Source organism: Bradyrhizobium sp. NBAIM03 (assembly GCF_020194055.1).
In the GTDB taxonomy this organism is placed as follows: domain Bacteria; phylum Pseudomonadota; class Alphaproteobacteria; order Rhizobiales; family Xanthobacteraceae; genus Bradyrhizobium; species Bradyrhizobium yuanmingense.
Genome location: NZ_JADYVS010000028.1, coordinates 1 through 110,396 on the forward strand (window position 1 = coordinate 1; position 110,396 = coordinate 110,396).

The window sequence follows — 110,396 nt, forward strand, 5'->3', positions numbered from 1 at the left end:
GGGTTGGGGAGGGGGTCTCTCCTCGATCGAGGACCCCAGAGAGCCCCCACCCGCCGCGCTCTGGCGCGCAATTGCGCTGCCGAGCGCGTCGCCCTCCCCGCAAGTGGGAGAGGTGCAGCGAGTCCTTGGCGACACTCGATCCGATAAGACTAAACATTCGATCCGTGGATCGCATCGATCACGGCGTCCGTGACCTCCTTCGTGGTCGCCTTGCCTCCGACATCCGGCGTCAGCACGCCCGCGGCGCAGACACGCTCGACGGCGGCCATCAGCCGTAAGGCGGCATCCTTCTCGCCGAGATGCTCGAGCATCTGCGCGCCGGTCCAGAACGTCGCGACAGGGTTGGCGATGCCCTTGCCGGTGATGTCGAACGCCGAGCCGTGGATCGGCTCGAACATCGAGGGGAAGCGGCGCTGCGGATCGATGTTTCCGGTCGGGGCGACGCCGAGGCTTCCAGCCAGCGCGCCGGCGAGATCGGAGAGGATGTCGGCGTGGAGATTGGTTGCGACGATGGTGTCGAGGCTCTTCGGATGCAGCGTCATGCGCACCGTCATGGCGTCGACCAGCATCTTGTCCCAGGTCACGTCAGGGAATTCGCCGGCGACCTCGGCCGCGATCTCGTCCCACATCACCATGCCGTGGCGCTGCGCGTTCGACTTGGTCACGACGGTCAGCAGCTTGCGCGGGCGCGACCGCGCGAGCTGGAACGCATAGCGCATGATCCGCGTGACGCCGACGCGGGTGAAGACGGCGACTTCAGTGCCGACCTCTTCCGGCAGGCCCTTGTGGGCGCGGCCGCCCATGCCGGCATATTCGCCTTCCGAGTTCTCGCGCACGATCACCCAGTCGAGATCGCCGACGCCGACATTGCGCAGCGGCGAGGCGACGCCCGGCAGGATCTTGGTCGGCCGCACATTGGCGTATTGGTCAAAACCCTGGCAGATCGGCAGGCGCAGGCCCCACAGCGTGATGTGGTCGGGCACGTCGGGGGCGCCGACCGCGCCGAAATAGATCGCGTCGAACTTCTTCAGCTCGCTGAGGCCGTCCGCCGGCATCATCACGCCGTGCTTCTTGTAATAATCCGAGCCCCAGTCGAACGTCTTGACGTTGAAGGCGAGATCGCCACTGCGTTTTGCGAGAGCCTCCAGCACGCGGACGCCGGCCGAGATCACCTCGGGGCCGATGCCGTCGGCGGGGATGGCTGCGATCGAATGGGTGCGCATGGGAAGGCTCCGTTTGAGAGACCGCGCCGGCATATCCGGCCGTCGGCGTCGCTGGCGAATCTAGACGAGAGTGCCGGGCAAACTCAATCGGCGCTGGTTTATACAAAAAAATGATATAATCATCGGGAGGTCGCCACGGCGTCATGGCCGGGCTTGACCCGGCCATCCACGCCTTTCCCCGCGGCCCAAGAACGTGGATGCCCAGGACAAGCCCGGGCATGACGACCTCGCGCAAGTCTCAAGCGCGGTCGGGCGAGGCGAGAGGACGGCGAATGGAATTGCATCAGCTCCGATGCTTCGTGGCGACGGCCGAGCAGCTGCATTTCGGCCGCGCGGCGCAGCAGCTTCAGATGCTGCCCTCCGCGCTCGGCCGGCAGATCCAGCTGCTGGAGGAAGACCTGGGCACTCGGCTGTTCGCGCGGACCACGCGCGCGGTGTCGCTCACCGAGGACGGCACGACGCTGCTGCGCGATGCCCGCACCATCCTCGCCAAGGTCGAGGCGGTCGAGAGCAACCTGCGCAATCGCTCGCGCGCGGGGACCGCGCGGCGGCTGCGGGTCGGTGCTATCGACAGCGCGGCGGCCGGACTGTTGCCGCCGCTCCTGCGCGATTTCCGCGTCAGGCATCCTGACATCGCGGTGCAGCTCCTCGAAGACAAGACTGTCCGGCTGCTGCCGAAGATTTTGACCGGCGCGCTCGATCTCGCCTTCGTCCGTCCGCCTGACCGGCCGGACAAGCGGCTCGAATTCCGCGGCCTGCTCCAGGAGAGCGCGATCGTTGCGTTCCCGCGGCGGCACGCGCTGGCCGGGCGCAAAGCGATCACGCTGGCGGATATCGCCGACGAGGCGATGCTGGTGCCGGACCGGCGCTCGCGGCCGCACAGCCACGACCTCACCATAAAGCTGTTCGAACAGGCCGGCCTGACGCCGCGCATCGTTCAGGTCGCCGACGAGAAGCAGACCATCATCAACCTCGAGGCAAGGAAGCTCGGGGTCGCGATCGTGCCGCGCTGGACCGCACGGATGGCGGTGACCGGTGTGCGCTTCGTGCCGCTTCGACTGAGGCAGAGCGGGCCGGTGGGCCGGTTGCCGCTTGCCGCCGCCTGGCTGCGCGGCTCGCGCGATCCGGCCCGCGATGCCATGCTGGCGGTTCTGGAAGCCCGCCTGCGCAGCTATGCGCGGGAGGCGTGAGCGGCTATGACATCGGCCAAGACAGAGGCCAGGACAGAGGGATGGTGATGACGGATCAGACGGCTTCAGGCGAATTGCGGGTGGCCATTGCCGGGCTGGGCTCGATCGGCACCAAGATCGCGACCGCGCTCGATCAGGGCATCGAGGGCCTGTCGCTCGCGGCCGTGGCCGTGCGGGATCCCGCCAAGCATCAAGCCTTCATCGACGGCTTGCGTCGCCCACCGACAATCCTGCCGCTCGACCAACTCGGCAAGGCCGCCGACATCGTCGTCGAATGCGCGCCGAGCAGCCAGCTGCGTGCGATCGTCGAGCCTGCGGTGAAGCGCGGCAAGGCCGCGGTCGTAGTCAGCGTCGGCGGCTTGCTCGACAATTTCGATCTGGTCGATCTCGCCCGCGCCAATGGCGGCCGTATCCTGGTGCCGACCGGCGCGCTGATCGGACTCGATGCCGTCAACGCCGCCGCAATCGGCACCATCCATTCCGTGAAGATGGTGACCCGCAAGCCGATCGACGGCTTGAAGGGCGCGCCGTTCATCGTTCAGAACAACATCGACATCGACAATCTGCGCGAACCGCTGAAGCTGTTCGAGGGCAGCGCGCGCGAAGCGGCAAAGGGCTTTCCGGCCAACGTCAATGTCGCCGTTGCGTTGTCGCTCGCGGGCATCGGGCCCGATCGCACCGAGATCCAGGTTTGGGCCGACCCGACCGTGACGCGCAACGTTCACCGCATCGAGGTCGAGGCGGACTCAGCGCGCTTCTCGATGGGCATTGAGAACATCCCGTCCGAGAATCCCAAGACCGGCCTGATCACCGCGTTGTCGGTGATCGCGCTGCTCCGCAAGCAGCGCGCCACGCTCTGCGTCGGGACGTGAGCTCCTAAGCCCCCGTGACGCGCCAGATCACGTTGCCGACGTCGTCGGCCATCAGCAGCGACGTCTTGTCGGGACCGATCGCGACGCCGACCGGACGGCCGTAGGATTCCTTCTCGTCCGGCGACAGGAAGCCCGACAGGATGTCGCGCGACGGGCCGGAGGGCTTGCCGTTCACGAACGGGATGAACACCAGCTTGTAGCCGGACAGCTTGCTGCGATTCCACGAGCCGTGCTGACCGATCACCATGCCGTCGCCGAAACCGGGCAGGGTGCCTGCGGGCATCCAGCACAGGCCGAGCGAGGCGGTATGGCCACCGAGCGCGTAGTCCGGTTGAATCGCCTTGGCGACCATCGCCGGATCCTGCGGAACGCGGTCGTCCACCGTCTTGCCCCAGTAGCAATAGGGCCAGCCGTAGAAGCCGCCGTCGCGCACGGAGGTGAGATAGTCGGGCGGCGTCTCGTCGCCGAGGCCGTCGCGCTCGTTGACGACGGTCCAGAGCACGCCGGTCGTCGGCTCCCAGGCAAGGCCCACGGGATTGCGCAGGCCGGCCGCAAAGATGCGATGCGTGCCGGCAACGAGATCGAGCTCGTAGACCGCGGCGCGGCCTTGCTCGACCTCCATGCCCATCTCGGCGATGTTGCTGAGCGAACCGACGCCGGCATAGAGCTTCTTGCCGTCGGGACTGGCGAGCAGGCTGCGCGTCCAGTGGCCGGCGGGCTTGAACGTCGTCAGCCGCTTGCCCGGCGCGGTGATGCGGTCGGCGTTGGAGACGTAAGGGAAGGCCATCACACCGTCGGTGTTGCCGACATAGAAAGTGTCGCCGACCAGCGCCATGCCGAACGGCTGGTTGAGGTTCTCCATGAACGCGCCGCGAACTTCGGCGACGCCATCGCCATCCTTGTCGCGCAACAGCGTGATGCGGTTGGCGGAGACGCCGAGCGCGGCGGCGCGCCGCATCGTCGCCTGCATCGCATAGTGGAACACGCTGCGCGGGGCGCCCGCGATCTGCGTTGCCTCCGCGATCAGCACGTCGCCATTGGGCAGCACCTCGATCCAGCGCGGATGGTCGAGACCGGTCGCGAACGCATCGACCTTGAGCCCGGGTGCGGCGATCGGCTTCTGTCCGTCGCGCCAGCCGCGTGCGGTCGGCATCTTCAAGGTCGGAATCGCGCCTTGCGGCTTGGCTTCGGGAATGGCGGGCTTCTCGCCCCAGGCCGGCGCGGGCTCGGTGCCCGTCATCTTGCGCCATTGCAGCGCGATGCCGCCGATGAACGCGACGAACTGCGCGAAGATGCTGGAAAACGTCATGACAAGCCCCGGGTTGCGCGCGCATCCAACTGGCTGACGAGGCCGACGTCAACCTATGCGGCGCACCGCAGGGGCCGATTCCCGTGGAATGGCAGCCGATCGAATTTGCATGGGACAGGTCGCGGCGTCGGCCCGGAGATCAACGACCGATCTGCCGCTCCAGCCGTCGTGCTGCGCGAAAATCGTCCAGGTGACGGATGTTCGGCGCCAGCGCCGCTTCCCGGGACAGCAGATGATAGACCCGCGCCACCGTGCGCTGTTTCTGCTTCGTACGCCCGGGCGGCAGCGCCCGCGCCTTGCGAACGGCGGCGATCGCGTGTGCGCGAAAATAATCGTAGGCGTCCGACATGGCTCGATGCTCTGCGGCCGTTGACAGATGTCGGGGCTAACGGACGAGCGGAGGGGTGGTTCCTTGGGGGGGCAGATCGTGCGCTCGTGCCTCGGACGCAACGCAGCGCGCCCGGGATACGAGCGTGACGCCCTTACCGCGGCGACGTGAACGGAATGATCATCGGAACGCGGCGGCAATAGGCGCCATAGGCGTCCTCGCCGAGCTCCTTCGAGAGGAACACCTCTTCCATCCGCCCCTTCTGCCACATGCCGAGCGAGATCAGGATCGCGCCGAGGATCGTCGTCACCAAGCCGATCGCAACGCCGGTCACCAGCATGCCGAAGATTAGGCCGGTGTAGATCGGGTGGCGGACGATACCGTAAGGGCCGGTGTCAATGACGCGGTGGTCTTCCTTCTGGGTGATGGTGTTGGACCAGAATTTTCCGAGATGCAGCCGGCCCCACCATGCGAAAGCGATGCCGGCGACTGAGAGGACCGCAGCGATGATGATACCGGTGTTGCCGAGCACCCAAAGCGGCTTCCAGCCCATGGCTTCCGCAATGAACGGCGTGTACAGGATGCCGCCGACCAGGATCGGCAGGCGATAGCGCTGCGACTCCAGCGTCATCACCTGCTTCTTGGTCTGCCCCTGCCAGAACGAGGCGCCGACCCAGCTGACCAGAAAAGCGAGCCAGATCAGGGCGAGCAGTTGCGTCGGCCAGGTCGTGGTCCAGCCACCCCAGGCGACAGAGAGAAGCTTGCTGAAATCGAAAGACATGAAGATTCTTTGCGTTTGAAGCGGCGTCAGCTCGCACGCGAGGACAGCGCGTGATGCTTGAGGGCGCCGGAGGGCTGCTGGCCGTTGCGGGCGAGCAGGTGGGTGATGGTTTCGCGCAAGACGGGCTCGATCGGACGCGGCGAATAGCCGAGTTCGGTACGGGCTTTGCCGATCGAAAGATCGCTCGCGGCGAGCGCGATCCGCACGCCCTCGGCGGTGCCGTTGGGCGGCCGGCGCGTGATGTGGTCGGCGATGTATTCGAGCATGATCGCGGAGAGCTCGGCGATCTTGCCGGGTACGACGACGGGAAATTGCCGGCGTCCGCTCATCGTCGACATCATGCGCAGGATGTCGCCGAGCGGGACGCAGTCGCCGCCGAGGATGTAGCGCTGCCCGAGGCGGCCGCGTTCCATGGTCAGGACCAGGCCCATGGCGACGTCGCGGACGTCGACCAGATTGACCAGGAAGTTGAGGTGCGGCTGCACCTTCTTCTGCAGGAAGTACCAGAGCATCGCGGTCGGCGGTGTCAGATGTTGGTCGGCGGCGCCGATCGGCATGGTCGGCGTGCCGATCACCAGCGGGAAGCCCGCTTCTGCCGCTTTGGCGGCATGATGCTCGGCGAGCGATTTCGACCGGGTGTAGGCGCCGGGCATTGCCTCGGCCGGCTGCAGCGCCTCTTCGGCGGGAACGCCCTTGAGGTCGGAATAGGGGAACAGGATCGATTCGGTCGAGCAATGCAGGAAGCGCGAGACGCCGCGCTTCATCGCCGCCGCCAGCACGATCTCGGTGCCGCGGCAATTGACCTCGTGAAAGTCCTGCTTGTTGGCGACCCACATGCCGGGCAGGCCGGCGAGGTGATAGACCTGATCGCAGCCGGCGATCGCCGCATCGACCGCGGCACAGTCCAGCACCGAGCCGTGGACGTGCTCGACATCCGCGTTCGCCGCGCTCGGCACACGGACATCGAGAACGCGGACCCGCTGCCCACGGGCGCGGAGCGCTTCTACGAGGTGATGTCCGATGAAGCCACTGCCACCGGTAACCAGGACGAGAGCCATGCAGTAGGTTGCTGTTTCGCTTCGAGCGTTATCGGGTTGAAAGGGAATTGGCCGGAAGAGGCGCCAGAATCGCGGCAAGGTCGCGACGGAAACCCAGTGCAATGAATAATTTTGCCATGACGAACATCGGTCCAAGCAAAAGATGCGAGGGGAACGTGAACAACGAGGCCTCGCGCCCCTCAAAAACCTTGTGGCCGATGGCCTGTGCGGCGAGGCCGAGCACCACTAGCGTGGCGAAAATCGCCCACATCGTCGCGGTGCCGACTTGCGCCGCGATGGTCGTCGCAACCGAAAACAGCACGACGGAGACGGCCAGAATGCCGAGCCCGAGCGCCGCGTCGAGCAGCAGCCAATAAATCAAGACCGGAACAGCCAGGACCACCGCCAGGCTGACGTTGAATCCGAACAGCGGAAGCTTGACCAGCGTCAGCGGCAGCACGGCGCCGGTGAACAGCAGCAGGATGCCGACCACATGCATCGCCGTGTTGCGGGGATCGCGATGGTACTCGACATAAACGGCAAGTTGGCGCTGGAAAAAGCCACCCATTTCGGTCTCATGCAGCACGGGGTCGGGAAGGGCGAATAGAGGCTATAGCACTGGACCGAGCGGTGCACAAACCGGCACTTTTGTCGCGTGAAACCGTGCGCGCGCGCCCGGGACAGGCTGCAAAATAATCCGCACTTCAAGGGGTTCCGTCAGCCGCGGAGCCGCCTTCGCTTAGCGCTTCTTGGCGGGCTTTTTCGCCGCAGGCGCTGGCGTCGCAGCCGGACGCGTCTCTTCCGGCAGCTTGGCATAAGTCAGGATCTGCAACTGGCCGTTGACGGCGGAGGTCGGCTTGGCCCGATCGAGAAACTGCTCCTCGCCGAGGCCGATCGGATGCAGCCGCTTGGTCGAGATCTTGAAGGTGTTCACCAGGACGTCACGGATCGCATCGGCCCGGCGCTGACTCAGGATCGCATTGGCCTCGCGCGTCTTCGAATTGGATTCGACGTGGCCGACGATCAGGAAAGTGTAGGGCAGCAGCGAGGAATGAACCAGCGCGTCCGCAATGCGGCCAACGGTCTGGTAGGACGCCGGCTGGATGATCGGCGTGTCGGCGTCGAACTGGATCTGCGCATTGAAGGCGGGCAGCTTGGCGAGCTCCGGCGCGATCAGCGGCCGGTTCACCGGCCCCGGATCGTTCTTGATCCTGGTCTTGGCGCGCTCCATCACCTGCTGCTTCAGCGCGGGCAGGTCAACCTCGGCGGCCTCTTCGAAATGGTTCAGCTTCGCGACAATGTCGTCGCGGGTCGGCGCCGCCGTCTGCGCGCCGGCGGGGCCCGCGAGCAAAGCGAGCCCCAGCGCCAAGCCCAGTCCTGCGGTAGCGAGCCCGGTCGCGCGCATCAGCGATACCCCGCGTCGTCAACGGCCTTCAGGCAGTTGTTGCTGATGCCCTTGGGCGTCGAGACCAGGCACGGGATCGACTTGCTGGTCTCCTTGGTCGAGCCGCCGCAGACCTTGACGATCTCGCGCTGGCAGGCGTTCGCTATCGTCACGCGCGCGGCGACGCGCTTCTGGATGGCGTCGAACACGCCGAGATAGTCGCTCGTGCATTGCGGCGAGAGCACGTCGCGATTGCGCGACAGGCATTCCTTCAGCCGGTTCGAATCCGGGTTGACGCCGCGGCAATTGGCGACGATTTCCGCCCCGCAGCTCGCCGCCAGCTTGCCGATCGAATCGCCAAAGCTCATGGTCTCCGCCGCCGCAAGCGACGGCATCCCCAATGCAAGCACGATCAATGTGACGGAGCCCCGGACCATGGGTTGCATCTGATACGGGGAAGTTCGCGGCGGTCAAGGGGCGTTCGGGCGAGAACTGTCGAGAGTTGCGCAGTGCGGCGAACAGTCCTCACTCGGCCTCAGCGAGGGGCGGCCAGTCGACCAGGGCGACGGTATGGTTCCTGAGGTCCTCGGCAACCTCGGGATCGGCCTTGAGCTCATCCAGCGTCCGCGGCGGGGGCAGCTGGCGCCCGTCCGCGGTCAGCTCCTGCGCAAAGAACGCCAGCGCCTCGGGCCCATTCTCCAGCGCCTCCTCGACGTCGTCGCCGCCGGAGATGCAGCCGGGCAGATCCGGAAACCACAAGCTCACGGTTTCGTCCGGGTCGGCATCCTCGATGATGGCAACGTACTGAGCCATATCGGGTCTCACGCCCGCTGCACGAAACTGTCCACGACCTTCTTCTCGCCGGCCTTGTCGAAGGCGATGGTGAGCTTGTTGCCGTCGATCTTGGTGACGCGGCCATAGCCGAATTTCTGGTGGAAGACGCGGTCTTCCAGCGAGAATTCGGACGTCGTGCCGGTCGATTTGGCGACCAGCTCGCCTTCGATCGTCAAGGGCCCGCGCCGGCGCGAGGCGAAGCTGCCGAAATCGGGACCGGATGACGAGGAGGTCGAGAACGTCGCGGCCTCTTCCTCGAAGCCGCCGCTTCGGCCGCGATTCCGGTTGGCCTGCGCGCGCTGCCAGCCTGGGGTCGAATAGCTGGAGCCGAACGCCTCCATGTCGTCGAAGCGCGAGGCGCCGTAGCCGCCGCTGCCGCCCCATCCAGAGCCGCCCTTGGACTCCGTGATCTCGACATTGGCCGCCGGCAATTCGTCGAGGAAGCGCGACGGGATCGTGGTCGACCAGGTGCCATGGATCCGGCGATTGGTCGCGAAATAGATCTTTGCGCGGCGGCGGGCGCGGGTCAGACCGACATGGCCGAGCCGGCGCTCTTCTTCCAGGCCGGCGCGGCCCTGTTCGTCCAAGGTGCGCTGGCTCGGGAACAGGCCTTCCTCCCAGCCGGGCAGGAACACGTTGTCGAATTCGAGCCCCTTGGCCGAATGCAGCGTCATCAGCGACACCGCGTCGTCCTCGGCGCCACCCTCGCGGTCCATCACCAGCGAGATGTGCTCCAGGAACCCTTGCAGGTTCTCGAACTCCTCCATCGAGCGCACCAGCTCTTTCAGGTTCTCCAGCCGGCCCGCGGCGTCCGCCGAGCGGTCCTTCTGCCACATCTCGGTATAGCCGCTCTCGTCGAGCACGATCTGGGCGAGATCGGTGTGCGCGGTGACCTCGCGCTGCGCGCGCCAGCGCTCGAATTGGGCGATGAGATCGCGAAGCGAGCCGCGCGCCTTCGGCTTCAGCTCGTCGGTCTCGACCACCGCGCGCGCCGCCTCGAACAGGGGAATGCGGCGCTTGCGGGCGTGATCGTGCAGCATCTGCACGGTGGCATCGCCAAGCCCGCGCTTCGGCGTATTGACGATACGCTCGAAGGCGAGATCGTCGGCCGGCGAATTGATGACGCGCAAATAGGCCAGCGCGTCGCGGATTTCGGCGCGCTCGTAGAAGCGCGGGCCGCCGATGACGCGATAGGGCAGGCCCAGCGTGACGAAACGGTCCTCGAATTCGCGCATCTGGTAGGAGGCGCGCACGAGAATGGCGATCTCGTTGAGCTTCTCGCCCTGGCGCTGCAGCTGCTCGATCTCCTCGCCGATGCCGCGGGCTTCCTCTTCCGAATCCCATGAGCCCGTGACGGTGACCTTCTCGCCGTCCTGGTCCTCGGTGCGCAGCGTCTTGCCGAGCCGGCCTTCATTGTGCGCGATCAGGTGCGAGGCGGCGGCGAGGATGTGACCCGTCGAGCGATAGTTGCGCTCCAGGCGAATGACCTTGGCGCCGGGGAAATCGTGCTCGAAACGCAGGATGTTGTCGACCTCGGCGCCGCGCCAGCCATAGATCGACTGGTCGTCGTCACCGACGCAGCAGATGTTTTTGGTCTTCTCCTTCTCCCCGTTTGCGGGGAGAAGGCCGGGATGAGGGGGAGTCTCCACGAGCTCGGTGCTTGGAGAGGCCCCCTCACCCGCATCGCTTCGCGATGCCACCTCTCCCCGCAAGCGGGGAGAGGTGGAAGAAGGCGCCTGCGACAGCAGCCGCAGCCACAGATATTGTGCGACGTTCGTATCCTGGTACTCGTCGACCAGGATGAACTTGAAGCGCTGCTGGTACTGCCTGAGGATATCCGGGTGCTCGCGGAAGATGCGGATGTTCTCCAGCAGGAGATCGCCGAAGTCGGCCGCATTCAAAATCTTCAGCCGCTCCTGGTAGCTCGCATAGAGCTTGCCGCCCTTGCCGTTGGCGAACATCGCGGCCTCGCCCGACGGTACCTGTGAAGGCATCAAGCCGCGGTTCTTCCAGCCGTCGATCAGGCCGGCCAGCATCCGCGCCGGCCAGCGCTTCTCGTCAATGTTCTCGGCCTGCAGCAGCTGCTTGAGCAGCCGTACCTGGTCGTCGACGTCGAGCACGGTGAAGTTCGACTTGAGCTGCGCCAGCTCGGCATGGATGCGCAGGATACGGCCGCCGATGGAGTGGAAGGTGCCGAGCCATGGCATGCCTTCGACGGCGTGGCCGAGCATTTGGCCGAGCCGGTGCTTCATCTCGCGCGCGGCCTTATTGGTGAAGGTCACCGACAGGATCTCGGCCGGGCGGGCGCGGCCCTGGCTCAAGATGTGCGCGATGCGCGTGGTCAGGACGCGGGTCTTGCCGGTGCCGGCGCCGGCCAGCACCAGGACCGGGCCATCCAGCGTCTCCACTGCCTCGCGCTGCTCCGGATTGAGCCCGGCGAGGTATTTCGGGCCCACCGAGGCGCGCGCACGCGCGGCGATGCCGCCGGCTGCGGGCTGGTGGTCGGGTACGGCTGTGATCTTGCTCGGCTCGGTCATGCGAATCATCGGCCCCACGATGGCACCGCGGGGTGGTGGAAGGGAGCCTTCTTAACAGGGATTGGTGCCTATATGGGGCGCCGGGCCGGGTTTTCCACGTGCGCGGCAGGCCGATTTGTTCCAGCTGAGCCAGCGAATTTCGCTCCCGCCGGGACCGGAACTATCGTTCCCGCGTCGAGATTGTCAGGACAGGTGGCGCGGCCAGCCGCGTCGATCGCAGACAACATCAAGACGAGGGTTTGACCATGCTAGGCTGGGTTGTGACGTTTCTGGTTATCGCACTGATCGCCGGCATCCTGGGCTTCGGCGGCGTCGCCGGCGCTTCGATCGAGATCGCCAAGATCATCTTCTTCATCGCAGTCGTTCTGTTCCTGGTCTCGGCCGTCGTCGGCCTCGCCCGCGGCCGCAACAGAATATAGCTGCGATGTCACCTCTCTCCGACGGGGAGAGGTGAACCACAGGCGGCAGACGGCGCCTGAGCCACTAACGCTTCGAGGGCATCGCCACGCTCCGGCCGATGCCCTCGGGTCGCGTCAAGGCGCTGTGGGACTTGGCAACTCCAGCAATGCGCTGCTGGATGTCGGTCGGAAAAGGCGCGACGCGCCGCGCATTCATGTCCATGTGCAGTGACATGTTCTCGGACGTCGCCGACAGCCAGCCCTCGGTGCCGTGCCGCATCTCCTCGAATGTGTGCAGCCGCTTGTCATCGGCGTCGAGCAGCCAGACTAAGATCTGCACGGGATCGCCGAGATGGATCTCCCGCAAATAGCGCACGTGGCATTCGGCGGTGAAGGTCGAGCCGTGGCGCTCTGTCTTGTAGACCGGGCCAATCCCGAGCTCGAGCCAGAACTCGTCGATCGCCCGATCGAACATCACGTTGTAATAGGCCATGTTGAGATGGCCGTTATAGTCGATCCATTGCGGCTCGACCTGCATGATCGAGGAGCGAAACGGCTCTGCATTCGGCGCTGTGGCGGCGGTCTCCGGCATGTGTCCTTCCCAAGCTATGCGTCCGGTCCCTTGACTTGACCGGTTATATGTCCTTTGCCACGGTCTCTTCTCGTCGGGAGGAATTCCGTGGGTACGACCATCACCAATAATCCGCCGCGGCCGGAGCCGAAAGCCCTCGCAAGCGCGCTGGAGCAGCTTGCCGCGCGCTTCGGCAACCGCCTCATCACCTCGCAGGCCGTGCGCGAGCAGCACGGCCATACCACCACCTGGATCCCCAACCAGCCGCCTGATGGCGTGGTGATGGCGCAGGAGACCGCCGACATCCAGGACGTGGTGCGGATCTGCGCCAAACATCGCGTGCCCGTCATTCCCTTCGGCACCGGCACCTCGCTCGAAGGCCAGGTCAACGCGCCCGCCGGCGGCATCTCGATCGACCTGCGCGACATGAACAAGGTGCTCGCGGTGCATGCCGAGGACCTCGACTGCGTGATCCAGCCCGGCGTCACCCGCAAGGCACTGAACGAACATCTGCGCGACCAGGGCCTGTTCTTCCCGATCGATCCCGGCGCGGATGCCTCGCTCGGCGGCATGGCCTCGACCCGCGCCTCCGGCACCAATGCGGTGCGCTACGGCACCATGCGCGACAGCGTGCTGGCGCTGAAAGTGGTGCGCGGCGACGGCGAGATCATCACCACGGGCACGCGCGCCAAGAAATCGTCCGCCGGCTACGACCTGACGCATCTGTTCGTCGGCGCCGAAGGCACGCTCGGCATCATCTCCGAGCTGACCATTCGCCTGCGCGGCATCCCCGAGACGATCGCGGCCGGTGCGGTGTCGTTCGAGACCGTCCACGGCGCCTGCCAGGCCGTGATCCTGGCGATCCAGACCGGCATTCCCGTCGCGCGCATCGAGCTGCTCAATGCCGCGCAGGTCAAGGCCTGCAACGCCTATTCCAAGCTGACGCTGCCGGAGACGCCGCTGCTGCTGATGGAATTCCACGGCAGCGAGATCGAGGTCGCCGAGCAATCCAAGGCGTTCGGCGAGATCGCGAGGGACTGCGGCGGGGGCGATTTCTCCTGGACCACCAAGCCGGAGGACCGCACCAAGCTGTGGCAGGCGCGGCACGATGCTTATTGGTCGGTGAAGGCGCTGCGGCCCGGCGACAGCATCGGCGTGGTCGCGACCGACGTCTGCGTGCCGATCTCGCGGCTCGCCGACTGCGTCAGCGAGACCGAGGAGGATCTCAAGCGCCTCAATTTGCTGTCGCCGATCGTCGGCCATGTCGGTGACGGCAATTTCCACTGCTCGCTGGTGTGCGACACCAACGACGCCGACGAGATGGCGCGCGGCGAGGAGTTCATGCATCGTCTGGTCGAGCGTGCGCAGGCCATGGACGGCACCTGCACCGGCGAACACGGCATCGGCCAAGGCAAGCAGAAATATCTCGAGGCCGAGCTCGGCCCCGAGGCGCTCGATGCGATGCGGGCGCTGAAGCAGGCACTCGATCCGCTCAACATTTTCAACCCCGGCAAGATCGTGCCGGAGGCATAAGGCGGCGCCCTCCGGAACCGGGAACTTTCGGCAATCCTGCCGGTTCCAATTCCCGCCAATTTCCGATGCTCAATGGCAGGGCTTTGCGCGGGAGGGTGCGATGGTGCGACCGGTCATGGGAATTGCCGCGGTGGCCTTTGCCTGCATGCTTGCGGGGGCCGCGTTCGCGAAGGGCGGACACGGCGGCGGCCATGGAGGTGGCCATGGAGGTGGGCATGGCGGCGGGCGCGGCGGCGGTCACCACGGCGGCCATGTCCGCGGCCACGGCGGCGGGCATGCGCATGGCGGGCATCATCGCGGGATGCGGTTCACAACCGGCGCCCGGCGTGGCGGCCCGAACTTCGGTCAGATCCGCAATGCCGCGATACGGCCGGCGAACTTCCGCAACGCCTGGAACGCCAGCGCCTTCCGCAACGGCCGGCTGATCAGCAATCCGGCGGCCCGCGCGCAGATTGCCGCGGCGGCGGCACTCGCCGGCTGGAGCGGTGCAAGCAGCGGATGGTGGCAACATCCCGGCGGCGGCTACGGCTGGGTCGGGCCGCTGTTCTGGCCGTTCGCCTATAACGATCTCTACGATTACACAATCTGGGGCGACGGGCTCGGCTTCTGGGGCTACGGGTATCCGGACATCTATGCCGGCATTTTCGGCCCCTATGGCCATGATCGGCTGTCGGCTTATCTGCCGCAGCAGCCGCAGGGACGGCGGCGGGCGCGCAGCGCGCCGCTCGATCAGCTCTGCGGCAGCGATCGGCGCGCCATCGTCGGCCTGCCGATCGATCAGATCGCAGCCGCGGTGCAGCCGACGAACGCGCAAGGCGCTGCTCTCGATGCGCTCGGCAACGCCTCGATCGACGCGGCTGCGCTGATCCGCACCTCCTGTCCGACGCAGGCCGCAGCGACGGCGCCCGGCCGGCTCGCCGCCATGCAGCAGCGGGTCGAGGCGATGCAGAAGGCCGTCGATTTGGTTCAGCCTGCGCTGGACCAGTTCTATGGTTCGCTCAACGACGAGCAGAAGGCGCGCTTCAATGCGCTTGCCGACGATCAACGTCGTGCCGCGGCATCGAACAATGCGGGCGGATCGTCGGTGCAGACTTGCAGCCCGTCCGCCGCGTTCGATTGGCCCGGCGCAACGATCGAAGAACGGCTTCGTCCCACCGACACCCAGCGCGGGGCACTCCAGGTGCTCCAGGACACCAGCGCCAAGGTCAGCGCATCGCTCAAGGCGTCCTGCGAGCCCAATGAGGTGATGACGCCTCCGGCCCGCATGGCCGCGATCCGCAAGCGTCTCGATGTCATGCTGGACGGAATCAAGTCGGTGCGGGCGGCGCTCGATGATTTCTACGCCACGCTCAACGACGAGCAGAAGGCGCAGTTCGAGGCGATCGGCCCGCGCCGCATGTCCTGAACGCCGTGAGCAATTGAAGACCATTGGTGGGGCAATGAAGTGGTTCGCGAGGCGAGAGCCGGCAGACGTCTGGGACGAGCCGATCGGGGGGCCGCTCGGCGACATCGACGCAGCCGACCGGATTCGCAACATCTGCCAGGCTGCGCGGGCGATCGCCGAAGCCGCCGGCGCTTCGGCGCCGACCAGCACGCGCGAGCGCTATGAGCGCGCAGCCCGCGCTGCCATGGAGATCGCGATGAAGATCTCCGACGATCTGATGCGCGACGACGCCGTGCGCCGCATCGTGGATCTCTGCATGAAGGCTGAGGACATCAAGACGGCGCAGATCTTGTCGCGTGCGATCCAGGCAGGCTGGATTCGAGAAGCCGTGCTCCGGGACCATCCGGCCCTGTCGCAATGAGTTCGGCTCGCGCGATTGGCGCGAGCCGAATGCTGCTGGTGCCGGACCGGCTCAGTATCTGCGGTAGCCACCGCTGTTATGGTCGCCGCCGCGGCCGCCCATTCCCATGCCGAGGCCGATCCCCACACCGATGCCGATGCCCTGCATCACGGCCTCGGGCGGCGGGCCGCGATCCGGCGGCGGTGCGCGCTCGTAGACCACTTGCTCGGACGGCGGCCGTCGCTTGGGCGGCGTCTCGACCACCTTGCGCTTCGGCGGGGTCTCCTCGACGCGCTTCTTGATCACGGGCGGGACCGGCGTTGCCGGGGTCGCGGGCGTCGAGCACGGGCAGGTCGGCGCCATCGCGACCGCGACGGGCGTCGCCGCGGCGGCCACGGGCACGGTGTAGTTGCGGTTCTGCACGCGCAGCAGCAGCCGGCGCGCGGTTGCCGCGAGATCGCTGTTGTCCCAGTTCGCGAGGTATGCCTCGAACGAGGCGCGGGTGTTGATCGCGGTGGCACGCTCCCACGCCAGCATCTGGCGACGCCGCTCCAGCACGGTGCGAAGGCGCGGCGTGCGGGTGTCCTGGGCATACAGCTCGATATAGGCCTGATACGCCTCCACGGTGTCCTCGGTGATCACGAGCTCATAGGCGACCATGGCCGGCTTGCCCTGCAATGTCTTGCGCCAGTCCGCGACGTTGCGCGTGCCGCCGGCGAGCGCCATGGCGGATGCGCCGGGAAGAGCGGGCGTGCTGCCGCCGCTCTCGCCGAAGAACCTGAAATCGGTGGTCAGCGAGGAGCTTTCCCAGGGGATCTGCCGGCCGTCGGTCGACTGCGCCACCGCGACGCGGATGCGCTTGAACATCTCCTCGATCGGCAGGTTCGGCTGCTTGGCGACCGTCAGCACGGCTGTCGTATAGGGGCTGTCGAGGCCGTTGCCGTCCTCGGCCTCGGCGCCGGGCGAGGTCGAATAGGAGATGAACGAGCCGGGCGCGCCGGCCTTGGTATCGACGATCGCAAGGCCGTGGCCGGCGCCGCTGAGCGCGGGGAACGGGTTGTTGCGGCAGGCATCGAGCATGAAGATGCGCGCCCGCGTCGGCAGCGCGCCGAGCGTGTTGAGCATGTCGTTCAGCCGCACGCCCTGCAGCGGGATGTCGGCCTCGCGCTTGGGGTCGAGATCGACAGGCACCAGATAGTTCTCGCCGTCGATCTGAAGGCCGTGGCCGGCATAGAACACCAGCGCGACGGTGTCGGGGCCGCTGGCACTGACCTTGCCGGCGAAGTCCGAGATCGCCGCGCGCATCTCGGTCTGCGCCAGATTGGCCGCCGTGGTGACGGTGAAGCCGGCACTGCCGAGCAGCTCCGTCATGCCCTTGGCGTCGTTGGCGGCGTTCGGCAGCTCCGGCACGGTGCGATAGGACGATTGGCCGATCACCAGCGCAAGCCGCGCCTCAGCGGCCGCGTCCGTGGGCGTCATCAATTGGGAAAGTGCGAGAAGACCGGACGCAAGAAGCAAATTCGAAAAGACTGGACGGCGCATGATGTCACCTCCAACGGCAATGCGCACGATGATGGCACCTTTTCTAAGTCCGCGCCATGAGGGCGTCTGTGCGCTGGATCACGCAGGGGCCGCGGCAAAATGGGGCAGGGTATCTGCCGGAGCCGTCCTTGTGCTAGACCTTTCGACCGCGCTGTCGGGGGCATTCGGCTAGTGAAGGAGGCTTGTCGTGAAGGTCCTGCTCGCGCACACCCCGGAGATGCGGCGCAACTATTATGGCGATCGCAGCCTGAACGGCCTGCGGGCGGCCGCCGAGGTGATCCTGCACGAGAAGGATGAGCCGCTGGACGCCGCCGGCCTGGTGCGCGCAGCCAAAGACGCCGACATCATCGTCGCCGACCGCATGACTGAAGGGCGCGGCGAGATCTTTGCGCAATTGCCGCGTCTGCGGGCCTTCGTCCGCTGCGCCGTCGACATCCGCAACGTCGACGTGGATGCGGCGTCGCAAGCCGGCGTGCTCGTGACCCGCGCCGGGCCCGGCTTCGTGCAGGCCGTGGCCGAGCTCGCGCTCGGCTTCATGGTCGATCTCTCCCGCGGCGTGTCGCGGACCACCGCAGATTACCAGGCAGGCCGCAAGCCGGAAGCACGGATGGGCCGCCAACTCGCCGGCAGCCGGATCGGCATCATCGGCTACGGCAGCATCGGGCGCTACCTCGCCGAGATCGCAAAAGTGCTGCGCATGGAGGTATTGGTCTCCGATCCCTTCGTAACCGTCAGCGATGCCGCGATCCGGCAGGTCGATCTCGACGAGCTCCTCGCCGCATCGGACTATGTCGTCTGCCTCGCCATCGCCAACGAGCAGACCGAAAACCTGATCGGGGAGGCGGCGCTGGCGCGCATGCAGAAGCACGCCGTCTTCATCAATCTCTCGCGCGGCAATCTGGTCGACGAGGCCGCATTGGCAGGCGCGCTGCGTGAGGGCCGCATCGCCGGCGCCGCCATGGATGTCGGCCGCGCGCCGGACCAGATGCCGACGCCCGATCTTGCCAAGCTGCCGAATGTCATCGCGACGCCCCATGTCGGCGGGCTGACGCCGCAGGCCATCGAATACCAGTCGCTGGAGACCGTGCGACAGGTCGAGGCCATCGCGAGGGGAGAAATCCCGCAAGGCGCCGTCAACGCCGATCGCTGGACGCGGCGGCCGTGAAGGGTCTTAGAGCCGGTCCACCGCCTTGAACGTCCCGTCCTTCTGGATCACGGTCAGGAACACCTTCGGCGGCGTGTCGAGCATGCGTGTGCCGACGGTGACGATGCTGCCGCTGATGTCGAAACGGCCGGTATCGTTGATGGCGCGCAGCAGGCTGGCGCGGGTCGGATTGGGGCCGGCCTTTTCCAGCGCCGCGGCCGCAAGCCGGCCGGACAGATAGCCTTCCAGCGACACGAAATCCGGTGTCAGCGTCGGGTCGAACGCCTTCTGGGCCGCCTGGTAGTCGGCGACGAGCTTGAGCGAGCGGTCCCAGGGAAATGGCACCACCTGCGAGACGATGACGCCGTCGCCCTCAGGGCCGAGTTCCGCGGCGAGCGCAACGGCGCCGACGAAGGAGATGTTGACGAAGGTTGGACGAGCGCCGCCGCGGCGGGCGAGCTTGATGAACTCCGCGCACGGACCATAGGTCCCGACCATGACGATGGCTTCTGGGTCGGCGCGCTTGATCATGCGCCAGGCCTGGCCGACCGCGCGGGTGTTGCGCTCGTAAGTGCCCTCGGCGGCGAGCTCGAGCCCGCGCTTGGCGAGCGCCCGCTTCACGCCGACAAGCCCGTCGCGGCCGAAGGAATCGTCCTGGTAGAAGATGCCGATGCGGGTGAACTTGCGATCCTCGGTGAGATGCTTGATCCAGGCTTCCGCCTCCGCGCCGTAGCTGGCGCGGATGTTGACGACGTTCGGAAGCTCGAGATCGCGCAGGAACTCGGCGCCGGTGAACGGGCCGATGAAGGGCACGTTCCTGGAGCTGGTGATCGGTATCGTCGCCATCGCGGTCGGCGTGCCGACCGCACCGATCAGCGCGAACACCTTGTCGTCGTTGATCAAATGCAGCGTCTGCGCCACCGAACGGTCGGGGTCGTAGCCGTCGTCGCGGCTGATGAGCTGGAGCTTGCGGCCGTGAATGCCGCCCTTGGCATTGACCTCGGTGAATGCGGCGACGATGCCTTGCCGCATGCGCTGTCCCAGCGCGGAGGACGGGCCTTCCAGCGCCGCGGCCTGGCCGAACAGGATTGCATCCTCGCTGATGCCGGCCTCGTTGCCCCTCGCAACCAGCGTGGTCGCGGCCAGAAGCGCGATGGTCAGAACGACGGATCTCGCTGATCGAATTCGATGCATCGGGAGGCTTGCCGGATCCTTGAAAGAAACCTTGCGCAACATAGCCTTGCGAGGCTGAATAGCTCGCTAAGCGCCACGGCGCAGAGAGGCCGTATTACACCGGGGAAAACCGGCAACTTATGTCGAGAAAGCCGGGATCGCTCGTGCACTTCGTTAACTAATTTCCGCATTGCGGTACGACTGGTTTCCGAAATTGTGCACTTCTTAACCGCCGTCTTGTTCCGATAGCGGCACCGGCACCTCAACCAGAGGTTCGGTTCGTCGCGGACAGGGGACGGCGGCTTCAAGATGGGCGGTCGCGATCAGAACGATCAGGATCGGAGACGTAGAGGCGGATGGTGGCGTGCCGCGCCGCTGCTCGGGCTCTATCGTCCTGCGCTCGTCGCGGTCGGCGTTGGCCTGCTGTTCTCGATCGTGGGCGCTGCCGCCGTCGCGCGGTGGAAAGATCGCGTCAACAGGATCGAGTTCGAGAACGCAGCCGAGACCCAGGCGATCGTCCTGCAGAACGGCATGAACGAGTACATATCGAGACTTCTCGCGCTGCGCACGTTGTTCGAATCGACCAACGAAGAAGTCACCCGCAGCGAATTCGAGACCTTCAGCGCCCGCCTGTTCGAGCGTCACCCCGGCATGCTGCGCATCTCCTGGTTGCCGCGGATCAACCGCAAGGAGCGCGCGGATTACGAGGCCGCGGCGATCCGGGACGGTGTGTCGAGCTATCACATCAAGGCGCTGCAGGGCGAGAGCTTCGTCATCGCGCCGCAGAGTGACGAATATTTTCCGGTGTTCTACTCGACGCAGCCGAAGACCTCGTCGGTTTACGGCATGGACTACACGACCGTTCCGGAGCGACGGGCAGTGCTGGAGCGCGCGCGCGACAACGATCGCGTCGCAGCCATGCGCACGCGCCTGTTCGGGCCGAAGGACAGCGACCGGCCGTCCTATGTCCTCGTCGTCGTTCCCGTCTACGCCAAGGGAACCTCGCGCGAGGAGATCGCGGACCGGCGCCGCAATATCGCCGGCGTCGTGGTCGGCGTCTTCGACCTGCCGCTGCTGATCCAGTCTATCCGCGTGACCACCGGAGCCAGCCCCGCGGTCAGCATGACGGTCTTCCCGCCGTACACGGCGCAGATCGTCAGCCTCGAGCAGATGCTGCCGGATTATGCGTCGGCCGCCTCGGCGCTGCGGTCGATGCGGGACATCGCGCGGACCCTGCACTGGTCGGGCAGTCTCAAGATCGGCGACACCGATTGGCAGGTGCGGGCGGTTCCGACCGCCGGCGGTCCGCTGGCGACGACTTACGACCGCGCGGTTGCGGTCCTCGTCGTCGGCATGCTGCTGACGCTGTCGCTGTCGACCTATCTGATGCTCGCCAGCCGCAATTCGCGGCGGCTGTCGCTGGCGAACCGGCGCGTGCTCGAGCTTGCCCAGACCGACATCCTCACGGGATTGCCGAACCGCGCCTTTTTCCTCACCCGGCTCGACGAGATGAACGGCAAGTTGAGCGTGAGGGGCGAGCCCTTCGCGATCCTGATGCTCGACCTCGATCGCTTCAAGAACGTCAACGATTCCCTCGGCCACGCGGCCGGCGATGCGCTGCTGCGCCAGGTGGCGCAGCGGCTGAAATCCGCGCTGCGCGCCAACGACGTGCTGGCGCGGCTCGGCGGCGACGAATTTGCCATCATCCAGCAAGCCGGCGAGCACCAGCGCGCCTGCTCGACCGATCTGGCGGCGCGGATCGCCAAGCTCGTGAGCGAGCCGTTCCTGCTGCCCGGACACCGCGTCGAGATCGGCACCAGCATCGGCATCGCAATTGCGCCGGATCATGGCAGCGATCAGGAGCAGCTCCTGAAGAAAGCGGATCTCGCGCTCTATCGCTCGAAATCGGCCGGCCGCAACTGCTTCACTGTTTATGATGAGGCGATGTCGGCCGAGCTGGAGGCCCGCAACACGCTGGAAGGAGATCTGCGCGACGCCATCGCGCGCTGCCAGCTGGAGGTGCACTATCAGCCGTTCGTCGATGCCCTCAGCGGCGAACGACGCGGCTTCGAGGCGCTGGTGCGCTGGCGGCATCCGACGCGCGGCCTGATCCCTCCGGACCAGTTCATTGCGCTTGCGGAGGAGACCGGGCTGATCGTGCCGCTCGGCGAATTCGTGCTGCGGCGCGCCTGCGCGGACGCAGCCGGCTGGCCTGCCGATCTCATGATCGCCGTCAATCTTTCGCCCATCCAGTTCAAGGAAGCCGAGCTGTTCGACATGATCTGCGCGGCGCTCGCCGATTCCGGCCTGCCGCCGCAGCGGCTCGAGATCGAGATCACGGAATCCGTGCTGCTGGAGCGCGGCAGCGAGAATCATGCCTTCATGGAGCGGCTGAAGCAGCTCGGGGTCGAGCTCGCGCTCGATGATTTCGGCACCGGCTATTCCTCGCTCAGCTACCTGACCGCGTTCCCGTTCGACAAGATCAAGATCGACAAGTCGTTCATTCGCAATCTGACGCAGCAGCCGCGCTCTTCCGCCATCATCTCCTCGATCGTGACGCTGGCGCGCGGACTGGACATGTCGGTCACGGCCGAAGGCGTCGAGACGCGCGAGGAGTTCGACCGGCTGAAGGCGCTCGGCGTCAATTTCGCGCAAGGCTATCTGTTCGGCCGGCCGCATCCGATCGAGCGGATCCTGTTCGACGCGCCGGTCAAATCCTCACGGCTCGACGCCGCCTGAGCGCGCCCGAGGCATGCGCGAAAAGCGCTTGACCCGGACATCCCCGGATGGTCCGAAGAACCGTCTAGGGATGAAACAAGCATACAACATGCGGCTTCCGTTCTTCTACGGCTGGATCGTGGTCGCCGTGACCTTCGTCACCATGGCGATCGGCGTCAACGCGCGCACCGCCTTTTCGCTGTTCTTTCCACCCATCATCTCCGAGTTCGGCTGGGAGCGCGGCGTCACGGCGGGCGCCTTCTCCTTCGGCTTCGTTGTGTCGGGCGTGGTCAGCCCGCTGATCGGCCGCCTGATGGACCGCGCGGGTCCGCGGGCGGTGATGGAGCTCGGGGTCGTGCTGATGGGCGGCGGCCTTTTGCTGGCGCCGCTGACCAGCGCGCCGTGGCACCTCTATGTCACCATCGGCGTCATGGTCGGTGCCGGCAGCGTCTGTCTCGGCTATTCCGGCCAGTCGCTGTTCCTGCCGAACTGGTTCATCCGCAAGCGCGGCTTCGCCATCGGCATCGCTTTCGCCGGCGTCGGTATCGGCTCGGTGACGCTGCTGCCATGGGTGCAGCACATGATCGAGCAGACCGGCTGGCGCACCGCCTGCACCGCGATGGGCCTGCTCGTCCTGATCGCGCTGGCGCCGATCAACCTGCTGCTGCACAAGCGCCCGGAGGACATCGGGCTCCAGCCGGACGGCGATGCCGCCCCCGCCGCAGGCGCGGCAAGCCCGGTCTCCAACGTCGTCGATCACGTCTGGGTCAACACCGACTGGACGCTGCGGCGCGCCGTCGCGACCGCGCGGTTCTGGTGGATCGGGCTCGGCTATTTCTGCGGCCTGTACATCTGGTATGCGGTGCAGGTGCACCAGACCAAATTCCTGCTCGATGTCGGCTTCAGCCCCGGCGTTGCGGTGTGGGCGCTCGGAATGGTCAGCCTGCTCGGCATTCCCGGCCAGATCGTGCTGGGGCACGTCTCCGACCGCATCGGCAGGGAGTGGGTGTGGGCGATCAGCTGTGCGGGTTTCGTCGTCTGCTTCGCCGCGCTGATCGCGCTGAAATATCAGGCTTCGCTCTGGCTGGTTTATCTGATGGTGTTCACGCAAGGCGCGCTCGGCTACGGCCTCACCTCGATCATGGGCGCGGTGGTGTTCGAGATATTCCAAGGCAGGCACCAGGGCAGCATCTTCGGCACGATCATGCTCGCGGCGCTGGCGGGCGGTGCGGCCGGACCGTGGCTGACCGGCGTTCTCTATGATCGCGCCGGCGACTACACGCTGGCTTTCGCCCTCGCCATGGCCGTGAGCGGGGTGTCGGCGCTCGCGATCTGGCGCGCGGCGCCGGGCAAGGTGCGGGCCGTGGCCGGCCGGCTGCACAAGCTCAAAACGGCATCCGAATAGGTCCAGAGCGCTTCAAGATACCTTCGGCGTTTTCGCGAAGCGTTAATCATGCCGTCTCTTGGCGCGGCGCGACGGAACTGCAAAAACGTCTTGGACACCATCGGAGCATTAACCTCTCGCCGATTGCCGCATTTCCCGATGCCGCTGGTCCCGACGATGTCCGCCTCCGATCACCTTGCGACAGAAACTCCTGACGTGCTGCGCGCCGCGCTCGAGCGCGCCGACGACGGCATCGTCATCGTCGATGAGGCGCATCGCGTCATCCATTTCAACCCCGCCGCGGACCGGATCTGGAAATTCGCCGCCGCCGAGGTGCTCGGCCGCGATGCCGCCGTCCTCACCCTCAAATGCCTAAGCGCCGGTGCGACCGCAGATTTCCGCGAGGAGATCAGCCTCGTGCGGCACGACGGCAGCCGTATCAAGGCGCAGATCGCGATATCTTCGGCGACGGCCGACGGCGCGACCCATCACATCGTGTTCGCGCGCGACGTCACCCTCGATGCCGAACGCCGCGCCAGGATCGCACTTCTCCACGCGGTCTCTGACCAGACCAACCGCGTGGTGATCATCACCGACGTCGAGCAGAACATCGTCTACGTCAATTCCGCGTTCACGGCGCTGTTCGGCTATACCAGCGAGGAGGCCGAAGGCCGCCGCGCGGGCGAGCTCATTGCCGGCCGCCACACCGATCGCAAGGCGATTGCGAAGCTCGTCAAGCGGCTGATGCATGGCGGCCAGCGCGACGAGGCCGAGGTGCTCGTCTACGACAGGGATGGTGAGGAGATCTGGGTCTCTGCCCGGATCGACGCCTTCCGCGACAAGAAAGGCCGGGTCAAGCACATCTTTGCGCTGCTCGAGGACATCACCGAATCCCGGCAGCTGCGCTCGTTGCAGCAACTAATCATGGCGGCGCTCGCCGACGAGGCGCCGATCACCGAGATTGCCGATCGGCTGTGCCGCCGCGTCGAGCAGATCGCGCCCGGCGTCGTCTGCTCGCTGCTGCACGTCGATGCCGCCGGCTTGCTCCATCCGCTGGGCGGCCCGAGCTTGCCCGAGGACTATTCCCGTTCGCTCGACGGCATCGCGATCGGTCCCGAGGTCGGCACGTGCGGAACCGGAGCCTTCTACGGCATTCCGGTTCTGGTCGCCGACATCGATGCCGATCCGCGCTGGCAGCCCTACAAGGCGCGGCCGCTCGAAGTGGGCTTGCGCGCCTGCTGGTCGACGCCGATCAAGGCCAAGGACGGCCGGGTCATCGGCACCTTCGGTTTCTATTATCGCGAACCGCGGGCGCCGAGCCGATGGCACCGCCAGATCGTCGATGCCTGCGTCAACCTCGGCGCGTTCGCGATCGAGCGCAAGGAGGCGCGCGCCGAAATCGCGCGGCTCGCCTATCACGACATGCTCACCGGCCTGCCGAACCGCGCGCAGCTGCGCCACCTGATCACGACCGCGATCAATGCCTGTCCGACCGGAGGCCATGTCGCGCTCGCCTTCCTTGACGTCGATCATTTCAAGGACGTCAACGACACGCTCGGCCACGCCGCCGGCGACGAGCTCTTGATCCTGCTCGCGCAGCGCCTGCGCGAGCAGATCGGTCCCGACGACATGCTGGGACGGCTCGGCGGCGACGAGTTCGTCATCCTGCTGCCGCAACGCAATGCCGAGGCCGCTGAGCGCATCGCGGCCGGGATCACCGAGGCCCTGTCCGCACCGTTGCGGCTCGGATCGAAGCTGATGCCGATGTCCGCCAGCATCGGAATCAGCCTCTATCCGGATCACGCCACCGACATCGACACATTGATGCAGCAGGCGGACGCCGCCATGTACATGGCCAAGCAGGCCGGACGCTCGACGCATCGCCTCTTCAGTGCCGAGATGAACGTGCTCGCGGAGCAGCGGCTGGCGCTGATCGCGGCGTTGCGCCGCGCCGTCGCGGAAGGTGTGCTGAGCCTCAGCTATCAGCCGCAGATTCGCAGCTGCGACGGTGCGATCCACGGCGTCGAGGCGCTCGCGCGCTGGCGCGATGCCGTGCTCGGCGACGTCTCGCCGGCAAAGTTCATCCCGCTCGCCGAGGAATGCGGGCTGATCGAGCAGATCGGTATGTGGTCCGTGCGCGAGGCCTGCCGTCAGATGGCGAGCTGGCGCCGCGCCGGGCTCAACATCCCCTGCGTCTCGGTCAATCTGTCGCCGATCAATTTCCGCAACGTCACGCTGGCCGCGCGGCTCAAGGACATCCTGGCCGAGCACGATCTGCCGCCGGATGCGCTGATGCTGGAGATCACCGAAGGCGCGTTCATGCAGGACGGCGCCGCGGCGCTGGAGACGATGAACGCGATCCGCGAGCTCGGCGTCGGCCTCTCGGTGGACGATTTCGGCACCGGCTATTCCAGCCTCAGCCGGCTAGCGCATCTGCCGATCCGCGAGCTCAAGATCGACCGCAGTTTCATGCGCGACATCGAGCAGGACGCGGGCGCGCTCGCGATCGCCACCGCCGTGGTCCGCGTCGGCCAGGGCCTCGGCATGAGCGTGGTCGCCGAGGGGGTCGAGACCGAGGGGCAGCGCAAGACGCTGGCCGAGCTAGGCTGCGACATCGTCCAGGGCTTCCTCTACGCGCCGCCCCTGCCGCCGGTCGCCTTCGAGCGCTGGCTGATCGAGCATTGCGCCGAGCAGGCGAGGGCGATGCTGGGGCGGCTGGACCTTGTAGCGGACAGGGCTGCTGTGAAGCAGTCGGCGTAGCCGCCTTTGGGCAATATTGCCGGACGGTAGGAACGCATTCGCGGCCTGCGGCTTGGTGCTCCGCCGGCGGGCAGGCGCCACGTCCTGTTTGCAAACTGCACGGGCCCAATGAAAAGACCGGAAAAGCAGCGCCACCGCAGTAGTGTCTCAGACGCAGCAAGCCGATCCCGGAATAGGACGAGCAACAAAGCCGCCGGCACCGGCGGACTTCGAATCACCAGCGACAGGAGGACGAGCAATGCGAAGGCATTCCCAATCGCGTGCAACGACCGAGGCGAACAAGCTCTTCAAGCAGACCGCGACGAAGCCCGCGACCGACTATGAGAAGGCAGAACGGGTCTTCCACGACAATCGAGAGCGACTGAAGGCTGAACGGTTGGCAAGGGAGGCTGAACGGCGAGACCGGTCCGAGAGGACGGGTTAGTGTCGCAGTTCTACTTTGATATTTGGGATGGTGAAGCGCTCGTTGTCGACGAGGAAGGTCTCGATCTGGCCAGCCGGCGGGCCGCGGAGATCGAGGCGGCGCTGTCTCTTGCCGACATTGTCAAGCAGCGCGACCCGCTCGCCAGCAGCGACGGCCTCGCCATCAATGTTCGGAATGCGGATGGCCCTGTTCTGACAGCGACATTCGTCTACGAGAAAGTCAGGCTGGTCAATTGAGATCGCCATGAGATCGCCGATGAAATCGCAATGTGTGCTCGCGCTCATCACGTGTAACGCTAGAGCATCGAAAGCACGACAATGCCTTCCTCGAGCTCTCCTGAAGCCAGGCGCGCCCGCGCCATGCGCTCGAACTCCGTGCGATGCTTCTGTAGATAGCTGAAGGCCTGCTTCTGCGTGTTGAATGTCGTTGCAAGCCGGCACATCTGCCGATTTGCGCCGGACGCGAGAAAGAATGTGATGGTTCCGTGATCTGGCTTTATGCGAGGCACGATCTGCACTCTCCGGCATGGGATCGGCACTTCAGATTTCGCAGGCGGCGTTGAAGACGGCTATCGCGCCAACTTCCTTGTCCGCTTCTTGAGCTTGGGCGCCGGCAAAGTCGATCGAAGAGCTTCATCGGCCGCTTCCCTCGCCTGGCGCGCCTCTCGAAGTCGCGCCATGTTCTTGCGAACCTCGATGGCTTGCCTTTCCACGTCCGCCAATGCCCGCGCGCCCTCTTCGGCGGCCAGGCGCTTGCGATCGGAACGTGTGATGCTTTCGGGTGACGGCTCTGCCGGCTTCTTGCTGCTCATCGTTCACCCGGATCCGCAAAGACTAAACCCGCTCAATCCAGGGATTGAGCGGGCAAAGCGACCGTTTCAGTACATCCGTGAAACGGCGCAACGATCTCAAGCCAGCGAGAGGTTCTCGGCGCTGACTTTGCCTCGCATCTTGTCGGTCTTGATCTCGAAGTTGACCTGTTGGCCTTCGCCGAGACCGGCAAGCCCAGCCCTTTCAACGGCGCTGATGTGAACGAACACGTCGTTGCCACCGTCGTTTGGCTGGATGAAACCGAAGCCCTTTTGGCCGTTAAACCACTTGACCGTACCTGTCGTCATTTTCTTCTCCAAAGCGCGCGAGCGCATCCCGCGCGACAATCGCGCGGTTACCTTCAACTTCGTCGATGTCTTTGGAAAAGGAGCCCGCGGGCGCATTCAACAAGGCACAGCGGCTAATCGAACAACTTCAATATATACAACTTTCGCGCATTTGCAAGGAGCGAAGCCAGTTTGTTTGCTGCGATGCGCTTCTTCTGTTCCGCGGCGCTTGTCCATCGATCTGCGAGCAAGGCGTTATCGATTGACAGCGCAGCACGACAATGGTCACGTGACGCCACCAAGCTGCTCGCCGTGACAAGCAGATCGGCTCGTCCGAAGCCGCGACCAATGTCGCGGCTCACTATCTCACACATCGCAATGAAGCTCCTGCGCAATTGGCTGCGCTGCAGGACGTGTCGCATTCGCAGCCCGAGCCAGGAGGATCAATTGCACGTACTCGTCAGAGAAAACAATGTTGAGCAGGCACTTCGCGTTCTCAAGAAGAAGATGCAGCGCGAGGGCGTCTTCCGGGAGATGAAGCAGCGACGGTCCTACGAAAAGCCGTCGGAGAGAAAGACCCGCGAGAAGTCCGAGGCCATTCGCCGCGCTCGCAAGCTGGCTCGCAAGCAGGCGATCAGGGAGGGATTGCTGCCCGCGCCACCGAAAAAGAAGCCTTTCGAACGCAAGCCGCCCTTGCCGGAGATCAAGGCAAGGCCGGAGTAGCAACGATCTGCTTTCCGGTCGCAGGCTATTTTGCTTGGGGCCGAGATCCTATCGCCTGAAATCGATGCCTCGCAGCACGATGCCCGGCGGGGTACCTTCGAATTCTGTGGCGCGATACTTGTTCGCAGCGCATGCTTCGATGCGATCCCGTAGACGAGCGAATTGGGCTTCCCGCTGCTCGGGCCTGACTTGCGGGCCCTGCTCGAGACCGTCCATCGCGGAGGTCGAAATCGCGCAAGGAATCTCCCGGGCGCCGTCATGCATCGAGAACCGCACGATCATCCGCTCGTATTCATGGCCGATAAAGCGGCCGCTCGTCAGTGTCATGGCCTACTCCATATCAGGTCGGCTTCCTGGCTCGCGCCAGCATGCGCGTAGAATGCAGCCGGCCGTCGCTCCGCTCAGCCGTCCCCGGACAGGCGTGCGAAATCGTCGAACAGCGCCGACACGAGCGCGCGGTGGCGCGTGTCCTCTGCCGGAAGACTCGCAGCATAGAGGTTGAGCAGATGACGCGCCTTCACCGCGGCCTCCGGCCATGACGCCGCAGGTACGGTCATCATGCGGTGTTCGAGATCGGCCTCGCGCTCGCGCAGCTCCCTGAGATGGGCCTCGACCTCGGCCAGCGCGCGGCGCAGGTCGGTGGCCTTCTGCGCGGCCATGCCACGGTGCTTGTCGAGATCGACCGGCCGGTCATTCATTGACGATGCTCGCGTCCGCTGCTTGCGCATCAGCAAGATCGACAGAACCGATCGACAGTACCTCCATGGTCCCGCGTGCGCCCTCGGCGGGCACAGTGATCATCGTGGCAATTCGGCGATAGGCGGCGAAAGTCAAGCCGTCGATCGTCTCCTCATCCGTGACGACCTCGTAGGTGCCCGCCGGCAAGATGCGCGCGACGCCGCGGATTTGGAACGGATGTCTGAAGACGACGGTCTCTCGCCGCGAACGGATGGTCATGCACGCCTGCCTTTCGCAAGTGAAGCCCCAACCGGTGCCGGCTGTTGCGACCATGCGCCTTTGGCGGGCCAATAGCCAGCACTATCGTCTGCACGCTGGCGAACGCTAGTTGCCACGGAGCGAGGCTAGCCCGCGACGCATTTACTGCTCGCTATTGGTTCGGCGTGAGCGTAGGCTCGTTGCCATCACCGCGCTTCTCAACGGCATCGACCGGTGACTGAGGGTCACGTGTGCTCCCGCCAAAGGTTCGCAGGAGCGTTCGATGTCGCGTGTTCGCATCTCGGAATGGATCGTGCCGCCGGTGATCGTTCCGCTGTTTCTGCTGCTTCTCGTGTGCGCCGCTGCGGTGCTCAATGGCTAGGACAACACGCGTGCCGTATCTGGTCAGCGGCACCAACGAATACGGCAGTTCCAATCTCGGTCATGGAACTGCGACGGTCGCGCTGCGTCTCGCGGAAAAGCTGCTGCGCGAAGGCTACATGGATGTCAGGGTCTGCACCCCGCGCGGCCGTGTCCTGCAGCCGAATGAATTCGACGAACTCAAACCAGCAAGGGAGAGCGACATGGCCAAGGGCCAGCAACGTGGCAACCGCGAAGCCAAGAAGCCGAAGAAGGAAAAGGCCAAGGTGATCGCCGCGGCCCCGTCCCGCAAGGAAGCCGCTTGGCAACCGGATTTCGGACCTGGAAAGAAGAAGTAAGAAGGAGCTGCCACCGAGCAGGCGGCGAAACAGCTCAGATCCGTCTCGGAAAGCGGCGAGAAGGGCTGGCGCCTATCGGCGCAGCTGCGCCGCCCGCGGGAGGCACCCGTTAGGCCGAGGCTAGTCCCGTCCTGCGCCGGAGATCCGTGATCGCGCGCAAAAAACTGTCGGCCGGCGTCGTCTCGGGGTCGATCAGCCGGTGCAGGCGAAAGCCGTCTTCCAGCGCGAGCACGACGGAGGCGATCCAGGGCGGGTTCAGATTGACGTTGCGCCCGTTGCTCTTCGATGTCGCTTCGATGATGTCGGCGACCAGCTTGCGCCGCGCGCGCAGGCGCTTGGCAAGCTCCGGGCGGCGCTTTTCGGCGCGCGCGACGAACAGGATCATCTCCATGTGCAGCAGCGGCGAGCGGCCGAGCGGATCCTGGCGGCTGCGATCCATCGTCTTCAGCGCCGCGATGAAATCGTCGAGATTGTCGTGCTGCGCCAGGATGTCCATGTTGCGCCGGATCGACTGCGCGACATGGTCCTCGAGCATGGCGATGATCAATTCGTCCTTGCTCTTGAAGTTCGAATAGAACGCGCCGCGGGTGAAGCCCGCCGCCGCCGCGATTGCCTCGATGCTGGCGCCGCCGATGCCGTCCTCCTCGAACACGCGCGCGGCCGCCTCGAACAGCGCCTCGCGCGTGTCGTCCCTGGTCGGCCTGGTTCTCAACCTTGACATCGGCGCAGCTTAGGGCAGAATGCAACTCGATACAACAATGTATCGAGTTGATAATTTACAGGGATGGTTACGCCGGGCGGTGGGCAGCCTTGCGTATGCGTGTCATGCGGCAACCGATCCGAGGTCACCATGAACGAGCAAGTGCAACCCGCTGGCGGACCGCTGTTCAACCCGCTCTCGCCGGATTTCATCCGCGATCCCTATCCGCATTATGAACGGCTGCGCACCGTCGATCCGATCCACGTGACGCCTTTCGGCCAGTACGTCGCCAGCCGGCACGCCGAGGTCAGTCTCGTGCTGCGTGACAAGCGCTTCGGCAAGGATTTCGTCGAGCGCACCACGCGCCGCTACGGCCCGGAGATCATGAAGGAGCCGGTGTTTCGCAGCATGAGCTACTGGATGCTGCAAGCCGATCCGCCGGACCACACCCGCCTGCGCGGCCTCGTCGTGAAGGCCTTCACCGCCCGTCGCGTCGAGGACATGCGGCCGCGGATCCAGGAGATCGTCGACCAGGCGATCGATGCCGTGATCGAGCGCGGCCACATGGACCTGATCGAGGATTTCGCCTTCCGCCTGCCCGTCACCATCATCTGCGACATGCTCGGCATCCCCGAGGAGCATCGCGAAGTGTTCTACAAGAGCTCGCGCGACGGCGGACGGCTGCTCGACCCCGTGCCGCTCTCGCCGGAGGAGATCCGCCAGGGCAACGCCGCCAACCTGATGGCGCAGATGTATTTCCAGCAGCTGTTCGAGCTGCGCCGCAAGAATCCCGGCGACGACCTCATCACCCAGCTGGTGCAGGCCGAGGAGGACGGCAACAAGCTCACCAACGAGGAGCTGACCGCCAACATCATCCTGCTGTTCGGCGCAGGCCACGAGACCACGGTCAACCTGATCGGCAACGGCCTGCTCGCGCTCCACCGCAACCCGGATCAGCTTGCGCTCCTGAAAGCGAAACCGGAGCTGATGACGAACGCGATCGAGGAGTTCCTGCGCTATGATTCCTCGGTGCAGATGACCGGGCGCGTCACGCTGGAGGAGATCGAGGACCTCGGCGGCGTGACGATCCCCAAGGGCGAGACCGTGCTGTGCCTGCTCGGCTCGGCCAACCGCGATGGCGCGGTCTACCCCGACAGGCCCGACCGGCTGGACGTCACCCGGGCGAACGTCAAGCCGCTGTCGTTCGGCGGCGGCATCCATTTCTGCCTTGGGGCCCAATTGGCGCGGATCGAGGCCGAGATCGCCATCGCCACGCTGCTGCGGCGGCTGCCGGATTTGCGCATCGACGACATCGAGACCCCGGAATGGCGGCCGACCTTCGTGCTGCGCGGGCTGAGGCGGCTGCCGGCGAGCTGGTGAGGGGGCGCTCAGCGTTAACCTCCGCGCGCAACAGTCGCTGTGACTTCGCCATACTTCCCCCTATATAAGGGGCTGTTCCGGCGCGCCTGAGGCTCTCAGCTTCGGCCCAGGCCGGTTTGGCCGAGGGGAGACCCGTGCAGACGACGCTGCTCGGATTGGCGATTGCCTTCATCATTGCGCTGCTGGCCGCGCTGATCGGGCCTTACTACATCGACTGGAACCAGTTCAGGCCCCAGTTCGAGGCGGAGGCCGGCAAGATCATCGGCGTGCCGGTGCGGGTGGCGGGCGAGCTCGATGCGCGGCTGTTGCCGGCGCCGACGCTGCGGCTGCGCGGCGTCACCTTCGGCGGCAACAACGATCTCGGCCGCCTGCGCGCCGACAAGCTCGATGTCGAGTTCAGCCTCGGCTCCCTGATGCGCGGCGAATGGCGCGCCACCGAGCTTTCGGTCGGCGGCATGGCGGTCGATCTTGGTCTGGACGCGCGCGGACGGGTCGATTTGCCCTCCACCGCGAGCGGCACCTTCAACCTGGCCTCCCTCGCCATCGAGCGGCTGAACCTCACCGGCCGCATCGCCTTGCACGATGCCGCCAGCCGCTCGACGCTGGAATTGAACGATATCGCCTTCTCCGGCGATGTGCGCTCGCTCGCAGGCTCGGTGCGGGGCGATGGCAGCTTCACCGCGCGCGGCGTGCGCTACCCGTTCCGCGTCTCCTCCGGCCCCAGCGCCGACGGCAGCGCCACCCGTCTCCACCTCAACATCGATCCCGGCGAGCGCGCCATCCTCGCCGATCTCGAGGGCGTGCTCGCCTTCGACAATCGCCAGCCGAAATTCGAGGGCGCGCTGACTCTCGCCGTGCCCGCGGCCAGGAAGGCGGCCGAGGCGGGGCCGACGCCCTGGAAGCTGGCGACCAGGCTCAAGGCCGATCCGGCCGGCGCCAAATTCGACCAGATCGACGCGAGCTTCGGCCCGGAGGACACCGCGCTGAAGCTCGGCGGCGTCGGCGATCTCAGGTTTGGCGCATCGCCCTTGCTGCGCGCGGTGCTGTCGGCGCGGCAGGTCGATGCCGACAGGCTGACCGCCAAGGATGATGCCGATCCGCAGCGCGTCCTGCCGGCGCTGCGCGCAGGGCTGGCGGCGATCCCGCAGGTGCCGATCCCTGCCCAGATCGAGTTCAATGCCGATCAGATCATGCTCGGCGGCCGTCCGCTCCAGAACATCGCGACCGAGCTTGCGACCGACGGCCGGTCCTGGACCTTCCGGCGGCTGGAGCTGCGCGCGCCGGGCATGACGCAGGTCTCGCTCAATGGCGCGGCTCCCGGCGCCGACAGTTTCAGCGGCCGGCTCAGCGTTGAATCCCCGGATCCCGACACGCTGGTTGCCTGGCTGCAGGGCCGCAGCGAGATCACCCGCCGCAGCACGCGGCCGCTGCGTCTCGCGGGCGACGTCACCATCGCAGCCAATCATCTCGCCATCGACAGGCTGAAGGCCGACATCGATGGCGGCGCGATCGAAGGCCGCATCGTCTTCGTGCAGACAGGCGCGAGCAACGGCTCGCGGATCGATGCGGACCTCAGGGCCGACCGGCTCGACCTCGATGCCGCCACGAGCTTCGTGCGCGCGCTGGCGGGGCCGCAAGGCGAATGGCCGGAAGAGGCAAAGCTCTCGCTCGATATTGGCCGCGCGATCTCCGCCGGCCAGGAGCTGCGGCCGTTCGCAGCCAGGCTCGCCTACAGCCCGGCGTCGCTGTCGCTGGAGCAGCTGCGCTTCGGCCAGGGCGGCGGCGTGACCTCGGAGGCGAGCGGCAGCTTCGACCGCACCAAGACGACCGGCAAGCTCGCGCTGAAATCCTCGGCCAATTCGCTGCGCGAGCTCACCGCGCTGGTCGAGCCGTTCGCGCCCGCGCTGCGCGCGCGCCTCGATGCGCTCCCGTCCTTGCCCGGCGCGACCCGTCTCAAGCTCGATCTCAGCCTCGACAAGAACGCCGAGCATGCCGATCGCAGCAATGCCCGCTTCGTGCTCGACCTCGACGCACCGCAGCTCAAGACCACGGCGACCCTGGCCGCGCAGACGCCGGCGGCCGCCATCGGCGGTATCGACCTCGAACGCCTGCGCAACAGCGACTTCACGCTGGACGCGAAAGTGGCGGCGCCGCAAGCCGGCGCCTTGTTGGCACTGCTGGGGCTCGACCGCATCGTGGCCGCGGGCGAGGGCGCCTCGCAATTCGAAGGACGGTTGAGCGGAGCCTGGCGCCGTCCCTCGCAATTGAACGCAAAGCTCAGCGGCGGCGGGCTCGATGCCGACGCGCAAGGCAGCGTCGAATGGTCGGAGTCCAAACCGTCCGAACCCAAATCGTTCGAACCCAAATCGCTCGAACCGAAGGCGAGCGTGAACCTGCGCGTGCGCAACGCCAATCTGGCGCCGCTGCTCGGGACCAGCCCGGCCGGCAAGTCGGCGCAGAACGTCAGCCTGTCCTCCCGCCTCACGCTCTCCGGCAATCGCCTGACCTTCGGCGATCTCGACGGCAATGCCGCGGGCTCGCATCTGCGCGGCCATGTTTCGGTGACGCTCGATCAGGACAAGAGCATCGACGGCGAGGTCGGTCTCGACTCGCTCGATCTGGCGCCGGCGCTCGCAATCGCCGTCGGCGCAGCCGGTCGTGAGTCCGGCGAGCCGCTCAGCGCAGGATTGGTCAGCGGCTGGCGCGGCCGCATCGCCTTCCAGGCCTTACGCGGAACATTGCCCGGCGGCATCGAGCTGCGCCCCTTCGGCGGCACGATCCGGAGCGACGGCCAGTCGCTCGCATTCGATGCGCTCAAGGGCGGCGTCGGCGGCGGCGACATGTCCGCAAGCCTGGACGCGCGCAATGGCGCGGGTGGGCTTGCCCTGAACGCGCGCATCGAGCTCAGCAACGTCGATGCGGCGGCGCTGCGCTATCGCGACCTTGCCCTGCCCAAGGGGCGCGCCTCGGTGCAGATGGCGCTGACCAGCCAGGGCCGCAGCGTCGCGGCCTTGACCGGTGCGCTCGCCGGCAACGGCACGGTGACGCTCGAATCCGCCGAGATCGCCGGCCTCAATCCGCGTGCGTTCGAGATCGCCATCCGCGCCAGCGACGGCGGCCAGGTCAATGACGACAACCGGCTGCGGCAGCTCGTCGAGCCCGCGCTGTCGGCGGGGCGCATCGCGGTGCCCTCGGCGCAGATTCCGTTCACGATCCGCGACGGCCGCCTGCGCATCGGCGCAACGCCGCTGGAAGCGAAGAACGCCCGCGCCATCGTCTCCGGCGGCTACGACATTCCGGCGGACCAGGCCGACATCCGCGCCAGCCTGACGCCGATCATGACCGGGCTTTCCGGCGCCCCGCCCGAGATCCAGCTGTTTGCGGCAGGCCCGCCCGACAGGCTGAGCCGTACCATCGACCTCGCACCGCTGTCGTCATGGCTTGCGGTGCGCACGATCGATCGCGAGACGCGGCGGCTCGACGCCATCGAGCGCGGCGAGCCGCCGCCGGCCACCGCTGCGCTGCCGACGCTGGTGTCCCCGGAGATAGCGACCGAGCAGGCGCCACCCAACGTGCCGCTGCCGGGCCAGGACCCGCGCCGCGCGCCGGCAAAGCCCAGGGTGGCGCCGACCCCGAAAGCTCCGCAGGCCGCGCCCGCCGCGCCCAGCCCCTCACTGACAAGCCCTTCACTGACGAGCCCGCCGCTCGCGAGCCAGCAGCTCGCGCCGCTCCCTCCGGCCATCGACGTGAAGCCCGCCCCGGGCCCGCCGCCCGCCAAGCCCAGGCCGAAGCCGCCGCTTGTGCTGACGCCGCAGAATCCGTAGACGGCGCTATCTAAAGTGCTCCGTTGCCGATGCTCGTCATGCCCGGGCTTGTCCCGGGCATCCACGTTCTTTGTGCCATGCGGCAAGGCGTGGATGGCCGGAACAAGCCCGGCCATGACGCGGAGAGGTTTCAGTGCCCAAAGCTTCTCGGCTCTTGCACAACAGTAAATCCATTCCCTCGCATTTGACGGAATTTTCGTCGGCAAAACTGATTTGCCGACTTTACTGAATTCTCGCGTTTCATCTCTAGCGTGGGTTCCCAGAGGAATTCGGCGTCGCGCCGCGAGCGGCGGGACGGCTCGCCAAGGGCTGCCAAGAACTGGGGTGATCGAGATGAACGGGGCGAAATCGCTTCTGCAGGATCTGGACGACGCGATCGCGCGCGGCACCGACGAAAGCCGGGCGCGTGCATTGTGGCATGCGACCGACATCCTGATCACCGGCCGCTACAGCGACGACGAGATCAGCATGTTCGGCGAGGTGATCGGCCGGCTCGCCGACGAGATCGAGGTGGCTGCGCGCGCGCAGCTCTCCGAAGTGATGTCGGCCTGCGATCACGCCCCGCTCAACGTCATCGAAAGGCTCGCCCTCGACGACGAGATCGCGGTTGCCGGTCCCGTGCTACGCGATTCCAACCGCATCGACGAGAAGATGCTGGTCCAGAGCGCCATGACCAAGGGCCAGGCGCATCTGCTGGCGATCTCGCAGCGCCAGTCGATCGGCGAAGCCGTGACCGACGTGCTGGTCAAGCGCGGCAACCAGGAGGTCGTGACTTCGGTCGCCAAGAACGAGGGCGCGCGCTTCTCCGGCTCGGGTCTCTTGCACATGGTCCGCCGCGCCGAGGGCGATTCGATCCTTGCCGAGCAGCTCGGCCTGCGCAAGGACGTGCCGCGCCACATCTTCCAGCAGCTGATCGCGAAAGCCTCCGAAGACGTCCGCCGCCGCCTCGAGACCGAGCGGCCCGAGATGATGTCGCAGATCCAGAGCTCGGTCACCGAGGTCACCGGCGATCTCCAGTCCAAGTTCGGCCCGTCCTCGCGCAGCTATTTCGTCGCCAAGCGCGTGGTCACGACGCAGTATCGCCAGGGCAATCTCAACCAGGACTCGATCTCGAACTATGCCCGCCAGCATCGCTTCGACGAGGTGCAGATCGGCCTGTCGCTGCTGTCGGCGCTGCCGGTCGACGTGATCGAGCGCGCGCTGATGGACCGCAACCGCGAGATGATCCTGGTGCTGTGCAAGGCGCTCGACTTCTCCTGGGACACGACGATGTCGCTGTTGTTCCTCGGCGCCAAGGATCATCTGATCACGGCGCGCGAGCTCCAGGACAACGAGCGCGAGTACGGCCGGCTCAAGATCGAGACGTCGCGCAGCATTCTGAAGTTCTACCAGTCGCGCAAGACCGGCGCGGGTGCCGATGCGGGCCGTCAGCCCGAACTTCAAGTCCACTGACAGGTCCACTGAGGAGAGGGGAGTACCTGCAATGTTACCTCAATTCGGCACCGCCGTTCGCAAGAAGAATCTCGCCAATGTCGGCGCCACCGATCTCGGCGGCGCAGCTTCGGACAAGGCCTCGGTGGACGCCGCCTGGCTCGTGCTGGAAGCCGCCAACGACCTCGGTGATCACGCCGCGGTGGACGCCTGCCGCCGCGTCATCGACGCCGAGCTGAACGGCACGGCGGCCCGCAGCGCCGATATCGATCTCGTGCTGGGATATTTCCGGTAAGGCTCCTGAGATCGCGCTCGGAGTTGAGCGCAGCGAAGTCCGGAGGGACTCTCAGCACGAGTTGGAGCGTTTGGCGCCTGCATCGCGCCGAAGACCTGACTTCGCCGCGGCCAGGGCTGCGGCGAGCTCGTCGATGTGATAGGGCTTGGGCAGGATCTCGATACCCGCGCTCTCCGCTTCATGGACCGAGGCTTCGGCATATCCGCTGGTCAGCAATATCGGTATGTCGCTTCGTCTCTTCCTGACCTCGCGCGCAAGCTCGACCCCGTTCATGCCGCCCGGCATCATGATGTCGGAGAAGATCAGATCGATGGGACGGCCGTCCGCCAGGGCACCGAGCGCTGCTGCGGCACTGGAAGCGCGTGTGACCTCGTAGCCGAGCTGACCGAGCATCTCGCTGACCAGCGCGGCAACCTCGTTATCGTCCTCCACCAGCAGGATCTGGCCCTGATTGCTCTTTTTCGGGCGCACCCTGGTGAGGTCGATGAGGTGTCGCTCGTCGGAGGGAGTCTCGAAGGATCGCGGCAGGTACAGCTCGATGCTCGTGCCTCGGCCGACCTTCGATTGAATTCGCACCGTGCCCCGCGACTGCGTCGCAAATCCATGGACCTGTGCGAGCCCCAGTCCAGACCCCTTGCCGACGTCTTTGGTCGTGAAGAACGGCTCGAACACCCGCGACATGATCTCCGGGGGCATGCCGACACCGGTGTCGACGACGGACAAGCGGACATAGTCGCCGGCGATCTCCCCATCGTTCAGGTCGGGTAGATTTTCGCCGCGCACGATGATCGTGCCGCCATTGGGCATGGCGTCGCGGGCGTTGACGGCCAGGTTGAGAATGACCAGCTCGAGCTCGCCGGGATCGACCTCCACCGGCCAAAGCTGCTCCGGAAAGTCGAATTCGACATGGACGTCGCCCCTGAGACTGCGATCGAGCAGTTCACGCATGCCGCCGATCTGCGCGGCGACGTCGACAGGCTCCGGCCGGAGTTTCTGCCGCCGTGAGAATGCCAGAAGCTGCTTGGTCAGGCTCGCTCCGCGCTGCGCCGCCTGGATCATCCCGTCCATCAGGCGGCGGCGCCGGGTCGGATCGGTCTGGCGTTCGAGCATGTCGAGGCCGCCGGAAATCACCATCAAGAGATTGTTGAAGTCATGCGCGACGCCGCCGGTGAGCTGGCCGATGGCCTCGATTTTCTGAGCCTGCCGAAGCGTTTCCTCCACGCGTGCTCGCTCTTCGATCTCGAGGCGAAGCTGCGTGTTGGCTTCCTCCAGCGCCTTCGTCCGCTCGATCACCAGCTTCTCGAGCTCCTGGGCCGTCTGCTCGCGCGCCTCGAGCAGAGCCCGGATCTCGTATTGACGCCGCCGAGCCCGCAGTGCGGATTGGATGGTGCTGGTCAGCGTGATCGGTTGAACCGGCCGTTCGAGCAGCGAAACGTTGCGCAGAAGCTCGACGATACTGCGTCGCCAGGCGATGACCGAGGGCTGCTCCCGGTGGCTGGTGAGAACGACGAAAGGCAGATCGGACCACGGCGGCTGACCGGCGATCCATTGTGCCAGCGCCGCGGTGTCCTTGCCGAACAATCCTTCCTCGGCAAGAAATACGGTGCCAACGCCTGCCGCCATTTCGGTGACGAGTTCGGCCAAGTCCCGGCAACTGATCGCCTCGAGGTTCGCGTTGCGCAAAAGTTCGGCCGATGCCGGTCCGTCGCGGCCCACCGGGGCGAAGACGAGAACGCGGTGATCGCGCTGCGCGCTCATTCGAGCGGCCCTTCCGGGAGGGCCGTGCCGGTATAGCGGGGATTGCCGGAAAAGATGCCGCTGAACTCATGAAGTGGCGGGCCGAGCTTGATTCCGTTGCTACCGAGTCGGAATTCGCGGATGCCATGCTCGTGGCCGCCGCTTCGCTTCTTGACGACCGACAAGGCGCGCCGAACCGTTCCGGCGAACTCGAAATAACGCAGCATCACCACTGCATCGCTCAAATAGCTGAGGTCGAGCGGCGTATCCATGGGACCGACAAGCCCATGCTGGGCGAGAATGAGGATGGTGAGCACGCCCTGCTGGGCCAGATAGCTGAGCAGTTCATGCATCTGCAGAACGAGGAAGCGTTCATCCGGCATCGCGTTCAGATAGCCGTTCAGGCTGTCGATGACGATGATGCGGGCATTGTCGACCTCGACGCTCCGGCGGAGCGTTGCCGCGAACTCACCCGGCGACAATTCGGCGGGATCGATCTGCTGAAAGCGGATATTTCCGGACGCGAGATGTTTGTCCAGCGGCAGCCCGAGCGCTTTGGCGCGTGCCTCAACCGTTCCGCGTCCTTCATCGAAGGCGAAGAATACGGCGTGCTCGCCGCGTTCCGCCGCCGCGATGGCGTAGGTTAGCGCAACTGACGACTTGCCGACGCCGGCCGCGCCGAGGAGAAGAGCGTTGGTGCCGCGCTCGAGCCCCCCTCCCAGGAGCTGGTCGAGCTCGGGGTTGCCGCTGGTCACCATCTCACCATCGAATAATCTGTGATGTTCGGCTGCGACGAGCCGGGGAAAGATCCGCAGCCCCCCTTGCGTGATGGTAAAGTCGTGGAAGCCGCCCCGGAAACGGATGCCGCGCATCTTGATCACGCGAAGCCGCCGCCGCTCGGCACCGTAATCGATGGCGAGTTGCTCCAGCATCACCACGCCGTGCGCGATCGAATGCAGTTGCAGATCATCCTGGGAGGATGACAGATCGTCGAGCAGAACCACGGTGCAGTTGCGATTGGTGAAGAAGTGCTTCAGGGCCAGAACCTGGCGCCTGTAGCGAAGCGGGTTCTGCGCCAGCAGGCGCAATTCGGACAGGCTGTCGAGCACCACGCGGGTGGGATTGATCCTTTCGACTTCCTTGAAGATCAGACCTGTGGTCTCGCTCAGCTCCATCTCGGCGGGATGAAAAACCGTCAGCTCCCGCTCGGGATCAAGCGTCGTTTCCGGTGGAACGAGCTCGAAGATATCGACGCCGTCCAGCGACCAGCCGTGCCGCTGTGCCACCACTGTGAGCTCGCTCTTGGTCTCGGAGAGCGAAACGTAGAGAACGCGTTCGCCGTCGCGCACGCCCCGAAGAAGGAATTGGAGCGCAATCGTAGTCTTGCCTGTGCCCGGCCGGCCTTCGTAGAGATACATCCGGTTGGCATCGAGGCCGCCGCCAAGGATGTCGTCCAGCCCTTCGCTGCCGGTTGACACCCGCGGCAAATCCTTGAAGTCGCTGCCTGGGGCAGCGGAGGATTGACCGGTCATGAACCCCCCTTACGCGTATCTTCCCAAAGCTCCATGCGCTCCAGGCGCATGCCGGAGCCGGATGACTGAAAAGGTCCGTCTAAGGAACTCCGATGCCGGGCCTGAGTTCCCGTCCCGAGGCGCTTCGGGCGGTCAGGCGACCGCTTCGTTGCCGCTCAGACTGTGCCGACGCGTGGATGGTGTCGGTTCAAAAATGAACACAAACGGTCCGCTCGCGGTCCATCCCGCTGCTGCCCTCACTGCCGGATGCGGTAGATCACGACGTCCTCGCCGTGACGGTTCGTGCTTCGCTCGAGCTGGTAGTTCGACTTCTCCAGCACGCGCCGCGATGCACCGTTCCCGACATACACAATGCCGATGAGAGACGGCAGTGCGAGCTGTGACAGCCCGATGTCCGTCAGCGCGGTCGCGATCTCGCTGGCAAATCCTTGGCCCCAGAATTCGCGCTTGAACGCGTAGGCGATTTCGACCTCGTCGACATCGTCCACGAGAATGTGCCGAATGCCCGCCCGTCCGGCGAAGGCCCCCGTCCTTCGTTCGCAGCGTCCAGAGTCCGAAGCCGTGCTGGTCCCAATGGGCCATGTTGGTTGCGAGATAAGCCCTCGTGACCTCGGGCGTCCGCACCCCGCCGAGATAGCGGGAGACCTCGGCGTCGCGATGCAGCGCGACGAGGTCGGCGAGGTGATCCTCGCGCAACCGTTCGGCGGTCAGGCGGTCGGTGGTGAAATGGTCCACGGCGACAGATCGCCGCTTCCGAGGCGTGTCGTCGTTCATGCTGCTATCGCTGCGGGCTGATCGTGACGTCATGCCCCTGTTTTGCCCGACGGGTCAACGGGCGACGGCCGGATCGTTGCCTTGCGCGTAACTCATTGATTTCACGACCCCCGGTCTACTGTGCATGGGGTTGTTTTCGCAGTTTCGTTTTGGAAGGGCTACCCCGCCCCCAGCGCGACGGCGACGTTGTACGTCACGAGGCTCGCCGCATAGGCCAGCACAAGCATGTAGGCGAAGGTGGCGCCCATCCAGGCCCAGCTGCCGGTCTCGCGCCGGATCACGGCGAGCGTGGAGGCGCATTGCGGGGCGAAGATGTACCAGGCCAGCATCGACAGCGCGGTGGCGAGCGACCATTTTGTCGCCAGCACCTGGCCGATCTGCTCGACCGCTTCGTTGCCGCCCTCGATCGCATAGACGGTGCCGAGCGCCGCGACCGCGACCTCGCGCGCCGCCATGCCCGGGATCAACGCCACCGCGATCTGCCAGTTGAAGCCGACGGGGGCGAGCAGGGGCTCGAGCGCCTTGCCGATCATCGCCGCCAGGCTGAACTCGATGGCCGGCCCGGTCGCGCCCGCGGGCGGCTGCGGGAAGGAGGCCAGGAACCAGATCAGCACCATCATCGAGAAGATCGTGGTGCCGGCGCGCTGCAAGAACATCTTGGCGCGGGTGTAGATGCCGATCACGATGGATTTCAGCCGCGGCATCTTGTAGTCCGGCAGCTCCAACATGAACGGCGCCGGCACAAAGTCGCGCAGCATGAAGAACTTGATCACGAACGAGACCAACAGCGCGCTGATGATGCCGGCGGCATAGAGGCCGAACATCACGAGGCCCTGCAGGTTGATGAAGCCCCAGACGTCTCTGGCCGGGATGAAGGCGGAGATGATCAGCGTATAGACCGGAATGCGCGCCGAGCAGGTCATCAGCGGCGCGATCAGGATCGTGGTCAGCCGGTCGCGCTTGTTGTCGATGACGCGCGTCGCCATGATGCCGGGAATGGCGCAGGCAAAGCTCGACAACAGCGGAATGAAGGCGCGGCCGTGCAGGCCGGCGCCGCCCATGATGCGGTCCATCAGGAACGCCGCGCGCGCCATGTAGCCGAAATCTTCCAGGAGCAGGATGAACAGGAAGATGAGGATGATCTGCGGCAGGAACACGATGACGCTGCCGACGCCGGAGATCACGCCGTTCTGCAGGAAGCTTTGCAGCAAGCCGTCGGGCAGGGTGGCCTGCACCAGTTCGCCGAGCGAGTCGAACCCGGACTTCAGCAGCTCCATCGCCGGCTGCGCCCAGGCGAACACCGCCTGGAACATCACGAACAGGATCAGCGCGAGCACGATCAGCCCGCCGACCGGATGCAGCACGATCGCGTCGATCCGTGCGGTCCAGGTGTCGGGGCGAGCAGGCAGGCTGACGCAGTCGGCGATGATGCGATCGGCCTCGCGTTGGGTGGCGCGCAGCTCGGAGACGCCGAGCGCGCGCCAGCTGTTCTCCACCGGCTCGGCGGCGAGCTCCGCGGAAATCTCGTCGGTCAGCTTGAGCAGGTCGGCCGTGCCGCCCTTGCGCACCGCGATCGAGGTGACCACGGGCACGCCGAGCTCCTTGGCGAGCCGCGCGACGTCGACAGTGATGCCGCGGCGGCTTGCAATGTCGAACATGTTGAGCACGAGGATCATCGGCCGCCCGGTGCGCTTCAGCTCCAGCAGCAGGCGGATGGTCAGGCGCAGATTGGTGGAATCGGCGACGCACAGCACGAGATCGGGCAGGGTCTCGCCGGAGGCCTTGCCGAGCACGAAGTCGCGGGTGATCTCTTCGTCCGGGCTGCGGCCGCGCAGCGAATAGGTGCCGGGCAGGTCGACCACGGAGACCTGGCGGCCGAGCGGGGTGACGAAGAAGCCTTCCTTGCGCTCGACCGTGACGCCGGGATAGTTCGCGACCTTCTGCCGGCTGCCGGTCAGCGCGTTGAACAGCGAGGTCTTGCCGCTGTTGGGCGTGCCGACCAGGGCGAGATGCAGCAGCGGTGCTTCCATGGGATCAAGGGCCTGCGGGGCAGATTGCGGTCGCGCGTCAGGCGACGATGATGGCCATGGCTTCGCGACGGCGGACCGCGATCGTGGTGCTATCGACCCGCACCGCGATCGGATCACGCCCGACCAACCCCTCATGCAGGATCTCGACCCGGGCGCCCTCGACGAAGCCGAGTTCGATCAGGCGGCTCTCGAGCTCGACGTCCGAAAGCGCCGAGCCAGCCTCTTTGGCGGCAAGGTGTTGGATGACGCCGGTATAGCCGCGCTGGGCCAGACCCAGCGGCATGTGCGAACGCGTATCAGTGGTATCGGTCATGCCCTGTATTTTCAACGTCGGGCATTGAGGTCAAGCGTGCCCGCCCGCCGAAGCTGCACCTTAGAGCGATTTTAAATGTGCAGAGGCCGGGGCGCCGTCGTGGGCGCCCCTCGACGGCTACTGGGCCGGGACCTTATCCGGCTGGGCGGCCATGGCGCGGCTCTTGAAGTAGTCCAGGACGAAGAGACGGATCGCCGACGACAGATTGCCCTGCTGGCGGTTGTTGTCGATCTCGCCGACCAGCTCGGACAACGTCATGTTGCGCAGGCCGGAGATCTCTTTCATGCCGTTCCAGAACGCCTCTTCCAGGCTGACGCTGGTCTTGTGGCCGGCGACGACGATCGATCGTTTCACCACCGGCGACTTCATGGCTGCTCCTCGCGATCGATCCGGTGCTGGTCCAGATTCTCCTTGGCCTGGTCCGCCAGCTTCGCCTCGGACGACCGTTCCGCCTTCGTGCGCCCGAACTTCGCCCGGTTGGCGTCCGCCTGCTTCGCCGAGGCTTCCCGCTCGACGCGCTTCCTGAAACGATTCAGGTTGATGACGTTCCCCATGCCGCGTCTCCATCATCCGCTCCTCTTCAGGCAGGATGAAACATTCAGAAACAGGGCGCCACATTGCGCCGCAGAAGACTTGATCGCCATTCGCTCGTCCTCGTCAATCGGCCCTTGGGCCATCAAACGATGAATTTCGCCCCGTCGAGGGCAGTGGAGCTGCGTAACACGCCGCCCCGCCGCAACATTGACGGTAATCAAATCCCGCCCCCAAAACCGCATATTTTTGGGCGCCGAGCGTCCGTATCATTACGGATGGCTATCGGAATTCGGAATCATCCCGGGCTGATCATCTTCTCAGCGCGCACCAGGCGGTCGAACTCGTCGGCCGAGACGAAGCCGAGCCGCAGCGCCTCCTCCTTCAGCGTGGTGCCGTTGGCGTGCGCCGTCTTGGCCACCTTGGCGGCGTTGTCGTAGCCGATCTTCGGAGCCAGCGCCGTCACCAGCATCAGCGAGCGCTGCATCAGCTCCTTGATGCGCTTCTCGTCGGCGCGGATGCCGCTGACGCAATGCTCGGTGAAGGAGCGCGCGGCATCCGCCATCAGGCGGATCGAATGCAGCATGTTGTAGGCCAGCACCGGCTTGTAGACGTTGAGCTCGAAATGACCCTGGCTGCCGGCGACCGTGATCGCGGTGTGATTGCCGAACACCTGGCAGCACACCATGGTCATCGCCTCGCACTGGGTCGGGTTGACCTTGCCCGGCATGATCGAGGAGCCGGGCTCGTTCTCCGGCAGGATCAATTCGCCGAGGCCCGAGCGCGGGCCGGAGCCGAGCAGGCGGATGTCATTGGCGATCTTGAACAGGCCGGTCGCGACCGAATTGATGGCGCCGTGCGCCAGCACATAGGCATCGTTCGAGGCCAGCGCCTCGAATTTGTTGGCGGCGCTGGTGAAGGGGAGCTTCGTAATCCCGGCAACGTGCTTTGCGAACAGCTTGGCAAAGCGCGGCTTCGAGTTGAGACCGGTGCCGACGGCTGTGCCGCCCTGCGCCAGCGGATAGAGGTCCTTCACCGCGATCTTGAGCCGGGCGATGCCGCTTTCGACCTGCGCGGCATAGCCGGAGAATTCCTGACCGAGCGTCAGCGGCGTCGCATCCTGGGTATGGGTGCGGCCGATCTTCACGATCTTCGAAAACTCCCTCTCCTTCTTGCGCAGAGCGCGCAGCAGCTCGCCGAGGGCAGGGACGAGATCGGCATTGATGCGGCTTGCCGCCGCGATGTGCATCGCGGTCGGGAAGGAGTCGTTCGACGACTGGCTCATGTTGACGTGATCGTTGGGATGCACCGGCTTCTTGGCGCCGAGCTCGCCGCCGAGCAGCTCGTTGGCGCGGTTGGCGATCACCTCGTTGAGGTTCATGTTGCTCTGGGTGCCCGAGCCGGTCTGCCAGACGACAAGCGGAAAATGGTCGTCCAGTCTGCCTTCGATCACCTCGCGCGCGGCGCGGATGATGGCGTTGGCACGGCGCCGGTCGAGCAGGCCGAGCTCGAGATTGGACTGCGCGGCGGCGAGCTTGACCATGCCGAGTGCATGCACGAGTGAGATCGGCATGCGGTCGGTGCCGATGCGGAAATTCTGGCGCGAGCGCTCGGTCTGCGCCCCCCAATAGCGGTCGGCGGCGACCTCGATGGGACCGAAGCTGTCGGTCTCGGTGCGGGTTGCGGGGCGGGCAGTCTTCGAGTGGGACGCTTTGGCCATGAGCACATCCATTCTGCCGCGCGAAACGCCGCGCGGCCTGTTCATGTGCTCTTCTATATAGACAGTTGGCCGGGCGCGATGGCTCTGCGCCCAACCTAGATCATTTCTTGCGGAAACGATCGAGCCGCACGACCTCGGCGCCGCCCTGACTCGGCGGCGGCGGCTCGTCGGCAGCTTCCGGCTTCTCCGCGGCAGGTGTCGGGACCGATACGGCCGATGGCGCCGGCGCTGCCGGCAGATTGTCCGGCGCGACCTCGGCGACGTCGGAGGTGTCGAACTGGAGGCCGAACTTCACGGACGGATCGAGGAAGCTCTTGATGGCACTGAACGGCACCACGAGCCGCTCCGGAATGCCGCCAAAGGACAGGCCGACCTCGAAACGGTCCTCGAGCACGGTCAGGTCCCAGAACTGGTGCTGGAGGATGATCGTCATCTCCTCCGGATATTGTGCGAGCAGCCGCGGCGACAGCTTCACGCCTTCGGCCTTGGACACGAAGGTGATGAAGAAATGATGCTCGCCCGGCAGGCCATGGGCTGCGGCATCGGTCAGCACCTTCCGCAGCACGCCGCGCAGCGCATCGCGGGCCAGCACATCGTATCGGATATGATCGGTCGCCATGGTGGTCCTGTTGCATCCAAGCAGCCGAACCCTGCCGATCCGACTCGCCAAGTCGCAATAGTACCGCGCCTGACGGGCGAGCAGGAGTCCCCGCCGGGGAAGAATCAAAGAGTAAAGTGGAGGCTTCTGTTGCCAGGTGCCTCCGAACCCCGCCTAGCGGAGCTTAACCCGCTAGGACTTTAGAGTGGTCTTTCAAACTGCGTTACGCAGCCTGAGCAACCGGAGCAAAGTTGTCGTTGGCAACTATTGCAGTAGCCCGATAACGGCGGAACAATACCGGGAAAAAGTACGCCCTTTACGCCCTCGTCGATCCTATTTCGCCCCCGCCAAAGCCCAGCTTCGGGCACGCCCGATGGTGGGCTTTGGTGGAGGCGCCGGGTACCGCCCCCGGGTCCGAATGGTTTATTGCGACGACCGTTTATTTCCATAGCCGGCGAACCGGCACCCCCAATATAGGGGGCAAAGCTTTCGAAAAACAGAGGGTTGGAGGCGCGATCCCGCGGTTCCCTTTGGATAGGCTTCGGAGTGCCGGGCCTATCGCGGCTCTGGCCTTTGCCAGAGGTCGCCAGCCCGATGTGCCGAATCCTTGCGCATAATGAAACGCTGCTGCTCCAGCGAACGGACAATGTCAGTCTCAGCGACGTTCAATTTCCTGCGGCGGAAAGTAGCAGCGTGACGAGCCGCAAGCCGACTAGGCGCTGATCTCCACTTCGGCCCGATCTCGCTCTTCGCCGTCGCCGCTGCGCCGGCAGTGCGCGAGACCCACTGCACCGCGGTTGAGGCGAAGCACCAGAGGCCGACCAGGACACCGGTCCGACCTCGCAGGACTTGCCAGGTCCGAACGCTTATCGTGACGTTAATCGGGCCGATCCAGCAATTGCTACACTGCGTCTGACCGCGATGGTTGCAGTGGTCGCGTCCATCTCGCGCATCAATCCCCTCTGGCTTTTGCTTACCGCGGCGTGTTGGGTTTTGCTGGCATTGTCTGATGAAAATCGCTAGGCAGTGATCCGGGCGGGTATCCAGTTCCAGCCGATTTAGAACAACCGTGCTCGTGACTTACAGGTCGCGGAGGAGACAGGCATGGCCGACACGATGGGCCACTCAGCGACGGCCACCCGAAACACCCGGGTGGCGCTCGGCTTTTGTCTGCTGGCGATTGCGCCGCAGATTTTCGAATTGATCTGGTCGATCGGGACGATTTTCGGCTGGGGGACCGGCCGCGGTCCGGCGGCGGTCGTCACCGGTCATGCGACGGCGCTGCTGGCCGGCGCGCCGAGCGCCCTCTTCGGATCATTCGGCGGCGGCGCCAAGAAGATGTCGTCCGAGGTGCTGCTGGCGCTGATCTATTCCTATCCGCTGTTTGCGGTGGCGATCCTCACGCTGTTTATGACCATCCGCTCGGCGCAAGATTATGTCGGCGGCGTCGTGCTGATGGCCGTTGCCCTGTTTGCGCTGTGGGCATCGAGCGATTTGCAGGGCATGCGTGGCTTCTCCTTCGGTGCGGGCACTGCGCCACGTATGTTCGGCGGGCTGCTGGTTGCCCTGTCTGCCGGCATCGCCTTGACCGGCCTGATCACGGCGGGACCGGCGCTTGCGCATTATTCCTGGCGCGGGCCGCTGTTCGTGGTGGCGGCGATCCTGTTCTTCGCCCTGTCGATCCGGTCCCTCGGTCTCGTTGTCACGGCCTTCTCGAGCTTCATGATCGCGGCGACGGGCTCGCACGAGACGCGCTGGCTGGAAGCGGTGATCGTCGGCGCCTGCCTGACGGTCGGCTGCGCAATCCTGTTTCCCTATGTGCTCGGGCTGCCGATGCCGATGTATCCGCGTTTCCTGATCCAGTGAGGGCGTGATGGATATCTTTGCCAATCTTGCTCACGGCTTCGCCGTCGCGTTCACCCCGATCAACCTGTTGATGTGCCTGATCGGCGCCCTGGTCGGAACGCTGGTCGGCGTTCTCCCTGGCATCGGCACCATCGCCACCGTCGCGATGCTGCTGCCGATCACTTTCGGGCTGCCGCCGGTCGGCGCGCTGATCATGCTCGCCGGCATCTATTACGGCGCGCAATATGGCGGCTCGACCACGTCGATCCTGGTCAACATACCCGGTGAGGCGACATCGGTCGTGACCGCCATCGACGGTCACCAGATGGCCAAGCAGGGCCGCGCCGGTCCGGCGCTCGCGATCGCCGCGATCGGCTCGTTCTTCGCCGGCTGCGTTGCGACCATCCTGATCGCACTACTCGGCGCACCGCTGACGAAACTCGCGCTGGCGTTCGGTCCGGCCGAATATTTCTCGCTGATGGTGCTCGGCCTGATCTTCGCGGTGGTGCTGGCCAAGGGCTCGGTGCTGAAGGCGATTGCGATGATCGTGTTCGGACTGCTGCTCTCAATGGTCGGTTCGGACATCGAGACCGGCGCCTCGCGCATGGCCTTTAACATTCCCGAGCTCGCCGACGGTCTCGGCTTTGCGACCGTGGCGATGGGCGTGTTCGGCTTTGCCGAGATCATCCGCAACCTCGACCACGGCGCCGAAATGAACCGCGATCTGGTGCAGCAGAAGATCACCGGACTGATGCCCACCAGGAAGGACCTCGGCGATGCGACGCCGCCGATCCTGCGCGGCACCGTGCTCGGCTCGATCCTCGGCATCCTGCCCGGCGGCGGCGCGGTGATCGCGTCCTTCGCGGCCTACACGCTCGAGAAGAAGCTCTCAAAGACCCCGTCCCGGTTCGGCCGCGGCGCGATCGAGGGCGTGGCGGGGCCAGAGAGTGCCAACAATGCCGCGGCACAGACCTCGTTCATTCCGCTGCTCACCCTCGGCATCCCGCCGAACGCGGTGATGGCACTGATGGTGGGCGCGATGACCATCCACGGCATCGTGCCCGGTCCGCAGGTGATGCAGAAGCAGCCGGATCTGGTCTGGGGCATGATCGCTTCGATGTGGATCGGCAATCTGATGCTGATCATCATCAACCTGCCGCTGGTCGGAATCTGGGTGCGGCTGTTGCGCGTGCCCTATCGGCTGATGTTCCCCTCGATCGTGATCTTCTGCGCGATCGGCATCTATTCGGTGAACAACGCGCCGGTCGACGTCATCCTCGCGGGCGTCTTCGGTCTCGTCGGCTATTGGCTGATCAAGCACGATTTCGAGCCGGCGCCGTTGCTGCTCGGCATGGTGCTAGGACCGCTGATGGAGGAGAACCTGCGCCGGGCGCTGCTGATCTCGCGTGGCGACTGGAGCGTGTTCCTGACGCGCCCGTTGTCGGCGGTGCTGCTTGCGGTCGCGGCAAGCCTGCTCGTCCTTACGGTGCTACCTGTATTGCGCGCCAAGCGCGACGAGGTGTTCACCGAGTCCGAGAACTGAGGTCGTGCGCGCCGAGTCGGCTCGGTCCTGCGTCGGCGCGCCGCATTCGGAAGTCGAATCGACTTGTGTTACGGCTTTGTGAAATGGAAATGCCGGCCTTTGGGCCGGCATTTTATTGTGTCCAAAGGGAGGATCGCCATGACGTTCATTCGCGCGCTTACAGGCGCATGTGCAGCAGCGATAGCATCGCTGGGCGCCTTCATCGCAACGGCTGAGGCGCAGACCTATCCGACGCGCAACATTACCGTGATCGTCCCGTTCGCAGCCGGCGGGCCGACTGACGTGATCTCACGCATCGTCACCGGGCACATGGCGCAAACGCTGGGGCAGAGCATCATCATCGAGAACGTGGTCGGTGCCGGCGGCACCACCGCCACGACGCGTGCCGCGCGTGCGGCCAACGATGGCTATACGCTGATCACCGGGCATATGGGCACGCATGCCGCCTCCGTGCCGCTCTATCCGAAGCTGGCCTATCACCCCGAGAAGGACTTCGAGCCGATCGCATTGCTGGCCGGCACGCCGATCCTGATCCTGGCGCGCAAGGACTTTCCGCCGAAGGATCTCAAGGAGTTCGTCACCTATGTGAAGGCGAATGCCGAGAAGGTGAATGCCGCGCATGCAGGCGTCGGTTCGGTTTCGCACGTCTCGTGCGAACTCCTCCACTCCATCCTCGACATCAAGCCCGTCGGCGTGCCGTTCAACGGCACGGGACCTGCGATGAACGCGCTGGTGGCGGGTCAGGTCGACTACATGTGCGACCAGATCGTCAACGCCGTCCCGCAGATCAATGCCGGCACCATCAAGGCCTATGCGATCGCCACGGCCGAACGAAACCCGTCGCTGCCGAACGTGCCGACCACGGCGGAAGCCGGCCTGCCGGCATTCCAGGCTCAGGCCTGGAACGCGATGTTCGCGCCCAAGGGAACCTCGCCCGCGATCGTGGCAAGCGTGAACGCCGCCGCCGTCAAGGCGCTCGACGACGAGACGGTGAAGAAGCGCCTGCTCGAGCTCGGCAGCGTCATCCCCGCGCCGAAGGACCGAACCCAGGAGGCGCTGGCGACCCTCGTCAAGAGCGAGATCGCGAAGTGGAGCCCGGTGCTCAAGCCGGCGAATTAAGCGAAGGCGATCAAGGCGCTAGGCGAGGGGGCGGAACGCTGAGTTCCGCCCCTTGCCGTTTGTGCCGGGAACACTCACTTTTCCGGGTATAATCGACGGCGACAGCGAATCGCCGCTGTCGTAACGCCGGGGGTGTCGTTAAGTTCGCCGCCTCCCCAAAGGCTCAGTCGCAACATGCACCAGTATCAGGACCTGCTCGAGCGGATTCTTTCCGACGGCGCCGAGAAGACCGACCGGACCGGCACCGGCACGCTCTCGGTGTTCGGCCACCAGATGCGCTTCAATTTGTCGGCCGGCTTCCCGATGCTGACGACCAAGCGGCTGCCGCTGAAGGCGATCGTGCATGAACTGCTCTGGTTCCTGAAGGGCGACACCAACATCAAATATCTGCGCGACAACGGCGTCACCATTTGGGACGAGTGGGCGGACGCCAATGGCGATCTCGGCCCGGTCTACGGCCATCAATGGCGCTCCTGGCCCACGGCCGACGGGCGCAGCATCGACCAGATCGCCAATGTCATCGACATGATCAAGCGCACGCCTGATTCCCGCCGCCTGATCGTCACCGCCTGGAATCCGGCCGACGTCGAGAAGATGGCGCTGCCGCCCTGCCACCTGCTGTTCCAGTTCTATGTCGCGAACGGCAAGCTGTCCTGCCAGCTCTATCAGCGCTCGGCCGACGTGTTTCTCGGCGTGCCCTTCAACATCGCCTCTTACGCGCTGCTCACCATGATGGTCGCGCAGGTCACAGGCCTGAAGCCCGGCGACTTCGTGCACTCGCTCGGCGACACTCATCTCTATTCCAACCATCTGGAGCAGGCGAGGCTGCAGCTCAGCCGTGCGCCGCGCACGCTCCCGGTGATGCGGATCAATCCTGAGGTAAAGGACATCTTCTCCTTCCGCTACGAAGACTTCGAGCTCGTCGGCTACGATCCGCATCCGCACATCAAGGCGGAAGTGGCGGTCTAGCGCCCTATGTCGCTCACCATCCGCCGTGCACGGCCCGAGGAAGCCGGGCTCGTTCTCTCCTTCATCCGCGAGCTCGCCGAGTACGAAAAGCTGTCGCACGAGGTCGAAGCGACCGAGGCTGACATCGCCGACGCGCTGTTCGGCGAGAGGCCGCAGCTCTATTGCGCGATCGCGGAGTGGAACCGTGAGCCGGTCGGCTTCGCGGTGTGGTTTCTCAATTTCTCCACCTTCAGCGGCCGTCACGGCATCTATCTCGAAGATCTCTATGTGCGGCCGTCGCATCGGGGCAAGGGCCTCGGCAAGGCGCTGCTGGCCTATCTCGCCAGGGAATGCGTCGACAACGGCTGGTCGCGCCTGCAATGGGCGGTCCTCGACTGGAACGCACCCTCGATCGCGTTCTACAAATCGATCGGCGCGGTCATGATGGACGACTGGACGCTGTGCCGGGTCACCGGGCCTGCGCTGACCCAGCTTGCCGGGAGCTCGGCCTGATGGAGATCGTCTTCGTCGTCGCCATCGCAGAGAATGGCGTCATCGGCGCGGGTAATGCGATGCCGTGGCGATTGAAGTCCGATATGGCGCGCTTCAAGGCGCTGACGATCGGCAAGCCTGTGATAATGGGCCGCAAGACCTTCGAGACCCTGCGCCGGCCGCTGCCGGGCCGCACCAACATCGTGGTCACGCGCGATCCGGCCTATCGCGCCAATGGGGCCATCGTCACGACATCGCCAGCGGATGCGGAGGCAGTCGCGCGCGGCGACGCTCTGCGGCGTTCGGTCACTGAGATCGCGGTGATCGGCGGCGCCGAGATCTACCGGCAATGGCTCGGTCGTGCCGATCGTCTCGAGATCACCGAAGTGCACGCGCGCCCAGAAGGGGACACGCATTTTGAAATCGACAAGGCGGAATGGGACGAGGTCGAACGCATCCGCCATCCGGCCGGCCCCGACGACAGCGCCGACCTGTCCTATGTGACATATCGTCGGCGGCGCGGCCATTAACCGCTTTTGCCAATGTTTACATTGACTTTTTCGTGCCCGAGCATAGCTCGGAAGACGGTCAGGGCTGCGTTGTAAGGGACTTGCCTGTCCCCTATAAAGCCGGACCGGACAAAGCGGGCGGTGGCAATTCCACCCTGCCGAGGAGAACGTCGAATGCCGTGGAAGAATCAGGGCGGTGGCCCGTGGGGCTCGGGTCCAAAGGGACCGTGGGGCTCAGGCCCGCAACCGGTCGGGCCGAGGCCGCCGGATCTGGAAGACCTTCTGCGGCGCGGCCAGGACCGCCTCCAGCAGATCATGCCGGGCGGTTATTTCTCCGGCGTCGGCATCACGCTGATCATTCTGCTGATCGTCGCATTCTGGCTGCTGTCGGGCTTCTTCCGCGTGCAGTCCGAAGAGCTCGGCGTGGTGATGCGTTTCGGCAAGCACGTCCGCACCGTGCAGCCGGGCCTGAACTATCATCTGCCTTATCCGATCGAGACCGTGCTGCTGCCGAAGGCGCTGCGCGTCAACACCACCTCGATCGGCATGACGGTGATCGAGGATCCGGCGCGGCGCGGCCGCTCCATTCGGGACGTGCCGGAAGAGAGCCTGATGCTGACCGGCGACGAGAACATCGTCGACGTCGATTTCACCGTGCTCTGGCGCATCAAGCCGGACGGTGTCGGTGATTTCCTCTTCAACATCCAAAACCCCGAGGGTACCGTGAAGGCGGTCGCCGAGAGTGCGATGCGCGAGGTGATCGGCCGGTCTCAGATCCAGCCGATCCTAACCGGAGCGCGCAACGTCACAGAGCAGAACGTGCACGAGCTGATCCAGAGGACTTTGGACAGCTATGGTGCCGGCATTCAGATCACCCAGGTGCAGATGCAGAAGGTCGATCCGCCCGCGCAGGTGATCGACGCCTTCCGCGACGTCCAGGCGGCCCGCGCCAATCAGGAGCAGCTGCAGAACGAAGCGCAGACCTATGCCAACCAGGTTGTCCCCCAGGCGCGTGGGCGCGCGGCCAAGATCCAGCAGGATGCCGAAGGTTACAGGGAACAGGCTGTCGCCGAGGCCAAGGGCCAGAGTGCACGCTTCCTGAAAGTTTACGAGGAATACAAGAAGGCGCCCGACGTGACGCGTGAACGGATCTACCTGGAGACGATGGAGCGCGTGCTCGGCGGGGCTGACAAGCTCGTCTATGACGGTGGCCCCTCGGGCCAGGGCGTCGTGCCCTATCTGCCGCTTCCCGAACTGGCGCCAAAGCGGACACCTACGACTGGTCCGCAGTCGAGCGGAGGCACCCGATGAAGTCTCCGGTCACAGGTTTTGTCACGCTGCTCGCCATCCTGTTCGTCGTGATCGTCGGCTATATGTCGTTGTTTACCGTGCAGCAGACCGAGCAGACGATCGTGCTCCAGTTCGGCAGGCCGGTCGACGTCGTCACCGCGCCCGGCCTGCACTTCAAGGCGCCCTGGAACTCGGTGATCAACATCGACAAGCGGATTCTCGATCTGGAGAACCCGTCGCAGGAGGCGATCGCCTCCGACCAGAAGCGGCTCGTGGTCGACGCCTTCGCGCGCTACCGCATCAAGGACGCACTGCGCTTCTATCAGAGCGTCGGCTCGATCCAGGCCGCCAATATCCAGCTCACAACGCTCCTGAACGCGGCGCTGCGCCGCGTGCTCGGCGAGGTGACCTTCATCAACGTGGTGCGCGACGACCGCGAGAAGCTGATGCTGCGCATTCGCGACCAGCTCGACCGCGAGGCCGATGGCTACGGCATTCAGGTCGTCGACGTCCGGATCCGCCGCGCCGACCTGCCGGAGCAGAACAGCCAGGCGGTCTACCTGCGCATGAAGACCGAGCGTGAGCGCGAGGCCGCCGAGTTCCGGGCACAGGGTGGGCAGAAGGCCCAGGAGATCAGGTCCAGGGCCGACCGCGAGGCGACCGTCATCATCGCTGAGGCCAATTCGCAGGCTGAGCAGACCCGTGGTGCGGGCGATGCCGAACGCAACCGCCTGTTTGCAGAAGCCTACGGCAAGGACGCCGACTTCTTCGCCTTCTACCGGTCGATGACGGCCTATGAGAACGGGTTGCGTGCGAACGATACCCGCTTCCTGCTCCGGCCGGAGTCGGATTTCTTCCGGTACTTCGGTAGCCCCTCCGGCAGGACGCCAACCGAGACGCAGGCGAAGCCGTAAGCCAGACAAAGGGCGGCGGATTTCGCCGCCCTTCGTCCAGACAAGAACAGCATAGCGGGAGGTTCCATTCCGATGAGGTCCATTGCGTTCGCCGACTTCCTCATCGGCCTAGGCATCCTGTTCGTCCTCGAAGGCTTGATGTTCGCGGCCAGTCCAAACTGGATGCGCAAAGCCATGAAAAGCGCCATCGCCACGCCGGACAACATCCTGCGGGCGGTCGGGATCGGCTCGGCCGTGGCCGGCCTGGTCCTGATCTGGGTTATGCGGCGCCCGATTTAGGCCTTCGGCTCAACGCCAAAGTGAAGGCGCCAGACTGGTTTTCGCCGTATTATCGGGCTCTTGAGGCCCGTTAAGCTCCGCGCTTGCGCCGTGCCCCCGTTCGAGCGCAGTCTGGCGCCGAATCCCTTTTGCCTGGAGATCACAATGACTGCTGCCACCATTGCCCCGTCCCGCTCGCGCCGCCGCGCGCGATTTGGTGTTCGACTTGGGCTGGTTGCGCTCGCCATCGGTGCTTGCGGCGCGTTTGGCGCGCCGGCTCATGCGCGTGGACCGGATGGCATCGCCGACGTCGCCGAGAAGGTGATCGACGCGGTCGTCAACATCTCGACCTCGCAGAACGTCGAAGCCAAGGGCGGGGGCAGCAACTCGATGCCGCAGCTGCCGCCCGGTTCACCCTTCGAAGAGTTCTTCGACGATTTCTTCAAGAACCGCCGAGGGCCCGGCGGCGGCAGCAAGGGCGGCGAGAACAGCGCGCCGCGCAAGACCAATTCGCTCGGAAGCGGTTTCATCATCGACACCGCGGGCGTCGTCGTCACCAACAACCACGTCATTGCGGACGCCGACGAGATCCACGTCATCCTCAACGACGGCACCAAGATCAAGGCCGAGCTGGTCGGCGTCGACAAGAAGACCGATCTCGCTGTGCTCAGGATCAAGCCGACGAAGCCGTTGGTCGCGGTCAAGTTCGGCGATAGCGACAAGCTGCGCCTCGGCGACTGGGTGGTCGCAATCGGCAATCCCTTCAGCCTGGGAGGCACGGTGACTGCCGGCATCGTCTCGGCCAAGAACCGTGACATCTCCTCCGGGCCGTACGACAGCTACATCCAGACCGACGCATCCATCAACCGCGGCAATTCCGGCGGCCCGCTGTTCAATCTCGACGGCGACGTCATCGGCGTCAACACGCTGATCATCTCGCCGTCCGGCGGCTCCATTGGCATCGGCTTTGCCGTGCCGTCGAAGACGGTGGTGGGCGTCGTCGACCAGCTCCGCCAGTTCGGCGAGCTGCGCCGCGGCTGGCTCGGCGTGCGCATCCAGAGCGTCACCGACGAGATCGCCGAAAGCCTCAACATCAAGCCCGCGCGGGGCGCGCTGGTCGCCGGTGTCGACGACAAGGGCCCGGCCAAGCCCGCCGGCATCGAGCCCGGCGACGTCGTCGTCAAGTTCGACGGCAAGGACGTCAAGGACCCGAAGGATCTGTCCCGCGTCGTCGCCGACACCGCGGTCGGCAAGGAGGTCGACGTCGTCATCATCCGCAAGGGCAAGGAAGAGATCAAGAAGGTCACGCTCGGCCGCCTCCAGGATCCCGACAAGGTGCAGGCCGCGGTGAAGACCGACGAGCCGGCGCCGGAGAAGCCGGTGACGCAGAAAGCGCTGGGCCTCGATCTTGCTACACTGAGCAAGGATCTGCGCACGCGCTACAAGATCAAGGACAGCGTCAAGGGCGTGGTCGTCACCAATGTCGACACCAATTCGGACGCCGCCGATAAGCGTCTGTCCGCCGGCGACGTCATCGTCGAGGTGGCGCAGGAGGCGGTGTCGAGCGGCGCCGACATCCAGAAGCGGGTCGATCAGCTCAAGAAGGACGGCAAGAAATCGGTGCTGCTGCTGGTCTCGAACGGCGAGGGCGAGCTGCGGTTCGTCGCGCTGAGCGTGCAGTAGTGGGCGCTGTTCGCGCCACATTCAACTGTCATGCCCCGCGAAGGCGGGGCATCCAGTACGCCGCGGCTTCTCGGTTCTAGCTTCGCTGTCTCTGGAATACTGGATCGCCCGCCTTCGCGGGCGATGACAGAGAGAGGGGAGGCTTTACCCCTCCACGAACTCGTCCCGCCGATACCCCTGCGCATACAGCAGCGCAGTGAGATCGCCGTGATCGATCCGCGCGGCCGCGGCGGCCGCCACCGCCGGCTTGGCGTGATAGGCGACACCCAGACCCGCGGCCTGGATCATCGCAAGGTCGTTGGCGCCGTCGCCGACCACGACCGAGTCGATGTCGTCGAGATCGAACGATTCCATCAGGTCCACCAAGGTGGCGAGCTTCGCCGCGCGGCCCAGGATCGGCTCCTTCACTTCGCCGGTGAACTTGCCGTCGCGCACGACGAGCTCGTTGGCGCGGTTCTCCTGGAAACCGATCTTGGCGGCGACCGCGCGCGTGAACAATGTAAAGCCGCCGGAGACGAGGCAGGTATAGGCGCCGTTCGCGCGCATGGTGGCGACCAGCTCGCGGCCGCCCGGCGTCAGCGTGATGCGCTTGGCCAGGACCTCGTCGACCGCGCTGGCGGGCAGGTCCTTGAGCAGCGCGACGCGCTCGCGCAGCGCCGGCTCGAACTCGATCTCGCCGCGCATCGCACGCTCGGTGATGGCAGCGACATGCGCCTTGACCCCGACAAAATCGGCGAGCTCGTCGATGCATTCCTGGCCGATCATGGTGGAGTCCATGTCGGCGAGAAAAAGCTTCTTGCGCCGGAAGCCGACAGGCTGCACGACGATGTCGATGGGCAAATCGCCGCGGAGCTCGCGGAGCCGCTGCTCGATGGCGTTGCGGTCGCCTTCGAGGTTACTGTCCGCGCCGAAGGGGATGTCGACCGCAACCCTGTCGAACAGCCAGTGCGCGGGCGCCGCCTGCGGCAGCACGGCGCGGGCGCCATCGACGATGGTCGAGTCGAGCGCGGGATTGTCAGGGTTGCAGATCAGCGTGGCGACGAGGGACATTTGAGGTTTTCGTGAGCGAGGGGTATTCCAGCAAGGCCGTGCTTATCGCAGGCCCGACCGCCAGCGGCAAGTCGGCGCTGGCGCTGGAGCTTGCGCGTGCCGCCGGCGGCGTCGTCATCAATGCCGATTCCATGCAGGTCTATCGTGACCTCCGCATCATCACGGCGCGGCCGACCGCGGCGGACGAGGCGCTCGCGCCGCATCGTCTCTATGGCCACGTCGATGCCGCCGTGAATTTCTCGGCCGGTGCCTGGGTAAGCGATGCGGCGAAGGCGCTCGACGAGGCGAGGGCGCAGCGACAGCTGCCGATCATCATTGGCGGCACCGGGCTCTATTTCAAGGCGCTGACCACAGGTCTCTCCGCGGTGCCGCCGATCCCCGCCGAGCTGCGCGAGGATGTGCGCGCGCGGCTGGAACGGAACGGCGTCGAAGCGCTGCACGCGGAACTCGCAGTCCGCGATCCGCGCGCGGCCGAGCGATTGAACCTGCGCGACCGCACCCGCATTGCCCGCGCGCTCGAGGTGATCGAGGCAACCGGCCGTTCGCTGCTCGATTGGCAGCGGGAGGGACAGCCACCGCTGCTGCCCAAGGACAGATTTCGCGCGGTCTTCCTCGCACCCGAGCGTGACGAGCTCTATGCCCGCATCGATGCCCGTTTCGATGCCATGCTGGGCGCCGGCGCGCTCGAGGAGGTCGAGCGGCTCGCCGCCAGGCATCTCGATCCGCTGCTGCCGGCCATGAAGGCCCATGGCGTGCCATCCTTGATCCGGCACCTGCGCGGCGAGCTCAGCCTGGAGGAGGCCGCCAGCATTGGCCGCGCCGATACGCGCCATTACGCCAAGCGGCAATTCACCTGGTTCCGGCACCAGCTGCCGGACTTCGAATGGGTGAGGCCGGAGCAAGCGAGCGGATGGCTCGCCGCGGCCGTGCCGACGGAACGGCGCACCGACTGACGCGCTTTTGTGCCGGGTTCCCGAATTTACCTCTCGCCGAACCCGGGGAACACCGCTACACTGCCGAAATCGCGCGGGAACGGCCGCATTGCCTTGACATCCAAGGTTTGGCCGCTATGTTTCGCGCAACCTTTGGGAAGCCGAGCGCCGCCATGCGTAACATTATTACCAAACTCCTTATCGCCGTCGTACCCAGGCACACCGCCGGGGGTGGCTAGCTGCCATCCACATGACAGGCGGTGTGCATGGGCCCTCTTCGGGGCCTTTTTTATTTCCCGAACCCGACACGAACGAAGCCGCTGACAACAGCGCATCCGGAGCAAGCCAATGAGCGACAAGAGCCACGATCCGAACCAGATGACGGGCGCCGCGATGATCGTCCGCGCACTCATCGATCACGGCGTGACCGACATTTTCGGCTATCCCGGCGGCGCGGTGCTTCCGATCTATGACGAGATCTTCCAGCAGAGCGAGGTCCAGCACATCCTGGTCCGCCACGAACAGGGCGCGGGCCATGCCGCCGAGGGCTATGCGCGTTCCACCGGCAAGCCGGGCGTTGCGCTCGTGACCTCCGGCCCCGGCGCCACCAACATGGTGACGCCGCTGACGGATGCGCTGATGGACTCCATTCCGCTGGTCTGTATCTCCGGCCAGGTGCCGACGCATCTGATCGGCAACGACGCGTTCCAGGAATGCGACACCGTCGGTATCACGCGTCCCTGCACCAAGCACAATTGGCTGGTGCGCGACGTCAACGATCTCGCCAAGGTGCTGCATGAGGCCTTCTACGTCGCCACCTCGGGCCGTCCGGGCCCGGTGCTGGTCGACGTTCCCAAGGACGTGCAGTTCGCCACCGGCACCTACCATCCCCCGCGCAAGTCCGACGTGCACCGCTCTTACGCGCCGCGCGTGAAGGGCGATGCGACGCAGATCCGCAAGGCGGTATCGCTGCTCGCGAACGCCAAGCGTCCCGTGATCTACAGCGGCGGCGGCGTCATCAATTCCGGCTCCGAGGCGACCCACCTGTTGCGCGAGCTGGTTGAGGTCACCGGCTTCCCGATCACCTCGACGCTGATGGGCCTCGGCGCCTATCCGGCGTCGGGCAAGAACTGGCTCGGCATGCTCGGCATGCACGGCACCTATGAGGCCAACATGACCATGCATGATTGCGACGTCATGCTGTGCGTCGGCGCGCGCTTCGACGACCGCATCACCGGCCGCGTCGATGCGTTTTCACCCGGCTCGAAGAAGATCCACATCGACATCGATCCGTCCTCGATCAACAAGAACATCCGCGTCGACGTGCCGATCATCGGCGATTGCGGCAACGTCCTCGGCGACATCCTCCAGGTGTTCAAGGCGGAGGCGAAGAAGCCCGACATCAAGTCGTGGTGGCAGCAGATTGCGCAATGGCGCGCCCGCAACTCGCTCTATTACAAGAAGAGCAGCGACGTCATCCTGCCGCAACACGCGATCCAGGCCTTGTTCGAGCAGACGCGCGGCAAGGATACCTACATCACGACCGAGGTCGGCCAGCATCAGATGTGGGCGGCGCAGTTCTACGGCTTCGAGGAGCCGCATCGCTGGATGACCTCGGGCGGTCTCGGCACCATGGGCTACGGCCTGCCGGCCGCGGTCGGCGTTCAGGTGGCCCATCCCGACAGCCTCGTCATCGACATTGCCGGCGATGCCTCGGTGCAGATGACGATGCAGGAGATGTCGACGGCGGTTCAGTACGAGCTGCCGATCAAGATCTTCATCCTGAACAACCAGTACATGGGCATGGTGCGCCAGTGGCAGCAGCTGTTGCACGGCAACCGGTTGTCGCATTCCTATTCCGAAGCGCTGCCGGATTTCGTCAAGCTCGCGGAGGCCTACGGCGCCGTCGGGCTTCAGGTGCACAAGCCGGCCGATCTCGATGGCGCCATCAAGGAGATGATCTCGGTCAAGCGCCCGGTGCTGTTCGACTGCCGCGTCGCGGCGCTCGAAAACTGCTTCCCGATGATCCCCTCCGGCAAGGCCCACAACGAGATGCTGCTGCCGGAGCAGGCCAACGACGAGGCGACTGCGAAGGCATTCGCCGGCGGCAAGGCGTTGGTGTGACGCCATGTTCGACCTGAACGAACTCGAGCGCGCACATGCGATCGTGGGGCAGGCGGTGCCGGCGACGCCAGCGCATGCTTGGCCGTTGCTCAGCCGCCGGCTCGGCACCGCGGTAGTGGTCAAGCACGAGAACCACACGCCGACCGGCGCCTTCAAGGTGCGTGGCGGCCTGGTCTATCTCGATCGGCTGAAGCGAGAGCGGCCGAACGTGCCGGGCATCATCTCGGCCACCCGCGGCAATCATGGCCAAAGTCTTGCTTTCGCGGCGCGGCGTCACGGCGTGCCCGCCGTGATCTACGTGCCAAAAGGCAATTCGGTTGAGAAGAACCATGCCATGCGCGCGTTCGGCGCCGATCTGGTCGAGCACGGCGACGATTTCCAGCTGGCGCGCGAAGAAGCCGGGCGCCGCGCGCAGTTCGAAGGCCTGCACATGGTGCCGTCGTTCCACCCTGACCTCGTGCTGGGGGTGGCGACCTACGCACTGGAACTGTTCCGCGCGGTGCCCGATCTCGACGTGCTCTACGTTCCGATCGGGCAGGGCTCCGGTATCAGCGCCTGCATCCTGGTGCGCGACTTGCTGGGCCTGAAGACGGAGATCATCGGTGTGCAATCGACCGAGGCGCCGTCATATGCACTTTCGTTCGCGGCCGGCAAGGTCGTAACGACCGAGACCAGTGACACGCTGGCCGATGGCGTGGCGACACGCTTTCCGGACGCGGAAGCTGTTGCGCTTGTTTGCAAGGGCGCCTCGCGCATCGTCCAGGTTACGGACGGTGAGATCGCGCTCGCGATCCGCGCCTATTGGACCGACACGCACAATCTCGCCGAAGGCGCCGGTGCTGCCGCGCTGGCGGCGGCGCTGCAGGAAAAGAGCAAGCTGAAGGGCAAGCGCGTCGGTCTCGTGCTGTCCGGCGGCAATATCGATTTCGATCTGTTCCGCCGTTGGGTCGGGACGGACGCGCCGGCGACGGCGTGACGGAGAGACAAGAGGGGACGACAATGAACCAGCCCGCATCCGCCTATTTCATCGAGGACCGTCACGATCCCAACGAGACGCATACGCTTGCGGTGCTCGTGCAGAACGAGCCGGGCGTGCTCGCGCGCGTCATCGGCCTGTTCTCGGGGCGCGGCTACAACATCGAGAGCCTCACGGTCTCGGAGACCGAGGCCCAGAAGCATCTGTCGCGGATCACCATCGTCACCACGGGCACGCCGATGGTGATCGCGCAGATCAAGAACCAGCTCGACCGCATGATCCCGGTGTACCAGGTCGTCGACATGACCCAGACCAAGCGCTCGATCGAGCGCGAGTTGGCGATGGTCAAGGTGCGCGGGCAGGGCGAGCATCGGGTCGAGGCGCTCAGGCTGGCGGATGCGTTCCGCGCCCGTGTGATCGACGCCACCACCGAGAGCTTTGTGTTCGAGATCACAGGCAATACGGACAAGATCAATCAATATATCGATCTGATGCGCCCGCTCGGCCTCGTCGAGGTGTCGCGCACGGGTGTTGCCGCGATAGGTCGCGGGCCTGAAGGGATGTGAGCCATGTTGGCGCGCGACTGGTACTACAACGAGCGGAACCGGATGGGGATCGAGCCCGCTGTGGCCTCGATCTACGACAACCATGACGATGCTGATCTGCGCGCGCGCGCCGCGCTGAAGATGCTCGGGGTCCAGCGCGGCTGGCGCATCGCCGATATCGGCTGCGGCAACGGCGTGCTCGCCACCGAAGCGGCGTTGATGGGGGCCGACGTCGACGCCATCGACATTTCCCCGGCCATGCTGGCGCTCGCCGAGATCTACGCCCGCGACCGCAAGGCGCCTGTGCGCACCCAATCCGCCGGCCTGCTGAGCTTCGCCTACCGGCCGGAATCCTACGATCTCATCGTCAGCGAGTTCACGCTGCACCACCTGCCGGATTTCTGGAAGGCGGTGGCGATGTCGCGGATTTTTCGCGCGCTCAAGCCCGGGGCGACATTTTTTCTCCGCGACATCGTTTACTCATCGATGCCCGACGCGATCGAGCGTGACGTCGAGCAATGGGCCGACTTCCAGATCAAGAACCACGATTTCTCCCGCGAGGGCGTGGTGACTCACATGCGCGATGAATATTCCACCTTCGGCTGGGTGATGGAGCGGATGCTGACCGACGTCGGCTTCACCCTGGTCGCGGCCGACTACCACGCGCCGATGCACGGCACGTATCTGCTGCGGAAACCGAAAGCCGGCGAGCAAGGCTAGACCAGAACAACAAACAGGGCTGCGAGACAAAGCAGAACCGGAAACAACAATGAAGCCGGCCGACATCCTCATCGCCGTCATGGTGGCGATCATCTGGGGGCTTGCCTTCGTGGCGAGCCGGATCGCGCTCGACGAGCTGTCGCCGGAGTTGATGACGGCGTTACGCTTCACCATCGCCGCGGTGCCGTGCCTGTTCATTTCCAAGCCGAAGGTCGCCTGGTCACTGCTGATCGCGATCAGCTTCACGCTGTTCCTCGGCCAGTTCCTGTCTCAGGCCTATGGTATCGCCCACGGCGTGCCGGTGGGTTTGACCTCCGTCGTGGTGCAGAGCCAGGCGCTGTTCACGATCGGCTTTGCCGCGCTCGCGTTCGGTGAGCGGCCGACGCCGGTGCAGACTCTGGGGATCGTCGTTGCCGCGGCGGGCCTTTTGATGATCTGCGGCACCGTCGGCTATGATTTCAGCGTCGGCGCCTTCGCGGTTCTGATGGTCTCGCCGCTCAGCTTCGCCATCGGCAATCTGTTGCTGCGCGGCGCCCGCGGCGTGCCGATGTTCGATCTCTTCGCCTGGCTCTGCCTCGCCTCGGCCGTGCCGCTGTTCGTGCTGGCGCTGATCGCCAACGGTCCGGCGCCGACCTGGACGTCGCTGACGCACATGTCGCTCACATCGGCGCTCTGCATGCTGATGCTCGGCGGCATTTCCACCAGCATCGCCTATTGGCTATGGGGCCGCCTCTTGCGCGACTATCCGGCTGCACAAGTGGTGCCGTTCGCACTGCTGGTGCCGTTCGTGGGCTCGGCGGCCTCCAGCATCGTGTTCGGCGAACGGTTCGGGCCGCTGCGCCTCGCCGGCATGCTGACCGTGATCTTTGGGATCGCCGTGATGGTGCTGGCGAAGCGCCCGCAAGTTCTACCGAAGACTGCGTGAGGGTGATGATGACGTACTCGCTGCTCTACGCCTTCCTCGTCTTCATGGTCGTGATGTATTTCACGCCCGGGCCGAACAACATCATGCTGCTGTCCTCCGGCCTGACCTACGGCTTCCGGCGCACCATCCCGCACATCGTCGGCATCGTGCTCGGTTTCGCCTTCATGGTCGCCGCGGTCGGCCTCGGGCTCGGCTCCGTGTTCCTGGCCTATCCGATCCTCCAGACCATCCTGAAATATGCCGGTGCCGCCTATCTGATCTATCTCGCCGCTGTGATCGCCATGGCCGGTCCGGCCAAGCCGGGCGAGGAGAATGGCCGCGGCCCCATGACCTTCTGGGGCGCGGCCATGTTCCAGTGGATCAATGCCAAGGGTTGGGTGATCGTGATCGGCACCATCACTGCCTATGCGGCGATCGCCCAATTCCCGCTCAACATCGCCATTCAGACCGTGATCAGCCTCGTCGTCGGCACGGTCTCGACGGTAGTCTGGGCGCTATTCGGTACCGCATTGCGGCCGGTTCTGACTTCCGAGCGGCTGGTCCGCGCCTTCAACATCCTGATGGCGATCCTGCTGCTGGCCTCCCTCTACCCCGTTTTCATGGATGCATGATGTCGCGGATTTCCATGCAGAAACGGGTTTCCCTCAGGGCTGAAAATGCTCTAGACAGCCCCCGAAATCCGCAAATTTCACCCTTCGGACACTGACCATTGGCCGATTTCGGCCCTGAACGAGGAAACGACCTATGCGTGTTTATTACGATCGCGACGCCGACCTGAACCTGATCAAGGGCAAGAAGGTCGCCATCGTCGGCTACGGCAGCCAGGGTCACGCCCATGCGCTCAACCTGAAGGATTCCGGCGTAAAGGAAGTCGCCATTGCGCTGCGCAAGGGTTCGGCTTCGGCGAAGAAGGCGGAAGCCGCCGGCTTCAAGGTGCTGGAAGTTGCGGAAGCTGCCAAATGGGCCGACCTCGTCATGATGCTGACCCCGGACGAGCTCCAGGGCGACATCTACCGCGAGCACCTGCACGACAACATGAAGAAGGGCGCTGCCCTGGTGTTCGCGCACGGCCTCAACGTTCACTTCAACCTGCTCGATCCGCGTGCCGACCTCGACGTGCTGATGATCGCGCCGAAGGGCCCCGGCCACACCGTGCGCTCGGAATATCAGCGCGGCGGCGGCGTGCCCTGCCTGATCGCAATTGCGAAGGACGTCTCGGGCAACGCCCACGACCTCGGCCTGTCCTACGCCTCCGCCATCGGCGGCGGCCGCGCCGGCATCATCGAGACCACGTTCAAGGAAGAGTGCGAGACCGACCTGTTCGGCGAGCAGGTGGTGCTCTGCGGTGGCCTGGTCGAGCTGATCAAGGGCGGCTACGAGACCCTGGTCGAAGCCGGCTATGCGCCGGAGATGGCCTATTTCGAGTGCCTGCACGAAGTGAAGCTGATCGTCGACCTGATCTATGAAGGCGGCATCGCCAACATGAACTACTCGATCTCCAACACCGCCGAGTACGGCGAGTACGTCACCGGCCCGCGCATCATCACCGACGAGACCAAGAAGGAGATGCGCAAGGTTCTGGCCGACATCCAGGGCGGCAAGTTCGCCCGCGACTGGATGCTCGAGAACAAGGTCAACCAGACCTCGTTCAAGGCGACCCGCGCCAAGCTCGCCGAGCACCCGATCGAGGAAGTCGGCGCGAAGCTGCGCGACATGATGCCCTGGATCAAGAAGGGCGCGCTGGTCGACAAGAGCAAGAACTGACGTCTGCGCCGTCATTCCGGGTTCGCGCTCAGCGCGCGCCCCGGAATGACGAGCGAAATTCAAGCTTCGCTCGCCAAGCCAAATCTTGGACCTTGGCGGCTATGGTCGAGCGAGATCGCAAACAGCGGTCTCGCTCTTTTCGTCTCGGCGAGACATCGCTCTCTCATTCTTTCCCCGGCCTGAAGCGCAGTTGAGCGGCTCGGCTCCTGCCAAATACGGCGTCGCATCAGCCCGCCGGGACGGTCTGCCCACGCGGATCGCGGGCCATCGCGATCATGCGCAGCGCCAGCACGATGAGCAGCGGAAGCAGGAAGGCGGCATAGAGCGGCATCGTCGGCACGCGCTTGCCGAACGAGACCATGAACTGGAGCCAGAGGTAATAGCCGCCCACAAGGTGCAGGGCCCGCCAGGCGCGCGGGCCGATCAGTGCGGCGGTGCGGTCGAACGATGTCGCGCCCATTGCGATGATGAAGCCGTAGCCGATGCCGCCGAAGACGTAGGAGGCTGCCGAGGTGGCCTCGGCAAATCCGGCCGGATCCATCCCGGCAAACGTCATGATCGCCGCCGCGTGGATGGCGTGGGAGGCCGCGAAGCTGAGGCCCAGATAGCGACGGTTGCGCTTCTGCCAGCGCGTCCAGGCATTGGGCCACAGCCGCGCCAGCGCCGCGGCGCTGAACGCGAGGCAGAACAACAGGAGCGAGCTTCGCGCCGTGAAGCGGATCACCGTGCGAACGCCCTCGACCTCGAACTGCCGCATCGAGGCGATCCATAGGCTGAGTGCGACGAGGCTCACGCAGAGAACGGCCAGCAGCCGCCACCCTTCGAGCCAGCTTCGACGTTCGGACATGGCGACCTCCCTCTCTATGCAATCATCGATTACATTCGGCGTGAATGCGCCGTCAACGGTGTAATCATTGCTTACATTCACGTTCGGGTGAGGCTAGAAGGATCCATGCCTGTTCGTCAGCCGTCCAAGCCGCGTGTCCGCCGCCCTGCCACGGAAGCCCGGCCGTACCATCACGGCGACCTCCGCCGCGTGTTGATCGATGCTGCGCTGCAACTCGCAGCGGAAGGCGCCGAAGTCTCGGTGCGGGAGGCCGCGCGCCGGGCCGCGGTGTCGCCGGGGGCGCCGTTCCGACACTTTCCCAACCGCGATGCGCTCATGGCGGCCGCGGCCGAGGAGGCGCAGCGGCGCTTTCGCGCCGAGATCGATGCGGCGCTGCGCGAGGCTCCGGCCGCCGACCCGCTCGCCCGCTTCCGCGCCTTCGGTCTCGCCTATTTGCGTTGGGCCATGCGCAATCCCGCGCATTTCGAGATCATCTCGACCGGGCGCTATTTTGCCCATGGCAGCTCGCCGGACCTGACACGAGACAACGCCGAGCTGATCGCGCTAACGGAGCAGATGCTGGTCGACGCGGCAGAGCAAGGCCTGCTGCGGTCGGCCGACCTCAAGCGTATCCAGGTCGCCGGGCGCGCCCTCGTCTACGGTTTCGCTCGGATGAATCTCGACGGCCATTTCCCGCGCTGGGGCGTCGGGGAGGGCGAGATCGAGCGGATGGCGGAGGGGGTGATCGACCTGTTCATCGCAGGTATCGCAAAGCCCTAGCGGGCCAGCGGCTCTGGTCGATGCCGTACGGCGCAGCCCGCTAACATTAAGCGAAGGTCGGACCGCGCCGCGCGTTGCCTCTCCTTGATCATTCCGTTACAGTTTTATGACACGGTGCAGGCTTCCGGCTGCTCCGGACGCCCTGGCTGTTTTTGGGTCGGCCAGCCAGGCTTGGCATCACCGCGCCGGACCAGAAGTTGCGTGTCGTCGATGGCGTCCGCGCCCAATCCAGGTCCTTCTGCCACGACGGCCGTGCTGGCGAGCGTCGCCGCGCTCGGCATCTGGCGGCTGCTCGCGGTTGCAGCGCCGCATCTGGCGGCACTCGCCCTGATGTACGAGACCGAGACCGATTTCGGCTCGCGCCTGTCCTTCGCGCTGGCCTGGGGCATCCTCAACTTCTTCTGGATCACGCTGCTGCGTCGCCCCGCGCTGTCGGGTGCGCTGTCGCTGACCATGGTGGTCGTGCTGGTGCTGCTGTCGCGGCTCAAGCACGACGTCGTGCAGATGACGGTCAACTTCATCGACCTGATGATGATCGACCGCGACTCCGTCGCGTTCCTGTTCACGATCTTCCCGAACTTACGCTGGTCGGTGATCCTGGCCGGTCTGGTCACGCTGCCGCTGATGTATGCGCTGTGGTGGCTCGATCCGTTCCGCATCCGCCGCCTGCCGGCGCTCGCCTGCAAGCTCGCCTGCCTTGCCGCCCTGGTCTGCTATTCGCTCTATCACCCGGACGAGGCCTGGCGCGGCTATTACGACGACGGCTATCTCTCGAAATTCTTCCGCTCGGGCGTCACGGCCGTCTCCGATTTTGCGCAATACGGCTTCATGGAGGCGTCTGCTTCGACCGGCGAGCGGCTCAACATGCCGCTGGTCGATGCCTGCCACCCGGCTGGCCGCCGGCCCAACATCATCATGATCCATGATGAATCGAGCTTCGACATCCGCGCCGCCCAGGGCATCAAGGTGCCGCCGCGCTATGGCGACTATTTCAAATCGTGGGACGGCAAGCAGCGCACGTTCCTCGCCGAGAGCAATGGCGGGCCGAGCTGGTTCACCGAGTATAACGTGCTCGCAGGGCTTTCCTCGCGTTCATTCGGCCGCTTCGCCTATTTCGTCACCCGCATCGCCTCGAACCGGGTCGAGCGCGGCCTGCCGCTGGCGCTGCGCCGCTGCGGCTATGACACGCTGTCGCTCTATCCCGCCCATGGCGGCTTCATGGGCGCGCGCAGCTTCCAGATGACGACGGGAATCGAGCGCTTCCTCGATTCCAAGGATCTGGGCGCCAAGGGTGTCGAGCCCGACAGCTTCTTCTACGACAAGGCGCTTCAGCTGATCGGCCAGCAGCCGCCGAACAAGCCGCTGTTCGCCTTCATCTATCTCGGTGCCAACCACTTCCCCTGGGAGACCCGCTTCCGTCCCGATCTGCTGCCGAATTGGCGCGCGCCGGGCAATGTGCCGTCCATCGATGAATATCTGCGCCGCCAGACCATGAGCGCAGAGCAGTACAAGGCGTTCGTTGCCGGTTTGAAGAGGACCTTTCCCGGCGAGCCATTCCTGATCGTTCGCTACGGCGATCATCAGCCGGAGTTTGCGGCTGCTATCCTGGAGCCCGGGCTCGACGAGGGCGCGATCGGCAAGAAGCTCGACGCCTACGATGCGCGCCTCTACGCGACCTATTACGCCATCGACGCCATCAATTTCGAGCCGGTTGGAAGTCAGGCCGTGATGGACACGATCGATGGTCCCTATCTGCCGCTGGTGGTTCAGGAAGCCGCCGGCATCCCGCTCGACCCGTCCTTTGCCGAGCAGAGGGAGATCATGCTCCGCTGCAAAGGCATCTTTTACGGCTGCAAGGATGGCGCCGAGGCGCGGCGGCTGAACCGGCTGCTGATCGACGCGGGGATGATCCGGGGGCTGTAGCCCTTACCGTCATCCTGAGAATCCGTAGGGTGGCCAAAGCGACTTGTCCGCCGTAGCTCGGAGAGCGAAGGCGGAAGCGTGCCCACCACCTCTCACACTCAGAGACCGTGGGCGCGGCGCTTACGCGCCTTTGCCCACCCTACGAAGTCTCACCTTATCGCCCGCCCACCTTCTCCCACAGCCACCTCGCCACCGCATCGGGCGATGAATTCGCATCATTGCCGCTGGCGCGCAGGTTCGCCTCGCGCATGGTGGCGATGTCGATCTTGCCGAGCAATGGCTTGAGCGCCGCCTGCAGTCGCGCGTCACCGGCGCGGTTCGGCGCAAGCAGCAGGATGGCGTCGTAGGGCGGGATCGCGCGTTTGGGATCGTCGAGCGCTGTGAGCTCGTATTTGGCGATCAAGCCGTCGCTGGTGTAGCCAGCGATGACGTCGACCTCGCCGCTGGCAACGGCCGCATACATGAAGTCCGGCTGCATCTGGCGCTGGGCGCGGAACTGCAGCCCATAGGCCTTTTGCAGGGCAGCCCATTCGGGCCGCGAGAAGAACTCGTAGTCGCCGGCAATCGACAGCGTGGCCGAATGTGCGGCGAGATCGGCGACGGTTCGGATGCCGAGCGCATCGGCACGTCGTCTTGGCATCACCAGCGCATAGGCGTTCTCGAAGCCGAGCTCGCCGAGCAGGGTGATGTCGTCCTTGGCGAGCGCCGTCTTCAATTCCGCCACCAGTTCTGCGCGCGGCTTGATGTCGGTGCGATGCAGCTGGTTGGCCCAGAGCGTGCCGGAATAGTCGACATAGAGATCGATGTCGCCGGCCTTCAGCGCCCCGAAGATCACACTGGAGCCGAGGCCGGAGCGTGCGGCCGCCGAGAGGCCCGCCGCCTCGAGGCGGTCCCTCATCAATGCCGACAGGACATATTGCTCGGCGAAGGTCTTGGCGCCAACCATATAGCCTGACGACGAGCGCCCCATGGTCGGCACCAGCGTTGCTGCAACCAGGGCCGCGATTCCGAGCGCCCCGAGACCGCTGCGCACACGGCTGCGGCGGCGCAGGCCGCTCTCGATCAGCCCAAGCAACTGGTCGACTGCGAGCGCGAGGAGAGCGGAAGCCACGCAGCCGAACAGCACGAAGACCCAGTTCTGGGTCTGGAGGCCGGCAAAGATGTAATTGCCGAGACTGGTCTGCCCGATCGGCGTCGACAGCGTCGCGGTGCCGATCACCCACACCGCCGCGGTGCGGATGCCGGCCATCATCACCGGTAGCGCGAGCGGCAGCTCGACGATCAGCAGCGATTGCCGCGCGGTCATGCCGACGCCCTCGGCAGCCTCGATCAGCGCGGGATCGATGCCGTTGAGGCCGGTGATGCCGTTGCGCAGCACCGGCAGCATCGAATAGAGCGCCAGTGCCAGCATCGCCGGCAGGAAGCCGAACGCGGAGAAAGATACGCCGAACCAGGCCAGCGTGACGGAAGCAGCCAGCAGCAGCAGTGGATAGAACAGCGCGAGCAGCGCCAGCCCGGGTACGGTCTGCACGATGCTGGCCAACGCGAGCAGGATGCCGCGTGGCGCCGGACGGTTGCGCGTCAGGATCGCCAGCGGCAGGCTCACGGCGAGGCCAAGCGCGAGGGCGGCGAGGCTCACCCGCACATGGTTGCCGAGGTAGTCCGGCAGATGCGACAGCGCCTCGCCCCAGCGCGGATCGGTGAAGAGGCTCATGCCGCACCGCCCATCGGCAGCAACGCATTCAGCCGCTCGACCTGGCGCCGCGGGGTACGCAACAGCTCGAGCACGTAATCGTCGCTGCTGCTCGAGAGCTCCGCAGCCGTACCCTGTGCGAGCAATCGTCCCCCGCGCATCACTGCGATGCGGTCGGCGAGCAGGATCGCCTCGGTCATGTCATGGGTGATCATCACGGTGGTCAGGCCGAGCTTGCGGTGCAGCGCGCGATAATCGTCACCGAGCGCATCGCGGGTGAGGGGATCGAGCGCGCCGAACGGCTCGTCCATCAGCACGATGCGGGGCCTTGCCGCGAGCGCCCGCGCCACGCCGACGCGCTGGCGCTCGCCGCCGGAGAGCGCCTCGGGCAGCCGGTCGCGATGCGTTGCGCGGTCGAGCTGCACGAGCTCCAGCAGCTCGTCGACGCGGCCTGCAACGGCCGCAGCCGGCTCGCCGAGCAGCTTCGGCGTGATGCCGATATTGTCGGCGACGCTCAGATGCGGAAACAGCCCGCCGCTCTGGAAGACGTAGCCGACCCGGCGCCGAAGCGCGACCGGATCGACATTCCGCACGTCCTCGCCTTCGACGGTGATGGTGCCGCTATCGGTCTCGATCAGCCGGTTGGCGAGCCGCAGCAGCGTGGTCTTGCCCGAGCCCGAGCCGCCGACGATCGCCACAAACTCGCCCGCCGCGACGTCGAGCGACACGTTATCGACGGCTGCAAGGGAGCCGAAGCGCTTGGTGACGCGCTGGTAGCTGATCGCCAGCTTGGAAGACATCGTGGGAGAGCTCTCTTTTCTCTTACCCTCCCCGAGGGGGAGGGTCGATCGCGCGCAGCGCGAGCGGGGTGGGGTGATCTGTCGACGCGGGCAGTATTCGACGCGGAGAAACCGTCACCCCACCCCGGTTCGCATTCCGCTTCGCTTCATGCGCACCGACCCTCCCCCTCCAGGGGAGGGTGAGAGCACGGCAAGTCCCCATGCGTAGCACGCTTGGCGGCTTGATTGAACTTGGCCGCACGAGCGGCTAAGGCATCGGCCTGAGTTGGAGGAAGCACATGACGACGCCCACGGCAGTGGCGCTGGAAGATGCCAAGGTTGCGTTCCGGCTGGGTGACGGCCGGGTCTATACGGCGGTGGAGAAGGCCCATCTCGCGGTGGCACAGGGCGAGTTTGTCGCCATTGTCGGGCCCACAGGGTGCGGAAAATCGACGCTGCTCAACGTCGCGGCGGGCCTGCTCAAGCCCGCCGCGGGCAGCGTCAGGATTTTCGACCAGCCATTGGCGGGGCTGAATCGGGATGCCGGCTATTTGTTCCAGGCTGATGCGCTGTTCCCCTGGAAGACTGCGCTCGACAATGTCGCGATCGGACTCGAGGTAAAGGGCACGCCGCGCGCTGAAGCCTTGTCGCAGGCGCAGAAATGGCTGACCGCCGTCGGCCTCGGCGCCTTCGCGAACCGCTATCCGCACATGCTTTCGGGCGGCCAGCGCAAGCGCGTGGCGCTGGCGCAGGTGCTGATCCGCGATCCGAAGATCCTGTTGATGGATGAGCCGTTCGGGCCGCTCGATGCGCAGACGCGCCAGGTCATGGGCAATCTGCTGCTCGATCTGTGGAGTGCCGACCGCAAGGCCGTGCTGTTCGTCACCCACGATCTCGAAGAGGCCATCGCGCTCGCCGACCGCGTCGTGATCATGTCGGCGGGGCCATCCTCGCGCATCATCGGCGACTGGCGCGTCGGCCTGGCGCGCCCGCGCGACATTTTCGAGGTGCGCCTCGACAAGGAATTCCATGCTCTCCATCGCGAGATATGGAGCGTGCTGAAGGACGAGGTGATGAAGGGGTACGCACAGTCCACGCAGGCGGCGGAGGTGGTCTGATGTCGCGCACGACGCTGTTTGCGCTGCAGATCCTGGTCGCTGTCGTCGGCTTGGTGCTGTGGCAGGTGCTGTCGACCGTTCCCGTGTTCGGCAAGATCCTGCTGCCGCCGTTCTTCTTTTCCAACCCGTTGGACGTGTTCAGCCAGATCGTGAAATGGTTCGCCTCCGGCGTGATCTGGAAGCACCTCGGCATCACCCTCGCGGAATCGATCCTCGCCTTCGTGATCGGATCGCTTGGCGGCGTCCTGGTCGGCTTCTGGTTCGCGCGCCAGCCGTTGGTCGCCGCGGTGTTCGACCCCTATGTGAAGATGGTCAACGCCCTGCCGCGTGTCGTGCTGGCGCCGATCTTCGCGCTGTGGCTCGGGCTCGGCATCTGGTCCAAGGTCGCGCTCGGCGTCACCCTGGTGTTCTTCATTGTCTTCTTCAACGTCTATCAGGGCGTCAAGGAGGTCAGCCGGACCGTGCTCGACAACGGCCGCATGCTCGGCATGAGCGAGCGGCAGCTGATGCAGCATGTCTATTGGCCGTCGGCGCTGTCGTGGATGTTCTCGTCGCTTCATACCTCCGTCGGCTTCGCCGTGGTCGGCGCGGTGGTCGGCGAATATCTGGGATCGGCGGCCGGGCTCGGCTATCTGATCCAGCAGGCCGAGGGCATCTTCGATGTCGCCGGCGTGTTCGCCGGCATGTTCGTGCTGTCGGCCTTCGTCATCCTGATCGATTTCGGCGTCACCTTGGTGGAGCGGCGCCTCCTGGTGTGGCGGCCGGCCGCGTCGGACGGGCGGGGGTAGGAAGCAGGTCTATTTGATCGCGTCGATGCGATCGCGGACGTGTGTTGGGCACCGCTATTGCGCCGAGGGGCTGATGGCCAGCCCGCTCAGGCGGAGCTTCTCAAGCCAGGCCCGCTGCTCTATGGTGCCGGCGGCCGAACGGAGGAAACCAATGAAGAACACGATTGCCAGGCTCGCCGGCGCACTGCTCGCGCTGACGCTCACCACCTCGCTTGCCGCGGCGCAAAGCAAGGTCACCATCGCGGTCGGCGGCGGCTCCTGCCTGTGCTATCTGCCGACGGTATTGGCCAAGCAGCTCGGCGAATACGAGAAGGCCGGCGTCAGTGTCGAGCTCGTCGACCTCAAGGGCGGCTCGGATGCGCTCAAAGCCGTGCTCGGCGGCAGCGCCGACGTGGTCTCCGGCTATTTCGACCATTGCGTCAATCTCGCCGCCAAGAAGCAGGAGCTGCAATCCTTCGTGGTCTATGACCGCTATCCCGGCCTCGTTCTGGTGGTCGCGCCCTCGCGCACCAACGACATCAAGTCGGTCAAGGATCTCGCCGGCAAGAAGGTCGGCGTCAGTGCGCCCGGCTCCTCCACCGACTTCTTCCTGAAATACATGCTCAAGAAGAACGGGCTCGATCCCACCAGCGCCGCCGTCATCGGGGTGGGCCTCGGCGCCACTGCGGTGGCCGCAATGGAGCAGGGCCAGATCGACGCGGCAGTGATGCTCGATCCGTCCGTGACCGTGCTGCAGGGCAGCCACAAGGATCTGCGTATCCTCTCGGACACCCGTACCCAGAAGGATACGCTGGAGACGTTCGGCGGCGAATATCCGGGCGGCGCGCTGTATTCGACCGTGGCCTGGATCAACGGCCATGAGAAGGAGGCGCAGGCGCTCACCAATGCGATCCTCGCCACGCTCGCCTGGATCCATTCGCATACGCCGGAGGAGATCATGGCGAAGATGCCCGAGCAGACCGTCGGCAAGAACAAGGATCTCTATCTTGCCGCACTGAAGAATACGATCCCGATGTATTCCGAGACCGGCAAGATGGACCCGAAGGGTGCCGACGCCGTGCTTGCAGTGTTCAGCGTCGGCTCGCCCGAGGTGGCGAACGCCAAGATCGACGTCAGCAAGACCTTCACCAACAAATTCGTCGAGCAGGCCAAGAAGACCACCGGGAGCGTCAAATAGCCGACGCGAAGGCGTGGTAACCGACCCGTCATGAAGTCTCCGGTCATTCATCGCGTCGCGACGCTCGATCTTGCCGTGCGGCCGATCGTCTGGCCGTTCGCCGAGGAGCGCCGCGCCGAGATCGCGGCGCATTTCGCCGAGAAGCAGCGCGAGCGGCCGAAGATCTGGAACGGCCGCATCCTGCTCGGGCGCGACGCTGTGTTCAGTGACGGTTACCTGAGGGCGACCTATTTCGAGACCGATTTCGCAAGCTTTCTCGCCTGGCGCGACTGGGGCTTTCCCGACAAGGCCGTGTTCAACGGCTTTGGCATGGGCGCGTTGCGCGCCTCCGACGGCACCTTCATCATGGGCGAGATGGCGCCCCACACCGCCAATGCGGGCCGCATCTATTTCCCCTCGGGAACGCCTGATCTCGACGACGTCAGGGACGGCGCGCTCGACATCCCCGGCAGCGTCGTCCGCGAGCTCGGCGAGGAGACCGGCCTGACCGCGGCCGATTATCGGATCCAGCCCGGCTGGCATTGCGTGGTTACCGGCCCCACGATCGCAATGTTGCAGGTCATCAACCTGGACATGCCGGGCGATGCGGCCCGCGCCAGGATCGAAGCCAACCTTGCGCGCGAGATCGAGCCGGAGCTGTCCGCCATTCATCTCGTGCGCGGGACCAGCGATCTCAGGCCGTCCATGCCGCGATTTGTCACGGCCTTCGTCGAGCAGCAGTTCGCAGCGCGCTGATGCGCGAGGCTTGACATCGCCGCGCGCAGCCCATGTGATGGGCCGAAGAATTGCACCAAGAATGCAATGCACAAATCGTCCAGGGAGGTTTTGATGCGCCTGCGCATGGCTGCCCGCTTGGTACGTGGGCTGTTGGTCGCGATATCAGCGACGGGCTTGGCGGTGTCTGCCGCGGCCCAAGACAAGGCTCAAGAGAAAAAGCTCAAGATCGGCGTCATCTACGATCTGACCGGCCCGCTCGCCGGCGGCGGTTCGGAGCTGCAATATACCGGCGCAAGGATCATGCTGGATCAGTACAGCGCGAAAGACGTCGAAGGCTACAAGATCGAGGCGATCTATGCCGATGCTCAGAGCAAGCCGGATATCGCCATCAATGAAGCGATCCGTTTGATCGAGCAGGAAAAGGTCGACATGCTGCTCGGCTTCTTCTCCTCGGCGCAATGCGTGCCGGTGGCCGCGCGGGTCGAGCAGCTGAAGAAGTTCATGTGGATCACGACCTGCATTTCGTCGGCGGTGCTGGAGAACAAGAACTACAAATACGTGTTTCGACCGCAGGCCTCCGGCGACCAGTTCGGCATGATGACGATGGACTTCATCGCGCAGAACGCGAAGGAAAAGCTGGGCAAGGACCCGAAGGACCTGCGGGTCGCCATCATCCACGAGGACGGCGCCTACGGCGTCGACGTTGCCAAAGGCAACGAGGCCGGTGCCAAGAAGGCCGGTTTCAACATCGTGCTCAGAGAGGGCTATTCGGCGACGGCCCCGGATCTGTCTGCGTTGGTCACCAAGCTGAAGCGGGCCAAGCCGGATGTGGTGTTCCATACCGGCTATAATCCCGACATCACCCTGTTGCTCCGGCAAGCCCGCGAACAAGGGCTGAAGTTCGGCGCACTGGTAGGACACGGCGCCGGCTACGGGGTCTATGAGAAGCTGAAGGAAGGCCTGGGCGCCGACGTAAACTATGTCTTCAACACCGATCCGATCTCGATCTGGCTCGCCAACCAGAAGAGCATGGATCCGAAGCTGCCGCCGATCATCAAGGCGGTCGGCGAGGAGTTCGACAAGCGCAAGCCGGGTGTCGCCATCCGTTCGGCCCATGTCGGCATGGCTGCGTCCAACACCTATTTGTTCCTGAACGACGTGCTGCCGCGAGCGATCAAGAAATATGGCGGCGTAGATCCCGATTCCCTGCGCAAGGCAGCACTGGACACCGACATACCCGAAGGCGGCACCATGCTCGGCTTCGGCGTCAAATTCCACGGCGAGGGCTCGCCAATGGCCGGCCAGAACGAGCGCTCGTTCCCGGTCGTGATCCAATACGTCGACGACAAGTCCTATGTGGTGTGGCCCAAGAGCCAGGCGCAGCGCGAGGCCGTGCTGCCGCTGCCCAAGGGCACCACCTACAGCAACCAATAGCGGGGTTCTGCGGTGTTGGAAGTCAGCGGATTGGTGAAGCGGTTTGGCGGCTTCACCGCCGTGAACAACGTCTCGTTCCGGGTCGATCAGGGCGAGATCCTCGGCCTGATCGGTCCCAACGGCTCGGGCAAGAGCACGATCTTCAACATGCTGTCCGGCACGCTGGCGCCGACCTCCGGATCGATCGTGTTCGCCGGGCACGAGATTGCGGGCCTTGCGCCGCACCGGATCATCAACAGCGGCATCGGGCGAACCTTTCAGATCCCGCGGCCGTTCCGCCGCCTCAGCATTTTCGAGAACGTCGCGCTTGCCGGCTTCTACGGCCAGGGCCGCCACAGCCGCGCCAAGGCGGAGGAGGCGGCCGAGCGGTCGCTGGCGATGGTCGGCCTGCCGACCGATCGCCATGCTAGCGTCGATGGGCTTGGCGCAGCGGGGCTGAAGAAGCTGGAGCTGGCGAAGGCGCTCGCCACCGCGCCAAAGCTATTGCTCGCCGACGAGAGCCTCGGCGGTCTCGACGAGGCCGAGATGGACCAGGCTGCGGACATGCTGCGCAACATCCGCGACGAGCTCGGCATCACCATCATCTGGGTCGAGCACATCATGGGCGTCCTGATGCGCGTGGTCGACCGCGTCATGGTGCTCGATCACGGCGAGAAGATCTCGGAAGGCCTGCCGAGCGCGGTCGCGGGCGATCCGCGCGTCATCGAGGTCTATCTCGGCACCGACGCCGAGACCACGCAGGCCGCGGCCGCCGAAGCGCGCCGCCGCGCAGGGGGCTAGGTGATGCTGGAGCTTCGCGGCCTCAATGCCGGCTATGGCACCTTCCAGGCGCTGTTCGACGTCAACCTCGACGTGAAGGCCGGCGAAGCCGTCGGCGTCATCGGCCCCAACGGCGCCGGCAAGACCACCCTGATGCGCGTCATCTCCGGCCTGATCCGTCCCTCGCGCGGATCGATCAGGATGGAGGGCGTCGACCTCGTCGCGACGCCGTCGCACAAGATCGTCAGCCTCGGCATTGCGCATGTGCCGGAGAACCGGCGGCTGTTTCCGCAGCTCACGGTCGACGACAATCTCAAGATGGGCGCCTTCATGAAGGAGGCGCGGGACCACTACGCCGAGCGGCTGGAGGTGGTGTTCGACCTGTTCCCCCGCCTGAAGGAACGCCGTCACCAGATGGCCGGAACCATGTCCGGCGGCGAGCAGCAGATGTGCGCCATCGGCCGCGCGATGATGTCCAATCCGAAACTGTTGCTGCTCGACGAACCCTCGGCGGGGCTCGCGCCGGTGGTGGTGCAGCAGGTGTTCGAGTTGGTGAAGCGGATCCGTGCCAGCGGGCTGACGGTGCTGATCGTCGAGCAGAACGTGCAGCAGGTGCTGAAGGTGGTCGACCGCGCCTATCTTATCGAGGCGGGCACGATCCGCGCCTCCGGCACCTCGGCCGAGATGCTGGCGAGCGACACGGTCAAGGAAGCTTATCTCGGGGTGTGATGGGCATGCAGGCGTTCCTGGACGTATTCGACATCTACCTGCTGGAGGCCGTCATCAACGGCATCCTGCTCGGCGGCGTGCTGGCGCTGCTTGCGCTGGGGCTCAACCTGATCTTCGGCGTCATCGACGTGACCTGGATCTGCTACGCCGAGCTCGTCATGATCGGCATGTACGGCATGTATTTCATGGTGCAGTATTACGGCGTCAGCTATTTCGTCGCTGCCCCGCTCACTATCCTGCTGGTCGCCGTGCTTGGTGCGGCGCTGCACTACCTCGTCATTGCGCCGCTGCTGACCGCGCCACCGATCAACCAACTGCTCGCGACCGGCGGGGTGCTGTTCGTGCTGCAGAGCTTTGCCACCGTGGCCTTCGGCATCGACTTCCGCAATCTCGGCATCCGCCTGCCGGTGCTCGCCTTCGGCGACATGAATTTCAGCTACGCACGACTGCTTTCGTTCGCCGCCGCGCTGGTCGGCATGGTCGCGGTCTATCTGTTCATGACGCGCACCTTCACCGGCACTGCGATCCGCGCCATCTCACAGGACCGGCAGATCATGGCGCTGATGGGCGTCGACACCAAGCGGATCTACTTGATCACGTCGGCGCTCGGCGGCGCGCTCGCCGGCCTCGCCGCCTGCCTCCTGGTGCTGCAATACGACGTGCATCCCTTCGTCGGTCTGTCCTTCGGGCCGATCACCTTCCTGATCTGCGTGCTCGGCGGCCTCGGCAATTTCATCGGCGGGTTCATCGCCGCCTTCGTGTTCGCCGAGATCATCTCGCTCGGGGGCCTGTTCTCCGACCTCGAATGGGGCTATGTGCTGGCCTTCGCGTTCTTCATCGTCATGATGTTCATCCGGCCCGCGGGCCTGCTTGCGAGGCGCCGATGATGGGGCAGGGGCGGCTTGCTGCATGGGGCGTGGGGCTGGCGGCGCTGGTCGCGCTGCCCTTCGTCTATCGCGATCCCTATCATCTGCACATCCTGGTGCTGATCCTGATCTGGTCGTTCGCCTATACGTCCTGGTCGATGATGGGGAGGTTCGGCCTCGTCTCGCTCGGCCATGGCGGCTTCATGGGGATCGGCGCTTACGTTACGGCGCTGTTGTGGAATCACGCAGGATTGTCGCCCTGGATCGGCATTCCCATCAGCATGGCGGCGGCCGGCGCGCTGGCGATGATCGTCGGCTATCCCTGCTTCCGCTTTCGTATCACAGGGCATTATTTCGTGCTGGTGACGCTGGCGCTGTCAGGCATCGTGCTCCAGGTCATCACCGCGACGCGCGACTATACCGGCGGCTCGCTCGGCTACACCCCGAACCGCGCGTCCGGCAACAGGCTGCTGGCGCTGCAATTCGACGACAAGACCACCTGGTACTTGATCGCGCTTGCGGTCTGGCTGTTCGGCATCGTGGTCTGGCACTGGGTCGACCGCAGCATGGCGCGTTATGCGCTGGAGGCGATCTCCGAGGACGAGGATGCCGCCGCCGCGGCCGGCGTCGACGTCACCGCCGAGAAGCTGAAGATCACGCTGCTCAGCGCGCTGATGACGGCGCTGGCGGGCGCGATCTACTGCCAGTACCAGATGTTCATCACGCCCGACACGGTCAGCGGCATCGCGGTCTCGCTGCAGATGGTGTTCGCCGCGATCGTCGGCGGGCTGTTCGTCTCGCTCGGTCCGACCGTCGGCGCCATCATCACCATCCTGCTGGCGGAAACGCTGCGCATCGGTTTCGGCACCAAGGCGGTCGGCTGGGACAATCTCGTCTACGGCGTGCTGCTCGTGCTTTTCATCATATTCCTTCCCAAGGGCATCCTTGGTAGCTTGCTCGACCGATTGAAGTTGCAACGCAAGGTGCCCCGCGCTCATGAGCAAAAAGCCGTCCAAGTCGCTCGCCCAGGAGCTTGACCGCTACATCACGCCGTTTCGCTACGATGGCTCGGGCAAGTTTCACCTCAAGGACCACAAGACCGACGAGAAGGGCGATCTCGACAAGGAGAAGGCGCAGGCGATCCTCGATGCCAACAAGAAGCGGCTGATCGCGTTTCAGGAGAAGCTCTACGCGCAGGACCGCTGGTCGCTCCTGATCGTATTCCAGGCGATGGACGCCGGCGGCAAGGATTCTGCGATCAAGGCGATCTTCGAGGGCATCAATCCGCAGGGCTGCGAGGTCACGGCCTTCAAGGCGCCGAGCAGCAAGGAGCTCGACCACGACTTCCTCTGGCGTCATGCGGTCGCGCTGCCCGAGCGCGGCCATATCGGCATCTTCAACCGCTCGCATTACGAGGAATGCCTGGTGACGCGCGTGCATCCCGAGATTCTCGCCAAGCAGAAGCTGCCGCCGAAGCTCGTCACCAAGAACATCTGGAAGGAGCGGTTCGAGGACATCTCCGCCTTCGAGCGCTATCTCTGCCGCAACGGCACCGTGGTGCTGAAGTTCTTTCTCAACCTGTCCAAGGAAGAGCAGCGCGAGCGTTTCCTCGCGCGGCTGGACGATCCGGCCAAGCAGTGGAAGTTCTCCATGGACGACATCAGGGAGCGCGCGCTGTGGCCGCGCTACCAGGCGGTCTACCAGGACATCGTCCGGCACACGGCGACGTCCCATGCGCCCTGGTATGTCGTGCCCGCCGACCACAAATGGTTCGCCCGCGTCGTGATCGGCTCGGTGATCAATGCCGAGCTGGAAAAGCTCGACCTGCGCTTCCCCCGCGCCGACAGGGCCTCGCTGGAGGAGTTCAAGCAGGTGCGCAAGGCGCTGGAGAAAGAAGGCACGGGAGGCAAGAGGCAAGCAAAGTGACAGCCGGCGGGACCACGAACTGCAAGAACGTCAACTTCGCGCTCCAGGGCGGCGGTGCGCACGGCGCCTTCGTGTGGGGCGTGCTCGACCAGGTGCTCGAGGACGGCAGGCTCGCGATCGAGGCGATCAGCGCGACCAGTGCCGGCGCGATGAATGCGGTGGCGATGGCCTCCGGCATGGCGCATGGAGGCGCGGAGGCCGCGCGGGAGAGCCTGCACGCGTTCTGGTACGAAGTGTCGCGCATGGACATGGCGTACGATCTGATGTCGCCGCTGAACCAGTGGATCCAGGCCCTGAAGCTGCCGCCGGAATATCATCCGGTCCATGCCTTCATCCATACGCTGACGCATACGCTGCCGCCGAACCTGCTCAATCCCTTTCATTTCAATCCGCTCCGCGCGCTGCTGCAGCGCGTGATCGATTTCGACCGGCTCAATTCCTCGCCGGAGGCGCCGCAGCTGTTTCTGAACGCCACCAACGTCCGCACCGGCAAGATCAAGGTATTCCAGAGCCCGCTGCTGACGGCGGAAACCGTGCTCGCCTCGGCATGCCTGCCGCCCTATTTTCAGGCTGTCGAGATCGATGGCGAGCATTACTGGGACGGCGGCTATCTCGGCAATCCCGCGATCTATCCGTTGATCTACCGCAAGGGCAGCCACGACGTCGTCATCGTGCAGGTGACGGCGATCCGGCGTGACGAGCTGCCGGCCAGTGCCGCCGATGTCCTGCACCGCATCAACGAGATCAGCTTCAATTCGTCCTTGATGCGCGAGATGCGCGCGATCGCCTTCGCCACCCGGCTGATCGACGACGGCGAGCTCGACAGCAACAGGCACAGCCGCATGTACATGCATTGGATCGGCAACGACGCGCTGATGTCGCAGCTCGGCACGGCCACGCAGTTCCACCCCGAATGGAGCCTGTTGTGCCGCCTGCGCGATGAGGGCCGCGCGGCGGCGCGCAACTGGCTGGCGCGAAACTTCGACCAGATCGGAAAGGCCTCGACGGTCGACCTCGCGGAGATGTTTCTCTAGATGGCCGGGTGGCCATCGACCAAAAGTGCGAAAACAACCCCATGCACAGTAGCCGGGCATAGCGGAATCAATGGCTTATCGGCCTTCATCATCCGCGATGCGGATTTTACGAAATTCGTTTGCATCGTCGGGCAAAACAGGGGCATGATGTCACCATACCGGCTGCCTTCGGAAATCCCTCACTTCGCGCGGAAGCGATTTGCACGGCGGAACTCGGATCGTCAAATGTGATCGTCAGATCATTGATCCCGCTTGACAGTTTTGCGACGCAGGAGGAGCATCATAGCGGTCGCAAACAAGCGACGCGCAACGTCCACCTCATGAGCAAGGGGAGGTCTATGACACCACCTCCGCAAATCCAGCCGCGGTAATTGCGATGGAGCTCGTTCGGACTATCGCATAGCGGCGGAAACCGCGAACGGCACGCCGGGACAAGGTTTAGCGGGCTGCATCAGTGAGGCAAAGCCCCTACCTTCCCGGCGCTGTATTTTAGTCGTGTCGGATGGCCGTGAAGGCCGCCGCACCAATTTTTTTGACACCCCGCTCGTCTCAATCCTGCTGGTTGATCCGCAAACGGTCTTTGCGCGCGCTGACGGGACGTCAGCTCCCGATCCTGCGCTGCGGCAAATGCCAAGAGAATGTCGTCCCAAAGGCCAACTTCCGACACAGGCGGGGGGCGAGTAGCGCCGATCCGACATGACGGATGTGCTTCGGCGGGGGCGGTCACGCTACCTGCGAGCACATTCACTTTTCCAGGGAATCTGCGTGTCGCAAAAGCTTGTCCCGGCGCTTCTCGCCGCTCTTTTCCTTGCAATCTCTTCTCTCTCCTGCGCCCGCGCCGATGCGCCGTCCGCGAACGGTGCCGCGGCGCTATCGCCTGACGAGGCGAAGCGTGCGTTGGACACGCTTCAGGACGACAAGAAGCGCGCGCAGATGATCGATACGCTCCGTGCAATCGCCAACGCGTCTGGTCCGCAACAGGCCGCGCCGCAGCCGAATTCGCCGATCCCGCTTTCGGCCGACGGCCTCGGTGCGCAGCTCATGCTGACGGTCTCGGAGGAGATCGGCGAAATCTCGCGTGAGATCGCCGGCATCGCGCGGACGCTCACGCACTTTCCGGCGTTCTACTACTGGATCGTGCGCACCGCGAACGATCCCGCGGCTTACAATCTTCTGATCGAGATCGCCTGGAAGCTGGCGCTGGTGCTCGGCTGCGCCCTCTTGGCCGAATGGGTGATCTTCCGCCTGATCCGCCGGCCGGTCGCGTTCCTGGAGGGACGCGTGCCGCAAACCGCGCGCCTGCCGGCACCCGCGTGCCCGCTTGCCGATCCGCCATCGTCAGTCGCCGACGTTACGCCTGCACCTGAAATGCAGGAGCGACGCCACAGCCTTGCGCGGGTCTGGCAGATCATGCTGCGCCTGCCCTTCGTGCTCGGGCGTTTCGTGCTCGAGCTGCTTCCCGTGCTCGTCTTCGTCGGCGTCGCCACCGCGCTGCTCGGGACGGAGATTCGAGAACCGACAACCGTCCGCCTCGTGATCCTCGCCGTCGTCAACGCCTATGCGTTCTCGCGCGGGCTCATCTGCCTGGTCCGGGCGCTGGCGGGGCCGTTCGGCTTGTTTCCGGTGCGCGCGGAGACCGCCGCCTATGTCGAGATCTGGGCACGCCGCATCGTCGGCGTCGGCGTCTCCGGCATCGCCTTTGCCAATGTGGCGCTGCTGCTCGGCCTGCACCGCGCCGGCTACGCCGCGCTGCTGCGCATGGTGATGCTGGTCGTGCACCTCTTCATCGCCGTCATCGTCCTGCAATGCCGCCGCCAGGTCGCCGATGCCATCCGCGCCCCGGCCGAGCGGCAGGGGATCGCGGCTCGTTTGCGCAACCGCGTCGCCGGCGGCTGGCACTATCTTGCCATCGCGCTCGACCTCGCGCTCTGGGCGGTGTGGGCGCTCAACATCCGCAACGGCTATTCGCTGCTGCTGCAATATTTCGTCGGCACCATCGCAGTGGCGCTGGTCGCACGTGTCGTCATCATGCTGACGCTGAGCCTGATCGATCGCGGTTTCCGCATCAAGCCGGAGATCCTCCAGCGCTTTCCCGGCCTCGAGATCCGTGCCAACCGCTATCTGCCGCTGCTCCGCAGGATCGTATCCGGCGTGATCGCCTTCATCGGTTTCGTGGCGGTGCTCGAGGTCTGGGGCGTGGACGCGATCGTCTGGTTCTATGGCGGCCAGATCGGCAGCCGGCTGATCTCGGCCGTGGTGACCATTGGCCTTGCCGTGCTCATCGCCGCGGCGATCTGGGAAGCCAGCAATGCGCTCCTAGACCGCCAGATCAATACGCTGTCGCGGGACGGGCACTATGCCCGCGCCGCGCGGTTGCGCACCTTCCAGCCGATGCTGCGCACAGCGCTGCTCTGCCTGATCGCGACAATCGTCGGCCTCACCGCGCTCAGCGAGATCGGCGTCAACGTCGCGCCGCTGCTGGCGGGCGCCGGCATCGTCGGCATTGCGATCGGCTTCGGCTCGCAGAAGCTGGTGCAGGATCTCATCACCGGCCTGTTCCTGCTGCTGGAGAATACGGTGCAGGTCGGCGACAGCGTCAGCGTGTCGGGGTTGTCGGGCGTCGTCGAGAACGTCTCGATCCGCACCATCCGTCTGCGCGCGGGCGACGGCGCCGTGCACATCGTGCCGTTCAGCGCAGTCACGACCATCACCAATGCCAGCCGCGGCGCCGGCAACGCTTCGGTCAGCGTCAACGTCGCCTACAAGGAAGACACCGACCGCGCCGGCCAGATCCTCAAGGATATCGTCGATGAGATGCGCCGTGAAGCGGACTTCCGCGCGCTCATCCGCGGCGACCTCGAGCTGTGGGGCGTCGACAAGGTCGATGGCGCGATGGTGTCGATCGTCGGGCAGATCCGCTGCACCGAGGCCGGCCGCTGGCCGGTCCAGCGCGAATTCAACCGCCGCATGAAGCTGCGCTTCCAGCAGAACGGGATCGAGGTCGCATCGCCGGTGCAGACCATCCTGATGCACATCGCGCCGCCGGCGGACAGCGCTGCCAATCTGACGCCCCGGCGGGCGGCGGGATAAGCAGTCCCAAATTCCGGCCTGCCTTTATTTGCGGGTCCGCCAACGCGCGCCCCGGTTGGCGCGTTAAACCTTTTCGCGCGCAAGTGCCAGGCGTTTGCAAAATCTGCTGCGGTGCGAGATCACGATCGCGGCCGGAGTCTCCTTGATCTCGACTGAACGCTGGCCGACAATGGCTGTGGTTCAATAAGAAACTCCTTGGGGGAATCGTGAATAGACCTGCTCGGGTCAGCGCCCATTCGACATCATCCGACACCGCGCACGGCATGACGCTGCTGCGCGACCCCCTGCTCAACAAGGGCACGGCCTTCACGGAAGCAGAGCGCGCCGCACTCGGCTTGCGCGGCCTGTTGCCGCCCTGCGTGCTGACGATGGAGACCCAGGCTCAGCGCGTGCTCACCAATCTGCGCACGCTGCCGACGGACCTGGAAAAATATGTTGCCCTGAACGCGCTGCATGACCGCAACGAGGCGCTGTTCTTCCGCGTCGTCGTCGACAATATCGACGAGATCCAGCCGATCATCTACACCCCGACGGTCGGGCTTGCCTGCCAGAAATACGGCCTGATCTTCCAGCGGCCGCGTGGCATGTTCATCTCCTCGCGCGACCGCGGCCAGATCGCGGAGATCCTGAAGAACTGGCCCTACCAGGCCAGGCTGATCGTCGTCACCGACGGCGAGCGCATTTTGGGACTTGGCGATCTCGGTGCCAACGGGATGGGCATCCCGGTCGGCAAGCTATCGCTCTATTCGGCCTGCGCCGGCGTGCATCCGGAAGCGTGCTTGCCGATCGTGCTCGATGTCGGCACCAACAACGAAGAGCTGTTGAACGATCCCTATTATCTCGGCCTGCGCGAGCGGCGGTTGACGGGCGAGGCCTATGACAGCTTCGTCGACGAGTTCATGCAAGCCGCGCGCAAGACGTTCCCGGGCGTGCTGATCCAGTTCGAGGACTTCGCCAATCATTCGGCGTTCAAGCTGCTGCACAAATATCGCGACGAGGCTTGCGTCTTCAACGACGACATCCAGGGCACCGCGGCGGTGGCGCTCGCCGGCCTGTTCTCGGCTCTGCGCATCTCCGGCGGCAAGCTGAAGGATCAGAAGATCCTGTTCCTCGGCGCGGGCGAGGCGGCGACCGGCATCGCCGACCTCGTGGTCTCCGCCATGATGGCGGAAGGCGCGTCCGAGGCGGACGCGCTTCGCCGCAACTGGCTGGTGGATTCCCGCGGTCTCGTCGTCAGCGGCCGTGAAGGCCTTTCTGGCCATAAGCTCCGCTATGCCCATGCCAGTCAGGCGCCGATCGCCGACTTCCTCACCGCCATCAAGACGCTGAAGCCGACGGCGATCATCGGCGTCGCCGCGGTCGGCGGCGCCTTCACGCCCGACGTGCTCAAGGCGATGGCCGAGCTCAACGAGCAGCCGATCGTGTTCGCGCTCTCCAACCCCACCTCGAAAGCCGAGTGCTCGGCGGAGGATGCCTATCGCTACACGGAGGGACGCGCGCTGTTCGCCTGCGGCAGTCCGTATGATCCGGTCAAGCTCAACGGCCGCAGCTTCGTGCCGCGCCAGGGCAACAATTCCTACATCTTCCCGGGCGTCGGCCTCGGCGTCATCGCCAGCCGCTCGCGCCTCGTGACCGACGAGATGTTCATGGCGGCGGCCCACGCGCTCGCCGATTGCGTCGGCAAGGAGGACCTCGCTCAGGGCAGCCTCTATCCGGCACTGCCGCGCATCCGCGAGGTCTCCGTGCGCATCGCGGCGGCGGTTGCGGATGTGGCCTATCAACGCGCGCTCGCCGACGGACCCGCGCCCAACGACGTGAAGGCTCTGGTCCAGTCGCAGATGTACGAGCCGAAGTACTAGGGATGGGGCCGCGCCGAAACGCGCGGCTCGCGGGCCGTATCGGGCTGCATCCTTCACCGATCTGTCCCGATTCTGAACAGGTCACTGTGGTGGAATCGCCACAGCTGGCGCGAAACGAAGGCGGCCCCAGAGCCGCTTTTGTTCCGACAAGGTTCTGCCCTCATTGCCCACCGAAACTTGGGGTTGTTCGGAGGGCGCATCATGTCTCGCATTGCAAGTGCCGAAACTGCCCGGATGTCGCTGGCGAGCTCGAGCCGGTTATTGCTCGCGGTCTTGGGCGCCGCATCGCTCGCTGCCTGCTCGCAATCGCCGGTCGGCCGTCAGAAAGCCGATCTCGCCGGAACGACCCGGCAAGCCGCGGTCGAGCGCCCGCACCGGGTGGCGGCGCTGCATCCACGCCCGATCAGCCGGGCGCGCGTCCCCGCCCGCGACGCAAAGCAAACCGCTTCGCACGGCATCGCCAGCTTCTATTCGGATACGCAGACCGCGAGCGGCGAGAAGTTCGACAGGAACGAATTGACCGCGGCGCATCCCACCCTGCCGTTCGGCACCAAGCTGCGCGTTACCGAGACCTCCTCCGGCCGTTTCGTTACGGTCAGGGTCAACGATCGCGGGCCCTTCGTGCGCGGACGCGTGGTCGACATCTCGCCGTCGGCCGCCGAGGCGCTCGGCATGGTCGACAAGGGCATTACCAATGTCAGGCTTGAAGTCGTGCAATAGGGCGCCACGCGTCGCGACCGTGCGGGCGCGCTTAACCGGCTGTTAGCGGCTTCTCAAGCACCATGGCTGTCCGCACAATTCGGGGCTTTGGGGGAGGCGACGCTTGAACACGATCCAGCATCTCGAAGATCAGGCTGCGCGTGCCGAGCGGCTCGCCAAACGGATCACGGATACGCTGACGATCGAAAAGCTGCTGACCTTCGCGGGCGAACGCCGCCGCGAGATCGAGGTCATCGCCGGCAAACGCCGCCGCAACTAAAGCACGATGCGATCAGGTTCGATTGCTACAAGGGAGGTGCACTCCCTCTCCCGCAAGCGCAGGGCTATCGGATATGACTTGTGGCGGCGGCCTGCGCGCACGCCTCGTCCTTCGAGACGGCGCTGACGCGCCTCCTCAGGATGAGGCTAATCAGCATCAGTGCTCGTTGGAACTGCTGCCGCGCACTCCGCCCTCATCCTGAGGAGCCCGCCCAAAGCGGGCGTCTCGAAGGATGGCCGCAGAGAAAAACTCCCAAATGCGATAGTCATTCCCGCAAGCAGGGAGGGAGCGCACCTCCGTCCTTTTCGGCAAGTGAGCTTCATTTCATCGCGCTTTGGGAATGGCTTTCGATGAAGTCGCTGAGATAATCGGGGAGCTCTATTCCATAGATGTCGCAGCGTGCGCGGATCTCGCCGGCGACGTCGCACGAGATATCCTTCATCCAGTGCTCGAGCGTGTTGAACGAGATCACCTTGATCGGGTCATTGAAGCAGCCGGCGACGAGCTCGCCGATCGTGGTGTCGAGATCGCTGCGCTCGATGCGGATTTCGGTCGCCTCGTCACGGCGATCAACCACCACGAACAGGGTCTGGTCCGCTCCGTAAGGCACGATCGGTGATGATACGCCGGCGTCAAACATCTCGAGGCGCTCACGTCATTGCTTTGATCCCTGACAACGGGAAGAACCGGAAGAAGGTTCCTGCTCGCACGCTTGTGAAGGGCGTCAGAGAAATTCTCTCAAGCGCGACAGCTCGAGGACGTGTTCGGGGGAGAGGATCTCGGTGACGAGCGGCGGCTGCGCTACGGTGCGGATCTCGTAGAGGTGCCGGGTCGTCGCCGGTTTCTGCATGAAAGCCGAGATGCAATCGTCGAGCGTGCCTTCGATGAGCTGGTAGGGCTCCCGGTCAGGCTGGCGCTGATTGGCAAGTGATGGCCATTTATGCAGCACCGCAAGCGCGCCGAAATTGACCTTTGAATCCCCGACCACGTCCCCCATCGCCCTGCCTCACGCAAAACACGACCCCAGCACACGTGCTCGCGTGCCGGGGCCCATACATCTGTCGCTGCATCTCAATGCCACAGGTCAGCCAACGCGGCAGCCGGGAAAAGGTTCCCGGCCGCCTCGTGGCTGAGTCAGCTCGCCGCCGCCGCGATCTCGTGCCGCGGGCTGGGGTGACCATCTCCTTGACCGTCACTGCTGCCGACCTTGGGCGGCAGTCCGGCGAAGCGCCGCAAGGCCTCCGCCATCTGCACCCGTCCCGACACGCCTGTGATCACCACGTCCACCATCGCAAAGGACGAGTGGAAGTGGCCGCGCGCCTTCAATTGCTCGACCGGCACGCCCGCTGCGGCCATTGCCTCGGCATAGGCGATGCCCTCGTCGCGCAGCGGATCGAACTCGCAGGTGACCACGAGGGCCGGCGGCAGGCCGGCAACCTTGCCGCGCAGCGGGGCGACCCGCGGGTCGGTGCGGTCCGCCGGCGAGCAATAGAGGTCCCAGAACCAGTACATCAGAGAGCGCGTCAGGAAGTAGGCGGTCCCGTTTTCGTTGTAGGAGGGCCGATCGAAGCTGCAGTCGGTGACCGGGCAGACCAGAAGCTGGCCGGCGATCGAGGGCCCGCCGCGGTCGCGCGCGAGCTGGCAGGTGACGGCCGCAATGTTGCCGCCGGCGCTCCAGCCGGCGACCAGCACCGGGCCCGGCCTGCCGCCGAGCTCGGCGGCGTGCTCGGCGATCCAGCGCGTGGCCGCATAGCCGTCTTCGGCGGCGGTCGGGAAGCGATGCTCCGGTGCGTGACGATAGCCGACGCTGACGAACATCATGCCGGTCCGCCGCACCATGTCGCGGCAGAACGGCTCGTCCGATTGCTCGTCGCCGAGCACCCAGCCGCCGCCATGGAAATAGACCACGACCGGGTGCGGTCCCGGCGTCGCCGGCTTGTAGACGCGGTAGGGCAGCGCGCCGTCGGCGACGGGCAGGGTGCCGTCGACGATCTCGCCGATCGGCCGACCCGCGGGGCGGCCCTTGTTGAACTCGTTGACGAAGGCGCGGGCGCCGAGCGCGCCCATCGACTCGATCGGCGGCAGGTTGAGCGAGGCGAGCAGGTTCAGCACCAGCCGCACGTCCGGCTGCAGGCGCACCACCTCGCCGTCGTTGCATTGGACGGCGCCATCGGGGCCGGTGAGCTTGAAGCCGAGCATGCCGCGGCTGACCACCTCGTCGCAGATGCTGCGATAAGGGCCGACGCCGCCGGTATAGGGCATCAGCCCCTGCACCTTGCCGGGCACGTTGGCGCCGGTGTACCAGGTGTTGGCGAGCCGGTGCAGCGTCAGCATCGAGCAGTCGGCCATGTGCCTGTTCCAGCCGGCCTGCGCCGTCTCGGTCGGCTCGATCGTGGTGAAGCCGGCATCGCGCAGCGACGCAAGGCGATCGACCACCCAGTCGACATGCTGCTCGATCGACACCGCCATGTTCGACAGCACCGACGGGCTTCCGGGTCCGGTGATCATGAAGAAGTTCGGGAAGCCCTCGACCGTGAGGCCGAGATAGGTCTGCGGCCCCTGCGCCCAGACATCGGACAGCGACTTGCCACCGCGCCCGGTGATCGGATGCACGGCACGGATCGCGCCGGTCATGGCGTCGAAGCCGGTTGCGAAGACGATGACGTCGACGTCGAAGCTGCGGCCGTTCGTGGAAATGCCGCTCGCGGTGATCGCCTTGATCGGCTCCTTGCGCAGATTGACCAGCGTGACGTTCGGCCGGTTGTAGGTTGCGTAATAATTGGTCTCGAGGCAGGGGCGCTTTGCGCCGAACGGATGGTCGTCCGGCATCAGCGCCGCGGCGGTCTCAGGATCGTTGACGGCGGCGCGGATCTTCTCGCGGATCAGATCCTGGACGATCTTGTTGCCGTCGACGTCGACGGCCTGGTCGGCCCAGAGCTGCGTCAGGATGTGGACGAGGTCGCCGGCGGCCCAGGCGCGCTCGAACCGCTCGCGGCGCTCGGCATCGCTGAGCTGCCAGCTCACGACCGTCTGCTGCGGATAGGGCACGCCGGCCATCGACTGCCGCGCCTGCTCGCGATAGGCCGCGCGGTCGCTCTGCAACAGGCTCATGCGGTCCGCGGGCGCAGGGCCGTTGTGCGCCGGCAACGCGAAATTCGGTGTGCGCTGGAACACCGTCAGATGCGCAGCCTGCTCGGCGATCACAGGGATCGACTGGATCGCCGAGGAGCCCGTGCCGATCACGGCGACGCGTTTTCCGGTGAGATCGACGCCGTCATGCGGCCAGCGCCCGGTGAAATAGACCTCGCCCTTGAAGTCCTTGACGCCGTCGATCTCCGGCGGCTTTGGCGCGGAGAGGCAACCGGTCGCCATGATGTAATGGCGGCAGGAGACGGGTGGCCCATTGTCCGTGGTGATGAGCCAGCGCCCGGACGCTTCGTCCCATCTGGCTTCGGTGACCTTGGTCTTGAAACGGATATCGCGGCGCAGATCGTAGCGATCGGCGACGAAGCCGAGGTAACGCAGGATCTCGGGCTGGGTCGCGTATTTCTCCGACCAGGTCCAGGCGGTCTCGAGCTCCGGATCGAACGTGTAGCTGTAGTCGATGGTCTGGATGTCGCAGCGCGCGCCAGGATAGCGGTTCCAATACCAGGTGCCGCCGACATCGCCGGCCTCGTCGAGCCCGACTGCCGAGAACCCCGTCTTGCGCAGGCGATGGAGAAGGTAGAGGCCGGCAAATCCGGCGCCGACCACGGCAACATCGACCTGCTGAGCGGTTCCGCGCCCATCGGAGGCACGTGTGGCAACCATTGCGTCAGGCATGGTATTCCTCCCGGATGTCTTGTTTTGGCGGCAGGCTATCGCCGCAGGCTCAGCTTGTCATTAGAGCAAGTGCAATCTTAGGGTGGTCGTTTGCGGCGGCTTCGTGACCGCGCGAATCTTGCGGCACCACACGCACCGCGATGCACAATGGCCGTGATCGCCCGGGGTAATCAGCCATCGTCCTTCTGTGTATGCTTGCGCTTACAAGCCACGCGTACCGCCCGGGCGTCATGACAGAGTTGAGTGAACGCACCAAAGCGAACATGGACGTCGTCCTCGAGCAGACGTGCCGGCAACTGCCGCATGGCGGCGATCACGACAGCCGCAGGTTCATCGCCGAGCGCCTGATCGAGGCGGCGCGGGCGGGACACTCCACGCTCGGCGAGCTCGGCATCGTCGCGCGCCACGCGCTCGCGGAGCTGATTGGCAAAGGCGGTTAGGCTCAAGGCGCGCGAGGGTTGCCTCGCCGACGGCTTCGGACATAACCTGCCAAAACCCTTCATCGAGATCGTTGCGAAGATGCGGGCCCTGCTTGCATTCGTTGCGGCTATTGCAGTCTTGTGTGGCGCCGGCTCGGCCGTCGCCCAGCCGGTCGGGCAGTTTCCATTCGCGCTGACCCGTGAAGGGCAGATGCTCGGTGCCGTGGAAGGCGAGGTGGCCTCGTTCAAGGGGCTGGCTTACGCGGCGCCGCCGCTCGGCGCGTTGCGCTGGCAACCGCCGCAGCCGACGACCGAAAGCTCGGAGATGCGCACCGCCTACGATTACGGCGCGCCGTGCCTTCAGCCGGCGCTGCCGGCGGCGAGCGAGGATTGCCTGACGCTGAACGTGTTTCGTCCTTTCGGGGTCGACGGCCCGTTGCCGGTGATGGTGTTCATCCATGGCGGCGCGTTCGTCACGGGCACCGCGAACGATGCGCTGTTCGTTGGCGCCAAGCTGGCGCAGGCGGGCCTCATCGTGGTCACCGTGAATTATCGCCTCGGCGTGCTCGGCTGGCTCTCGCATCCCGCGCTGTCGGACGCCGGCTCCGGCAATTTCGGCCTGATGGACCAGATCGCCGCGCTGCACTGGGTGCACGACAACATCGCGGCCTTCGGCGGCGATCCTGATAACGTCACGCTGTTCGGCAGCGATGCAGGCGCGACATCGATTGCACTGCTGATGCTGTCCGCGCAAGCGCGCAATCTGTTCCACAAGGCCATTCTGCAATCGGTGCCCGGCCGCGCGCGCCTGCGTTCGGCGGAAGAGGCGGAGGCCATCGGCCGGCTCTTCGTGGCCGCGCTTTCGCCGAAGACGGATCTGCGCGCGGTCGAGCCGCGGCGCCTGCTGGCCGCCGAGAAACAATTGCTGGAGACATCGCCGCACAGCTTTGCACCGATGATGGATGGACGTCTCGCGACCGAGGACCTCGCCGCGGGCTTTGCGGCCGGACGCCAGAGCCGCATTCCCCTAATCATCGGCTCGAACGAGGACGAGACCGGCCTGGAGAACGAGACCGCGATCAAGGGGGAGCTTGCGCCGCCGGGCGCGGGCGACGGCGAATTGCGCAAGCTCTATCCCGATCTCGCCAGTCCTTCGGATCTCGCGGCAAGAATTTACACCGACAAGGTCTTTTCCGAGCCGGTGCGGCTGCTGGCACGTCTGCACGCGGCAGGCGGCGCGCCGACCTTTCGCTACCGCTTCGCCTATGTGCCGGAGGCCAGGCGCGCCAATCCGGACGTCGGCCACGGGCGCGAGCTGCAGTTCATCTTCGGTGCGGAAGGCGTGCCCGGTGCGGGCATCCTGTCGCGGCGCGACCGCGAGGTCGCAGGCCGCATGCGCGCCTATTGGACAAACTTCGCCCGAAGTGGCGATCCCAATGGTCCCGACCTACATGGTCCCGACCTGCCACGCTGGGACGCAGCCAGCGGCGATCGCCTGCTGCTGATCACGAACGACGGCATCGCGAGCGGCGACGATCCGATCGCGGATCGTCTCGACCGGCTCGCAAATGAGGGCAGGAGATGAAGCGGATTTAAGCCGCGAGCTCGACGCGCGGCGCCGGGCTGAGCCGGTCTTCCTCCAGATAATCCATCGCGCCGTCCTTCTCGACGGCATAGAACTGCTGGCCATCCCGCGACTTGAAGGCGGCGCGGACGACACCGCGGCGGCCCTTGTCACTGTTGACGACGTCCCCCAGCGCAAACTTCCTCATCGTACGTCTCACTTGTCTTCAGGCCGACTGCTTCGGCCCAGCGGGGATTCTGGGCGGCAAATCGTTAACGACTTGCTAACCATGCCGCTTTGCCTATGCTCATCGCCGATCGTGCGGACCGCTCGCACGTGCCTGTTGTCAACGAGACGAGCCGATGACGCGACTTCCGACCCTGTTCCTGTCGCATGGCGGCGGCCCCTGGCCCTTCATGGAGGACAGGCGGGTGCAATATGCCAAGACCGCCGAGGCGTTCGCGAACTTGCCGCAGCTTCTGCCCGAGAGGCCGAAGGCCGTGCTGGTCATCACCGGGCATTGGGAAGCCGACGCCTTCACGGTGTCGACCTCGCCGCATCCACCGATGGTCTACGATTATTACGGTTTCCCCGAGCATACCTACCACATCAAATATCCGGCGCCGGGCAAGCCCGAGCTTGCCGCGCAAGTGAAGGCGCTGCTCACGCATGCCGGCCTCGATTGCCGCGAAGATCCCGACCAGGGTTTCGATCACGGCACGTTCGTTCCGCTCGGGCTGATGTATCCGAATGCCGACATGCCGATCGTGCTGCTGTCGCTGAAGTCCAGCTATGACGCGGCCGAGCACGTCAAGGTGGGGCAGGCGATCGCATCCTTGCGCGACGAAGGCATCCTGATCGTCGGCAGCGGCCTGACCTATCACAACATGCGCGGCTTCAACCGTCCGGAGTCCAAGCCCGTCTCGTATGATTTCGAGGCCTATCTGAACGAGGCGATCAGCAACCCCGATGCGGCGCGCCGCAATGCCATGCTGGTCGATTGGGAGAACGCGCCGAGCGCACGCCTTGCGCATCCGCGCGAGGATCATCTGCTGCCGCTGATGGTGGCGGCCGGTGCTGCGGGAAGCGACGTCGGACGGCGCGTCTTCGTCGACGAGGTCGCGCATGTGGCGATGGCCTCGTATGTGTTTGGGTAATGATCTCTTCTCCGTCGTCCCGCAAGCGGGGAGAGGCGAAGAAAGCCTCACCCATATCTCAGCTTCATCACCAGAATGCCGCCGGCGAGAACCATGGTGACGGCGTTCGCCGCGACCAGGGGGGCATCGCCTGAAAGCAGGCCGTAGATGAGCCAGAGCGCGAGGCCCAGCATCATGACCAGAAACATGCCGAGAGAAATGTCGCGCGCCGAGCGGGTCTTCCAGACCTTGATGAACTGCGGCGCGTAGGCGACGGTGGTGCAGGTGGCGGCGGCAAAGCCGAGCAGCTTGATCGCGAAGGGGTCCATGTCGGCTCTATAGCATGGATTCGGCTCTGCCTCACGCGCGCGCCGCCATGAGATCGCGGTACAGCGAGGCATAGTCGCCGGCGCGATTACGCCAGGAGACGTCGGTCGCAAGGCCGCTGCGTTGCAGGCGGCGCCAGGTCAGCTTGTCGTGGAAGGCGGTGTTGGCCTTGCGCAGCGTGCCGGCGAGGGCATCCGCCGTCACGGGGGCGAATTTGAAGCCGGTGGCATCGTGGCCGGACGCGTCGGCCTCGCCGATATCGACGATGGTGTCTTCGAGGCCGCCGACGCGCGAGACGATCGGCACCGCGCCATAGCGCAGCGCGCAGAGCTGGGTCAGGCCGCACGGCTCGAAGCGGGACGGCACGATCAGCGCGTCCGAGCCGGCCTGGATCAGATGCGCCAGGATTTCGTCATAGCCGATCACGACGCCGATCCGGCCCGGATTGGCGCGGGCCGCGGCCTGGTAGCCATCCTGCAGATCGCGGTCGCCGCTGCCGAGCAGCGCGAGCTGCATGCCTTCGCGCAGGATGGTCGGGATGGCCTCCATCAGGAGATCGAGCCCCTTCTGCCACGACAGGCGGCTGATGACGCCGAGCAGTGGCGCTTCGTCCGAGGAATCGAGATTGAACTGCTGCTGCAGCACCGCCTTATTCGCGGCCCGGAATGTCAGGTCTTCCGCGCCGAAGCGGTAGGCGATGTGCGGATCGGTTTGCGGATTCCAGACCTCGGTGTCGATGCCGTTGAGGATGCCGCTCAGCACGCTCGATCGTTCACGAAGCAGGCCGCCGAGGCCCATGCCGCCTTCGTCGCTCTGGATTTCCTTCGCGTAGGTCGGCGATACCGTGGTGATGCGATCGGCAAGGCTCAAGCCGGCCTTCAAGAAGCTGATGCCGCCGAAATATTCCAGTTCGTTGACGTTGAAGGCATGCCAGGGCAGGCCGATCGATCCGATCAGCTCAGGGGCGAACTTGCCCTGGTAGGCCATGTTGTGGATGGTCATCACGGTGCCGGGTCGGGGACGATTGTCGTAGTGCAGATAGGCCGGCGCGAGCCCCGCCTGCCAGTCGTGGGCATGCACGACATCGGGCACGAAGGCCGGCACGAGGCCGTGGCCGATATCGGCCGCCACGCGCGACAGCGCGGCGAAGCGCACGCCGTTGTCTGCCCAGTCGACGCCGTCAGTGGTGACATAGGGGTTGCCTGGCCGCGCATAGAGATGCGGCACGTCCAGCACGAACAGATCGAGCCCGGCATGCGAACCCGCCAGCAGCCGGCCGGGACCGCCGAAATAATCGGGCCAGCGCCGCAGTTCCTCTGTGCCGGACAAAAGGCGCATCACGTCGGGATAGCCCGGCAGCAAGGTGCGCATCTCGACGCCATGCGCCTTCAGCGCAACCGGCAGCGCGCCCGCAACATCTGCGAGGCCGCCGGTCTTGACGAGGGGATAGACTTCAGAGGCGACCGCGAGGACGCGAACAGGCGTCATGTATTGAGCCTGTCGATCATCGGCTGGGTGATCAGCGAGATGCCCTGCTCGGTGGTGCGGAAGCGCTTTCCGTCGAACTCGGGATCCTCGCCGACGACGAGCCCTTCCGGGATCTCGACGCCGCGGTCGATCACGACGTTCCTCAAGCGGGCGCCGCGGCCGACACTCACGTAAGGCATGATCACGGCATTCTCGACATTGGCGTAGGAGTTGATGCGCACGCCGGTGAACAGCAGCGAGCGGCGCAGCGAGGCGCCGGAGATGATGCAGCCGCCGGAGACCAGCGAGCTCACCGCCTGGCCGCGCCGGCTCTCCTCGTCATGGACGAATTTCGCCGGCGGCGTGATCTCGGCATAGGACCAGATCGGCCAGGCGCGGTCGAACAGGTCGAGCTCGGGCACCACGTCGGTAAGGTCGATATTGGCGGCCCAATAGGCGTCGACCGTGCCGACGTCGCGCCAATAGGCGCGAGTGTCGCTGCCCGAGCGGACGCAGGAGGTCGAGTACTGGTGCGCCATCGCGCGGCCGTTCTTGACTAGGTAGGGAATGATGTCCTTGCCGAAATCGTGGTTCGAGTTCGGGTCCTCGGCATCGCGCTTGAGCTGGTCGAACAGGAATTTCGCGTCGAACACGTAGATGCCCATGCTGGCGAGCGAGACGTCCGGCTTGCCCGGCATCGGCGGCGGATCCTTCGGCTTCTCCAGGAACTCCTGGATCCAGCCGTTCTCGTCGATATGCATGATGCCGAAACCGGAAGATTCGGTCCGCGGCATTTCCAGGCAGCCGACGGTGACGTCGGCGCCGCTCTCGACGTGCTGGCGCAGCATCACCTCGTAGTCCATTTTGTAGATGTGGTCTCCGGCCAGCACGACGATGAAGCGGCAGGCGTGGGATTCGATGATGTCGATGTTCTGGTACACCGCGTCCGCCGTGCCGACATACCACATGCTCTCGGAGACGCGCTGGCTGGCGGGCAGGATGTCAAAACTCTCGTTGCGTTCGGGGCGGAAGAAGTTCCAGCCCATCTGAAGGTGCCGGATCAGGCTGTGCGCCTTGTATTGGGTCGCCACCGCGATACGGCGGATGCCGGAGTTCACCGCGTTCGACAGCGCGAAATCGATGATGCGGGACTTTCCGCCGAAATAGACCGCCGGCTTGGCGCGGCGGTCGGTCAGCTCCAGCAGGCGGCTGCCGCGTCCTCCGGCCAGGACAAACGCCAGCGCCTGACGGGCAAGCGGCTCGGGTCTCGCGGCACTCATGTGATCCTCCCACAACTCTGGCGCTCGCGAGAAGCCTCCCGGCCGCGCACATTGGAACCGATAGTAACGGCACGAATAGTAAATCGTGAAGGTGGTTGTTGGTTGCGAATGCACGGGAAGCTTAATGCCTTGCCGGGGTGATCGGGCCTCAGCCACCGTCGCTCGGCTGTCACAGGCGATGACGTCGCCGGGCACCGGTTGATCAGAACGGAGGCAAGCGTCTTGTGCGGTGCACGCAAACTCCAGGCTTTGAAATTCAATGCTTTGACTTGGCGCAAGGATGTCCGATCATGACGCTGCGATCCTTTTTCCAAGCGAAAGGTCAGACAGGGAGTAGGACGATGAGGATCTGGAAGACGGCGATTGCCTGTTCATTGGCCGGGGTGGTCATGGTGGCCCAGATCGGGCAGGCCACGGCGGCCCCGATGCCGACCAACGTTGCGACGATGAAGGCTGCGGCCGGTGACAATGTCACACCGGTGCATTGGCGCGGCAGCGGCTGGGGCTTTGCCCTCGGCGGTCTCGCAGCCGGCGCGCTCATCGGCGGCGCCATCGCCGCGGGGTCTCCTTACGGCTACGGCTATTATGGCCGGCCCTATTATGGCGGCTACGGCTATGGATATCCGGGCTACGGCTATGGTTACGCCCCCGCCTATTACGGCGGCTACGGCTACGCACCGGTCTATCCGCGATATTATCGGCCGTACCGTCCGTATTACAGCTATGGCTATTACCGGCCGTACCGGGTTTATCACCGCCCGTTCGGTGTTTATCCCCGTCCCTACTACCGCGCCTATTGGTGAGCACCGCGCGGCTAGAATGACAGCCACACGATCAGGCTCATGCATGCAACATGCATGAGCAGGATCGCGGCGAGATGCAATGGCCCTGGCCTGAGGCGAAGCCTGCGCATCCCGCCGTCGCCTAATTCGATCCCACGGCCGCAGCCGTGAAGCTGCGCTCGACGGCTTTGCTGACGTCGAGCTTCTTCGGCAGGATGCCGTAGCGCGTCGCGCGGTCGGAGGCTTCCTGCACCTCCTTGACCACGTTCTCGTCGATCACGATCGGGCTGGTGCGCTGCGAGGTGTAGGCCGACAGCAGCACGTCCTCCGGCAGTTTTGTCAGTTCGGCCGTGTTCTTGGCGTACTCGCCGAGATGATCGAGCGACCACAGCCGCGCCTTGTTCAAGCGCTGCACCAGGTCCTGCACCGCCGCGCGCTTGGTGGCGATGGCCTTGTCGGAGGCCACGATGAAGGTGATGGTCGGCGTCAGCCCTTCGCCGTTGGCGATGACGCGAGCCTTGTCCTTCAACGTCGCGAACGAGACGTAGGGCTCCCATACCGCCCAGGCGTCGATCGAGCCGGCGAGCAGCGCGACCTTGGCATCCACCGGGCCGAGCGGCGCGAAGGTCGCATCCTCCAGCTTGATCGCTGCCTTCTCCAGCGTCGCATCGATCAGGAACTGGCCCCAGCCGCCGCGTGTGCCGGCGAGGCGCTTGCCCTTGAGGTCGGCCGCCGATTTGATCGGCGAATCCTGGGGTACCAGGATGGCCTGCGTCTTCGCATCCGAGCGCGTGCCGCCGATCGCCTTGATCGGCGCGCCCGCGGCATAGACCGAGAGGAACGAGAGATCGCCGGTGTAGCCGACGTCGAGCGCACCGGCATTGAGCGCTTCGAGGATCGGCGCGGCCGCCGGGAATTCCGACCATTCGATTCTGTAGGGCAGGTCCTTCGCATAGCCGGAGATTTCGAGCAGCGAGCGGTTGCCGCCCTTCTGGTCGCCGACGCGCAGCACGACAATGTCGGCGGCGAGGGATGAGGCAGCGGTCGATAGCATGATGGCGGCGGCGAGCAGCGATGTGGCGAGCCGGCGCGTGATGGAATGGTCGTGAGAGTTGATGCTCATTGGATCCGTCTTGTTGCGTCGCTCACGAGGGGTGAGCAAACGATGCAGCGAGACGATCAAGTCTATGAGCGCGCGGTACGCCGTCAATGAAATGGCCAACCGTATTGTGCGCGCTTCAGGCAATGACGTTTCAGCGGAGCGCTGCTTTCGAGAATACACAGCGTGCACGGCCGAACTGGACAAGGACGCGGCAGTCAAGGGCGTCGCGCTTGAACTTGAGCGCCCATGCATCTGCGAAAATCCTTTCATCGCTCCCGCATGCGCGGGTGGAGAGAAATGACTTTCCTGCGCGCAACATTCGAAAATCCATTTCATTGACGATGCCGCGAACGCGCCGCATGATTTGCGCATCGCATCAACGTGGCGCGGGAAGCGCCGACGGAACAATTTTCTCTCAACGCAGCTCCGCACGGAACATGCGCAACGCGACCCGTTGCGCACGAGGCGGAGCCGCGCCAGCGCAGGAGCCAGGGGCTGATGAACAACGACAACCAGCGCAGCGGATCGAAACTCGACCGGCGCCACATGCTTCAGGCAGGGCTTGCCGCCGCTTTCGCGGCGCCGCTCGGCGCGCTGGGTGCGCAGGCCTTCGCACCGCCCGCGATCGTGCCGGGTGTCGACTTCTCCGAGTTTCCGCTGTGCCGCACGGCCTCTGACGCACCCGCGCTCACTGGCGCGCCGCGCAAGCTGAAGCTGTCGTGGAATGCCGGCGCCGTCTGCCTCGCGCCGGTGCCGGTCGCGATCGAGCACGGCTTCTTCAAGAAGCATAATCTCGACGTCGAGCTCGTCAACTATTCCGGCTCGACCGACCAGCTGCTCGAGGCCATCGCGACAGGCAAAAGCGATGCCGGTCTCGGCATGGCGCTGCGCTGGCTGAAGCCGCTGGAGCAGGGTTTTGACGTCAAGATCGCCGCGGGCACCCATGGCGGCTGCATGCGGGTGCTGTCGCGCACCGATTCCGGCGTCTCGAAGCTGACCGACCTCAAGGGCAAGATCGTCGCGGTCGGCGATCTCGCCGGTCCCGACAAGAACTTCTTCTCGATCCAATTGGCCAAACTCGGCATCGATCCGGTGAAGGACGTCGACTGGCGCGCCTATCCCGGCAATCTGCTCAACGTTGCCGTGGAGAAGGGCGAGGTGCAGGCGTTCCTGTCGTCCGATCCGCTCGCCTATCTCTGGCTCAAGGACACACAGTACAAGGAGGTCGCCTCAAATCTCGATGGGGAGTACCGCGAGAAGAGCTGCTGCATCCTCGGCCTGCGCGGCTCGCTCGTGCGCGAAGAGCCTCAAGTCGCGCGCGCCATCACCCAGGCGCTGCTCGATGCTGCGATGTTCACCGCGCAGAATGCGACGCTCGCGGCGAAATCGTTCCAGCCCTATGCGCCGAAGGCGGCGACGCTCGCCGATATCGAGGGCATGGTGCGCTACCACACCCACCATCATCATCCCGTCGGCGAGATCTTGAAGCGCGAGCTCAAGGCCTACGCCGACGACCTCAAGAGCGTGCAGGTCTTCAAGCAGAGCACCGACACCGCCAAATTCGCGGAGCGCATCTATGTCGACGTATTCGCTGTCTGACGGCCTTGCCTCGGGCGCGCCGCGCACCTCGCGCGTGCCGCTGCTGGCGAGCTGGATCCGGGAGTCCGGCGCCGGCGTTCTCGCCAGCGTCGCCTGGATCGCCCTCGGCCTGTCCTGCCTGTGGTGGCAGGATGTCGGCGATTGGTCGCGCACGCATTCACTCGGCATCGCCGCCTTCATCATCGCGGCGCTCGCGCTGTTCGGCACCGTCGGGGCCGACTATCTGGGATCGGCAGGACAGGCGCTGCACAAGCGCGCGCCATGGCTGGTCGCGCTCGGGGTGTTCCTGACGGTGTGGGAGGTCGCGACGGCAAAATTCGCCTGGCTGCCGCTGCCGTTCTTCCCGCCGCCGCAGGCGATCATCGAGGTCTATACCGACGATCTGCCGAAGCTGCTCGACAGCGTCCTTGCCTCGATCAAGCTCCAGCTCGGCGGCTATCTGATCGGCGCCACGATTGGCTTTCTAACCGGCGTCTCGATCGGCTGGTCGCGCGCGGTCGGTTATTGGGTGCATCCGGTGCTGCGCTTCATCGGCCCACTGCCGGCGACCGCCTGGCTACCGATCGCCTTCTTCACCTTTCCGTCGAGCTGGAGCGCCTCGACCTTCCTGATCGCGCTGGCAACGGGCTTCCCGGTTACCGTGCTGACCTGGTCGGGCGTCGCGAGCGTCAGCAACGCCTATTACGACGTCGCGCGCACGCTGGGGGCAAAGCCTTCGTTCCTGGTGCTGAAGGTCGCGATCCCGGCCGCGTTGCCGCACGTGTTCGTCGGCCTGTTCATGGGGCTCGGCTCGTCCTTTGCCGTGCTCGTCGTCGCCGAGATGATCGGCGTCAAGGCCGGGCTCGGCTGGTACCTGCAATGGGCGCTGGGCTGGGCCGCCTACGCCAACATGTATGCAGCGCTGATCGTGATGTCGCTGCTCTGCTCCGGCGCAATCACGCTGCTGTTTGCGATCCGCGATCGCCTTCTGGTCTGGCAGAAGGGGACCGTCAAATGGTAGCCACAGCTCTCGCCGAAGCGGTCACGCATCCGGCCACCGGCGCCGCGCTCGATATCGAGCAGGTCAGCCACGCCTTCGACATCGATGGGACCGAGCTGCCGGTGCTGAGCGACGTCAGCATCTCGGTCGAGCCCGGCGAGTTCGTCGCGCTGCTCGGCCCGTCCGGCTGCGGCAAGTCGACCTTGCTGCGGCTGATCGCCGGCCTCGACAAGCCGAAGGCGGGAAGGCTGCGGGAGGACGAGGAGCGCATCAGGAACCCGCATCCCTCGCGCGTCGTCGTGTTCCAGGATCCGACCCTGTTTCCTTGGCGGTCGGTCTGGGACAACGTCGCCCTTGGCCTTGAGGCCCAGGGCATTTTGAGGAGCCAGCGCCAGCGCGTCGATGACGCGCTTGACCTCGTCGGGCTTTCGCCGTTCCGCAACGCCTATCCGCACCAGCTCTCCGGCGGCATGGCGCAGCGCGTCGCGCTGGCGCGGGCGCTGGTCAACGATCCCAAGATCCTGATCCTGGACGAGCCTCTGGGAAAACTGGACTCGCTGACCCGTATCACCATGCAGGCCGAGCTCGTCGCGCTCTGGCAGCGCAAGGGGTTTACCACACTGCTGGTGACGCATGATGCGGAGGAGGCGCTGGTGCTCGCCAACCGCGTCATCGTGTTCAGCGATCGTCCCGCGCGGGTGAAGGCCGATATCCGCGTCGACCGTCCGTATCCGCGCCATCGCGGCGATCCGTATCTGGCCGACCTGCGTCGCCAGATCCTCGGGCTGTTGGGGTTAGATGCCACATGGTGACCTCCATAGCCAAGGGCCGCACGGCTCACAGCGAGCCCGACTACATCGCCCGCGCAGCGACGCTTGCCACAAGCTTTGCGGCGCGCGCGGCCGAGCACGACCGGCTCGGCAGCTTTCCCTTCGAGAATTTTCGCGAGCTCTCGGAGGCAGGCTTGCTGTCTCTGACGGTGCCGGCGGTTCATGGCGGCGCCGGTGCCGGCGCGCGCTATGCCGCGCGCGTGCTCGGCATTCTCGGCAAGGCCGATCCGTCGACCGCGCTGGTGCTGTCGATGCACTACATCAATCATCTCGTGATGGCGCGCAGTCCGAACTGGCCGGCGCGACTGTCGCGCAAGCTCGCGCGCGAAAGTGTTGAGGGCATCGCGCTCATCAACGCCCTGCGCGTGGAGCCGGAGCTCGGCTCGCCTGCGCGCGGAGGGTTGCCGGCGACGATCGCGCGGCGCACCGAAACCGGCTGGCGCCTCTCCGGCCACAAGATCTACTCGACGGGATCGCCGATCCTGAAATGGTACCTGGTCTGGGCGCGCACCGACGAGGCGGAGCCGCGCGTCGGCCAGTTCCTGGTGCCGGCGGGCCTGCCGGGCACGCGCATCGTCCAGACCTGGGACCATCACGGCCTGCGCGCCAGCGGCAGCCACGACGTCATCTTCGACGACGTCGTGGTCCCGCTCGACGCCGAGGTCGATTTGCGCAAGCCGGCGGACTGGCGCACGCTCGACGTTACGCAGCAGACTGTGCACACCGTCTTCATCGCCGCGATCTACGACGGCGTTGCCCGCGCCGCGCGCGACTGGCTGATCAATTTCCTGAAGCAGCGCGTGCCTGCCAGCCTCGGCGCGCCGCTGGCGACCTTAGCCCGCGCGCAGGAGATCGTCGGGGCCATCGAGGCGCGGCTTGCGGTCAACGCACGTTTGATCGACACGGCTGCCCGCGACTTCGACGATGGCGTCGATCTCTCTGCCGGTGAATCCAACGTCATCAAGCTGACCGTGACCAACAACGCCGTTGCCGTCGTCGAGGACGCGCTGTCGTTGACCGGTAACCACGGGCTCAGCCGCGCCAATCCGCTGGAGCGGCATTATCGCGACGTGCTGTGCGGCCGCGTGCACACGCCGCAGGATGATTCCACGCGCATCGGCCTCGGCCGCCTCGCACTCGGCCTCTAGGGATCAACAGGGAGACGATCATGTCGATCGAGTTCATCGGCTTCATCAGCAACAACAATTCGTCCGAGACCATCGTCCGGGAAGGACTGGTGTTCAATCCGACCCATATCGAGACGGTGGCGAAGGCGCATGAGAATGCCGGCTTCGACCGCGCGCTGCTGGCGTTTCATTCGACCTCGCCCGATGCGCTCCAGGTCGCCCAGCACGTGCTCAATCACACCGAGAGGCTCAACGTGCTCATCGCGCAGCGGCCCGGCTTTACCGCCCCGACATTGCTGGCGCGGCAGTTCGCCGTGCTCGACCAGTTTTCCCGCGGCCGCGTCGCGCTCCATGTCATCACCGGCGGCAACGCCACCGAACTGCGGCAAGACGGCAACACGCTCGACGACAAGGACGAGCGCTATGCCCGCACCTCTGAATTCCTCGACGTGCTCAAGCTGCAATGGAGCAGCGACAAGCCGTTCAGCTACAAGGGCAGGTACTACCAGGTCGAGAACGCCTTCTCGCAGGTGAAGCCGTATCGCCCCGAAGGCATCCGCGTCTATTTCGGCGGCGCCTCGGATGCGGCGATCGACGTCGCTGGCAAGCATGCCGACACCTTTGCGCTGTGGGGCGAATCCTACGCGCAGGTGCGCGATATCACCTCGCGCGTGCACAACGCCGCGGTGCGGCAGGGGCGGCCGACGCCGCGCTTCAGCCTGTCGGTGCGGCCGATCATTGCACCGACCGAGAAGCAGGCCTGGGAGAAGGCGGAGGAAATTCTCGCGCGCGCCACCGCGCTCCAGGACAAGACCGGCTATCGCAAGCCCGCTGACGGGCATGCCACCGCCGGCGCACGGCGCCTGCTCGCGCTCGCCGATCAGGGCAGCCGCATCGACAAGCGGCTCTGGACCGAGATCGCAAAGCTGACCGGCGCCAACAGCAACACCACGGCACTGGTCGGCACGCCCGAGCAGGTTGCGGAGGTCTTCGGTGACTATTACGATCTCGGCATCAGCCATTTCCTAATCCGCGGCTTCGATCCGCTGATCGATAGCATCGAATACGGCCGGGAGCTGATCCCGCTAACACGCGAGCTGGTCGCCAAGCGCCAGGCTGTTCGCGGCGAGGCCGCAGAATGATCCGCCTCATGTTGGCCGGCGCGCTGCTGTTCGCTTCGTTCGAAGTCGCAGCTGCGCAAACCACGCTCCGTGTCGGGGACCAGAAGGGCAATGCGCAGGCCGTGATGGAAGCGGCCGGCGTGCTCAAGGATGTGCCCTACAAGATCGAGTGGAGGGAGTTTCCGGCGGCCGCGCCGCTTCTGGAAGCGCTCAGCGCCGGCGCGATCGAGACCGGCCTCGTTGGCGATGCGCCCTTCACCTTCGCCGCCGCGTCGGGCGCGCCGGTGAAGGCGATCGCTGCTATCCGGCAGACGCGCGAGGGGCTCGCCATCCTCGTGCCCGAGAATTCGCCGATCAAGAGCTTTGCCGATCTCCGGGGTAAGAAGATCGCGACCGGCCGCGGCTCGATCGGCCATCAGCTGATCCTTGCTGCGCTGGAGAAGAACGGCTGGAGCGCGAACGACGTCCAGATCGCGTTCCTGGCGCCGTCCGACGCCAAGATCGCCTACACGCAAGGCTCGGTCGATGCATGGTCGACCTGGGAGCCGTATGTGAGCCAGGAGGAGGTGCTGTTCAAGTCGCGGCGCGTCATCACCTCGGAAGGGCTGACGCCGGGGCTGAGCTTCCAGGTAGCGCGGCCCGACGCGATCAGGGACAAGCGCGCCGAGCTGACCGATTTCATCCGCCGCCTCACCGCGGCGCGGGCCTGGTCGCTAAACAATATCGACAGCTATGCAGCGACCTGGGGCAGGTTGATGAACATCCCCACCGCCGTGCCGCAGAACTGGCTGTCACGCGCCAAGATCAGGATCGCGCCGATCGATGACGGCGTGGTCAAAGACGAGCAGGCGACGATCGACCTCTATTTTCGCTGGGGCCTGATCAAGCAGAGGCTGGATGCCGCGGAGATCGTCGATCGCTCGTTCACGGACGCGATCGCGAAGGTGGGGTTGTAATGCTCCGTCGTCATTCCGGGGCGCGACGAAGTCGCGAGCCCGGAATCCATTCATCGACAGACATTGCGGCTCGATGGATTCCGGGCTCGCCCTTCGGGCGCCCCGGAATGACGACTGTGGGTGTGAGAGCTCACGAGTCACTCAAGCATTCGTGAAGCGCGACGAGCACGTTCCAGCGCAATCGCCTTCTTCGAAAGATTCCTTCTGCATTCTCACCGCCCGGCAACACCCTCATTGCTATTTGCGCCGCAGCTCTTGCGGCACGGCGCACTCCCGCAAAGATCAATCCGACGACCACATCGGGAGACCGGCCATGGGCCTGCAAGAAACAAAAATCGAATCGCTTCCCTTCGTCACCGCCGAACTCAATTATCTCGCACCGATCGACGGCAAGCCGCGCACCTACGCGTTCGATCCGCCGCCGGGTGAGCCGAAAACCACCTCGCTGCCGGAGCCGCATCAGGTGCCGATCTTCGATGCGCGGCTGATCGCGCAGAACTTCTCGCTGGATCGCGAGGGCTTTGCGTTGGTGCGTCATCCGACCCAGGTGAAGGATTTTTACAACGACGAGGAAATCCGCAGCGTCTACTATCCAGCGGTCGAGGCGTTCCTGCGCGCGACGCTGAAGGCCGACCGCGTCGTCATCTTCGACCACACCGTGCGCAAGCGTGTCGAAGGCGCGCCTGACATCCGCGACGGCGGCCCGCGCCAGCCGGCCACGCGCGTCCATGTCGACCAGACGGCAATCTCCGGGGCCAACCGCGTGCGCGAGCATCTGCCTGATGAAGCCGAAGAGCTGCTCAAGGGGCGCGTGCAGGTGATCAATCTGTGGCGGCCGATCCGCGGGCCTTTGCGGGATTCACCGCTCGCCATGGCCGACGGCACGACGGTGGCGCCCGACGATCTCGTCGCTTCCGATCTGATCTATCCCAACCGCCGCGGCGAGACCTATTCGGTGAGATACAATCCGAACCACCGCTGGTTCTATTTCCCGGAGATGACGCCGGACGAGGCGTTGCTGCTGAAGTGCTACGATTCCGCAACCGACGGCCGCACCCGCTTCGGGCCGCACACCGCGTTCGTCGATCCAACGACGCCGGCCGATGCCGCGCCCCGCGAAAGCATCGAGGTCCGCACGCTGGTGTTCCACCGGCAGTAACGAAGTGTGATGGCCCTGCCGGGCATTTCCCGGCAGGGTTCCAGCCGCCCGCGCGCTCGGCATGATGAGCGCCGGCGTGGTGCGGGGTCTCGGTGGATTAGGCGTCAAGGCGCGCTATAGTGCCGCCCAACGCAAAGGGGGCGCTATGACTGGGATCAGGGTGGGACTCGTGGGCTGCGGCTTCGTGTCGGAGCTGCACATGTATGCGTTCCGGCGCGTCTATGGCGTTGACGTCGAGGTCGCGGCGGTCGCCGCGCGCGGCGACAAGGTCGTCGCATTTGCCGGGCATCACAATATCCCGCGAGTTTACCGGAGCTTCGCCGAGCTGATCGCTGACCGCGATCTCGACGTCGTCGATATCTGCACCCCGCCCAATCTTCATGCCGAGATGATCGTCGGCGCCATGCAGGCCGGCAAACATGTCATCTGCGAAAAGCCGTTCGCCGGCTATTTCGGCCGCGAGGGCGATCGGCAGCCGATCGGCAAGCACGTGCCGAAGGCGCTGATGTATGAGCGCGTGATCGAAGAGATGGACAGGACGCGGGCCGCGATCGAGCGCACCGGAAAACTCTTCATGTATGCCGAGGATTGGATCTACGCGCCGGCGGTGACCAAGACCGCCGAGATCATCAGGGCGACCAAGGACAAGATCCTGTTCATGAAGGGCGAGGAGAGCCATTCCGGCTCGCACGCCGCGCATGCTGCGCAATGGGCGATGACCGGCGGCGGCTCGCTGATCCGCATGGGCTGCCATCCGCTTTCGGCCGTGCTGTATCTGAAGCAGGTCGAGGCCAGGGCGCGCGGCGAGCGCATCCGCGTCGCCAGCGTCACCGGCGATGTCGGCAACGTCACCGCCGGGCTCAAGCCGGAGGAGCGCAGCTACATCAAGGCCAATCCCGTCGACGTCGAGGACTGGGGCACACTCACCGCCACCTTCTCCGACGGCACCAAGGCGACGGTTTTCTCCGGCGACATGATCATGGGCGGCGTGCGCAATCTGATCGAGACCTATACCAGCGGCGGCTCCCTGTTCGCCAACATCACGCCGAACAATCATCTGATGAGCTATCAGACCAGCGAGGAGAAGCTCGCGGGCGTCTACGTCACCGAGAAGGTCGACCGCAAAACCGGCTGGCAATATGTCTGCCTCGAGGAGGAATGGACGCGCGGCTATTTGCAGGAGATCCAGGACTTCATGGAATGCGTCGCGACCGGACGCCAGCCGCTGTCGGACCTCGCGCTGGCCTATGAGACGATCAAGGTGAACTACGCGGGATATTGGGCGGCGGAGGAGGGAAGACGGGTGGTGTTGTAGGGGAGGCGCGCTTACCCTCCCCTGGAGGGGGA

The 110,396-nt window shown here is 65.3% G+C and carries 106 protein-coding genes, 1 other RNA gene and 1 pseudogene; 66 read left to right on the plus strand and 42 right to left on the minus strand.

Going from position 1 to position 110,396, the window contains the following annotated elements:
- Positions 1-149 precede the first annotated feature (149 nt).
- Positions 150-1,223 (minus strand): tartrate dehydrogenase, encoded by a 1,074-nt coding sequence (locus tag I6F21_RS30500; RefSeq protein WP_036006429.1) that lies wholly within the window; start codon positions 1,221-1,223, stop codon positions 150-152.
- Between the two features lie 272 nt (positions 1,224-1,495).
- Here I6F21_RS30500 and I6F21_RS30505 point away from each other — a divergent pair, with 272 nt between their 5' ends.
- Positions 1,496-2,413 (plus strand): LysR family transcriptional regulator, encoded by a 918-nt coding sequence (locus tag I6F21_RS30505; RefSeq protein ID WP_225141560.1) that lies wholly within the window; start codon positions 1,496-1,498, stop codon positions 2,411-2,413.
- 47 nt (positions 2,414-2,460) lie between these two features.
- Entirely contained in the window at positions 2,461-3,285 is an 825-nt protein-coding gene (locus tag I6F21_RS30510; protein WP_036006458.1) for an aspartate dehydrogenase, read from the plus strand.
- A gap of 4 nt (positions 3,286-3,289) precedes the next feature.
- Here the strand turns inward: I6F21_RS30510 and I6F21_RS30515 are convergent, their stop codons facing one another.
- From I6F21_RS30515 to I6F21_RS30555, 9 genes are all read right to left on the minus strand, one after another.
- Positions 3,290-4,594, minus strand: coding sequence for a sorbosone dehydrogenase family protein (locus tag I6F21_RS30515; protein WP_225141561.1), 1,305 nt, complete (start codon positions 4,592-4,594; stop codon positions 3,290-3,292).
- Positions 4,595-4,733: 139 nt separating this feature from the next.
- The gene (locus tag I6F21_RS30520) at positions 4,734-4,943 is read right to left on the minus strand and encodes a hypothetical protein (protein WP_025038081.1); all 210 of its coding nucleotides are present in this window, start codon (positions 4,941-4,943) and stop codon (positions 4,734-4,736) included.
- Positions 4,944-5,076: 133 nt separating this feature from the next.
- Positions 5,077-5,703 (minus strand): isoprenylcysteine carboxylmethyltransferase family protein, encoded by a 627-nt coding sequence (locus tag I6F21_RS30525; RefSeq protein ID WP_036006440.1) that lies wholly within the window; start codon positions 5,701-5,703, stop codon positions 5,077-5,079.
- A 26-nt stretch (positions 5,704-5,729) separates the two neighbouring features.
- Entirely contained in the window at positions 5,730-6,761 is a 1,032-nt protein-coding gene (locus I6F21_RS30530) for an NAD-dependent epimerase/dehydratase family protein (RefSeq protein ID WP_036006442.1), read from the minus strand.
- A 28-nt stretch (positions 6,762-6,789) separates the two neighbouring features.
- Positions 6,790-7,308 (minus strand): Mpo1-like protein, encoded by a 519-nt coding sequence (locus I6F21_RS30535; protein WP_036006444.1) that lies wholly within the window; start codon positions 7,306-7,308, stop codon positions 6,790-6,792.
- 171 nt (positions 7,309-7,479) lie between these two features.
- Positions 7,480-8,145 carry an OmpA family protein gene (locus I6F21_RS30540; RefSeq protein ID WP_036006447.1) on the minus strand — a complete coding sequence of 222 codons (666 nt, stop codon included), beginning with the start codon at positions 8,143-8,145 and terminating at the stop codon, positions 7,480-7,482.
- Positions 8,145-8,561 carry a hypothetical protein gene (locus I6F21_RS30545; RefSeq protein ID WP_225183973.1) on the minus strand — a complete coding sequence of 139 codons (417 nt, stop codon included), beginning with the start codon at positions 8,559-8,561 and terminating at the stop codon, positions 8,145-8,147. The genes I6F21_RS30540 and I6F21_RS30545 overlap by 1 nt, the downstream gene beginning before the upstream one ends.
- 88 nt (positions 8,562-8,649) lie before the next feature.
- Positions 8,650-8,937, minus strand: coding sequence for a type II toxin-antitoxin system HicB family antitoxin (locus I6F21_RS30550; RefSeq protein ID WP_036006452.1), 288 nt, complete (start codon positions 8,935-8,937; stop codon positions 8,650-8,652).
- 8 nt (positions 8,938-8,945) lie between these two features.
- Positions 8,946-11,504 (minus strand): UvrD-helicase domain-containing protein, encoded by a 2,559-nt coding sequence (locus I6F21_RS30555; protein ID WP_225141564.1) that lies wholly within the window; start codon positions 11,502-11,504, stop codon positions 8,946-8,948.
- A 236-nt stretch (positions 11,505-11,740) separates the two neighbouring features.
- On the opposite strand from I6F21_RS30555, the gene I6F21_RS30560 reads away from it, so the two are divergent.
- A complete protein-coding gene (locus I6F21_RS30560) occupies positions 11,741-11,914 on the plus strand; it encodes a DUF1328 domain-containing protein (RefSeq protein ID WP_036006471.1) in 174 nt (57 codons plus the stop codon).
- A gap of 64 nt (positions 11,915-11,978) precedes the next feature.
- Here I6F21_RS30560 and I6F21_RS30565 read toward each other — a convergent pair whose 3' ends face one another.
- Entirely contained in the window at positions 11,979-12,485 is a 507-nt protein-coding gene (locus I6F21_RS30565; RefSeq protein WP_109144952.1) for a thioesterase family protein, read from the minus strand.
- An 87-nt stretch (positions 12,486-12,572) separates the two neighbouring features.
- Here I6F21_RS30565 and I6F21_RS30570 point away from each other — a divergent pair, with 87 nt between their 5' ends.
- The 3 genes from I6F21_RS30570 to I6F21_RS30580 all read left to right on the plus strand — a co-directional run bounded on the left by I6F21_RS30570 (position 12,573) and on the right by I6F21_RS30580 (position 15,802).
- Complete coding sequence (locus I6F21_RS30570; protein ID WP_225131712.1) at positions 12,573-13,997, plus strand: FAD-linked oxidase C-terminal domain-containing protein; 1,425 nt, start codon at positions 12,573-12,575, stop codon at positions 13,995-13,997.
- Between the two features lie 100 nt (positions 13,998-14,097).
- Positions 14,098-15,402: a Spy/CpxP family protein refolding chaperone gene (locus tag I6F21_RS30575; RefSeq protein ID WP_225141567.1), complete on the plus strand. Its 1,305-nt coding sequence runs from the start codon at positions 14,098-14,100 to the stop codon at positions 15,400-15,402.
- A 34-nt stretch (positions 15,403-15,436) separates the two neighbouring features.
- A complete protein-coding gene (locus I6F21_RS30580; protein WP_036006488.1) occupies positions 15,437-15,802 on the plus strand; it encodes a hypothetical protein in 366 nt (121 codons plus the stop codon).
- Positions 15,803-15,853: 51 nt separating this feature from the next.
- Here I6F21_RS30580 and I6F21_RS30585 read toward each other — a convergent pair whose 3' ends face one another.
- Complete coding sequence (locus I6F21_RS30585) at positions 15,854-17,323, minus strand: caspase family protein (protein ID WP_225141576.1); 1,470 nt, start codon at positions 17,321-17,323, stop codon at positions 15,854-15,856.
- A 187-nt stretch (positions 17,324-17,510) separates the two neighbouring features.
- Between I6F21_RS30585 and I6F21_RS30590 the strand changes: the two genes are divergently transcribed.
- Positions 17,511-18,488, plus strand: a complete 978-nt coding sequence (locus I6F21_RS30590; RefSeq protein WP_225141578.1) for a hydroxyacid dehydrogenase — start codon at positions 17,511-17,513, stop codon at positions 18,486-18,488.
- A 6-nt stretch (positions 18,489-18,494) separates the two neighbouring features.
- On the opposite strand, the gene I6F21_RS30595 is transcribed toward I6F21_RS30590, so the two are convergent.
- A complete protein-coding gene (locus I6F21_RS30595) occupies positions 18,495-19,661 on the minus strand; it encodes an ABC transporter substrate-binding protein (RefSeq protein ID WP_225141580.1) in 1,167 nt (388 codons plus the stop codon).
- Positions 19,662-19,949: 288 nt separating this feature from the next.
- Here I6F21_RS30595 and I6F21_RS30600 point away from each other — a divergent pair, with 288 nt between their 5' ends.
- The 4 genes from I6F21_RS30600 to I6F21_RS30620 all read left to right on the plus strand — a co-directional run bounded on the left by I6F21_RS30600 (position 19,950) and on the right by I6F21_RS30620 (position 27,162).
- Complete coding sequence (locus tag I6F21_RS30600; protein ID WP_225183974.1) at positions 19,950-22,379, plus strand: EAL domain-containing protein; 2,430 nt, start codon at positions 19,950-19,952, stop codon at positions 22,377-22,379.
- Between the two features lie 88 nt (positions 22,380-22,467).
- Positions 22,468-23,763 (plus strand): MFS transporter, encoded by a 1,296-nt coding sequence (locus I6F21_RS30605; protein WP_225114929.1) that lies wholly within the window; start codon positions 22,468-22,470, stop codon positions 23,761-23,763.
- A 156-nt stretch (positions 23,764-23,919) separates the two neighbouring features.
- Positions 23,920-26,502: an EAL domain-containing protein gene (locus I6F21_RS30610; RefSeq protein ID WP_225141584.1), complete on the plus strand. Its 2,583-nt coding sequence runs from the start codon at positions 23,920-23,922 to the stop codon at positions 26,500-26,502.
- Between the two features lie 423 nt (positions 26,503-26,925).
- A complete protein-coding gene (locus I6F21_RS30620) occupies positions 26,926-27,162 on the plus strand; it encodes a hypothetical protein (RefSeq protein ID WP_074448133.1) in 237 nt (78 codons plus the stop codon).
- Positions 27,163-27,221: 59 nt separating this feature from the next.
- On the opposite strand, the gene I6F21_RS30625 is transcribed toward I6F21_RS30620, so the two are convergent.
- From I6F21_RS30625 to I6F21_RS30635, 3 genes are all read right to left on the minus strand, one after another.
- Positions 27,222-27,443, minus strand: a complete 222-nt coding sequence (locus I6F21_RS30625; RefSeq protein WP_036006506.1) for a hypothetical protein — start codon at positions 27,441-27,443, stop codon at positions 27,222-27,224.
- A gap of 51 nt (positions 27,444-27,494) precedes the next feature.
- Positions 27,495-27,737 carry a transcriptional regulator gene (locus tag I6F21_RS30630; protein WP_109144944.1) on the minus strand — a complete coding sequence of 81 codons (243 nt, stop codon included), beginning with the start codon at positions 27,735-27,737 and terminating at the stop codon, positions 27,495-27,497.
- Positions 27,738-27,833: 96 nt separating this feature from the next.
- Positions 27,834-28,043, minus strand: coding sequence for a cold-shock protein (locus tag I6F21_RS30635; protein WP_109145937.1), 210 nt, complete (start codon positions 28,041-28,043; stop codon positions 27,834-27,836).
- A gap of 426 nt (positions 28,044-28,469) precedes the next feature.
- Here I6F21_RS30635 and rpsU point away from each other — a divergent pair, with 426 nt between their 5' ends.
- A complete protein-coding gene (gene rpsU, locus I6F21_RS30640; protein WP_225141643.1) occupies positions 28,470-28,745 on the plus strand; it encodes a 30S ribosomal protein S21 in 276 nt (91 codons plus the stop codon).
- A gap of 48 nt (positions 28,746-28,793) precedes the next feature.
- Here rpsU and I6F21_RS30645 read toward each other — a convergent pair whose 3' ends face one another.
- The 3 genes from I6F21_RS30645 to I6F21_RS30655 form a co-directional block, all read right to left on the minus strand.
- Positions 28,794-29,072 carry a DUF1488 domain-containing protein gene (locus I6F21_RS30645; protein ID WP_036024960.1) on the minus strand — a complete coding sequence of 93 codons (279 nt, stop codon included), beginning with the start codon at positions 29,070-29,072 and terminating at the stop codon, positions 28,794-28,796.
- 74 nt (positions 29,073-29,146) lie between these two features.
- Positions 29,147-29,443, minus strand: a complete 297-nt coding sequence (locus tag I6F21_RS30650; protein ID WP_225141586.1) for a hypothetical protein — start codon at positions 29,441-29,443, stop codon at positions 29,147-29,149.
- A complete protein-coding gene (locus I6F21_RS30655; protein WP_225141588.1) occupies positions 29,436-29,702 on the minus strand; it encodes a hypothetical protein in 267 nt (88 codons plus the stop codon). Before I6F21_RS30655 ends, I6F21_RS30650 begins: the two co-directional genes overlap by 8 nt.
- 371 nt (positions 29,703-30,073) lie before the next feature.
- Between I6F21_RS30655 and I6F21_RS30660 the strand changes: the two genes are divergently transcribed.
- Positions 30,074-30,400 carry a hypothetical protein gene (locus I6F21_RS30660; protein ID WP_225141590.1) on the plus strand — a complete coding sequence of 109 codons (327 nt, stop codon included), beginning with the start codon at positions 30,074-30,076 and terminating at the stop codon, positions 30,398-30,400.
- Between the two features lie 109 nt (positions 30,401-30,509).
- Here I6F21_RS30660 and I6F21_RS30665 read toward each other — a convergent pair whose 3' ends face one another.
- Complete coding sequence (locus tag I6F21_RS30665) at positions 30,510-31,121, minus strand: TetR/AcrR family transcriptional regulator (protein ID WP_225141592.1); 612 nt, start codon at positions 31,119-31,121, stop codon at positions 30,510-30,512.
- A gap of 129 nt (positions 31,122-31,250) precedes the next feature.
- On the opposite strand from I6F21_RS30665, the gene I6F21_RS30670 reads away from it, so the two are divergent.
- The 4 genes from I6F21_RS30670 to I6F21_RS30685 all read left to right on the plus strand — a co-directional run bounded on the left by I6F21_RS30670 (position 31,251) and on the right by I6F21_RS30685 (position 38,030).
- Positions 31,251-32,480 (plus strand): cytochrome P450, encoded by a 1,230-nt coding sequence (locus I6F21_RS30670; RefSeq protein ID WP_036037420.1) that lies wholly within the window; start codon positions 31,251-31,253, stop codon positions 32,478-32,480.
- A gap of 134 nt (positions 32,481-32,614) precedes the next feature.
- Positions 32,615-36,304: an AsmA-like C-terminal region-containing protein gene (locus tag I6F21_RS30675; RefSeq protein WP_225141594.1), complete on the plus strand. Its 3,690-nt coding sequence runs from the start codon at positions 32,615-32,617 to the stop codon at positions 36,302-36,304.
- 333 nt (positions 36,305-36,637) lie between these two features.
- Positions 36,638-37,756, plus strand: coding sequence for a DUF2336 domain-containing protein (locus I6F21_RS30680; RefSeq protein WP_036037435.1), 1,119 nt, complete (start codon positions 36,638-36,640; stop codon positions 37,754-37,756).
- Between the two features lie 31 nt (positions 37,757-37,787).
- A complete protein-coding gene (locus tag I6F21_RS30685) occupies positions 37,788-38,030 on the plus strand; it encodes a hypothetical protein (protein WP_225114691.1) in 243 nt (80 codons plus the stop codon).
- Positions 38,031-38,081: 51 nt separating this feature from the next.
- On the opposite strand, the gene I6F21_RS30690 is transcribed toward I6F21_RS30685, so the two are convergent.
- From I6F21_RS30690 to I6F21_RS30700, 3 genes and pseudogenes are all read right to left on the minus strand, one after another.
- On the minus strand, positions 38,082-39,788 hold the full coding sequence (locus I6F21_RS30690; protein WP_225114692.1) for an ATP-binding protein: 1,707 nt from the start codon (positions 39,786-39,788) through the stop codon (positions 38,082-38,084).
- Positions 39,785-41,299, minus strand: coding sequence for an ATPase domain-containing protein (locus tag I6F21_RS30695; protein WP_225114693.1), 1,515 nt, complete (start codon positions 41,297-41,299; stop codon positions 39,785-39,787). Before I6F21_RS30695 ends, I6F21_RS30690 begins: the two co-directional genes overlap by 4 nt.
- 236 nt (positions 41,300-41,535) lie before the next feature.
- Positions 41,536-41,995: pseudogene (locus I6F21_RS30700) on the minus strand (GNAT family N-acetyltransferase).
- On the opposite strand from I6F21_RS30700, the gene I6F21_RS30705 reads away from it, so the two are divergent.
- Positions 41,957-42,094, plus strand: coding sequence for a hypothetical protein (locus tag I6F21_RS30705; RefSeq protein ID WP_225114706.1), 138 nt, complete (start codon positions 41,957-41,959; stop codon positions 42,092-42,094). The pseudogene I6F21_RS30700 and the gene I6F21_RS30705 overlap by 39 nt on opposite strands.
- 137 nt (positions 42,095-42,231) lie before the next feature.
- Here the strand turns inward: I6F21_RS30705 and I6F21_RS30710 are convergent, their stop codons facing one another.
- From I6F21_RS30710 to ssrA, 7 genes are all read right to left on the minus strand, one after another.
- The gene (locus tag I6F21_RS30710; RefSeq protein WP_225141595.1) at positions 42,232-44,103 is read right to left on the minus strand and encodes a ferrous iron transporter B; all 1,872 of its coding nucleotides are present in this window, start codon (positions 44,101-44,103) and stop codon (positions 42,232-42,234) included.
- A gap of 37 nt (positions 44,104-44,140) precedes the next feature.
- Positions 44,141-44,416: a FeoA family protein gene (locus I6F21_RS30715; RefSeq protein ID WP_036006563.1), complete on the minus strand. Its 276-nt coding sequence runs from the start codon at positions 44,414-44,416 to the stop codon at positions 44,141-44,143.
- Positions 44,417-44,533: 117 nt separating this feature from the next.
- Entirely contained in the window at positions 44,534-44,785 is a 252-nt protein-coding gene (locus I6F21_RS30720) for a ribbon-helix-helix domain-containing protein (RefSeq protein WP_025038043.1), read from the minus strand.
- Positions 44,782-44,970: a DUF4169 family protein gene (locus I6F21_RS30725; RefSeq protein ID WP_225141596.1), complete on the minus strand. Its 189-nt coding sequence runs from the start codon at positions 44,968-44,970 to the stop codon at positions 44,782-44,784. The genes I6F21_RS30720 and I6F21_RS30725 overlap by 4 nt, the downstream gene beginning before the upstream one ends.
- Positions 44,971-45,245: 275 nt before the next feature.
- Positions 45,246-46,679, minus strand: coding sequence for a class II fumarate hydratase (gene fumC / locus I6F21_RS30730; RefSeq protein WP_225141645.1), 1,434 nt, complete (start codon positions 46,677-46,679; stop codon positions 45,246-45,248).
- A gap of 88 nt (positions 46,680-46,767) precedes the next feature.
- Complete coding sequence (locus I6F21_RS30735) at positions 46,768-47,286, minus strand: ClpXP protease specificity-enhancing factor SspB (protein WP_225141597.1); 519 nt, start codon at positions 47,284-47,286, stop codon at positions 46,768-46,770.
- 115 nt (positions 47,287-47,401) lie between these two features.
- Positions 47,402-47,768, minus strand: a transfer-messenger RNA (tmRNA) gene (gene ssrA / locus I6F21_RS30740).
- A 601-nt stretch (positions 47,769-48,369) separates the two neighbouring features.
- Between ssrA and I6F21_RS30745 the strand changes: the two genes are divergently transcribed.
- The 10 genes from I6F21_RS30745 to I6F21_RS30790 all read left to right on the plus strand — a co-directional run bounded on the left by I6F21_RS30745 (position 48,370) and on the right by I6F21_RS30790 (position 57,866).
- Complete coding sequence (locus I6F21_RS30745; protein ID WP_036024976.1) at positions 48,370-49,131, plus strand: tripartite tricarboxylate transporter TctB family protein; 762 nt, start codon at positions 48,370-48,372, stop codon at positions 49,129-49,131.
- Between the two features lie 7 nt (positions 49,132-49,138).
- Positions 49,139-50,653 carry a tripartite tricarboxylate transporter permease gene (locus tag I6F21_RS30750; protein ID WP_036006571.1) on the plus strand — a complete coding sequence of 505 codons (1,515 nt, stop codon included), beginning with the start codon at positions 49,139-49,141 and terminating at the stop codon, positions 50,651-50,653.
- A 138-nt stretch (positions 50,654-50,791) separates the two neighbouring features.
- The gene (locus tag I6F21_RS30755) at positions 50,792-51,772 is read left to right on the plus strand and encodes a tripartite tricarboxylate transporter substrate binding protein BugD (RefSeq protein WP_036006574.1); all 981 of its coding nucleotides are present in this window, start codon (positions 50,792-50,794) and stop codon (positions 51,770-51,772) included.
- Positions 51,773-51,946: 174 nt separating this feature from the next.
- Positions 51,947-52,741: a thymidylate synthase gene (locus I6F21_RS30760; protein ID WP_225183975.1), complete on the plus strand. Its 795-nt coding sequence runs from the start codon at positions 51,947-51,949 to the stop codon at positions 52,739-52,741.
- Positions 52,742-52,747: 6 nt separating this feature from the next.
- A complete protein-coding gene (locus I6F21_RS30765; RefSeq protein ID WP_036037448.1) occupies positions 52,748-53,233 on the plus strand; it encodes a GNAT family N-acetyltransferase in 486 nt (161 codons plus the stop codon).
- Positions 53,233-53,742, plus strand: coding sequence for a dihydrofolate reductase (locus tag I6F21_RS30770; protein WP_109144932.1), 510 nt, complete (start codon positions 53,233-53,235; stop codon positions 53,740-53,742). The genes I6F21_RS30765 and I6F21_RS30770 overlap by 1 nt, the downstream gene beginning before the upstream one ends.
- 153 nt (positions 53,743-53,895) lie before the next feature.
- Entirely contained in the window at positions 53,896-55,032 is a 1,137-nt protein-coding gene (hflK, locus tag I6F21_RS30775) for an FtsH protease activity modulator HflK (RefSeq protein WP_225141599.1), read from the plus strand.
- Positions 55,029-55,925 (plus strand): protease modulator HflC, encoded by an 897-nt coding sequence (locus I6F21_RS30780; protein WP_225141600.1) that lies wholly within the window; start codon positions 55,029-55,031, stop codon positions 55,923-55,925. The genes hflK and I6F21_RS30780 overlap by 4 nt, the downstream gene beginning before the upstream one ends.
- A 72-nt stretch (positions 55,926-55,997) precedes the next feature.
- Complete coding sequence (locus I6F21_RS30785) at positions 55,998-56,204, plus strand: DUF2065 domain-containing protein (protein WP_025038031.1); 207 nt, start codon at positions 55,998-56,000, stop codon at positions 56,202-56,204.
- Between the two features lie 144 nt (positions 56,205-56,348).
- Positions 56,349-57,866: a Do family serine endopeptidase gene (locus I6F21_RS30790; RefSeq protein WP_225141601.1), complete on the plus strand. Its 1,518-nt coding sequence runs from the start codon at positions 56,349-56,351 to the stop codon at positions 57,864-57,866.
- A gap of 144 nt (positions 57,867-58,010) precedes the next feature.
- On the opposite strand, the gene serB is transcribed toward I6F21_RS30790, so the two are convergent.
- The gene (serB, locus tag I6F21_RS30795; RefSeq protein ID WP_225141602.1) at positions 58,011-58,916 is read right to left on the minus strand and encodes a phosphoserine phosphatase SerB; all 906 of its coding nucleotides are present in this window, start codon (positions 58,914-58,916) and stop codon (positions 58,011-58,013) included.
- Between the two features lie 11 nt (positions 58,917-58,927).
- Between serB and miaA the strand changes: the two genes are divergently transcribed.
- The 8 genes from miaA to ilvC all read left to right on the plus strand — a co-directional run bounded on the left by miaA (position 58,928) and on the right by ilvC (position 66,902).
- Positions 58,928-59,869, plus strand: coding sequence for a tRNA (adenosine(37)-N6)-dimethylallyltransferase MiaA (miaA, locus tag I6F21_RS30800; RefSeq protein WP_225141603.1), 942 nt, complete (start codon positions 58,928-58,930; stop codon positions 59,867-59,869).
- Between the two features lie 327 nt (positions 59,870-60,196).
- Positions 60,197-61,972, plus strand: a complete 1,776-nt coding sequence (locus I6F21_RS30805) for an acetolactate synthase 3 large subunit (RefSeq protein ID WP_036025002.1) — start codon at positions 60,197-60,199, stop codon at positions 61,970-61,972.
- Between the two features lie 4 nt (positions 61,973-61,976).
- A complete protein-coding gene (locus I6F21_RS30810; RefSeq protein WP_225141604.1) occupies positions 61,977-62,948 on the plus strand; it encodes a threonine dehydratase in 972 nt (323 codons plus the stop codon).
- Between the two features lie 23 nt (positions 62,949-62,971).
- Positions 62,972-63,514, plus strand: coding sequence for an acetolactate synthase small subunit (gene ilvN / locus I6F21_RS30815; RefSeq protein WP_018640841.1), 543 nt, complete (start codon positions 62,972-62,974; stop codon positions 63,512-63,514).
- 3 nt (positions 63,515-63,517) lie between these two features.
- Positions 63,518-64,213, plus strand: a complete 696-nt coding sequence (locus I6F21_RS30820) for a class I SAM-dependent methyltransferase (protein WP_225141605.1) — start codon at positions 63,518-63,520, stop codon at positions 64,211-64,213.
- Positions 64,214-64,262: 49 nt separating this feature from the next.
- On the plus strand, positions 64,263-65,138 hold the full coding sequence (locus I6F21_RS30825) for an EamA family transporter (RefSeq protein WP_225137977.1): 876 nt from the start codon (positions 64,263-64,265) through the stop codon (positions 65,136-65,138).
- Positions 65,139-65,146: 8 nt separating this feature from the next.
- Positions 65,147-65,749 carry a LysE family translocator gene (locus I6F21_RS30830; RefSeq protein ID WP_036006650.1) on the plus strand — a complete coding sequence of 201 codons (603 nt, stop codon included), beginning with the start codon at positions 65,147-65,149 and terminating at the stop codon, positions 65,747-65,749.
- A 133-nt stretch (positions 65,750-65,882) separates the two neighbouring features.
- Positions 65,883-66,902, plus strand: a complete 1,020-nt coding sequence (gene ilvC, locus I6F21_RS30835; RefSeq protein ID WP_036006621.1) for a ketol-acid reductoisomerase — start codon at positions 65,883-65,885, stop codon at positions 66,900-66,902.
- Positions 66,903-67,128: 226 nt separating this feature from the next.
- Here the strand turns inward: ilvC and I6F21_RS30840 are convergent, their stop codons facing one another.
- On the minus strand, positions 67,129-67,749 hold the full coding sequence (locus tag I6F21_RS30840) for a hypothetical protein (protein ID WP_128263130.1): 621 nt from the start codon (positions 67,747-67,749) through the stop codon (positions 67,129-67,131).
- A 105-nt stretch (positions 67,750-67,854) separates the two neighbouring features.
- Between I6F21_RS30840 and I6F21_RS30845 the strand changes: the two genes are divergently transcribed.
- Complete coding sequence (locus I6F21_RS30845; protein WP_225141606.1) at positions 67,855-68,508, plus strand: TetR/AcrR family transcriptional regulator; 654 nt, start codon at positions 67,855-67,857, stop codon at positions 68,506-68,508.
- 210 nt (positions 68,509-68,718) lie between these two features.
- Positions 68,719-70,431 carry a sulfatase-like hydrolase/transferase gene (locus I6F21_RS30850; RefSeq protein WP_225141607.1) on the plus strand — a complete coding sequence of 571 codons (1,713 nt, stop codon included), beginning with the start codon at positions 68,719-68,721 and terminating at the stop codon, positions 70,429-70,431.
- Between the two features lie 154 nt (positions 70,432-70,585).
- Here the strand turns inward: I6F21_RS30850 and I6F21_RS30855 are convergent, their stop codons facing one another.
- Together I6F21_RS30855 and I6F21_RS30860 are read right to left on the minus strand one after the other, a co-directional pair.
- The gene (locus I6F21_RS30855) at positions 70,586-72,145 is read right to left on the minus strand and encodes an ABC transporter permease/substrate-binding protein (RefSeq protein WP_225141608.1); all 1,560 of its coding nucleotides are present in this window, start codon (positions 72,143-72,145) and stop codon (positions 70,586-70,588) included.
- Complete coding sequence (locus I6F21_RS30860; RefSeq protein WP_225141609.1) at positions 72,142-72,924, minus strand: ATP-binding cassette domain-containing protein; 783 nt, start codon at positions 72,922-72,924, stop codon at positions 72,142-72,144. Before I6F21_RS30860 ends, I6F21_RS30855 begins: the two co-directional genes overlap by 4 nt.
- Before the next feature lie 278 nt (positions 72,925-73,202).
- Here I6F21_RS30860 and I6F21_RS30865 point away from each other — a divergent pair, with 278 nt between their 5' ends.
- The 15 genes from I6F21_RS30865 (at position 73,203) to I6F21_RS30935 (ending at position 89,379) form a co-directional block, all read left to right on the plus strand.
- Positions 73,203-74,021, plus strand: a complete 819-nt coding sequence (locus tag I6F21_RS30865; protein WP_225132242.1) for an ABC transporter ATP-binding protein — start codon at positions 73,203-73,205, stop codon at positions 74,019-74,021.
- Positions 74,021-74,809 carry an ABC transporter permease gene (locus I6F21_RS30870; RefSeq protein ID WP_036006641.1) on the plus strand — a complete coding sequence of 263 codons (789 nt, stop codon included), beginning with the start codon at positions 74,021-74,023 and terminating at the stop codon, positions 74,807-74,809. The genes I6F21_RS30865 and I6F21_RS30870 overlap by 1 nt, the downstream gene beginning before the upstream one ends.
- 151 nt (positions 74,810-74,960) lie before the next feature.
- Positions 74,961-75,986 carry an ABC transporter substrate-binding protein gene (locus I6F21_RS30875; protein ID WP_225141610.1) on the plus strand — a complete coding sequence of 342 codons (1,026 nt, stop codon included), beginning with the start codon at positions 74,961-74,963 and terminating at the stop codon, positions 75,984-75,986.
- A 30-nt stretch (positions 75,987-76,016) separates the two neighbouring features.
- A complete protein-coding gene (locus I6F21_RS30880) occupies positions 76,017-76,721 on the plus strand; it encodes a hypothetical protein (RefSeq protein WP_036006647.1) in 705 nt (234 codons plus the stop codon).
- 93 nt (positions 76,722-76,814) lie between these two features.
- Positions 76,815-78,137 (plus strand): ABC transporter substrate-binding protein, encoded by a 1,323-nt coding sequence (locus I6F21_RS30885; RefSeq protein ID WP_036006653.1) that lies wholly within the window; start codon positions 76,815-76,817, stop codon positions 78,135-78,137.
- Positions 78,138-78,149: 12 nt separating this feature from the next.
- Positions 78,150-78,917 (plus strand): ABC transporter ATP-binding protein, encoded by a 768-nt coding sequence (locus I6F21_RS30890; protein WP_225141612.1) that lies wholly within the window; start codon positions 78,150-78,152, stop codon positions 78,915-78,917.
- 3 nt (positions 78,918-78,920) lie between these two features.
- Positions 78,921-79,625 (plus strand): ABC transporter ATP-binding protein, encoded by a 705-nt coding sequence (locus I6F21_RS30895; RefSeq protein ID WP_036025019.1) that lies wholly within the window; start codon positions 78,921-78,923, stop codon positions 79,623-79,625.
- A gap of 5 nt (positions 79,626-79,630) precedes the next feature.
- On the plus strand, positions 79,631-80,512 hold the full coding sequence (locus tag I6F21_RS30900) for a branched-chain amino acid ABC transporter permease (RefSeq protein WP_109145936.1): 882 nt from the start codon (positions 79,631-79,633) through the stop codon (positions 80,510-80,512).
- Positions 80,509-81,528 (plus strand): branched-chain amino acid ABC transporter permease, encoded by a 1,020-nt coding sequence (locus tag I6F21_RS30905; RefSeq protein ID WP_036025024.1) that lies wholly within the window; start codon positions 80,509-80,511, stop codon positions 81,526-81,528. The genes I6F21_RS30900 and I6F21_RS30905 overlap by 4 nt, the downstream gene beginning before the upstream one ends.
- Positions 81,488-82,417 carry a polyphosphate kinase 2 family protein gene (locus I6F21_RS30910; RefSeq protein WP_225183976.1) on the plus strand — a complete coding sequence of 310 codons (930 nt, stop codon included), beginning with the start codon at positions 81,488-81,490 and terminating at the stop codon, positions 82,415-82,417. The genes I6F21_RS30905 and I6F21_RS30910 overlap by 41 nt, the downstream gene beginning before the upstream one ends.
- Entirely contained in the window at positions 82,414-83,451 is a 1,038-nt protein-coding gene (locus tag I6F21_RS30915; protein ID WP_225183977.1) for a patatin-like phospholipase family protein, read from the plus strand. The genes I6F21_RS30910 and I6F21_RS30915 overlap by 4 nt, the downstream gene beginning before the upstream one ends.
- A 765-nt stretch (positions 83,452-84,216) precedes the next feature.
- Entirely contained in the window at positions 84,217-86,541 is a 2,325-nt protein-coding gene (locus tag I6F21_RS30920) for a mechanosensitive ion channel domain-containing protein (RefSeq protein WP_225183978.1), read from the plus strand.
- Between the two features lie 206 nt (positions 86,542-86,747).
- A complete protein-coding gene (locus tag I6F21_RS30925) occupies positions 86,748-88,400 on the plus strand; it encodes an NAD-dependent malic enzyme (RefSeq protein WP_081493707.1) in 1,653 nt (550 codons plus the stop codon).
- Positions 88,401-88,601: 201 nt separating this feature from the next.
- Positions 88,602-89,120 (plus strand): septal ring lytic transglycosylase RlpA family protein, encoded by a 519-nt coding sequence (locus tag I6F21_RS30930; RefSeq protein ID WP_036025042.1) that lies wholly within the window; start codon positions 88,602-88,604, stop codon positions 89,118-89,120.
- 103 nt (positions 89,121-89,223) lie between these two features.
- A complete protein-coding gene (locus I6F21_RS30935) occupies positions 89,224-89,379 on the plus strand; it encodes a hypothetical protein (protein WP_167361678.1) in 156 nt (51 codons plus the stop codon).
- Positions 89,380-89,698: 319 nt separating this feature from the next.
- On the opposite strand, the gene I6F21_RS30940 is transcribed toward I6F21_RS30935, so the two are convergent.
- From I6F21_RS30940 to I6F21_RS30950, 3 genes are all read right to left on the minus strand, one after another.
- Complete coding sequence (locus I6F21_RS30940; RefSeq protein WP_036006679.1) at positions 89,699-90,019, minus strand: hypothetical protein; 321 nt, start codon at positions 90,017-90,019, stop codon at positions 89,699-89,701.
- An 84-nt stretch (positions 90,020-90,103) separates the two neighbouring features.
- Positions 90,104-90,376, minus strand: a complete 273-nt coding sequence (locus I6F21_RS30945) for a hypothetical protein (RefSeq protein ID WP_036006682.1) — start codon at positions 90,374-90,376, stop codon at positions 90,104-90,106.
- A 137-nt stretch (positions 90,377-90,513) separates the two neighbouring features.
- Positions 90,514-93,201, minus strand: a complete 2,688-nt coding sequence (locus I6F21_RS30950; RefSeq protein WP_225183979.1) for an alpha/beta hydrolase fold domain-containing protein — start codon at positions 93,199-93,201, stop codon at positions 90,514-90,516.
- 191 nt (positions 93,202-93,392) lie between these two features.
- On the opposite strand from I6F21_RS30950, the gene I6F21_RS30955 reads away from it, so the two are divergent.
- Together I6F21_RS30955 and I6F21_RS30960 are read left to right on the plus strand one after the other, a co-directional pair.
- Entirely contained in the window at positions 93,393-93,641 is a 249-nt protein-coding gene (locus tag I6F21_RS30955) for a hypothetical protein (protein WP_036006688.1), read from the plus strand.
- A 79-nt stretch (positions 93,642-93,720) separates the two neighbouring features.
- Entirely contained in the window at positions 93,721-95,205 is a 1,485-nt protein-coding gene (locus I6F21_RS30960; RefSeq protein ID WP_225183988.1) for a carboxylesterase family protein, read from the plus strand.
- A 7-nt stretch (positions 95,206-95,212) separates the two neighbouring features.
- Here I6F21_RS30960 and I6F21_RS30965 read toward each other — a convergent pair whose 3' ends face one another.
- Positions 95,213-95,392 (minus strand): hypothetical protein, encoded by a 180-nt coding sequence (locus I6F21_RS30965; protein ID WP_036006694.1) that lies wholly within the window; start codon positions 95,390-95,392, stop codon positions 95,213-95,215.
- Between the two features lie 154 nt (positions 95,393-95,546).
- Between I6F21_RS30965 and I6F21_RS30970 the strand changes: the two genes are divergently transcribed.
- Positions 95,547-96,341: a class III extradiol ring-cleavage dioxygenase gene (locus I6F21_RS30970; protein ID WP_036006697.1), complete on the plus strand. Its 795-nt coding sequence runs from the start codon at positions 95,547-95,549 to the stop codon at positions 96,339-96,341.
- Between the two features lie 47 nt (positions 96,342-96,388).
- On the opposite strand, the gene I6F21_RS30975 is transcribed toward I6F21_RS30970, so the two are convergent.
- The 3 genes from I6F21_RS30975 to glgC are packed head-to-tail and all read right to left on the minus strand — an operon-like array spanning position 96,389 to position 99,394.
- Positions 96,389-96,649, minus strand: coding sequence for a SemiSWEET transporter (locus I6F21_RS30975; protein ID WP_225183980.1), 261 nt, complete (start codon positions 96,647-96,649; stop codon positions 96,389-96,391).
- A 31-nt stretch (positions 96,650-96,680) separates the two neighbouring features.
- Complete coding sequence (glgA, locus tag I6F21_RS30980) at positions 96,681-98,135, minus strand: glycogen synthase GlgA (RefSeq protein ID WP_225183981.1); 1,455 nt, start codon at positions 98,133-98,135, stop codon at positions 96,681-96,683.
- Positions 98,132-99,394 (minus strand): glucose-1-phosphate adenylyltransferase, encoded by a 1,263-nt coding sequence (gene glgC / locus I6F21_RS30985; protein WP_036006706.1) that lies wholly within the window; start codon positions 99,392-99,394, stop codon positions 98,132-98,134. Before glgC ends, glgA begins: the two co-directional genes overlap by 4 nt.
- 341 nt (positions 99,395-99,735) lie before the next feature.
- Here glgC and I6F21_RS30990 point away from each other — a divergent pair, with 341 nt between their 5' ends.
- Positions 99,736-100,197: a hypothetical protein gene (locus I6F21_RS30990; RefSeq protein ID WP_109144913.1), complete on the plus strand. Its 462-nt coding sequence runs from the start codon at positions 99,736-99,738 to the stop codon at positions 100,195-100,197.
- A 121-nt stretch (positions 100,198-100,318) separates the two neighbouring features.
- Here the strand turns inward: I6F21_RS30990 and I6F21_RS30995 are convergent, their stop codons facing one another.
- Positions 100,319-101,299, minus strand: coding sequence for an ABC transporter substrate-binding protein (locus I6F21_RS30995; RefSeq protein ID WP_225183982.1), 981 nt, complete (start codon positions 101,297-101,299; stop codon positions 100,319-100,321).
- A 64-nt stretch (positions 101,300-101,363) separates the two neighbouring features.
- Here I6F21_RS30995 and I6F21_RS31000 point away from each other — a divergent pair, with 64 nt between their 5' ends.
- The 9 genes from I6F21_RS31000 to I6F21_RS31040 all read left to right on the plus strand — a co-directional run bounded on the left by I6F21_RS31000 (position 101,364) and on the right by I6F21_RS31040 (position 110,364).
- On the plus strand, positions 101,364-101,579 hold the full coding sequence (locus I6F21_RS31000) for a hypothetical protein (protein WP_225172907.1): 216 nt from the start codon (positions 101,364-101,366) through the stop codon (positions 101,577-101,579).
- A 197-nt stretch (positions 101,580-101,776) separates the two neighbouring features.
- On the plus strand, positions 101,777-102,877 hold the full coding sequence (locus I6F21_RS31005) for an ABC transporter substrate-binding protein (protein WP_225183983.1): 1,101 nt from the start codon (positions 101,777-101,779) through the stop codon (positions 102,875-102,877).
- Entirely contained in the window at positions 102,855-103,877 is a 1,023-nt protein-coding gene (locus I6F21_RS31010; RefSeq protein WP_225183984.1) for an ABC transporter permease subunit, read from the plus strand. Before I6F21_RS31005 ends, I6F21_RS31010 begins: the two co-directional genes overlap by 23 nt.
- Positions 103,871-104,668 (plus strand): ABC transporter ATP-binding protein, encoded by a 798-nt coding sequence (locus I6F21_RS31015; protein ID WP_036006715.1) that lies wholly within the window; start codon positions 103,871-103,873, stop codon positions 104,666-104,668. The genes I6F21_RS31010 and I6F21_RS31015 overlap by 7 nt, the downstream gene beginning before the upstream one ends.
- Positions 104,662-105,834, plus strand: a complete 1,173-nt coding sequence (locus I6F21_RS31020; protein WP_074448139.1) for an acyl-CoA dehydrogenase family protein — start codon at positions 104,662-104,664, stop codon at positions 105,832-105,834. Before I6F21_RS31015 ends, I6F21_RS31020 begins: the two co-directional genes overlap by 7 nt.
- Before the next feature lie 20 nt (positions 105,835-105,854).
- Positions 105,855-106,955, plus strand: coding sequence for an LLM class flavin-dependent oxidoreductase (locus I6F21_RS31025; protein ID WP_225183985.1), 1,101 nt, complete (start codon positions 105,855-105,857; stop codon positions 106,953-106,955).
- Positions 106,952-107,890 carry an ABC transporter substrate-binding protein gene (locus tag I6F21_RS31030; RefSeq protein WP_109144907.1) on the plus strand — a complete coding sequence of 313 codons (939 nt, stop codon included), beginning with the start codon at positions 106,952-106,954 and terminating at the stop codon, positions 107,888-107,890. The genes I6F21_RS31025 and I6F21_RS31030 overlap by 4 nt, the downstream gene beginning before the upstream one ends.
- A gap of 313 nt (positions 107,891-108,203) precedes the next feature.
- Positions 108,204-109,049 (plus strand): CmcJ/NvfI family oxidoreductase, encoded by an 846-nt coding sequence (locus I6F21_RS31035; RefSeq protein WP_225183986.1) that lies wholly within the window; start codon positions 108,204-108,206, stop codon positions 109,047-109,049.
- Between the two features lie 145 nt (positions 109,050-109,194).
- Positions 109,195-110,364, plus strand: coding sequence for a Gfo/Idh/MocA family oxidoreductase (locus I6F21_RS31040; protein ID WP_225183987.1), 1,170 nt, complete (start codon positions 109,195-109,197; stop codon positions 110,362-110,364).
- Positions 110,365-110,396 lie beyond the last annotated feature (32 nt).

What these genes read in the sequence shown, in the direction of transcription:
- I6F21_RS30555 (WP_225141564.1), bottom strand. Translation starts at nt 11,504, where the DNA reads ATGATTCGCATGACCGAGCCGAGCAAGATCACAGCCGTACCCGACCAC.
- I6F21_RS30690 (WP_225114692.1), bottom strand. Translation starts at nt 39,788, where the DNA reads ATGAGCGCGCAGCGCGATCACCGCGTTCTCGTCTTCGCCCCGGTGGGC.
- I6F21_RS30605 (WP_225114929.1), top strand. Translation starts at nt 22,468, where the DNA reads ATGCGGCTTCCGTTCTTCTACGGCTGGATCGTGGTCGCCGTGACCTTC.
- I6F21_RS30760 (WP_225183975.1), top strand. Translation starts at nt 51,947, where the DNA reads ATGCACCAGTATCAGGACCTGCTCGAGCGGATTCTTTCCGACGGCGCC.
- I6F21_RS30970 (WP_036006697.1), top strand. Translation starts at nt 95,547, where the DNA reads ATGACGCGACTTCCGACCCTGTTCCTGTCGCATGGCGGCGGCCCCTGG.
- I6F21_RS30695 (WP_225114693.1), bottom strand. Translation starts at nt 41,299, where the DNA reads ATGACCGGTCAATCCTCCGCTGCCCCAGGCAGCGACTTCAAGGATTTG.
- I6F21_RS30905 (WP_036025024.1), top strand. Translation starts at nt 80,509, where the DNA reads ATGATGGGGCAGGGGCGGCTTGCTGCATGGGGCGTGGGGCTGGCGGCG.
- I6F21_RS30515 (WP_225141561.1), bottom strand. Translation starts at nt 4,594, where the DNA reads ATGACGTTTTCCAGCATCTTCGCGCAGTTCGTCGCGTTCATCGGCGGC.
- I6F21_RS30755 (WP_036006574.1), top strand. Translation starts at nt 50,792, where the DNA reads ATGACGTTCATTCGCGCGCTTACAGGCGCATGTGCAGCAGCGATAGCA.
- I6F21_RS30630 (WP_109144944.1), bottom strand. Translation starts at nt 27,737, where the DNA reads ATGAGCAGCAAGAAGCCGGCAGAGCCGTCACCCGAAAGCATCACACGT.
- I6F21_RS30750 (WP_036006571.1), top strand. Translation starts at nt 49,139, where the DNA reads ATGGATATCTTTGCCAATCTTGCTCACGGCTTCGCCGTCGCGTTCACC.
- I6F21_RS30840 (WP_128263130.1), bottom strand. Translation starts at nt 67,749, where the DNA reads ATGTCCGAACGTCGAAGCTGGCTCGAAGGGTGGCGGCTGCTGGCCGTT.
- I6F21_RS30825 (WP_225137977.1), top strand. Translation starts at nt 64,263, where the DNA reads ATGAAGCCGGCCGACATCCTCATCGCCGTCATGGTGGCGATCATCTGG.
- I6F21_RS30655 (WP_225141588.1), bottom strand. Translation starts at nt 29,702, where the DNA reads ATGACCATCCGTTCGCGGCGAGAGACCGTCGTCTTCAGACATCCGTTC.
- I6F21_RS30810 (WP_225141604.1), top strand. Translation starts at nt 61,977, where the DNA reads ATGTTCGACCTGAACGAACTCGAGCGCGCACATGCGATCGTGGGGCAG.
- I6F21_RS31005 (WP_225183983.1), top strand. Translation starts at nt 101,777, where the DNA reads ATGAACAACGACAACCAGCGCAGCGGATCGAAACTCGACCGGCGCCAC.
- I6F21_RS30710 (WP_225141595.1), bottom strand. Translation starts at nt 44,103, where the DNA reads ATGGAAGCACCGCTGCTGCATCTCGCCCTGGTCGGCACGCCCAACAGC.
- I6F21_RS30505 (WP_225141560.1), top strand. Translation starts at nt 1,496, where the DNA reads ATGGAATTGCATCAGCTCCGATGCTTCGTGGCGACGGCCGAGCAGCTG.
- glgA (WP_225183981.1), bottom strand. Translation starts at nt 98,135, where the DNA reads ATGACGCCTGTTCGCGTCCTCGCGGTCGCCTCTGAAGTCTATCCCCTC.
- I6F21_RS30830 (WP_036006650.1), top strand. Translation starts at nt 65,147, where the DNA reads ATGACGTACTCGCTGCTCTACGCCTTCCTCGTCTTCATGGTCGTGATG.
- I6F21_RS30705 (WP_225114706.1), top strand. Translation starts at nt 41,957, where the DNA reads ATGCAGCGCGACGAGGTCGGCGAGGTGATCCTCGCGCAACCGTTCGGC.
- fumC (WP_225141645.1), bottom strand. Translation starts at nt 46,679, where the DNA reads ATGGATGTGCTCATGGCCAAAGCGTCCCACTCGAAGACTGCCCGCCCC.
- I6F21_RS30600 (WP_225183974.1), top strand. Translation starts at nt 19,950, where the DNA reads ATGGGCGGTCGCGATCAGAACGATCAGGATCGGAGACGTAGAGGCGGA.
- I6F21_RS30895 (WP_036025019.1), top strand. Translation starts at nt 78,921, where the DNA reads ATGCTGGAGCTTCGCGGCCTCAATGCCGGCTATGGCACCTTCCAGGCG.
- I6F21_RS30715 (WP_036006563.1), bottom strand. Translation starts at nt 44,416, where the DNA reads ATGACCGATACCACTGATACGCGTTCGCACATGCCGCTGGGTCTGGCC.
- I6F21_RS30860 (WP_225141609.1), bottom strand. Translation starts at nt 72,924, where the DNA reads ATGTCTTCCAAGCTGGCGATCAGCTACCAGCGCGTCACCAAGCGCTTC.
- I6F21_RS30520 (WP_025038081.1), bottom strand. Translation starts at nt 4,943, where the DNA reads ATGTCGGACGCCTACGATTATTTTCGCGCACACGCGATCGCCGCCGTT.
- I6F21_RS30645 (WP_036024960.1), bottom strand. Translation starts at nt 29,072, where the DNA reads ATGACACTGACGAGCGGCCGCTTTATCGGCCATGAATACGAGCGGATG.
- I6F21_RS30870 (WP_036006641.1), top strand. Translation starts at nt 74,021, where the DNA reads ATGTCGCGCACGACGCTGTTTGCGCTGCAGATCCTGGTCGCTGTCGTC.
- I6F21_RS30770 (WP_109144932.1), top strand. Translation starts at nt 53,233, where the DNA reads ATGGAGATCGTCTTCGTCGTCGCCATCGCAGAGAATGGCGTCATCGGC.
- I6F21_RS30945 (WP_036006682.1), bottom strand. Translation starts at nt 90,376, where the DNA reads ATGGGGGACGTGGTCGGGGATTCAAAGGTCAATTTCGGCGCGCTTGCG.
- I6F21_RS30560 (WP_036006471.1), top strand. Translation starts at nt 11,741, where the DNA reads ATGCTAGGCTGGGTTGTGACGTTTCTGGTTATCGCACTGATCGCCGGC.
- I6F21_RS30780 (WP_225141600.1), top strand. Translation starts at nt 55,029, where the DNA reads ATGAAGTCTCCGGTCACAGGTTTTGTCACGCTGCTCGCCATCCTGTTC.
- I6F21_RS30595 (WP_225141580.1), bottom strand. Translation starts at nt 19,661, where the DNA reads ATGCATCGAATTCGATCAGCGAGATCCGTCGTTCTGACCATCGCGCTT.
- I6F21_RS30765 (WP_036037448.1), top strand. Translation starts at nt 52,748, where the DNA reads ATGTCGCTCACCATCCGCCGTGCACGGCCCGAGGAAGCCGGGCTCGTT.
- I6F21_RS30950 (WP_225183979.1), bottom strand. Translation starts at nt 93,201, where the DNA reads ATGCCTGACGCAATGGTTGCCACACGTGCCTCCGATGGGCGCGGAACC.
- I6F21_RS30725 (WP_225141596.1), bottom strand. Translation starts at nt 44,970, where the DNA reads ATGGGGAACGTCATCAACCTGAATCGTTTCAGGAAGCGCGTCGAGCGG.
- I6F21_RS30635 (WP_109145937.1), bottom strand. Translation starts at nt 28,043, where the DNA reads ATGACGACAGGTACGGTCAAGTGGTTTAACGGCCAAAAGGGCTTCGGT.
- I6F21_RS30900 (WP_109145936.1), top strand. Translation starts at nt 79,631, where the DNA reads ATGCAGGCGTTCCTGGACGTATTCGACATCTACCTGCTGGAGGCCGTC.
- I6F21_RS30670 (WP_036037420.1), top strand. Translation starts at nt 31,251, where the DNA reads ATGAACGAGCAAGTGCAACCCGCTGGCGGACCGCTGTTCAACCCGCTC.
- I6F21_RS30530 (WP_036006442.1), bottom strand. Translation starts at nt 6,761, where the DNA reads ATGGCTCTCGTCCTGGTTACCGGTGGCAGTGGCTTCATCGGACATCAC.
- I6F21_RS31030 (WP_109144907.1), top strand. Translation starts at nt 106,952, where the DNA reads ATGATCCGCCTCATGTTGGCCGGCGCGCTGCTGTTCGCTTCGTTCGAA.
- I6F21_RS30665 (WP_225141592.1), bottom strand. Translation starts at nt 31,121, where the DNA reads ATGTCAAGGTTGAGAACCAGGCCGACCAGGGACGACACGCGCGAGGCG.
- I6F21_RS30610 (WP_225141584.1), top strand. Translation starts at nt 23,920, where the DNA reads ATGTCCGCCTCCGATCACCTTGCGACAGAAACTCCTGACGTGCTGCGC.
- I6F21_RS30745 (WP_036024976.1), top strand. Translation starts at nt 48,370, where the DNA reads ATGGCCGACACGATGGGCCACTCAGCGACGGCCACCCGAAACACCCGG.
- I6F21_RS30940 (WP_036006679.1), bottom strand. Translation starts at nt 90,019, where the DNA reads ATGTTTGACGCCGGCGTATCATCACCGATCGTGCCTTACGGAGCGGAC.
- I6F21_RS30990 (WP_109144913.1), top strand. Translation starts at nt 99,736, where the DNA reads ATGAGGATCTGGAAGACGGCGATTGCCTGTTCATTGGCCGGGGTGGTC.
- I6F21_RS30820 (WP_225141605.1), top strand. Translation starts at nt 63,518, where the DNA reads ATGTTGGCGCGCGACTGGTACTACAACGAGCGGAACCGGATGGGGATC.
- I6F21_RS30535 (WP_036006444.1), bottom strand. Translation starts at nt 7,308, where the DNA reads ATGGGTGGCTTTTTCCAGCGCCAACTTGCCGTTTATGTCGAGTACCAT.
- I6F21_RS30790 (WP_225141601.1), top strand. Translation starts at nt 56,349, where the DNA reads ATGACTGCTGCCACCATTGCCCCGTCCCGCTCGCGCCGCCGCGCGCGA.
- I6F21_RS30930 (WP_036025042.1), top strand. Translation starts at nt 88,602, where the DNA reads ATGTCTCGCATTGCAAGTGCCGAAACTGCCCGGATGTCGCTGGCGAGC.
- I6F21_RS30855 (WP_225141608.1), bottom strand. Translation starts at nt 72,145, where the DNA reads ATGAGCCTCTTCACCGATCCGCGCTGGGGCGAGGCGCTGTCGCATCTG.
- I6F21_RS30785 (WP_025038031.1), top strand. Translation starts at nt 55,998, where the DNA reads ATGAGGTCCATTGCGTTCGCCGACTTCCTCATCGGCCTAGGCATCCTG.
- I6F21_RS30510 (WP_036006458.1), top strand. Translation starts at nt 2,461, where the DNA reads ATGACGGATCAGACGGCTTCAGGCGAATTGCGGGTGGCCATTGCCGGG.
- I6F21_RS30680 (WP_036037435.1), top strand. Translation starts at nt 36,638, where the DNA reads ATGAACGGGGCGAAATCGCTTCTGCAGGATCTGGACGACGCGATCGCG.
- I6F21_RS30995 (WP_225183982.1), bottom strand. Translation starts at nt 101,299, where the DNA reads ATGAGCATCAACTCTCACGACCATTCCATCACGCGCCGGCTCGCCACA.
- I6F21_RS30545 (WP_225183973.1), bottom strand. Translation starts at nt 8,561, where the DNA reads ATGGTCCGGGGCTCCGTCACATTGATCGTGCTTGCATTGGGGATGCCG.
- I6F21_RS30975 (WP_225183980.1), bottom strand. Translation starts at nt 96,649, where the DNA reads ATGGACCCCTTCGCGATCAAGCTGCTCGGCTTTGCCGCCGCCACCTGC.
- I6F21_RS30575 (WP_225141567.1), top strand. Translation starts at nt 14,098, where the DNA reads ATGGTGCGACCGGTCATGGGAATTGCCGCGGTGGCCTTTGCCTGCATG.
- I6F21_RS30525 (WP_036006440.1), bottom strand. Translation starts at nt 5,703, where the DNA reads ATGTCTTTCGATTTCAGCAAGCTTCTCTCTGTCGCCTGGGGTGGCTGG.
- I6F21_RS31010 (WP_225183984.1), top strand. Translation starts at nt 102,855, where the DNA reads ATGTCGACGTATTCGCTGTCTGACGGCCTTGCCTCGGGCGCGCCGCGC.
- I6F21_RS30550 (WP_036006452.1), bottom strand. Translation starts at nt 8,937, where the DNA reads ATGGCTCAGTACGTTGCCATCATCGAGGATGCCGACCCGGACGAAACC.
- I6F21_RS30500 (WP_036006429.1), bottom strand. Translation starts at nt 1,223, where the DNA reads ATGCGCACCCATTCGATCGCAGCCATCCCCGCCGACGGCATCGGCCCC.
- I6F21_RS31000 (WP_225172907.1), top strand. Translation starts at nt 101,364, where the DNA reads ATGAGCGCGCGGTACGCCGTCAATGAAATGGCCAACCGTATTGTGCGC.
- I6F21_RS31025 (WP_225183985.1), top strand. Translation starts at nt 105,855, where the DNA reads ATGTCGATCGAGTTCATCGGCTTCATCAGCAACAACAATTCGTCCGAG.
- serB (WP_225141602.1), bottom strand. Translation starts at nt 58,916, where the DNA reads ATGTCCCTCGTCGCCACGCTGATCTGCAACCCTGACAATCCCGCGCTC.
- I6F21_RS30735 (WP_225141597.1), bottom strand. Translation starts at nt 47,286, where the DNA reads ATGGCGACCGATCATATCCGATACGATGTGCTGGCCCGCGATGCGCTG.
- ilvN (WP_018640841.1), top strand. Translation starts at nt 62,972, where the DNA reads ATGAACCAGCCCGCATCCGCCTATTTCATCGAGGACCGTCACGATCCC.
- I6F21_RS30885 (WP_036006653.1), top strand. Translation starts at nt 76,815, where the DNA reads ATGCGCCTGCGCATGGCTGCCCGCTTGGTACGTGGGCTGTTGGTCGCG.
- I6F21_RS30585 (WP_225141576.1), bottom strand. Translation starts at nt 17,323, where the DNA reads ATGCGCCGTCCAGTCTTTTCGAATTTGCTTCTTGCGTCCGGTCTTCTC.
- ilvC (WP_036006621.1), top strand. Translation starts at nt 65,883, where the DNA reads ATGCGTGTTTATTACGATCGCGACGCCGACCTGAACCTGATCAAGGGC.
- I6F21_RS30955 (WP_036006688.1), top strand. Translation starts at nt 93,393, where the DNA reads ATGCTTGCGCTTACAAGCCACGCGTACCGCCCGGGCGTCATGACAGAG.
- I6F21_RS30565 (WP_109144952.1), bottom strand. Translation starts at nt 12,485, where the DNA reads ATGCCGGAGACCGCCGCCACAGCGCCGAATGCAGAGCCGTTTCGCTCC.
- I6F21_RS30875 (WP_225141610.1), top strand. Translation starts at nt 74,961, where the DNA reads ATGAAGAACACGATTGCCAGGCTCGCCGGCGCACTGCTCGCGCTGACG.
- I6F21_RS30650 (WP_225141586.1), bottom strand. Translation starts at nt 29,443, where the DNA reads ATGAATGACCGGCCGGTCGATCTCGACAAGCACCGTGGCATGGCCGCG.
- I6F21_RS31035 (WP_225183986.1), top strand. Translation starts at nt 108,204, where the DNA reads ATGGGCCTGCAAGAAACAAAAATCGAATCGCTTCCCTTCGTCACCGCC.
- I6F21_RS30965 (WP_036006694.1), bottom strand. Translation starts at nt 95,392, where the DNA reads ATGAGGAAGTTTGCGCTGGGGGACGTCGTCAACAGTGACAAGGGCCGC.
- I6F21_RS30910 (WP_225183976.1), top strand. Translation starts at nt 81,488, where the DNA reads ATGAGCAAAAAGCCGTCCAAGTCGCTCGCCCAGGAGCTTGACCGCTAC.
- I6F21_RS30540 (WP_036006447.1), bottom strand. Translation starts at nt 8,145, where the DNA reads ATGCGCGCGACCGGGCTCGCTACCGCAGGACTGGGCTTGGCGCTGGGG.
- I6F21_RS30880 (WP_036006647.1), top strand. Translation starts at nt 76,017, where the DNA reads ATGAAGTCTCCGGTCATTCATCGCGTCGCGACGCTCGATCTTGCCGTG.
- I6F21_RS30805 (WP_036025002.1), top strand. Translation starts at nt 60,197, where the DNA reads ATGAGCGACAAGAGCCACGATCCGAACCAGATGACGGGCGCCGCGATG.
- I6F21_RS30845 (WP_225141606.1), top strand. Translation starts at nt 67,855, where the DNA reads ATGCCTGTTCGTCAGCCGTCCAAGCCGCGTGTCCGCCGCCCTGCCACG.
- glgC (WP_036006706.1), bottom strand. Translation starts at nt 99,394, where the DNA reads ATGAGTGCCGCGAGACCCGAGCCGCTTGCCCGTCAGGCGCTGGCGTTT.
- I6F21_RS30960 (WP_225183988.1), top strand. Translation starts at nt 93,721, where the DNA reads ATGCGGGCCCTGCTTGCATTCGTTGCGGCTATTGCAGTCTTGTGTGGC.
- I6F21_RS30580 (WP_036006488.1), top strand. Translation starts at nt 15,437, where the DNA reads ATGAAGTGGTTCGCGAGGCGAGAGCCGGCAGACGTCTGGGACGAGCCG.
- I6F21_RS30685 (WP_225114691.1), top strand. Translation starts at nt 37,788, where the DNA reads ATGTTACCTCAATTCGGCACCGCCGTTCGCAAGAAGAATCTCGCCAAT.
- I6F21_RS31020 (WP_074448139.1), top strand. Translation starts at nt 104,662, where the DNA reads ATGGTGACCTCCATAGCCAAGGGCCGCACGGCTCACAGCGAGCCCGAC.
- I6F21_RS30865 (WP_225132242.1), top strand. Translation starts at nt 73,203, where the DNA reads ATGACGACGCCCACGGCAGTGGCGCTGGAAGATGCCAAGGTTGCGTTC.
- I6F21_RS30850 (WP_225141607.1), top strand. Translation starts at nt 68,719, where the DNA reads ATGGCGTCCGCGCCCAATCCAGGTCCTTCTGCCACGACGGCCGTGCTG.
- hflK (WP_225141599.1), top strand. Translation starts at nt 53,896, where the DNA reads ATGCCGTGGAAGAATCAGGGCGGTGGCCCGTGGGGCTCGGGTCCAAAG.
- I6F21_RS31015 (WP_036006715.1), top strand. Translation starts at nt 103,871, where the DNA reads ATGGTAGCCACAGCTCTCGCCGAAGCGGTCACGCATCCGGCCACCGGC.
- I6F21_RS31040 (WP_225183987.1), top strand. Translation starts at nt 109,195, where the DNA reads ATGACTGGGATCAGGGTGGGACTCGTGGGCTGCGGCTTCGTGTCGGAG.
- I6F21_RS30720 (WP_025038043.1), bottom strand. Translation starts at nt 44,785, where the DNA reads ATGAAGTCGCCGGTGGTGAAACGATCGATCGTCGTCGCCGGCCACAAG.